This window comes from Rhodoferax sp. XS2R6 (assembly GCF_056521365.1).
The window spans coordinates 226495-339490 of sequence record NZ_JBWMAY010000004.1 but is presented as its reverse complement, the minus strand read 5'-3'; the positions used below and the strand labels follow the sequence as shown (position 1 = coordinate 339490).

The window sequence follows — 112996 nt, the reverse complement described above, 5'->3', positions numbered from 1 at the left end:
AGCGCATGAACCAGGTTAGAACCATTGGCGACATTCTGGTAGCCACCGGCCGCCTGAGCCAAGACGATGCCGCCCGCATTGTGGAGCGCCAGCGCGCCGACAAAGTGCAGTTTGGCGACGCCGCCCTGGCCCTGAAGGTGCTGACCAAAGACGACATCGACTTTGCCCTGAGCAAACAGTTTGACTACGCCTACCTTAGCGACCAAGACGACTCCGTCAGCCACGAACTGGTAGCCGCCTACAAACCCTTTAGCCGCGTGGGCGAAAACCTGCGCGCTGTGCGCAGCCAGCTCATGCTGCGCTGGTTTAACACCGACCCCGCTCACAAAGTTATTGCCATCGTCAGCCCCGGCAGTGGCGAGGGCCGCAGCTTCATTGCCGCCAACCTGGCCATCGTGTTTGCCCAGCAAGGCGAGCGCACCCTGCTTATTGATGCAGACCTGCGCGCCAAACCCGCCCGCGCGCAAAACGCCTTGTTCAAGCTTGGCAAAAGCGCCGGCCTGTCTGGCATCTTGGCCAACCGCGCGGGGCTTGAAGTGGCCCAGCTTGTGCCCGGCTTGCCCGGCCTGGCCGTGCTGCCCGCTGGCGCCACCCCGCCCAACCCCCAAGAGCTGCTGGGCCGCCCCGCCTTTGGCGCCCTGCTGCGCATCGCCAGCCAGCAGTTCGATGTGATCATCATCGACACCCCCGCCGGCACTGAGTTTGCTGATGCAGAAGTAACCGCTGCCCGCGCCGGCGCTGCCCTGCTGGTGGCCCGCAAAAACAAAAGCCTGGTCCCCCACGCCAACCAACTGGCCCGGCGCCTGCAAGACAGCGGCGTTGCACTGGTGGGCTCCGTGCTCAACGACGCATGAGCGCCACCATGCCCCGCGTGTACCGCGGCAAGCCCACCCTGCAGGCCGAGCTGCTGACCTGGTTGCCAGTGATGCTGGGGCTTGCAGTGCTGTACCTGCCCAGCCTGTACGACTTGTTTACCGGCATCTGGGCACAAGACGAGCAAATGCACGGGCCCATCGTGCTGGGCATCTCGTGCTGGCTCATCTACCGCACTTGGCCCGACATGCTGGCTGCCAGCCATGGCGAACAACCCAGCGCCTGGGGCTGGCCTGTCTTTGCCTTCGGCCTGCTACTGTATGCACTGGGCCGCTCGCAAGACATCTTGCTGTTTGAAATTGGCTCCGTCATTTGGCTGCTGGTGGGCATCACACTGCTGAACCTGGGGCCCAAGGCCCTGAAGGCGCAGTGGTTCGCGCTGTTCTTCATGCTGTTTATGGTGCCGCTACCTGGTGTAGTGGTGGACACGGTGACCATGCCCATGAAGATGGCCGTGTCGTACGTGGCCGAGCACGTGCTGTTTTGGGTGGGCTACCCCATTGGCCGCAATGGCGTTATTTTGCAAATTGGCCAATACATGCTACTGGTGGCAGACGCCTGCGCCGGCCTGCACACCCTGCTGACGCTGGAGGCCCTGGGCCTGCTGTACCTGAACATCGTCCGGCGAGACTCGCTGTTCCGAAACATAGGCCTCGCCATCCTCATCGTGCCTATCTCGTTTACGGCCAATGTCATCCGCGTCATGACCCTCAGCCTCATCACCTACCACTTTGGTGACGAGGCGGGCCAAGGCTTCTTGCACGGCTTTGCAGGCATGGTGCTGTTTTTGAGCGCGCTGCTGCTCATCATCGGCAGCGACACCGCACTGCAATCGTTCGAGAACTATCGCCAACGCAAAGCAACTACAGCAGGCTTGAAATGAACCGCGCCAAGAGTCAATTGAAGACATATTTCATAGCATTGCTCATGCTGGCCGCAGCATTTGCGGCATGGGCCATGCACCCCCGGACCCTTATGTCTGATCAACGGGCAAAAGTCACTCTTGAAGAGCTTATTCCTACCAAGTTTGGCGACTGGAAAGAACTCCCACAATCCGGCCGCCAAATTGTGAATCCGCAGCAAGCTGCCATCTTGGACGAGATCTACTCTGAGACACTCTCGCGCGTTTACCTCCACTCCAGTGGAGCAATCGTGATGCTGTCTTTGGCATATGGAGCCAACCAATCGCGCGACCTTCAGATTCACCGCCCGGAAGTTTGTTACTCCGCGCAAGGGTTTCAAATCATCAGCACAAAAAAAACCAGCTTACCGATTAGCACAGGGGACATTCCGGCAATGCAACTGGTTGCCAAACTGGGCCAACGCAATGAGCCCATTACGTACTGGGTCCGCATTGGTGAAAAAGTGGTACGTGGCAACCTTGAGCAAGGCTTTGCCCGCATGCAATACGGACTGAACGGTGTCGTTGCTGATGGCATCTTGTTTCGCGTTTCCAGCATATCGACGGATAACACCGAGGCGTACGCAAAGCAAAAACAATTTATTGACGATCTATTGAAATCAGTTTCACCCGAAACTAAGGCTTATTTGCTCGGCAAGAGTACGTCCTAATATGAGTTCTTTGCCGCATCAGCCCAGAAGCGACCGCGCCAACAGCAGACTTGTTTCGATAGTTATCGTCAACTTCAATGGTTTGCGCTTCCTTGACGAGTGCTTGGACTCGCTCAAAGGCGCTTTCTCTAGATACTCTTTTGAAATCATCGTTGTAGATAATGCTTCCTCAGATGGAAGCCAAGAGCTATTACGATCACGAGGCGATATTGTTTATATTGAATCCACAGCGAATACAGGCTTCACTGGTGGAAACAACTTGGGAGCTGCGAGAGCAAAGGGCGATTTGCTGTTATTTATCAATAACGATACACAGGTTATTACCAACTTGGATGTTTTGCTCGATCGTTTGGACAACCCATTGATTGGAGTTTCAGCGTGTCGATTGCAGTATGGCGATAGACGGCAACAATTTTCCTTCGGATTCGAGCATAGCCCCGTCCGCATATTGCTGTCTTGGTTGGGTTTGGAAAAACGACACACACTTCCTAACATTTTTCGCAGGTTGGAAACCAATCCAGCCAACTACCTTGTCACACATGATCAACTCGCGTGGGTTTCTGGGGCCTGCTTTGCCATGCGTCGATCGGACTGGAATGCACTCGGTGGCTTTGATACAGGGTATTTCATGTATTGCGAAGATGTGGACCTTTGTCGCAGAGTTCGTGATTTAGGCCTCCGTATTGCCTACACCCCCGATTGCAAAGTAATCCACTATGAAGGTGCTGGTAAAGCTTGGATCGGTCTTGCCGCACTCAAACGCACGGCCCGCTCCTACCAAATTTTCACCCTCAAACATTCGGGTTATCTGCCCGCGATAGCCCTTTCAGTTGGTCTAGCTGTTGTGTTTGCCAGCAGATCGCTCGCTTTTCTTGCATTGGCACTCGCAAAAAGAGATGCGGCAGCTCTGAACAAGGAAAAGGCCAAAGGCTTTTGGCAAACCTCCATGCAACTGCTCCAGTCCCTCAGTCCTGCCGCCATGAGGATCCCCAATCCGTGAGCACCCCAAGGCTATTGGTAGCGGTTTTGGTGCTACTCACTCTGCTGGCTTCTTTTATTAAAAACCTATTCGGCATGGTTGGGATACCCAACATCCTGCCTGCAATACGCGACCCACTATTAATTGGACTTGCCGGCTATGGGATCACAAGGCTAGATCTTTACAAATCTCGTGTGTGGCCATTGTTGCTAGCAACAATTCTTGGATTTGTAGTACCTTACCTCTTCATAGCGATACTTGAAGACCGTGCCTTTGTGGGTCTTTATTACATTCGTTTGTATCTATTGCCATTTTTATTTTTTATTGGTGCTCTTGGTATTTTACAAAGCACAGAGAAATCTGAATCGCCCCGCGCTTTACTGCGATTTTTTTTGTACTGGAACAATCTGTTATTTGCAGTTGCGGCATGTCTTTATGCACTGCTACAAACTATTCCCTCGATGCGCAATCAACTGTTTGGCCCCGACCTTCTGCCTACAGCTTGGTACATATCAGGAGGCACCTGGATGCGCATGGGGCTGCCGCTATCGGGACCAAATACTTTGGGTTTGGTCTTTGCATTAAATGCATATGTACTTATAAGCCTCTTGCTAACACAAAGGGAGCTTCTAAACCGTTTGAATCTAAGTACTGGCAAGCTGCTTTTCACTACCACACTAGCAGTTGCAGGCCTTCTGCTGTCATTCTCTCGCAGTAGCATGCTCTTGTTGATAGTTGCAATGCCTCTGCTAATGTTGATACCAGGAGTAATGACTTTCACTAGATTGTTGAAGGCTATGGGAACGGGCGGGGCAATGTTGGGAGTCATGATTGTGTTGGCACTTGTAGTAGATGAGGCAAGCGACGGCTTCGTAATTCGCTGGCTAGTCCTCAACACTAATTTCAGCGATCCTTCAATGCTGGGGCACCTACATAGCATCACTGATGCATACGACAAGTTGTACGAGTACATACTTTGGGGTTATCCAAAAGGTACTGTGGGACCCAAGTCAGTGATATTCACTGGTGTAAGTAATAATGTGGAGAACAGCTTTCTGGCTGTTATGTACGACATGGGCCTATTGTTTAGTGCCATCTATGGATTGGCTGTGGCGGCGCTCTTGGCGACTGGCTACCGCCACAGCCTACAATTAATATTGCTGGTGGGTTTCTTTCCTCCATGCTTTCTGTTGCCATATGTGTTTGAACCAGAAATACTTATTTACTTCGGCTTTGTGTACCTCTTGCTTGCCGCCGTACATTCACGCCAACCACAAGGTACTACATCCGAATCTACAGTTCAACTTGTTGAAGCACTTGCGCTTAGTGGACAAGCGCGCACATGAAAATACTTTTGCTAGCGCCCTTTCCGTATGGCAGTGCCTCGGGACAAGGCGGTGCCACGGTTAGCTTCAACGCACTCAAGGCGCTGACCCAACAGCACGAAGTACATGTGCTGTGCTTTACAAATGACACTGCCAGCGATAAAGCTGATGTGGCAGAAATGCAAACGCATGCCAAGTCCGTGCAGACCGTGGCACTGCACATCAATAAATGGCGAGTTCTCATGGCAAAGTTGCGCGGTTTACTCACCCGCACGCCAGAGCAGGCTATTTACTTTGAGTCAAAAACTTATCTGCGTGTCATGCGAGAAATACTGGCTAGTAGTGCGCCCGACATTGTGGTAACACAGTTTCCTCAAATGGCCCAGTACCTGCCCCACTGCAACGGACACACCACAGTACATGACGTACAAGATGCCTTCTCAGTATCAGCCTATCGACGAGCAAAAACAGCTGCACTTGGTTTGAAACACTGGTACGCCACAAAACAGTGGCGTAACTGGGTTGCCTATGAAAGCCACTACTACTCTCAAGCCAATCAATGCTGGACTTTGAGCGAGCAAGATAGGTATGGTCTCACCGTATTTACTCCGAATCTCAATGTAGTTTGCTTAGGCTTACCGCTTACCGACAAACTCCAGCCCGGAGGGCATGATGGTATTAACAGGGTAGGTTTCATTGCATCATTTGGGCACGCACCAAATATAGAAGCGGTGCAGTACTTAATGCGACAAATTGCCCCCCAAGTACTAGCCCGGCTACCCGAGGTTGTGTTTTTGATTGCTGGGCGCAACCCGCCAGCAAACCTAGTTAAAAGTGCACCAACTAACGTAAAGTTTGTTGGATATGTAGAGTCATTGTCTGATTTCTATGCCGAATGCCAGCTTGTCATTGCGCCACTAGTCTCCGGTGGTGGCGTCAAGATCAAGGTTGCAGAAGCACTTTGTTATGGCAAAGCAGTGATCACCACGCCAATTGGTGCGGAGGGTATACCGATAATCAACCGTCAAAGCGCAATCATTGAAAGCGACCCCACGAAGTTCGCTCACGCTGTATGTGAACTCATGGATTCGCCCACCACTAGGCATGCCATAGCCAGCCAAGGCTTCGCATTAGCAGAGCAAACATTTTCAATTTCCGGATGGTCGGAGCGCGCCAACAGACAGTTGGAGGAGCTGCTAGCGCATGCAGGGGCAACGCGTTCATCATGAGCAACAGGAATAGCTTCAGCTCCGGTATTATCTGGTCCTACTTGCAATCTTGGATGGCTCGGGGCATAACAACCTTCAGCTTCCTGATAGTTGGGTTCTTCATGGGACCTGCCGAGTTTGGATTATTTGCATTGATTGCAGGTGTCCTGGCAGTATCGGAGATGGTTTGTGAACAAGCACTATCGCAAACCATTATCCAAACACAGATGACTGACCGACGGGAGTTATCAACTCTCTTTTACTTTGCACTTGTGATAGGCGCCTTCGGAACCGTTGGGTTATTGATATGCGGGCTGAATCTAAATAGTATCTTCGACTCCAGAGAAGCACCTCGGCTATTGACCTTCGCTGCCATATGCCCATTGATCATGAGTACTACGGTCGTCCCCATAGGCTTGCTGCGAAAACAATTAAACTTTAAAGCCTTAGCAAAACGCACAGTACTCGCGAGCGGTATATCTTCCGTTGTGGGTGTCACACTTGTCGTACAAGGCTACGGAGCCAAAGGGTTAGTTGCACAATCAATTTTGTATTACGCAATTGGCGCAGCCATTCTTTGGAAAAATTGTCACTGGAAACCCGGGGCGATTGCCTCTCTCACTACGATAAAACCCGTTGCAAGATTAGCCCTTGCCAATACTGGCAGCAAAATGCTTGACCTTGCAGAGACACGGGGCGTTGAAATGACGATAGGTGCAATTGCGGGAGTTGAAGCATTAGGTATATATGCTTTTGCGAGCAAGGTGGCGCAAACGGCATTCCAAATACTGGTTTCACCAGTGCTTGAGGTCATTTTTTCTGGAATCGCAAGGAGCAAGGATCACTTCCTAGCGTCGCTACGCCATGGTCAACTCATCATTGCAAGTATTCCAACCGCAGGTCTACTTTTTCTGGCTATCGCCGCACATCCATTGCTCACTATTACGTATGGTGATCGCTGGAGCCTCGCAGCGGGTCCACTAACTCTGCTTGCGGTAGCCTACGGTTTTCGATCATTTCTATATTGCTACGGTATCGCACTTCAAGCAGTAGGCCAAAGTCGGATGACACTGCAACTATCTGCTTTGCGCGTCGGTATTTGTTTAACTCTGTGCATAGGCTTCTTGGTAGTTCAGCAGCCAATGCTAGTGGCATTAGCCTATTTAATGAGCGCTACGGCGGTTTTTCAAACTTTAGTCAAAGTAGTAGCGGCGCATTCAATGACATCGAAAACTACACTAGTTCAAGTTCCAAAATTTGTATTGATCGCTCTGACAACTAGCAGCGTGCCAGTAGTAATCATTTATTCGTTAAACATACTACCACCATCGCAATCTATAGCTTTATTATTTTTAGCATTTTTTAGTGCAATTATCTATTTGGCAATGATTTTGAAGCTTGGGCGGAATTTAATTCAAACTACAGTCCTCACTGCAGAAAATGGAAATTTCAGTTCATTGATAAGAAAAATTAACGTGTTGTACGCACCTCTTCCACAAGCCTTAAAAACGTCAAAGTAGGTAAAGAGGATGTATTAAAAATTTGGAGGTTTAATTGAAAATTCTTTTAGAAGGTGCTTTTGGCGAAGCAAATTTTGGTGACGATTTACTATTATTAGCCAGCATTCGTGCAATAAAAAGTATGATGCCCAATGTCGAACTACAGGTTCTTGCACGAGACAATAGTGTCCCTGGTGACTACCTCGATAGGTTTCCCGGCATCGATAAAGTAATTCGAGGGTGGAAGCTCGCTACCAGCAATTACAAGCTGAAACTATACGCTGGTGGTACGCAGTTTTACAGCTACCCACAAGCGACTTCGCTGCACAAAAACTCAACCCAGAAAATTTTTCAACGACTCTCGCAGAAGCTACTTCGTACAATACATCATTCAAAAAAGAACGCATTTATTGGCGTAGGAATAGGTCCGTTTTATAACGGAAATGAGAAAGCATGTGAGCGTCTCTTACGAACTGGTGACTTTATATCAGTTCGTGACGAGATTAGTATGAAATACCTCAATAGCTGGGGCATTCCATCTCAAACATTGGGGGCAGATATTTGTTTCAAAAAAGAATGGTGGCTACCTCCTACCGCTCCGGTAAAGACAGTGAGCTCTTCAGCACCTATAGGTGTCATCATTCGTGACTTTGAATATGACTTACCTGGAAAAAACTATTTTCAACCCCTTGTAGAGTTAATGCAAGACATGCGAGATTCTGGAAAAACATTTAGATGTTTTGCATTTTCAGAACTTAAAGACAAGCTATCAATTGAAAAACTGCAGTCAGCCGGTTTTGATGTAAACGTCTGGAAAGGGGAGATGTCAGAACTTCCCATCTTCATAAATGAGCTGTCTGAATGCTCCACCTTAATCAGCGCCCGATATCACGGAATAGTAATCGGCGCGGTACTCGGCGTGCCAAGCATAGGCATTGAAGTTGACCCCAAAGTTAAATTAGCATCTGACGAACTTGGCAACGGATCGACTGCTTGGAGCTCTCCATTTCTTAAGCAAGAGTTTGTCAAAAAGTTTGAACAACTATCAAGTAGTCCCTCTGCTGCGCGGCAGGCATTAGCGGACAACACCATGCGCTTAAGCCAACGAACTCAGGCTATGTTTCAGGAATTCTGCTCCTTTGTCGAGCGAGGTATTTAAGATGGCCCGAATTGGAGTTGACTTCCATGTATTCGATGGGAAGTTCCAAGGATCGCGCAGCCATTTGCTGGGTATCTATGCAGAGCTGGTATCGCTGCTTCCTCAGCATCAATTCTATTTCTTCCTTGAGCAAACCAAAGCTCTCGGCGATCTAATTCCATTCCAACGAGACAACGTCACCATGGTGCATATGCCCCAAGCAAATGCTTTGATGCGTTTGGGCTGGCAGTTACCAAGACTTCGTCGCCAATACAAACTAGATATTTTTCACACGCAATATGTAATACCTTTTTGGCCGGCAAAAGGCAATGCAGTAACGATTCACGACATATTGTTTGAGCCGTTTCCTGAGTTCTTCACGCCAATATTTGTATTGCGCTCACGAGTTTTGATGCGCTGGGCTGCAAAACGGGCAGAAATGTTATTCACAGTAAGTGACTACTCAAAGCAGGAAATCGTACTGCGCTATGGTGTATCGGCCAGCAAAATTCATGTGGTGCACAACGCAGTAAGCACGCAAAATTTCTTCGCAGGCAGTGAAGGTATTGAATATGTACGCGCACGAGGCCTTCAATCTGGTGCTTACTTCATTACTGTGGGTCGAATAGAGCCTCGGAAGAACCACGCCAACATTTTAAAAGCCTATGCGACCTTGCAAGGGTCGCCGCCGCCGCTTGTTATTGTGGGGCAGCGTGATTTTGGATACGATGATTTTGAGACGGCACTTTCTGCCCTCCCCACAAATCATCGCGTTATTTTGCTTTCAGATGTAGGCGACGCTGAACTCCCAGCGCTGTGCCGCCATGCGCTGGCGTTTATATACCCATCGTTGGCAGAAGGTTTCGGCATGCCTCCCTTGGAAGGGCTAGCCAGCGGCGTGCCAGTGATCACCTCAAGCACCACAGCCATTCCTGAGGTTGTTGGTGATGCCGCCATTTTGATAGATCCGACCAGTCCAGATCGATTAGCCGAGGCGTTGGCGAAAGTCTGCTCTGATGGAAGCTTGCGTGCTGCTTTGATAACTAAAGGCATTGAGCGCGCCAAGCAGTTCACTTGGCACAAGTCTGCATTGGTACAGGCACAAGTATTTAAGGAATACGTTGAGGCCAAGCAATGAAGCACGCACTATCCACAATGGGATTGTTTTTCATAATTTTTTTCAATGCTGGCACTGCATTTGCAAATGAGTATTTGATTGGCACGTACTACTTTCCGGGCTGGACTACTGGAGCCAAAGGACTTGAATTCTCGGTGCCATGGCAACCAATTCAAAAGTTTCCAGATAAAGAGCCCTACTTGGGCTGGTATTCGGACAGCGACCCAGCTGTCTTGAAGCAGCAAACAGCATGGATGAAAGACGCCGGCATAGGCTTTGTAGCGTTTGACTGGTATTGGGACGGCAAAAACACCTACCTAGAGCATGCGCTGAACGCTTTCCGCGCATCTAAAAAAACAGGGGACATGAAATTTTCCATTCTGTGGGCGAACCATTACAAGTTTCCTGGCGGAATGCCAGAGTTCAGGCTAATGATTAGGTACTGGATTGCACGCTACTTTGTAGATACAGACTTCTTAACGATGGATGGCAAGCCTGCAGTTTTCATTTTTGGTATAGATGCCTTCAGCGAAGCGGCAAAGACGATTGGGGTTAGCACCGCAGAGTTGGTGAGCATTGCCAACACAATGGCACAACAGGCAGGCTACCCCGGCATTTACTTTATTGGTGGTACTCCCGCTCTGGAACACTGGGCCAATGGCGTTGCACCTGCCAGCGGCCTTTCTGCGTTATCTGCATACAACTACCACCGTGGATACAGCGGCACTCCGGCCTCGGAGTCCAGCAAGGGGGAGGGTTACAGCAGGTTTGCGAATGCCTACAAACAAAACTGGCAATGGCTTGTATCCAAAGGCAAGCTGCCATACGTGGTGCCTATGACTTCAGGCTGGGATCACCGCCCCTGGGGGGCCAGCAAGAACCCCAAAAACGATGAATCGATAGCCACCCCTGCTGAGTTTGAAGCCCATTTACGCGACGCCAAGAGCCTGATGGACGCCAACCCCGACAAGACAAAACGCATGGGCGTGATTTGCTGCTGGAACGAGTTTGGCGAGGGCTCGTACATCGAGCCCACCAAGAAGGATGGCTTCAGCTACCTAGAAAAAGTAAAGAAAGTATTTGGTACCCCATGACGCTCATCCTCGGCACCCGTGGCATACCTGCTGCCCACGGTGGCTTGAAACCTTTGCCGAGTACCTTTCGGTGGCCCAAGTGCACCATTTTGTTGGACTGGCAAGCCATGGCCGGTGCGACACGCCACCGGGGTTTGTGCCAGACATTGGGCTGCAACACCTCGGTGTTTTGCTCGCTTCTCCGCATCAAGGGCATTCCCGACGTCATAAATATGAACAGCATTGAGTCGTCACGCATGAAGAGGGGTCAAGCGGGCGAAATCTGGTCAACGATACGGATGGCTTTGTTGCGTGCATGGCCCAGCAGGCGGCCGATGCTGGCAAATTGGTAGCACTGCGGAAGCCCGAGCAAGCCAGATTTCAGCAGGACTTCATTTAGTCACATGTACTAGCGCAATATGAATCAATACTCGTACGATTTACGAAAAGTAAATAAATTTCTAATTGATTCAAGAAAATTAATTTCAATGAATATGCATTTAATTTACCTAATGCAAAAACAATTAAATACTTTCACCAATTAAAATGCGCCTGATATTTTTAGACTGCTTGCGTGGATTAGCCGTACTATTGGTGATGTTTAGTCATTTCTCCGAAAACATATCGCACGCACTAGACTTCATCAACGCTAATTACTTTCAAATTGGGCAATGCGGCGTAAATTTATTTTTCCTAATTAGCGGATATATTATACCTCGATCAATTGATCACACTCCGAATCTAAAGCAGTTTTGGGTGCATCGAATATTTAGACTATATCCAATTTATTGGGGATGTTTAATTATCGGCATCATACTAACCACCTTGGGTTACCGACAATTCCCAATCGACACAAGCAGCACAACAATTGCAATTAATTTTTCAATGTTGCAAGGATTTTTAGGCACGCCAAATGTCATTGGTGTATTTTGGAGTCTTAAGTTTGAGCTCGCCTTTTACATACTAATCAGTGCTCTCTATTCAGCAAAATTAATTAAGAACTCATACAGAGTATTCATATACTACTCAGCATTCATATTATGCTCGGCATTTCTATATAAATATCAATTTGAAAAATTTTTCCCATATGGACTTTTTCATATAGAAATCATGCTTCTAGGCTGGGTTTTAAGTGACTGGCATTCTGGCAAGTACAAAAGTACATATGCAATCTATGCATGTGGAATTGCGATCACTTTGGCTCTTGTGACTGCGACAACAGCGTTTTTGGGCCGCACAGATACAACGGGGACACTTTCGGTAATTCCGATGTTTTCTGCTTGGTTCATTAGTATTACTTTATTTTTATTAGCTCTCAATGTTAGCCACTCAAAGTACTGGCCGCCAGGTTTAGCTTGGATTGGAGTCGGCAGTTATTCTGCGTACTTATTCCACACAATAATTCAAAACTTACTGACAAGCCTCTTTGATTCGCGGAGTTGGTATTTAATAATATTGATGTTTATCACCACTTTACTGCTGTCTTGGGTTAGCTATCGGCTAATAGAAAAACCATTCATATCTATGGGCAAATATATTTGCCGATCAGATGGATACTTATCAAAGATTCTCAAACTAAATTAATTAAACTCGGATCATCCCAATATTGAGGGGACTCAAAACTGCGGCAGCTACATGGGAAATAGTTCTCAGAAACCTAAATTAGTGTTGCATCCAGTGAAGTTTTGGCTCTTAGTCCTTGCGAAAGCTTGGGTTGTTTAGACCTTCACAAATAAGCGAATAGAAAGTCATCAACATGAAGACAAAAACCCTGCGTATCCTCGGCACCCGCGGCGTGCCTGCTGCCCACGGTGGCTTTGAAACATTTGCCGAATACTTGTCGCTCTACCTGGTGGCCCAAGGCTGGCGCGTGGTGGTGTATTGCCAAGAGGACGGTGTGGGCCCCGTGTTTGAAGACACTTGGCAAGGCGTGGAGCGGGTGCGCATACCCGTGGCCCAAGAGGGGCCCAAAGGCACCATTGTGTTTGACTGGCAAGCCACGGCCCACGCCGCACGCCACCAAGACTTGTGCCTCACGCTGGGCTACAACACGGCGGTGTTTTGTGCGCTGTTGCGCATCAAGGGCATTCCCAACGTCATCAATATGGATGGCATTGAGTGGTCGCGCATGAAGTGGGGCCCTTTGGCCAAGACCTGGTTTTGGTTGAACGACTGGGCAGGCTGCTGGCTGGGCAACCACCTGGTGGCAGACCACCCGCAGATCAAGGTGCACCTGACCAGCCGGGTGCGGGCCAACAAGATCACCACTATTCCTTATGGTGCCGATGCCGTGACCAACGCGCCCACTGCGCCAGTGGAGGCGCTAGGCCTGCAGCCCGGGCAATACATGAGTGTGATTGCGCGGCCCGAGCCAGAAAACTCGCTGCTGGAAATTGTGAAAGGCTTCTCGGCCAAACCACGGGGCATGCAACTGGTGGTGCTAGGCAACTACTCCGATGCCAATGCCTACCACCGCGCGGTGAAAGATGCCGCCAGTGACGAGGTGAAGTTTGTGGGCGCCATCTACGACAAAACGGTGGTGCAGGCGCTGCGCTTTCACAGCGCGGCCTATGTGCACGGCCACCAGGTGGGTGGCACCAACCCGTCGCTGGTGGAGGCGCTGGGCGCGGGCAATGCCGTCATTGCGCACGATAACCGCTTTAACCGCTGGGTGGTGGGCGAAGGCGCGGTGTACTTTAACGGTGCGGATGGTTTTGCTGCGTGTATGGACCAGGTGCTGGCCCAGCCCGGCATGCTGCAGCAGCTGCAGCAACAAGGCCAGCTGCGCTACCAGCAAGAATTCACCTGGCCCCATGTGCTCAAGCAGTATGAAGACTTGCTAATGCAGTATTTGCCACGTTAATTTGCTATCAATATAGGAGCTTCTTGCGCAGTATCCACGGGTGCCAGAGGCCAATTTGGCACTAAAACCAAAGGAACTATAGACTGCGGCCGCGGGCGCTTTTAGGATCGGTACCCCATGAATGTAATGACCCTGCAAGAGATAGCCACCCAGTCGGGCGTGGCGTTTGGCACCAGCGGTGCGCGCGGCCTGGTGGCCGACATGACGCCCGCGCTGTGCCATGCCTACACCACCGCCTTTTTGCTGGCCGTAGCCCCCAAAGCCACCCATGTGGTGCTGGGCCACGACCTGCGGCCCAGCAGCCCGGCCATTGCCGCAGCCTGCGCCGCCGCGGTGCGCGACCAGGGGCTGACGGTGGTGTACGCCGGCGCCCTGCCCACCCCGGCGCTGGCGCTGTATGGCGCGCAAACCGGTGCGCCCACCATTGTGGTCACCGGCAGCCATATTCCGTTTGACCGCAATGGCATCAAGTTTTATCGCGAAGACGGTGAGATCAGCAAGGCGGACGAGCTGGCCATGCTCAGCTACCTGGTGGGCCTGCCCAAAAACCTGCAGCCCGCCCCGCTGCCCGCGCCCTTGGCTGCGGTGCACCAAGCGTATGTGGACCGCTACGTGAATTTCTTTGGCGCGCAGGCGCTAGAGGGCATGACGGTGGCGGTGTACGAGCACTCCAGCGTGGGGCGCGATGTGTTGCGCGAAATTTTGGAAGGGCTGGGGGCCGAGGTGCTGCCGCTGGACCGGTCGGACGAGTTTGTGCCCATAGATACCGAAGCCGTGCGCCACGAGGACGTGGAGCGGGCGCTGGAGTGGGCTGCGGTGCACGACTTTGACGCTGTGGTGTCCACCGACGGCGATGCCGACCGCCCGCTGATTGGCGACGAAACCGGCGAATGGCTGCGCGGGGATGTGGTGGGCATTTTGTGCGCCCAGTACCTGCAGGCGCAGGCGGTGGTAACGCCGGTAAGCAGCAACACGGCGCTGGAGCGCAGCCAGGCGTTTGGCCAGGTGCTGCGCACGCGCATTGGCTCGCCATACGTGATTGCCGGCATGGAAGACGCGCTGGCCCAAGGCGCCGGGCTGGTGGTGGGGTACGAGGCCAATGGCGGCTTTTTGCTGGGCAGCCAGGTGCTGCGCAACGGCCAGCGCCTGGGGCCACTGCCCACGCGGGACGCGGTGCTGCCCATTGTGGCGCTGTTGTGCGCGGCCAAAGAGCGGGGGCTCAAGATGTCGGAGCTGGGCTACAAACTGCCCAAGCGTTTTACCGCGAGCGACCGGCTGCAAAACGTGGCCACGCAGGCCAGCCAGGCGCTGATTGCCCGGCTGAAGCACGACACCGCACTGCTGGGCCAGCTGCTGGCGCCCCACTCGGGCCCGCTGGAGGCGCTGGACGAGACCGATGGCTTGCGCGCGTTTTTTGCGTCGGGCGACATCGTGCACCTGCGCCCATCGGGCAACGCGCCCGAGCTGCGCTGCTACGCCGAATCGAGCACGGCCGCAAACGCCCGCAAGCTGTGCGATGCCTGCCTGCTGCGGGTGCTGCAGGTGGCGGGCTAAGGCAGCAACAAGGCCGAACGGACTATTTACGGCGGCAAGGGCTAACCCTAGTATGGCACCGGCTGTATAAGCAGCCCCAAATTTCCAAGGGACCACTATATGAACTACAAAACTGCAATCGCCGCCGCCGTGTTGGCACTGGGCTCCGTGGCAGCAAACGCTGCTATTACCTTCCCCGTTGCGGTGCAGGGCTCGTTTGCCGATGTGCTGTTGGCCGACATTACGCTGGGTGGCGCTTACAACCTGACAGGTTTTGCTACCCATGTGGATAGCTACAACGTGCTGGGCTCCGCCTACCCGCTGCCCAAGATCACCTTCAGCTCGGTGTCCCTGTATGTGGGCAACGTGCTAAGCAGCACGCAGCTCGGCAGCACATTCAACTTTGCCAATCTGGGCGCAGGTTCTTACAGCCTGTACGCGTCTGGCACCGTGTTTCCGGGTGTGGGCACAGGCAATATCGGCTACGCCACTGCCCAGTTGGAAATCACCCCCGTGCCTGAACCCGAAACCTTTGCCATGCTGCTGGCGGGCTTGGGTGTCATGGGCGCCATTGCCCGCCGCCGCAAGGCTGCAGCCGCCGCTGTGTAAACCACCGCGCTGGCAATAAAAAAGGGACTGCATTGCAGTCCCTTTTGCTTTGTGGCTTGGGCTACGCCAAACAGGCGGCCAAACCTCAGGCTTGGTGGCGCCGCCGCACAGTAGCACCTACCAAGCCCAAACCAGCCAAGAGCATGGCCAGCGTGGTGGGCTCGGGTACCGGAGTGATGGTGATGGCAACGTTGTCCACCCCCACGTAGCGAGCGTTGTTGCCACCAACGCCGCTGAACGTGAGCGATTGCAGGCCCGTAAACCCGCTGAACACAGCAGGGCCGTAGCTGCTCATCTGGCCTTGTGTCACGCTGAACGACTGGTTGGCCATGACCACGCTGCCGTTAGCACGCTGGCCCGTGATTTGGATGGACAAGGTCTCGCCTGGCAAAAAGTTGTAAAAGCCGCCAAGGTCAAGGCTGTGCAGGGCGAAGGTGCTCGGGGCTCCGGGTGCCAGCGAAATGGTTTCGGTAAATGCGGAAAGCGCGTAGTACCCCAGGGCCTTTCCGGCGGTGTAGCCGGGGATGTATGTGGCGCCGTTCAGTAGAAAATGGGTATTGCTGGAGTGCTGAAACTGCACGCCGTAGGCCGATGCCGTGCCATTCAGGCCAGCAATGTCGTCAAAGGTCATGGTGACGCTCTGCGCTTGGGCGGCCATGCAGGCAAAGGCCGCCGCAGTAGCCAACAGGCTGCGCTGGAGTTTGTGCTGAAGTGACATGACTTTTCCTGACTCTTTCTTTAAATTCCAGTTAGCGCCACATTGGCAGCGGTTCCGTTGGGGCCATTCAGGGTGCAATTAACCGTGCTTCCGGCGGGTATGGTCAGAGGCAAACCGCCACCAATGGAATAGTTAGTTGGCAAGCCCCCCTGCAGCAGGCTGCCACCGTCAACGCAGTCACCAATGGGCACTCCCTTGCTTGCATCCACCTTGCGGGCCGCCACGTTAATGGCAGAGGCCGAAGAAATGGCGCCAGCCATTGCTTGGGTGGCGGCCAACTGGGCGTCTGACCGCAAATCGACAAACTTGGGAATAGCCACAGCCGACAACACGCCCAAAATCACAATCACCATGACCAGCTCGATGAGGGTGAAGCCGCGCTGAACGTGGGCACGGCGGGAGCCGACAAGGTGCGGAGGGGGCAAAAGCATGAGGAGCGTAACAATTTGTTACGGCCGATGATAGGGGCTTACGGTCGGAACGCAAATAGCCCAACAAGACTAGGCTGCGCCGCTGGGCACCAAACTTGCTGTTACGCCTCGGTAGTCTGATTGGACTAGCGCGTGGCGGCCCCCTCAAAACGGTCACTTTAGAGGGCGATAATCAGCAGCGCTTTTGCGCTTCAGGGACCTTCACAATGACTATTTTGGTAACCGGCGGTGCCGGCTTTATTGGCAGCAACTTCGTCCTGGACTGGCTGGCCCAGTCGAACGAGACCGTGGTCAACCTCGACAAGCTGACCTACGCAGGCAATCTGGAGAACCTGGCCAGCCTGAACGGTGATGCGCGCCACGTGTTTGTGCAGGGCGACTTTGGCGACGCAGCGCTGGTCAACCGCCTGCTGGCAGAGCACCAGCCCCGCGCCATCCTCAATTTTGCCGCCGAGAGCCATGTAGACCGCTCCATCCACGGGCCAGAAGACTTTATCCAGACCAATATCGTGGGCACCTTCCACCTGCTGGAGTGCGTGCGGGCTTACTTTGGTGGCCTGCAGGGGGATGCCAAGGCGTCATTTCGGTTTTTACATGTATCGACCGACGAGGTATATGGCTCCCTGGCCAAAACAGACCCGGCCTTTTCTGAGACCAACAAGTACGAGCCCAACAGCCCCTACAGCGCCAGCAAGGCCGCCAGCGACCACCTGGTGCGCGCCTATCACCACACCTACGGCCTGCCGGTGCTGACCACCAACTGCAGCAACAACTATGGTCCCTTCCACTTCCCCGAGAAGTTGATTCCACTGATGATCGTTAACGCGCAAGCGGGCAAACCCCTGCCGGTGTATGGCGACGGCCAGCAGGTGCGCGACTGGCTGTATGTGAAGGACCACTGCAGCGCCATCCGTCGGGTGCTGGAAGCCGGCACGGTGGGCGAGACCTACAACGTGGGCGGTTGGAACGAAAAGCCGAACCTGGACATCGTGCACACGGTGTGCGCGCTGCTGGACGAGCTGAAGCCGCGTGCGGACGGCAAGCCCTACCAGGAACAAATCACCTACGTGACCGACCGCCCAGGCCACGACCGCCGCTACGCGATCGACGCGCGCAAGATCGAGCAGCAGCTGGGCTGGAAACCGGCCGAGACTTTTGAGACTGGCATCCGCAAAACGGTGCAGTGGTACCTGGACAACCCGGAATGGGTGGGGAATGTGCTGAGCGGTGGCTACCGCGACTGGGTGACACAGCAGTACGGCAACGCCGCCAAGGCTGCGGCATGAAGATCCTGCTGTTGGGCCGCGGTGGCCAGGTGGGCTGGGAGCTGCAGCGCGCGCTGAGTGTGCTGGGCGAGGTGGTGGCGCTGGACTTTGATGCCACACACAACCCGGGCGGCCTATGTGGTGACTTCACCGATCTGGCGGGGCTGGAGCGCAGCGTGTTGCAGGTGCGGCCCGATGTGATCGTGAACGCGGCCGCCCACACGGCGGTGGACAAGGCCGAAAGCGAACCCGAGATTTCACGAACAATTAATGCCCTAGCCCCCGCCACGCTTGCGCAAGCAGCTACCAAAATAGGAGCATGGCTGGTGCACTACAGCACCGACTACGTGTTTGACGGCAGCGGCACCGCGCCCTGGAAAGAGACCGATGCCACCGGCCCCTTGAGCGTGTATGGCCAGACAAAGCTGGAAGGCGAGCAGGCAGTGGCCAGCACCCCAAAGCACCTGATTTTGCGGACCAGCTGGGTGTATGCCGCACGCGGCGGTAACTTTGCCAAAACCATGCTGCGCTTGGCAGGCGAGCGTGAGGCGCTGACGGTGATCAACGACCAGTTCGGCGCGCCCACGTCGGCCGAGCTGCTGGCCGACGTAACCGCCCACGCGCTGCGTCAGCTGCAAAACCAACCAGAGCTGGCCGGGCTGTACCACTGCATTGCCAGTGGGGAGACCACCTGGCATGGCTACGCCCAGTTTGTGCTGGAACACGCTGCAGCACTGGGCATGCCGCTCAAGGCCACGGCAGACAAAGTGGCCCCGACAGCCACTAGTAGCTACCCCACCCCGGCCAAGCGCCCGCTCAATTCGCGGCTGGACACAGGCAAGCTGCAAGCCTCCTTTGGCCTGACGCTGCCGCACTGGCAAGTGGGCGTGGCCCGCATGCTGACCGAAATATCAGGGAAATAACCATGACCAAGACCACAGGCGCCAAGCAGCGCAAGGGCATCATCCTGGCGGGCGGCTCCGGCACCCGGCTCTACCCCGCCACCCAGGCAGTGAGCAAACAGCTGCTGCCCATCTACGACAAGCCCATGATTTACTACCCGCTCAGCGTGCTGCTGCTGGCGGGTATCAAGGAGGTGCTGGTGATCAGCACCCCGCAGGACACACCACGCTTTGAGCAGCTGCTGGGCGATGGCGCGCAGTGGGGCATCCACATCGAATACGCCGTGCAGCCCTCCCCCGATGGCTTGGCCCAGGCGTTTTTGATTGGCGAGTCGTTCCTGGACGGTGCCCCCAGCGCACTGGTGCTGGGTGACAACATTTTTTACGGCCACGACTTTGCGGGCCTGCTGGAAAGCGCCACCCAACAAACCACCGGCGCCACGGTATTTGCCTACGCCGTGAATGACCCCGAGCGCTACGGTGTGGTGGAGTTCAACGCCGAGGGCCGGGCCATCAGCCTGGAAGAGAAACCCAAAGCACCCAAGTCGCGTTATGCCGTCACCGGCCTGTATTTTTACGACGACCAGGTGGTGGAGTTGGCCAAACAGGTCAAACCATCGGCCCGCGGCGAGCTGGAGATCACCGACCTGAACCGCCTGTACCTGGAGCGCGGCCAGTTGGACGTGCAAACCATGGGCCGCGGCTATGCCTGGCTGGACACCGGCACCCACGAGTCCATGCTGGAGGCAAGCCAGTTCATTTACACCATCGAAAACCGCCAAGGCCTGAAGGTGGCGGCCCCGGAAGAAATTGCGTGGCGCAGTGGCTGGATTGACGATGCCCAGTTGCAAAAACTGGCGCAGCCGCTGGCCAAATCGGGCTACGGGCAGTACCTGCTGCGCCTGCTCAAGGACAAGGTGTACTGATGAAAGCCACACCCACCGCCATTGCCGACGTGCTGCTGATCGAACCCAAGGTGTTTGGGGACGAACGCGGTTTTTTCTTTGAGAGTTTTAACGAACGCGCATTCCGCGAAGCCACGGGCGTGACCCTGCCTTTTGTGCAGGACAACCACTCCAAATCGGCCCGCGGCGTTCTGCGCGGGCTGCATTACCAAACCCAGCAAGCCCAGGGCAAGCTGGTGCGTGTGGTGGCGGGCGAGGTGTTCGATGTGGCGGTGGACATCCGCCGCGACTCGCCCACCTATGGCCAGTGGGTGGGAGAAATTCTGTCGGGCGACAACAAACGTCAGTTGTGGGTGCCGCCTGGGCTCGCGCATGGTTTTGTGGTGTTGTCCGAGTCCGCCGAGTTTTTGTACAAAACGACCGACTACTATGCCCCGGCGTACGAGCGCTGCATTGCCTGGAACGACCCAACTTTGGCCATTGATTGGCCCGCCATGGGTGTGCCCCCCCAGCTGTCGGCCAAGGATGCCGCAGGCATTGCCTTCGGGGACGCCTGAGCCCGCCATAGACGGCCTCGCCCCGCTCTGGGGGCCGGGGTGGGGAATATGCGACGCACAAAGGGGGAAATTTGCGCTCCAAGCCCCCCGCAACTGCACCAATGCGCCTTGCTTCGTATATCCTAGTTGGCTATGGCTGTAGCTGACTCTGTTAACCGCGACACCACCACGGTGGCCCTGCCTGGTATTGGACGTGCCCTGGTGGCGGCTGGCAAGCTGCCGCAAAAGGCCGCGGAAGACCTGTACCGCAAAGCCATGGGTGGCAAAACCAGCTTCATGGCGGAACTGGTGGGTTCGGGTGCGGTGTCCTCGGCCGACCTGGCGCACACCCTGTCGGCCGCCTTTGCAGCACCCCTGGTAGACCTGGACGCTGTAGACCCCCAGCGCCTGCCCAAGGGGCTGCTGGACCCCAAGATTTGTACTGATTTCCGCGTGCTGGTGCTCAGCAAACGGGGCAACCGCCTGATCATTGCCACGGCCGATCCGTCGGACCAGGCAGCTGCCGAGCGCATCAAGTTCTCCACACAGATGGGCTTTGACTGGGTCATTGCCGAATTTGACAAGCTCTCCAAGCTGGTAGATGCCAACACGACCACCGCCACCGAGGCGATGGAGGACATCATTGGTGGCGACTTCGAGTTTGACGAGAGCGCCACCGAAATTACCACCGAAACCGCGGCAACCACTGCCGAGGTAGAAGACGCGCCCGTAGTGCGATTTTTGCACAAAATGCTGATGGATGCCTTCAGCATGCGGGCGTCTGACTTGCACTTTGAGCCTTACGAGCACACCTACCGCGTGCGCTTTCGCATTGACGGCGAGTTGCGTGAGATTGCCAGCCCGCCCATCGCCATCAAGGACAAGCTGGCTTCGCGGATCAAGGTGATCTCGCGCATGGATATTTCCGAGAAGCGGGTGCCGCAGGATGGGCGGATGAAGCTCAAGGTGGGCGCCGACCGCGTGATCGACTTCCGCGTGAGCACCCTGCCCACCCTGTTTGGCGAAAAAATCGTGATCCGGATTTTGGACCCGAGCAGCGCCAAACTGGGCATTGACGCCCTGGGTTACGAAATCGAAGAGAAAGAGCGTCTGCTGAAGGCGATTGGTCGGCCCTACGGCATGATTCTGGTGACGGGCCCCACGGGCTCTGGTAAGACCGTGTCGCTATACACCTGTCTGAACATGCTGAACCAACCCGGGGTGAACATCGCCACGGCAGAAGACCCCTCTGAAATCAACTTGCCGGGTGTAAACCAGGTGAATGTGAATGAAAAGGCGGGGCTGACCTTTGCGGCCGCACTGAAGTCCTTTCTGCGCCAGGATCCAGACATCATCATGGTCGGCGAAATTCGCGATCTGGAGACTGCGGATATCTCTATCAAGGCAGCGCAGACCGGCCACTTGGTGCTGTCTACCCTGCACACGAACGATGCACCGACCACATTGACGCGTATGCGCAATATGGGCATTCAGCCATTCAATATTGCCTCCAGTGTGATCCTGATCACGGCGCAGCGCCTGGCACGCCGACTGTGCCTGAACTGTAAGCAGCCGACCGAAGTGCCGAAGGCCGCGCTACTCGATGCGGGCTTCAAAGAGGCAGAGTTGGATGGCAGCTGGAAGCCATACCGTGCAGTTGGATGTTCGATGTGTAACAACGGTTACAAAGGGCGTGTTGGTATTTACCAAGTGATGCCCATCAGCGATGAAATTCAGCGCATCATCCTGCGTGATGGCAGTGCGATGGATATTGCAGCGCAATCCGAGGCCGAAGGTGTGCGTTCTTTGCGCAAGGCTGGTCTGCACAAAGTGAAACTCGGGCTGACTTCGTTGGAAGAAGTGCTGGCCGTCACCAACGAATAAAAGGCAATCCAGGGAACCCTATGGCAACAGCAAAGTCTGCAAACAAAGACGCAGTATTCGAATGGGAAGGCAAGGACCGCAACGGCAAACAGGTGCGGGGTGAAATTCGCGCTGTGGGCGAAAACCAGGTCAAGTCTTCTCTGCGCCGCCAAGGGGTCACACCCACCAAGATCAAAAAGCGCCGCATGCGCTCGGGCAAGAGTATCAAGCCCAAAGACATGGCGATCTTTACCCGCCAGCTGGCCACCATGATGAAAGCCGGTGTGCCACTGTTGCAGGCCTTTGACATTGTGGGCCGCGGCAACCCCAACCCCAGCGTGACCAAGCTGCTCAACGACATCCGCCAGGATGTGGAGACCGGCACCTCGCTGAGCACCGCATTCCGTAAATACCCGCTGTACTTTGACAACCTGTATTGCAACCTGGTGGAAGCCGGTGAATCGGCCGGTATTCTGGACCAGCTGCTGGACCGACTGGCGGTCTATATGGAAAAGACCGAAGCTATCAAGTCCAAAATCAAGGCCGCGCTGATGTACCCCATTGCCGTGTTGGTGACGGCTTTTGTGGTGGTGTCGGTAATCATGATTTTTGTGATTCCATCATTCAAACAGGTGTTTTCCTCCTTTGGTGGCGAGTTGCCAGCTCCTACATTAATGGTGATCGCCTTGAGCGAAATTTTTATTGACTACTGGTGGCTGATTTTTGGCGGTATCGGCGGTGGTTTGTATTTCTTCATGCAGGCTTGGAGGCGCAATGAAAAGGTGCAGGCCTTTATGGACCGCGTCATGCTCAAGCTGCCGATCTTCGGTGTGATGGTGGAGAAGAGTTGTGTGGCCCGCTGGACCCGCACACTCTCCACCATGTTTGCGGCCGGCGTGCCATTGGTGGAAGCGTTGGACTCCGTAGGAGGCGCTTCTGGCAACATCGTGTACCAACTGGCAACCCAAAAAATTCAGCAAGAAGTCTCCACAGGCACCGCGCTGACAGCCGCCATGACCAATGTCAATCTGTTTCCCAGCATGGTGCTGCAGATGTGTGCCATTGGTGAAGAATCCGGCTCGATTGACCACATGCTGGGCAAAGCGGCCGACTTCTTTGAAGCCGAGGTGGACGACATGGTGGCCGGCATTTCCAGCCTAATGGAGCCCATCATCATCGTGGTGCTGGGTACCATCATCGGAGGCATTGTGGTGTCCATGTACCTGCCCATCTTCAAGCTGGGACAAGTGGTTTGATGCTGACGGGTATGCAATGGCTGGACGTCAGCCTGATCGGTGTGCTGGGTCTGTTGATCGGCAGCTTTTTGAATGTGGTGGTGCACCGCTTGCCCAAGATGATGGAGCAGCAGTGGGCGGCGGAATGTGCCGAGTTGTCTGGCCAGGAGGCTGCTCCCAGCGAGCCCTTTAACCTGATGGTGCCGCGATCGCGTTGCCCCCATTGCGGCCACCAAATCCGCTGGTTTGAAAATATACCGGTGGTGAGTTACGCAGCACTGGGCGGCAAATGCGCCGGCTGTAAAGCCCCTATCAGCCTACGTTACCCCGTTGTAGAACTGGCAACTGGTGCCTTGTTTTTTTGGTGTGCATGGCAATGGGGCGTATCTGCCACCGCGCTCGTCTGGTGCGCATTTTCGGCCTTGCTGCTAGGTATGGCCCTGATCGACTGGGACACCACTTTGTTGCCCGACGACATGACTTTGCCGTTGATGTGGCTGGGTCTGGTGGCTGCGGCGATGCAGTGGACATCCGTTCCGTTGGTGGTGGCTTTTTGGGGTGCCGTCGCTGGTTATCTGTCGCTCTGGTCCATTTACTGGGTGTTCAAGTTGGTCACCGGTAAAGAAGGCATGGGTTATGGCGATTTCAAACTGTTTGCCGCGCTGGGGGCCTGGTTTGGCTGGCCCCTGTTGATTCCCATCATCCTGATTGCATCTGTGATTGGTGCGGTGGTGGGCATTGCCATGAAGTTCACCAGCGGTCTGCGCGAAGGCGGTTACGTGCCGTTTGGCCCCTTTCTGGCAGGCGCAGGTTTTGCGGCCATGCTTTTGGGCCATCACACGCTGCGCCAACTGGTCGGTATCTAAGTCCATGGCCGCTGCCTTGCGTTTGGGTCTGACGGGTGGCATCGGCAGTGGAAAAAGCACCGTGGCATCCCAATGGGTGAGGTTGGGCGCCCGCTTGATTGACGCCGACGTTTTGGCCCGTGCGACCACCGCCCCAGGCGGCGCTGCCATCCCCAAAATACGCGAGGTGTTTGGGCCTGCGCTGCTAAGCGCAGAAGGCGCACTCGACCGGGAAAAAATGCGCCAGCTGGCCTTCACCGATGCCACTGCGCGTGCGCGACTGGAGGCCATCGTGCACCCTTTGGTGGGCGCCGCCATTGCGCAAGCAGCCCAGCAGGCCACTGCCAACGGGGCGACACATATCGTGTTCGATATTCCTCTGTTGGTAGAGTCAGCCCATTGGCGGCGCAACTTGCAGCAAGTGATGGTGGTGGACTGCACGACGGACACACAAATCCAGCGAGTGATGCAGCGCAATGGCCTGTCGCGTGCCGAGGTAGAAAACATCATGGCAGCGCAAACCAGCCGGGCACAGCGACTGCGCGCCGCCGATGTGGTGCTATTCAACGACGGGATAAGTCTGGATGAACTGGCCCTGCAAGTGCAGCAAATTGCGAAGCAGTTCGGGCTATGATTCGGCGACCGGAAAATACAGCGTGATCCTCTACGAATACCCCTTTAACGAACGCATTCGCACCTACTTGCGGCTCGAACATCTGTTTCTGCGCCTCGCAGAATTGATGTCGCGTTCGGAGCCTCTGGACCACCACTTCGCGTTGGCCACCATTTTTGAGGTGATGGACGTCGGGGCCCGCGCTGACCTGAAATCGGACGTCCTCAAGGACTTGGACAAACAAAAACAAATCCTCAACGGCTACCGCGGCAACCCGGCCATTGCCGAAGCCGTGTTAGACAAGGTGATTGCCCAGTTGGACCACTGCTTCACATCTCTGAATGGCCTGACCGGAAAGGCCGGCCAGGCACTGACCGAAAACGACTGGCTCATGAGCATCCGCAGCCGGGTCGGTATTCCCGGTGGCACTTGTGAATTTGACCTACCGGCCTACTACGCCTGGCAGCACCGCAGCGTAGAGGCCCGCCAGCAAGACCTGCAACGCTGGGCCTCCACCCTCGCCCCCTTGGCTGAGTCCATCCACCTGCTGCTCAAGATGCTGCGCGACTCGGGTGCGCCGCAAAAAGTTGTCGCCGTGGGCGGGCAATTCCAACAAAACCTGCCCCAAGGCAGAACCTTCCAACTGCTGCGCCTGTCCCTGGACCCAGCACAGGAAGTGATCCCCGAGATTAGCGGCAACCGCCTGATGGTGTCTATCCGCCTGATGCGCCACGCCGACGATGACCGCCTGCACGCCAGCGGCGAAGACCGGGCTTTTGAGCTGACCCTGTGCTCCTAAGCGGGGAACTGATTGACCATGGCTGAGCCTACTTTCCAGAAGATCGTCGTCTGCCCGCAATGCGGAGGAGACAGCGTGTACGCGCCCAGCAATGCCTACCGGCCATTTTGCGGCGAGCGTTGCAAGAATCTGGATTTGGGTGCATGGGCCAGCGAATCGTTTCGCGTTCCGACCGAAGCGCCCCCTGACGACCAGGTATTTGGCGACGCCAAACTGCAGTGAAATTTAAGCCAAATAGGCCTCTAGCCCGCTAGGAGCCTGCGCTAGCAGCTACCAAATGTGTAGCACCCAAGTGTGCTCGCTCTGCGGCAAACCAGTCCAGCACGGGCACGGTGCCCGGCAATACGGGCTGAACCTGCACCGGAAGCTGCTCCCAAGAACAGCTTTGCGCCTCGCGCATTTGCAGCTCACCCGACCAGTCAAACACCTTACAGAAGTGCAAGCGCACCAAGGCATGGGGGTAGTCGACCAACTCCACCTTCCAGGGCGTTGCAGCTCCAATAGTGATGCCAATCTCCTCGTGCAGCTCACGCCGCAGGGCCTGTTCGACCGTCTCGCCGGCTTCCAGCTTGCCGCCGGGAAACTCCCAGTAGCCCGCGTACGCTTTGCCCTCGGGCCGCGATGTCAGCAGAAAAGCCCCATCACCACGCACTAAAACACCCACAGCCACCTCGACGGCTTTGCGGTCCGAGCCACCATCGCGTAGCACGCCAGGGTCGGCTACCAGAGGCTTGCTCATACCGGGTCACGCCCCGCAAAGTCTTTGGCAAACTGGTAGGCCACACGCCCGCTGCGCGATCCACGCTCCAGCGCCCACAGCAGTGCCTCTGCCCGGGCAGCCGCAATGCGCTCGGGTGCAATGCCCAGGGCGCTGAGCCACTGGGCCACGATGGCGAGGTATTCGTCCTGGTTGAACGGGTAAAAGCTCACCCACAGACCAAAACGCTCGGACAGCGAAATCTTCTCTTCCACGCCCTCACCTGGGTGCACTTCACCGTCCTCGGTGTGTTTGTAAGTCAGGTTCTCGGACATGTACTCCGGCAGCAGGTGGCGGCGGTTGCTCGTCGCGTAGATCAGCACATTGGGCGTGGCCGCTGCCACCGAGCCATCGAGCACCGACTTCAAAGCCTTGTAGCCTGCTTCGCCTTCGTCAAAGCTCAGGTCGTCGCAAAACACAATGAACTTCTCGGGCCGCTGGGCCACCAGATCCACGATGTCGGTCAGGTCCACCAGGTCCGCCTTGTCGACCTCGATAAGCCGCAACCCTTGCGCCGCATAGGTGTGCAGGCAGGCACGGATCAGGGAGGACTTGCCCGTGCCGCGTGCACCGGTCAGCAACACGTTGTTGGCTGTGGCGCCGCGCACAAACTGGGCGGTGTTGCGCTGGATCTTTTCTTTCTGGTCGTCGATCTCTTTCAGATCGTCCAGAGACATCGCACCCACATGTTGCACCGGTGTGATCACACCCTGGCCGGAACGGCGACGGCGATAGCGGAAGGCGATGGACGCGTTCCAGTCCGGTTGCTCCACGCCATGCGGCAAGGAGGCTTCCACCCGGGCCATGAACAGTTCGGCACGCGCCAGAAAACTGGCCAACTCTTTGGTCAGGGTGTCGGTCATGGGAGGTCGCTCAGGAGCGGTAGTCGGCGTTGATGGTGACGTAGTCGTGGCTGAAGTCGCAGGTCCACACCGTCTCGGTGGCGGCACCACGGCCCAGGCCCACGCGCACGGTGATTTCGCTTTGCTTCATCACGCGCTGGCCGTCTTCCTCGCGGTAGCTGGGGTTCCGCCCGCCGCGGGTAGCCACATGCACATCGTCCAGATGGAGCTCAATGCCGGTCTGGTCCAGATCGTCAATACCGGCGTAACCCACCGCCGCCAGAATGCGGCCCAGGTTGGGGTCACTGGCGTAAAACGCGGTCTTGACCAAAGGCGAATGCGCAATCGCGTAGGCCACCTTGCGGCATTCCTCGCCAGTGCGCCCACCTTCCACCTGCACGGTAATGAACTTGGTGGCGCCTTCACCATCACGTACGATGGCCTGGGCCAACTGGCGTGCCACGCCGAGCATGGCGGCTTGGAGCGCCTGGCCATCAGCCGACTGCAGGGAGGTAATTTCGGCGTTGCCAGCCTTGTTGCTGGCAATCACCACCAAAGAGTCGTTGGTCGAGGTATCGCCATCCACCGTCACGCGGTTGAAAGAGCCTTCTGCCAGCGCCAAAGAGAGTTCGTGCATCACCGCTTGGCTCACACACGCGTCGGTGGCAACGAAGCCCAGCATGGTGGCCATGTTGGGGCGGATCATGCCCGCGCCCTTGCTGATGCCGCTGATGCTGATTGGCTTGCCACCCAGGGTGACCTGGGCACCGTACGCCTTGGGCTGGGTGTCGGTGGTCATGATGCCCTCCGCAGCCTTGAGCCAGTTGTCCAGACGCGCATCGGCAATCGCGGCATCCAGCCCGGCTTCGATGCGGTCAATGGGCAGCGGCTCCATGATCACACCGGTGGAGAACGGCAACACCTGCTGCGCGTCAATGCCCAGCTTGCCGGCCAAGGCCACGCATGTGCTTTGCGCACGCGCCAAGCCATCGGCTCCGGTGCCAGCATTGGCATTGCCCGTGTTGATCAGCAAGGCACGCATGGACTGGCCAGACGCCAAATGTTCACGGCACAGCTGCACGGGGGCGGCACAAAAACGGTTGGAGGTGAATACACCTGACACGCTGGCACCAGCGTCCAGCAGCACCACGGTCAGGTCTTTGCGGCCGACCTTGCGTACACCCGCTTCGGTAACGCCAATGCGTACCCCGGCGATGGGAAACAAAGTAGCCACATCGGGCAGGGGAAGGTTCACAGGCATGGGTGGGCTCTCAGGTCAGTTGGCCGTGGCAGTGTTTGTATTTCTTGCCGCTGCCGCAGGGGCAGGCATCGTTGCGGCCCACACGGGGCACGTCGTTGACACTGGGCTTCACGGTGGTGTTGTCTACCGTGGTTTCCACCTCGCCGGTTTCGGTGGGGGCACTGTAGGTCACGTTGGCAATACTCTCGCCACGGGCTTCCATCGCGTCCGCCGCCTGTTCCAGTTGTTCGTTGGACTGGATCTTGACCGTCATCAGCACTTTGGTGACGTCGTTCTTGACCGAATCCAGCAACTGGCCAAACAACTCAAACGCCTCGCGCTTGTACTCTTGCTTGGGCTGCTTCTGGGCATAGCCGCGCAGATGAATGCCTTGGCGCAGGTAGTCCAGTGCGCTCAGGTGGTCACGCCAATGGCTGTCGATGCTTTGCAGCAGCACCATGCGCTCAAACTGGGTGAAGTTCTCAGCCCCGACCAAATCGACTTTGGCTTGGAACGCTGCGTTGGCTGCGGTTACCACGGTGGATACGACTTCCTCGTCGGTGATGGAGCTTGCGTCGGACACCTGCTTTTGCAGCTCCAGGCTGATCTGCCAATCGTCTGTCAGTGCTTTTTGCAGCGTGGGTACATCCCACTGCTCTTCCACGGACTCGGCAGGCACGTACTGGCGCACCAGGTCTTCAAACGCACCTTCACGCAGCGAGGCAATTTGGGCACTCAGGTCCTGCGCATCCAGGATGGCATTGCGCTGCTGGTAAATCACCTTGCGCTGGTCGTTGGACACATCGTCGTACTCCAGCAATTGCTTGCGCATGTCAAAATTGCGCGCCTCCACCTTGCGCTGCGCACTCTCGATGCTGCGGGTCACGATGCCGGCTTCAATCGCTTCGCCATCGGGCATCTTCAGGCGGTCCATGATGGACTTCACACGGTCACCCGCGAAGATGCGCATCAGCGAATCGTCCAGACTCAAGTAGAAACGCGAGGAGCCGGGGTCGCCCTGGCGGCCGGAACGGCCACGCAGCTGGTTGTCGATACGGCGCGACTCGTGGCGCTCGGTAGCGATGATGCGCAAACCGCCCAGGGCCTTGATGGCTTCGTGGTCTTGCGTCCACTGTGCACGCACAGCCTTGATTTTTTTTTCCTTGGTGGCGGCATCCAATGACTCGTCGGACTCGACCTCTTGCAAGGCTTTCTCGATGTTGCCACCCAGCACAATGTCGGTCCCTCGACCGGCCATGTTGGTGGCAATGGTGATCATCTTGGCACGGCCGGCCTGGGCCACGATATCTGCTTCGCGCGCATGCTGCTTGGCATTGAGCACTTGGTGTGGCAGCTTTTCTTTCTCCAGCAGCTGGGCAATGATCTCGGAGTTTTCAATCGAGGTGGTGCCCACCAGCACGGGCTGGCCACGCTCGTAGCATTCGCGAATGTCTTTGATCGCCGCTTCGTACTTTTCACGCGTGGTTTTGTACACGCGGTCCAGTTGGTCATCACGGCGGCTGATGCGGTTGGGCGGAATCACCACGGTCTCCAAGCCGTAGATTTCCTGGAACTCATAGGCTTCGGTGTCGGCCGTTCCGGTCATACCAGCCAGCTTGCCATACAAGCGGAAGTAGTTCTGGAACGTGATGGAAGCCAGCGTCTGGTTCTCTGCCTGGATTTGCACGCCTTCCTTGGCCTCCACGGCTTGGTGCAGGCCATCGCTCCAGCGGCGACCGGTCATCAAGCGACCGGTGAATTCGTCCACGATGACGATCTCACCCTGCTGCACTACGTAGTGCTGGTCACGGTGGTACAGGTGGTTGGCCCGCAACGCAGCGTACAGGTGGTGCATTAGCGTGATGTTGGCCGGGTCGTACAGCGATGAGCCCGCGGGAATCAGGCCCAGCTCAGCAAAGATCTGTTCGGCCGATTCGTGGCCCTGTTCGGTCAAAAAGACCTGGTGGCTTTTCTCGTCGAGCGTGAAGTCGCCGGGCTTGGTCACACCTTCACCCGTGCGGGGGTCGGCCTCGCCCTCTTGCTTCACCAGCTTGGGGATGGCCTTGTTAATGGCGATGTACAGGTCGGTGTGGTCTTCGGCCTGGCCACTGATGATCAGAGGCGTGCGCGCTTCGTCGATCAAGATGGAGTCCACCTCGTCCACGATGGCGTAGTTCAGGCCGCGCTGCACACGGTCGGCTACTTCGTAGACCATGTTGTCGCGCAGATAGTCAAACCCAAATTCGTTGTTGGTGCCGTAGGTGATGTCGGCACGGTAGGCCGCCTGCTTCTCTTCGCGCGGCACTTGGGGCATGTTGATACCCACCTTCAAGCCCAAGAAGTTGTACAGACGCCCCATCCATTTGGCGTCGCGGCTGGCCAGGTAGTCGTTCACCGTGACCACGTGCACACCCTTGTTGCTCAAGGCATTGAGGTATACCGGCAGCGTGGCGGTCAAGGTCTTGCCTTCCCCTGTGCGCATTTCCGAAATCTTGCCGTTGTGCAGCGACATGCCACCCAACAGCTGCACATCGAAGTGACGCATCTTCATGACACGTTTGGAGCCTTCACGCACCACAGCAAAGGCTTCGGGCAGGACGGAGTCCAGCGTTTCACCCTTGGCGATACGGTCCTTGAACTCTTGCGTCTTCGCGCGCAGACCATCGTCGGTCAGCTGCTCGAACTGCGGCTCCAGCGCGTTGATGCGTGCAACGACGGTGCGGTATTGCTTGAGCAAGCGGTCATTGCGACTGCCGAAGATTTTGGTAAGGATATTGATGGCCATACATGCAAGACTGGCCTGCCCCCACCATGGGTAACAGATCAGCGCAGTCCTTTTTCTCGTCTGGGTGAAATGGGGGCATTCAGATGAAAGACAAGCGCCAAGGCGCCCACACTCCCAACACAAATACCAAACCGCCCATTTTAGCGTTGCGCACTGGGCGCTTTGGATTGCGCCACTTGGGCGCCCGGAAGATCACGGCCTGCGTTCAAAAACTTCTGAGGATCCTGGGGCACCCCTTGCACCAACACTTCAAAATGCAGGTGTGGTCCGGTGGAACGGCCCGAGGTGCCGACTTCGGCAATCTTCTGCCCGCGTTTGATCAAATCGCCCTTTTTGACCAACACCCTGGAAGCGTGTGCATAACGGGTAATGAGGTTGTTGCCATGGTCGACCTCGATCATGTTGCCGTACTGGAAGTGAAACTCCTGCGTCACCACCATGCCGCCTGCGGCGGAATAAATGGAAGTGCCGGTTTCCGCCGGAAAATCCAGGCCCGTATGCAGGGCCGAGCGCCCCGTAATCGGATCAATACGCCAACCGAACACCGAGCCCAGATTGGCATCTTGCACAGGCGTCTGGGTCGGCACCATCATCTTTTTGATTTTTTGCTCAAAGAGACGCGACTCCATGACCGTCATCGCGTCAGCACGCTGGCTGGCCATCACATCCAGTGCGTCCAGGCCAGCATCCAACTCCTGCAGCGTGAGCGGGCGGCCCTCAATCAGCAAGCCACCTTGGCCCGGCTTGACTTTGATATCCGAAGGGTTGACACCGGCCAAGCCGGACACCCGCTCGCCCAAAGACTCCAGCTGCAGCATCTTGGCCTGCATTTCTCCCAGCTTTTTGGCGAGTACTTCAATGTTTTCACGCAGGTAACGGTCGCGCTGGGCAAACTCGTCTTTCACCACCAGCCGCACCAAAGAGCCGATGATGGGCCAACCTTCACGAGCACCCTTGAGAAACACCCAGTGGTACAGGCCCGCCGAGACCAGCATCAACGCCAGCGATAGCGCCAGCAAAGACAGCAGCAACTTGGCACCACTCAGATTAAAAGCTCGGCTCCTGGCCAACCAGGCATCCGTGATAATCACTTGCATATTCCAACACCCTCTTCATGCAATCTTTGACCCGGAATCACCGCGCAGTATCGGCCTTGCAGGCAAGCCGGGAATCACCCACACTGGCTAGGCTCAGTGACCTGGCCACAGAATCGACTGCGCGACTCAAAAGCTTGGAAACACTGATTCCGCGAACTTTGCGACCAGCGATACAGGCGGGTCCTATTGATGGAAGCGAATGGTGCCTGCTACTGGACAACAACGCAGTGGCGGCGAAATTGCGTCAACTGCTTCCTGCCATGCAAGCGCACTTACGCTCCAAAGGCTGGGAGGTTAACTCAATTCGGCTAAAGGTCCAAGTGTCGCCGTCGGGCAGAAACTAAGCCACGACGGGAAAAAGATGGTGCCGCTTGTCGGATTCGAACTGACGACCTACCGCTTACAAGGCGGTTGCTCTACCAACTGAGCTAAAGCGGCACGGGCTGAATTCTACCTCAGGCCAGAGGCTGAATTGCGCTCAGAGAGCGCTATTTCACACGCGTGAGTGCAGGTCGGCCACCGCTGGGGGGGCGTGGCGTGTCCGGATCACCACCATCAGACTCGGGAACGGGCACCAAAGCACTTGGCTTGGGTTCGGTGGTCGTGACAACTGGTTTGGTAGACACCGCCTCCGGCGCTGCGGTAACCGGGAAAGCCATGCCCTGTCCGTTTTCACGTGCATAGATGGCCAAGACACGGTGCACAGGTACCAAAATATCCCGCGCCACGCCACCGAAACGGCCCTTGAATTCAATGAACTCATTGCCCAACTGCAACGCACTGGTTGCGTCGAAGCTCACGTTCAATACGATCTCCCCATCCTTCACATACTCGTGTGGTACACGCACGGAGTCGTCTACCTGCACGGCAATAAAAGGGGTGAAACCATTGTCCGTACACCACTCGTACAAGGCACGAATGAGGTACGGGCGTGTGGACAGGGCGTTATCGGCATCCATCATGGCAGTACGGCCCGGCTTACTTGCGCATGACCTTTTCAGAAGGCGTCAACGCCTCGATGTAGGCCGGGCGCGAGAAGATACGCTCTGCGTACTTGAGCAGAGGCGCTGCGTTCTTGCTGAGGTCGATGCCGTAGTAGTCCAGGCGCCAGAGCAAGGGGGCAATTGCCACGTCCAGCATGGAGAAATTCTCGCCCAACATGTACTTGTTCTTGAGGAACACGGGAGCCAGCTGGGTCAGGCGGTCACGAATGTGCGCACGGGCTTTCTCCAGCGCTTTTTCATTGCCCTTGGATGCACGGGCTTCCAGCGTGGACACGTGCACAAACAACTCTTTTTCGAAGTTCAGCAAGAACAGGCGCACACGGGCACGGTCCACCGGGTCTCCGGGCATGAGCTGGGGATGGGGGAAACGCTCGTCGATGTATTCATTGATGATGTTCGATTCGTACAGGATCAGGTCACGTTCGACCAAAATCGGCACCTGTCCGTAAGGGTTCATCACGCTGATGTCTTCGGGCTTGTTGTACAAGTCCACATCGCGAATTTCGAAGTCCATGCCTTTCTCGAACAACACGAAACGGCAACGGTGAGAAAAGGGGCAGGTTGTTCCTGAATACAGCACCATCATGGCAAGAGACTCCTAAAAAATGAAAAAGAGTGGGTCGCCTTGGCAGACCCACTCTGACACCATCACGTCAGGCCAAACTAGCCTGTGCGACAGCCCGGGAACTTTATTTGACGTCTTTCCAGAACGCCGCATTCAGGCGCCACGCAAACAACGTAAGCACCGACAGGAACAACAGCACCCAGACACCCACACGCACTCGGGTGTTCTGTGCTGGCTCACCCATCCATTGCATGTAATTCACCAAATCACCAATCGCCTGGTCGTACTGGGCAGGGGTCATGGTACCGGGGGTGATTTGCTTCCAGCCCTTGAACACTTGCACGTCGTGGCCATGTTCAGGCACCGTGTCGTACACCGGCACGCGCTTGCCTTGCAACTCCCACAACACATGGGGCATGCCCACGCTGGGGAATACGAGGTTGTTCCAGCCGGTGGCCTTGGTCTCGTCAGGGTAGTAGGTGCGCAAGTAGGTATACAGGTAGTCGGCACCTGAACCGCCGGAGCCTGCACGCGAACGGGCAATCACGGTCAAGTCAGGCGGGTTGGCGCCAAACCAGTCTTTGGCCTGCTTGGGGTCAATCGCGGCCTTCATGGTTTCACCCACTTTTTCAGTAGTGAACAGAAGGTTGTCCTTGATCTGCTGGTCAGTCAGGCCAATGTCCTTGAGCCGGTTGAAGCGCATGAATGCCGCAGAGTGGCAGTTCAGGCAGTAGTTCACAAACAGCTTGGCACCGTTCTGCAAAGACACCAGGTCATTCGTCTTGATCGGTGCCTTGTCCAGGGCGATACCACCGCCCGCTGCATGGGCACCGGCGACAAAGCCCAAGGCTGCCACGAGGGTAATGAGGAGTTTTTTCATGTCAGTCGTCTCCGGCGCTCAGTGGGCCGCAAAGGTCACACGGGCAGGCACTTCCTTGGACTCACCCAAAGCACTCCACCAGGGCATCAACAAGAAGAAGCCGAAGTAGAACAAAGTACCCACTTGGGAAACACGCTCACCAATGACAGACGGCGGCTGCACACCCAGGTAGGCCAGCACCACGAAGTTGATGACGAAGATGCCATACAGGTACTTGTGCCAGTCAGGGCGGTAGCGGATGGACTTGACAGGGCTGTAATCCAGCCAAGGCAAGAAGAACAGGATGATCACGGCACCACCCATCACTACCACGCCCCAGAACTTGGCGTCGATCGACAGCATCAGCACGGTAGCCACCACTGCGGCACCGGCCAGCACTGCTTTGAAGATGGTGGGCATCTTGAACTTGAAGATGCTGAAGGCAGCTGCACCCAAGACGCAGGCAATCAATGCATACATCATCTCGCTGGTGATGGCACGCAGCATGGAGTAGAACGGGGTGAAGTACCAGACCGGTGCGATGTGCGCAGGCGTCTTGAGCGGGTCTGCCGGGATGAAGTTGTTGTACTCCAGGAAGTAACCACCCATCTCAGGCGCAAAGAAGATGATGGCAGTAAAGACCATCAGGAACATGCTCACCGCGAAGATGTCATGCACCGTGTAGTAGGGGTGGAAAGGCACGCCATCCAAGGGGTGGCCAGCCGCGTCGCGGGGGGCGTTGGGGCCTTTGATTTCGATGCCATCGGGGTTGTTGGAACCCACGTCGTGCAGGGCCAGCAAGTGCGCCACCACCAAGCCCAACAAGACCAAAGGCACGGCAATCACGTGGAAGCTGAAGAAGCGGTTGAGGGTGGCATCACCCACCACAAAGTCGCCGCGAATCAGCAAAGCCAGGTCGGGACCGACCAGAGGCACGGCTGCAAACAGGTTCACGATCACCTGGGCGCCCCAGTAGGACATCTGGCCCCAAGGCAGCAGGTAACCCATGAAGGCTTCGGCCATCAGGCACAGGAAAATGGCGCAGCCAAAGATCCAGACCAGTTCACGGGGTTTGCGGTAGCTGCCGTAGATGAGGCCACGGAACATGTGCAGATACACCACCACAAAGAAGGCAGAGGCACCCGTGGAGTGCATGTAGCGGATCAACCAGCCCCATGGCACGTCGCGCATGATGTATTCGACCGAACCGAATGCCAAGGCGGCATCGGGCTTGTAGTGCATGACCAGGAAGATGCCGGTCACGATCTGGATCACCAACACCAGCAAAGCCAGCGAGCCGAAGATGTACCAGAAATTGAAGTTCTTCGGAGCGTAGTACTCCGACATGTGCACCTTGTAGGCATCGAACGCGGTGGGGAACCGGTTTTCAAACCAATTGGTCACCTTCTCGCCAGCCGAGGCGTTGGGGGAGATTTCCTTGAAAGTCGCCATGTTCTTGTTCCTCAGGCTTGCTTGTCTTCGCCGATCAGCAGCTTGCTGTCAGACAGGTACATGTGCGGCGGCACTTCGAGGTTGTCAGGCGCGGGCTTGTTCTTGAACACGCGGCCAGCCATATCGAAGGTGGAACCGTGGCAGGGGCACAAGAAGCCACCTTTCCAGTCATCCGGCAAAGAGGGCTGGGCACCGAGCTGGAACTTGTCGGAGGGCGAGCAGCCCAGGTGCGAGCAAATGCCCACGGCGACAAAAAACTCGGGCTTGATGGAACGCGCCTCGTTGCGGGCGTATTCAGGGGTCAGTTCACTGGGCTTGCGCTCGGACTTGGGGTCCGCCAGCTCACCGTCGATGCCAGCCAGCGCAGCCAGCTGCTCGGGTGTACGGCGCACGATCCAGACGGGCTTGCCGCGCCACTCGACCGTGATTTTTTCGCCGGGTTTGATCTCCGCGATGTCCACCTCTACGGCGGCTCCGGCAGCCTTGGCGCGTTCGGAGGGCTGGAATGTGCTCACAAAGGGGATGGCGGTGGCAACACCGCCCACTGCACCAGCGCAGCCGGATGCTATCAACCAAGTCCGTTTGCTGGCGTCGATCTTTTTGCTGTCGACAAGGGTTTCACTCATGAGAATCCTCAATGAACATCGCTAGTAGGGGTAAGCCGGGATTGTAGCTGACGGCAGTGGGGGCATTCAACGCGCGGGTTGACGAACCACGCCGCCTTGACCCCTGTTTTGTCGGTAATACTTGGCATCTTTCAACCACGGTGGAGCAACAAGCGATGGGAATGATTCAAGAATTCAAGGATTTTGCGGTCAAGGGCAATGTGATTGACCTCGCTGTGGGCGTGATCATTGGCGCGGCCTTCGGCAAGATCGTGGACTCAGTGGTGGGCGACCTGATCATGCCGCTGGTGGGCGCAGTCATCGGGAAATTGGACTTTTCCAATATGTTCTGGGTCTTGGGCGCGGTCCCCCCCGGCACCGAGACCACCCTGGCAGGGCTGAAGAAAGCCGGAATCCCGGTGTTTGCCTACGGCAACTTCATCACCGTCGCCGTGAACTTCGCGATTCTGGCCTTCATCATCTTTCTGATGGTCAAGCAGATCAACCGCCTGAAGAAGGAAGCCCCGGCCGCTGAACCCGCACCCGCAACAACACCCGAGGACGTGCTGCTGCTGCGCGAAATCCGCGACAACCTCAAAAAGTAAGCCCTGTCACGCGCGAGCAGCTATTATTTCAATAGCTGCCTGCGCAATAACCGTAAGGGCTAGAGGCCAGTTTGGCTTAAATCCTAGGCCGGAATGAGCTGGTGCGCCATGCGAATGGCGGCCAGCAGGCTGGACGGGTCGGCGCGGCCCGTGCCGGCGATGTCGAACGCCGTGCCGTGGTCCGGGCTGGTGCGCACCAGCGGCAGGCCCAGCGTCACGTTCACGCCCTGCTCCACCCCCAGGTACTTGACAGGGATCAGCCCCTGGTCGTGGTACATGGCCACCACCACATCAAATTCCCCCGGATGCCCCGCCGCGTGGCGGGCCCGCATGAACACCGTATCGGGCGCGTAGGGACCGAACACCTGGCAGCCTTGGGCGCGTGCGGCCTCCACCGCGGGTATCACCGTGTCCAGCTCCTCGCGGCCAAACAAACCGCCCTCCCCCGCATGCGGGTTCACGCCTGCCACGGCAATGCGCGGTGCGCGGCCCAGCGTGCGCAAGAGCGCGGCGTGGGTGATCAGAATGGTTTGCAGCACGTTGTCCACCGTAACCGCCGCCAGCGCGTCGCGCAACGACATATGGATGCTGACCAGCACGGTGCGCAACTCGTCGTTGGCCAGCATCATGCGCACCGGCATGCCGTCCACAGCCACGCCGGCATGGCGCGCCGCGGCGGCCTGCAGCATCTCGGTATGGCCGGGGTAGGCGTCGTACGGGGCCCCTGCAGCGGACAGGGCTTCCTTGTGCAACGGCGCCGTCACCAGCGCGGCCACCTCGCCGCGCAGCGCCGCATCGGCCGCCCACAACACGCAGCGGCCAGCAAACTCACCGGCGGCGGCACTCACCCGGCCCCAGTGCACAGGCGCCAGGGCCTCGCCCACCTGAAGCACGGGCAGGCAGCGCGGAGGCAACTGCGCTACCTCGGCCGGCGTGGCGATTTGCACCACGGGCAGGGGCACCACGCCCTGCACCACCGCCAGCGCGCGGCGCATGGCCTGCACATCGCCGGCCACAAAACAGCCGCGCAGCATCTCGGGTTCGCGCAGAAACGACTGGGCAATGATTTCGGGGCCAATGCCGGCGGCGTCGCCCAGCGTCAGGGCGATGGGAAGAGCGGTGTCACTCATGCGGGGTTGTCGATATCGATGAAGGTATGGGCCAGCCCCAGCTGCGCCGCCACGTGGGCAGCCACCGCGGGGGCACCGTAGCGCTCGCTGGCATGGTGGCCGCAGGCGATGTAGGCCACGCCGCATTCACGCGCGTAGTGGGCCTGGGGTTCGGAAATCTCGCCGGTGATGAAGGCATCGGCACCGGCGGTTATTGCGTCTTCAAAGTAGCCCTGGGCACCGCCGGTGCACCAGGCAATGCGGCGCAGCGGCTGCGTGCCACAGGGCACCAGGGTGACGGTACGGCCCAGTGTGGCCTGCACATGGTCGGCCAAGGCCCGGGCCGTATTCAGGGCTGCAGGCGCAGCGCCCACAAAACCCAGCTGCTGTTCACCAAAACGTGCGTCCGCCTGCAGGCCCAGCACCCGGCCCAGCTGCGCGTTGTTGCCCAGCTCGGGGTGGGCGTCCAGCGGCAGGTGATACGCGAACAGGTTGATGTTGTGCGCCAGCAAGAGGCCCAGGCGTTGGCGCATCCAGCCGGTCACGCGGCCGTCGTGGCCGCGCCAGAACAGACCGTGGTGTACCAAAATGGCATCGGCCTTGGCCGCAATGGCGGCCTCGATCAGCGCCAGGCTGGCTGTCACGCCCGACACCAGGGTGTGCACCTCGGCACGGCCCTCCACCTGCAGGCCGTTGGGGCCGTAGTCTTTGAAACGCTCGGGCTGCAGCAGCGTGTCCAGGGTCGACAAGAGGGTGGTGCGGTCGGTCATAGGGTAAACGGCAGGGTCAGGAGGGGATTGTCGTTGAGGCGGGCGGGGGCGTCTGGGGCTGCAGGTCACTGTCGCAGCCCTGCCCTGCGGCCACCCAGCGCCGGGCCAGGCGAGCCAGCAGCGCGGCCGGCACGGGCGCCAGCCACCGCACGCCACGTGGCAGCGCAGCCGCCACCACGGCCAGCGGTTCGGTGATGGCGCCGCAGCGGTAGACGGTCTGCGCCGCATCCCAGCGCAGGGCCTGGCAGGCCCCGCGCCGGCGGCGCGACAACACCATGCCCACCGGGCACGGCTGGGCCAGGCAACACACGCCGCAGCCATTACAAGGCGCACCTTCGGGCGGCTTGGGCGGTGCGGCGGGGTGGATGAGGATGGTTTGCATGGTCAACAGCGCGGTATGGCACTGTAACGCGCAGGCCCGCGCCGCCTACAATTTGCACTGCGCAGCACGCCTGTGTGCCGCCCCTGCTGGAATTCCCGATGAAACGACTTTGGTTGCTGTTTTCCCAAACCATCACGGTGCTGCTTGCCACCTACTTTGTGGTGGCCACCCTCAAGCCCCAGTGGCTGGGCCACAGCGCCAGCACGGTGGACGGCGCCATTGCCCTGCTGCAGGCCCCCCCCTCGCAGCCCGGTGAGATCCCGCCCGGCAGTTACCGGCTGGCGGCGCAAAAGGCCTCGGCCGCGGTGGTGAGCATCAACACCAGCAAGGCGGCCGCCAAAAACCCCAATGCCAATGACCCCTGGTTCAAGTTTTTCTATGGCGACCAGGGCAATGAGCCGCAGGGTGGCCTGGGCAGCGGTGTGATCGTGAGCCCCAGCGGCTACATCCTGACCAACAACCATGTGATTGAAGAGGCCGACGAGATCGAGGTCATCCTCAACGACAGCCGCCGCGTGGCCGCCAAGGTGATTGGCACCGACCCCGACAGCGACCTGGCCGTGCTCAAGATCGAACTCGACAAGCTACCCACCATCGTGCTGGGCAACTCCGACAACCTGCAGGTGGGTGACCAGGTGCTGGCCATCGGCAACCCGTTTGGCGTGGGCCAGACCGTGACCAGCGGCATTGTGAGCGCACTGGGGCGCAACCAGTTGGGCATCAACACCTTTGAGAACTTCATCCAGACCGACGCGGCCATCAACCCCGGCAACTCGGGTGGCGCGCTGGTGGACACCAACGGCAACCTGCTGGGCATCAACACCGCCATCTACTCGCGTTCGGGCGGCAGCATGGGCATTGGCTTTGCCATTCCCGTGGCCACGGCCAAGATGGTGCTGGATGGCATTGTGAAAGACGGGCAGGTCACGCGCGGCTGGATTGGTGTGGAACCCAATGACCTGTCCCCGGAGCTGGCCGAGACCTTTGATGTGAAGGCCAAGGAAGGTGTGATCATCACCGGTGTGCTGCAAAACGGCCCTGCCGCCCAGGCCGGTGTGCGCCCGGGTGATGTGATTGTGAGCATTGCCGACAAACCGATTGGTGACGTGACCCAGCTGCTGTCCATCGTGGCGTCACTCAAACCCGGCACCGTGGCGCCCTTCACCATCGAGCGCAAGAACCAGAAGCTGGAACTCAACGTGACACCCGGTGTGCGGCCCAAGCCCAAGGCAGCGGCGCGCTGAGTCGCACTTAGCTTCAGGCACAAAAAAGGCGACCCTCGGGTCGCCTTTTGCTATGGTTTCAGGAGCTGTCTGTGCAATACCTACGCAGACTAGAGGACTATTTGACTACCAAATCAGCCTATGGGGCGTCAGGTGTCGGCGCCTCTTCGGCAGGTGCCTGCGTGTGTTTGATAAAGATCTGCGCCGCCCAGATGCCAATCTCGTACAAGATGCACATGGGGATGGCCAGCGCCAATTGGGACACTACATCGGGCGGCGTGACGATGGCCGCCACCACAAAGGCCAGCACGATGAAGTAGCTGCGGAAGGCCTTGAGTTTTTCGATGCTGACGATGCCCATACGCGCCAGCACAATCACCACAATCGGCACCTCAAACGCCAGGCCGAAGGCCAGGAACATGGAGAGCACAAAGTCCAGGTACGACTCAATGTCGGGTGTGGCGGCAATGCTTTGCGGGGCAAAGCTCTGGATGAACTTGAACACCTGCCCGAACACAAAGAAGTAACAAAACGCCACCCCGATGAAAAACAACAGGGTGCTGGACACCACCAGGGGCAACACCAGCTTCTTCTCGTGGCTGTAGAGCCCCGGCGCCACAAAGGCCCAAACCTGCCACAGCACCACCGGCAGCGCCAGCAAAAACGCGGCCATCAGCATGATCTTGAGTGGCACCAGAAACGGCGAAATCACCGAGGTGGCAATCAGCTTGCCACCGGCTGGCAGCGTGGCCACCAGGGGTGCGGCCAGAATGTCATAGAGCGCGGCCGGACCGGGGTACAGCGCCAGCACGGCCAGGGCCACGCCCACGGCGATGGCGGCCTTGACCAGGCGGTCACGCAGCTCCATCAAATGCTGGACAAAGGGCTGTTCGGTGCCGGCAAGCTCGTCTTGCGGATTGTTGTCTGATGCCATGGGGAAGGGTAGTGGGCCGCTCAGCGCACGCGCGGCGGACGGAAGCGCGCCACACGGGCGGCTCCCGACTGCGCCTTGGTACGCACGCCGTTGCGGGCCTTGTACCACTGGGGCATGGCACCTTGCTTGAGGCGCCAGTTTTTGTTGGGGTGTTTGTAGCGGGGGGCCTCAGGCTCCAGCGCAGCATCGGTGGCGTCGGACCACGATTTCTCGAAGTCGCTGGCCTGCGTCTGGATGGAGTTCTCCACATCGCGGGCGGCACCCTCCACCGTTTCGCGCATTTTTTTGAGCTCGTCGAGCTCCATGGAGCGATTGACTTCGGCCTTCACGTCGGCCACGTAACGCTGTGCCTTGCCGAGCAAGGCGCCCACGGTGCGGGCCACTTTGGGCAACTTCTCGGGCCCGATGACGATCAACGCCACCGCGCCGATCAGCGCCATCTTCGATATGCCGAGGTCAATCATTGCGCACGCAGATCACTGGTTTTGCCGCCGGGCCGCCCCAAGGCAAAACGCACCCCCTCGGGGGGCAGCGCAGTACACGAAGTGACAAGCGTGGGGGCCATAACTTCAGTTCTTTTGCTTGGCTTCCACGTCGATCGTGGTTTTTTCAGAGGCGTTGGCCACTTGTTGTGCTGGTGCTGCGGACTTGTCGTCGGCAGCAGAGGCAGAGCCGTCTTTCATGCCGTCTTTGAAACCCTTGACGGCGCCGCCCAGGTCAGAACCCATGTTCTTGAGCTTCTTGGTGCCGAACACCATGACCACGATCAGCAGAACGATCAACCAGTGCCAAATAGAAAATGAACCCATGATGTACTCCTAACAATTTGTTGAATTCTAGTCGGCGCGCGTAAACACAATTTCCCGCAGGGCCGCCCCAAGGGAAATTAGCCACCCTTGGGGGGCAGCGACCCGTGTAGCGGCGGAGCGTGGAGGCGCCATGTCACCCACGCAACCAGGGGCGCGGGCCACCCATCACATGGAAGTGCAGATGGTGCACTTCCTGCCCGCCTTCTGCCCCGGTGTTGGTCACCAGCCGGTAGCCACCATCCGGGTAAGGATTGCAGCCCTGCTCCATCGCCAACTTGGGCACCAGGGCCATCATGTGGCCCATCAGCGCCGCGTGCTCGGGGCCCACCTGGGCCATGCTGGGAATGTGCGCCTTGGGGATCAGCAAAAAATGCACCGGCGCCCAGGGGTGGATGTCGTGGAAGGCATAGACCTGTTCGTCCTCGTACACCGCTTTGGACGGAATCTGCTTGGCGATGATCTTGCAAAAAATGCAGTTGGCGTCATGGCCCGGTGTGTGGCCACTCATGCACCAATCTCCTGGCCTTTGTTCATGGCGATGAAGCCGGTGACGATGCGGTACAGAAACCACACCGAGATGACGGCCCAGGCAATGGCGCCGGGAAAATACAGCAGCAAAAACAGCGGCAAGGTCACCAAGTACAACACGCCGGCGATGACCACTGACCGGATGCGCCAGCGAAAGTGCGAGGCGTGCCAGGTGCCCGCCGCATCATCGCGCTTGACCATGTCCAGAATCAGCGCCACCAGCAGTAAGGTCACACCAAACTGCCCCCCCGGAATAAAGGCGCTGACCGCCACAATCAGGTGGAGCACATAGCTGATGGTGCCGATGGTGTTGAGTGACTGCAGCTGCTCAACGCTGACCGGTGCCGGCGTGTTGGGGGTGGTGAAATCCTGGCTCATAGACACTCCTTTAGTGGGAATCGGCTTTGGGCTCGGCCTCACGCGCAATGACTTTGCGCAGGGCTTTTTCTTCCAGACCGCTGGTGCCCACACGGCGCTCCAGCTCGGCAATCACATCGGCGGGCGAGAGCCCATAGTGCGACAGCGCCACCATGCAGTGAAACCACAGGTCGGCCACTTCGTAGACGATCTTGCTGGCATCGCCGCCATAGTCGGCGTCCTTAGCGGCCATCACCACTTCGGTAGCTTCCTCGCCAATTTTCTTCAAAAAGGCGTCCGGGCCCTTGTGCAGCAGGCGAGACACATAACTCGCGTCCGGGTCGCCGCCATTGGCCACCTTGCGGCTTTCGATCACGGCGGCCAGTGCGGCCAGGGAGTCTTGAGAGATGGACATATTTCTAATCAGTTGGGGACAGAGCTAAAGATCTGCCCCGCAAAGCTATTACTTATAGATGGACTCGGGATCTTTCAAGACCGGGTCCACAGATTTCCACTCACCATTCTCCAATACGCTGAAAAAACAGCTGTGGCGGCCGGTGTGGCAGGCGATGCCGGGCTCGTGGCCCAGCTGGGTCACCTTGAGCAGGATCACGTCGTTGTCGCAGTCCATGCGGATTTCGTGCACAGTTTGCACGTGACCAGACTCCTCGCCCTTGTACCAAAGCTTGTCGCGTGTGCGGCTGAAGTACACGGCCCGGCCGAGCTCCACGGTCTTTTGCAAGGCCTCGCGGTTCATCCAGGCGAACATCAGCACGTCGTTCGTGCCCTGCTCTTGCGCAATCACCGGCACCAGGCCTTTGGAATCCCAGCGGATGTGTTTGAGCCAGCTCACAGGCGGTGTGGGTGTGGGTTCCATGTGCTATCCAATTTATAGCTGCTCGCGCAGCATTGATGGGGGCTAGAGGCCTAAAACGCTTAAATTCGCACCGGAATTCCGCGTTCGGCCATGCGGGCCTTGGCCTGGCCTACGGTGTACTCGCCGTAGTGGAAGATGCTGGCGGCCAGCACCGCATCGGCCCCGCCCTGCTGCACGCCGTCGGCCAGGTGGTCCAGATTGCCCACGCCGCCCGAGGCGATGACGGGCACGCTGATGGCATCGGCCACGGCGCGGGTCAGCGCCAGGTCAAAACCGCTCTTGGTGCCGTCGCGGTCCATGCTGGTGAGCAGGATTTCGCCAGCCCCACGGCGCGCCATCTCGGTCGCCCAGGCCACGGCGTCCAGGCCGGTGTTTTTGCGGCCGCCATGGCTGTAGACGTCCCAACCGGCACCGCGGGTGGCGGCGTCTTCTTCGGAGCGGCGCTTGGCGTCAATGGCCACCACAATGGCCTGAGAGCCGTATTTCAGCGATGCGTCTTCAATGACTTGGGGATTGGCCAGTGCCGCCGAGTTAAAACTCACTTTGTCGGCGCCTGCGTTGAGCAGGCGGCGAACGTCTTCCACCACGCGCACGCCCCCACCCACGGTCAGCGGGATGAAGACCTGGCTGGCTACGGCTTCGATGATGTGAAGGATCAGGTCGCGCCCATCGCTGGTAGCGGTGATGTCGAGAAACGTGAGTTCGTCGGCGCCCTGGTCGTTATAGCGGGCCGCGATCTCCACCGGGTCACCGGCGTCGCGCAGCTCGACGAAATTGACACCCTTCACGACGCGACCACCGGTAACGTCCAAACAGGGAATGATGCGTTTAGCGAGCATCAGCCGTTGAGCTCGTCAGCGCGCTCTTGCGCCTTCGCAAAGTCCAGGTCGCCGCTGTAGATGGCGCGTCCGCAGATCACACCTTCCACGCCTTCGCTCTCCACCTCGCACAGGGCTTCGATGTCGGCCATGTTGGACAGGCCGCCGGAGGCGATGACTGGGATGGTCAGGGCCTGGGCCAGCTTGACCGTGGCGTCGATGTTGATGCCGGACAGCATGCCGTCGCGGCCAATGTCGGTGTAGATGATGCCTTCAACGCCGTAGTCTTCGAACTTCTTGCCGAGGTCGATCACGTCGTGGCGCGTGAGTTTGCTCCAGCCGTCGGTGGCCACTTTGCCGTCGCGTGCGTCCAGGCCGACGATGATGTGGCCGCCAAACGCGGTGCAGGCGTCTTGCAAAAAGCCGGGGTTCTTCACCGCCGCGGTGCCAATGATGACGTAGCGCAGGCCGGCGTCCAGGTAGCGTTCGATCGTGTCCAGGTCGCGGATGCCGCCGCCCAGCTGCACGTCGATCTCGTTGCCCACTTCCTTCAGGATCTTGCGGATCGCCATCTCGTTTTTGGGATGGCCGGCAAAGGCGCCGTTCAGATCGACCAGGTGCAGACGCCGTGCGCCCTTGTCCACCCAGCTGCGGGCCATGACCGCGGGGTCTTCGCCAAACGTGGTGGATTGGTCCATATCGCCTTGTTTGAGGCGTACACAGTGGCCGTCTTTGAGGTCAATCGCAGGAATTAAAAGCATGGTGCTTCAGGGTTGGAACGAAAAGAAAAAGTCGCTTTGCCAGCTGTTATCGGACGGCAAGGAAGGTGAATCAAGGATTCCAGTGCAGGAAGTTGCGGTAGAGGGCCAAGCCATGCTCGGCGCTTTTTTCAGGGTGAAACTGGGTTGCGAAAATATTATCGCGTGCAATCGCCGCTGAGAAGCGCTGGCCATAGTCCGTCTCACCTACGCTGTGGCGCGCATCAGACGGTTGGGCGTAGTAACTGTGTACAAAGTAGAAGTAGCTGCCGTCGGGCACCTCGCCCCACACCGGGTGCTTGGGCGCGCCAGCGTGGCTGGTCTGCCAGACCTGGTTCCAGCCCATTTGTGGCACCTTGTAGCGGCTGCCGTCGGGCTGGATTTGCCCGGCCAGCTCGAATTTCACCACCTTGCCGGGAATCAGGCCCAGGCTGGCGGTGTTCAGCTCATCGCTGTGGTCCAGCAGCATCTGCATGCCCACGCACACGCCCATGAGCGGTTTGTGGGCGGCGGCGTGCATCACGGCGTCATACATGCCGGAGTCGTGCAGCTCGCGCATGCAGTCGCGCATGGCGCCCTGGCCTGGCAGCACCACGCGCTCGGCGTCCATCACCTCTTGCGCGGTGCGGGCCCAGACCACTTCGACGCCGGCATCGGCCGCCACGTGCATCACCGCCTGGGTGACCGAACGCAGGTTGCCCATGCCGTAGTCCACCACCGCCACTTTTTTCATTACAGCGAACCCTTGGTGGAAGGAATCACGCCCAGGGCGCGCGGGTCGAACTCGATGGCGGCACGCAGCGCGCGGGCAAAGGCCTTGAACACGGTCTCGGCCTGGTGGTGGGCGTTTTCGCCCTTCAGGTTGTCGATGTGCAGGGTCACGAAGGCGTGGTTCACAAAGCCCTGGAAGAATTCGTGGGTCAACTGCGTGTCAAACGCGCCGATCATGCCGCTCTTGAACGGCACGTTCAGCTCCAGCCCGGGGCGGCCCGAGAAGTCGATCACCACGCGGGAGAGCGCTTCGTCCAGCGGCACATAGGCGTGGCCGTAGCGGCGGATGCCCTTCTTATCGCCAATGGCCTGGTGAAAGGCTTGGCCCAGCGTGATGCCCACGTCTTCCACCGTGTGGTGGCCGTCGATGTGCAGGTCGCCATCGGCCTCGATGTCGAGGTCGATCATGCCGTGGCGGGCGATCTGGTCCAGCATGTGGTCGAAGAAGCCAATGCCGGTGGACAGGCGACTCACGCCGGTGCCGTCCAGGTTGACGCGGACCTTGATCTTGGTTTCAGCCGTGTTGCGCGATACCTCGGCAATGCGGGGCGCGTAGGTCTGGGGCACTTCGGTGATGGGATAGTTGGTAGTCATAGGGATTCCTGCAGGGCCTTCAACAGCTGCGCGTTCTCGGTGGCGGTGCCAACGGTGAGCCGCAAACATTGGGCTAGCAATGGGTGCATTTTAGAAACGTTCTTGACCAGAACACCGCGCGCCTTGAGGCCATCGAACACTTTTTGTGCCGCATCCACCCCAGACGCACCCTCACCGGCGATGCGAATCAGCACCATATTGGCGTCGCTGTCCCAGGCTTTCACACCCGGCAAGGCCCGCAGCGCTCCTAAAAGCGTAGCGCGTTGCGTACATATTTCGCGGGCTTGGGCCGCAAAAGCCTCTTGGTTCTCGAGCGCAAACAGCGCGCACTCGTAGTTCAGCACACTGATGTTGTAGGGCGGACGCACCTTGTCCACCTGGGCGATGAGCGCCTGCGGGCCTACCATGTAGCCAATGCGCACGCCGGCCAGGCCAAACTTGCTCATGGTGCGCATCAGCAGCACGTGGGCGTTGGCGGCGGGGTTGGCGCGGATCACGTCGAGGTAGGTGCGGCTGGAAAATGGCTGGTAGGCCTCGTCAATCGCCACGATGCTGCCCGCCGCCTGGGCCGCGGCCACCACGCGCACCATGTCGGCCTCGGCCCACAGGTTGGCCGTGGGGTTGTTGGGGTAGGCCAGGTAGACGATGGCGGGTTGGTGTTGCTCAATCGCTTGCACCATGGCCGGCACGTCCAGCGCAAAGTCGGCCGTCAGCGGCACGCCCACAAAGTCCAGCCCCTGCAGTTGCGCGCTCATGGCATACATCACAAAACCCGGCAGTGGCGCCAGGATGGAAGGCTTGGGCTGGCCCGACGCCACAGGCACGTCGCACGCCATGGCCAGCAGGCTGATGAGTTCGTCCGAGCCATTGCCCAGCATGATGTCAAAGCCTTCGGGCATACCTGCATAGGCGGCCAGCCCCTGGCGCAGGTCGTTCACGCGGCCGTCGGGGTAGCGGTTCAGCGCCAGTGCGCCCAGGCGGCGGCCCAATGCCTCTTGCAGCTCGGCGGGCAGGCGGTGCGGGTTCTCCATGGCGTCGAGCTTGACCATGCCCTTGGAGTCCTGAATCGCGTAGGCGTGCATGCCCAACACGTCCTGGCGGATGCGGCGCTGGATCAGCGCATTCACGGTGCTGTCAGTGGAGGTAGTAGCGGTCATGCGGGGACTTTCAAAGCTAAAAACTAGTCAGCGGCCAGCGCCACATCGGCGGGCGTAGCTTGCAGGGGGCTGAGGATGGTGACGCCATCGATCTGCTGGCCATGCTGCAGGTCCAGCGAGAGCACATGGGTGGCACCGCTTTGCGCCGCGGCCGCCACAATGAGCGCGTCCCAGTACGGCAGGCCAAAGCGGGCCTCCACGCCCCAGGCGGTTTCCACGGTCTGGTGGTCAATCTGCCAGGGCTGCCAGAGCTGGTAGCGGCGCAGCTTGGCGCGCGCATCACCCTGGGGCATGGCGAAGTGCTGGGTCGCGCCCACGTAATAGGCGTTCAGCACTTGGGTGCTGACCCGCCCGGCCCGGCGCTGCCACAGCGCCTGCAGCCAGTCGCGCACACGCGCCTGGCGGGTCGCGTCATGGGCGTCGTCCGCGGCGAGCAGCACATTGGTGTCCACAAAGACGATGGCACCCGAGGTGTCGAGCGGGCTAGCCATTCAGGGCCTCCCGCTGCGGATAGGGCTTGCCGCCAGAGCTGAACGACGAAGTGTCCGCCACCCAGTCGCGCTGCGCGCGGGCATAGGCGTCGTCGTGCTGCATCTTGTCGGTCAGCATCTCGCCCACCAGCCGCGACACGCTGGTATTGCGCCGGGCCGCCTCGATCCGCACCCATTCCAGCGTGGCGTCTTCAACGGTGATGGTGACGTTTTTCATCGTGGATTAAGTTTACACGAATTTCGTGTTGCACTGAATTCGTGTGAATTGAAGTCAATTTATCGGTCCGGGCAAATGCGCAAGGCTCAAACGCCCCGCGCTATAGTGCGGCGAAAACAAAGAACGGGGGGGTAGAAAAATGATGGTCATCCAAGCGCAAAAGCGCGCCCGGACGTTGCCGGGTTTTCCGCTATCTTTATATGAGCATATTGCGCATATTCCACATGGGCTAGAGGCCGATTTTGTGGGTAATCTTGCCAGGGTATCTGGCAAGGCTTTGCGGTCTACATTGCATTAGAGCCCCTTGGACACTTGGCAGCCAATCACAGTTGCAGAGCTTGAGGCAATCGTTGCCAAGCAACTCGGCGACTGCTTGCCTCAGCAACAGGCAGCCTTTGCCAAATACCGGGTTCCGTTCTATCCCGTCGCCCTCGCGCGCTTTGGCGCAATAGAAAGTGCTTTGGTGGTAGCAGCACTGCCTGGCGGCCTGCTCTACTTCGAGGACGTGGAGGAGGGTTTCGAGGTGGGTATTCCTGATGCTGAAGGCGTATTACCAAACCAAGGTTGCAATCAACTGGAGCTTTGCCATGCACTCATCCGGGCAGGGCTCTAACAATTCATTCAAGCCGACTCCGCTTCGCGCCGCGGCTTAGTTCAGGCGTAAAACACCCATGTGGTCAAAACTCGTCACGCTAGTCATCTTCGCATCCCCACTTCTGGCACTCGCAGGCCAATGGGAGATTTGCGACTACACCGTCCAAATCCCTGTATGTTCGCCAGAACACAGACTAGCTCACACAAGGATGCGTCAATACGCACACTGGCTCTTCCCTCGTTCTGTCGGGCGTGTGGACGCAGAGCCTCGACCAAGGAAAACAACAGCATGAACGCCATTCGATTTCTCGCCATTGCCCTTTTGGTGGTGGGCGTTTTGGCTTTGGTTTACGGCGGGTTTAGCTACACCAAAGACACGACCGCCGTGAAACTAGGCTCGCTGGAGCTGTCGGTGAAGGAGCAGAAGCAGTTCAACATCCCGCTGTGGGCTGGGGTGGGTGCCATCGTCGCCGGTGGATTGCTGCTGTTGTCAACATCCAAGCGCAGCTGAGCCTGCACGCTGCCCACCTTGCTACCCGCGCGGTACAAATACCTGCCAATTAACAGGGGTACACCGTCGTTAACGCGTTGGTCAACACCAGCTGCACCGGGAAGTCCGCCTCGTACACGTCAGCATTGCGCTTGAGTTCGGTGGTGTAGAGGCTCTTGGCCATGTGGGGTTCGAGCTTGCGGCCATTGAGGCAAATACTGGGCTTGCCGCCGTCGCGCACAACTTGGTTGTGCGCTTCTACCGCACCTTCCATGACGCCGACCAGGTAGTAGTCGGTGTAGGTGCTGCCCAGCTTTTCTTTCTTCTCCAGCGTGCGCATTTCGCGGATGGTCATGGCCTGAGCCGCAACCATGCAGCCTGCGATGAGGAGCAGCGCCGTGGCGGCGCGACAAAGAAATGGGCGATGTGAAGATGTGTGCATGGGAGTTGGTCGTCCGTCTGCACGCATTCTTACTTCAATCGCATTTCCGCCGCACGCGCGTGGGCTTGCAGGCCTTCGCCATGCGCCAGCACCGAGGCAATCTGCCCTAGCGCCTGCGCGCCCTGCTCGCTCACTTCGATGAGGCTGCTGCGCTTCTGGAAGTCGTACACGCCCAGCGGGCTGCTGAAGCGTGCGGTGCCGCTGGTGGGCAGCACGTGGTTGGGGCCGGCACAGTAGTCGCCCAGGCTCTCCGAGGTATAGGCCCCCAGGAAGATGGCGCCAGCGTGCTTGAGCAGCGGCTCCCATCTGTGGGGTTCGTTGCTGGACACTTCCAGGTGCTCGGGCGCAATGCGGTTGCTGATCTCACACGCCTCTTCCATGCTGCGCGTGTGGATCAGCGCGCCACGGCCGGACAGGCTTTTGGCGATGATCTCGGCGCGCGGCATCTCGGGCAACAGGCGGTCGATGCTGGCCTGCACCTGCGCGATGTAAGCGGCATCGGGACAAAGCAGAATGCTTTGCGCCAGCTCGTCGTGCTCGGCCTGGCTGAACAGGTCCATCGCCACCCAGTCGGGCGGCGTGCTGCCATCGGCCAGCACCAGGATTTCGCTGGGGCCGGCAATCATGTCAATGCCCACAGTGCCAAACACGCGGCGCTTGGCGGCGGCCACATAGGCATTGCCGGGGCCGGTGATCTTGTGCACAGCGGGAATGCTCTGCGTGCCATAGGCCAGTGCGGCCACGGCCTGCGCACCGCCAATGGTGAAGGCGCGTGTGACGCCGGCCACATAGGCAGCCGCCAGAACCAGGGCATTCTTCTCACCCTTGGGCGTGGGCACGACCATGATGATCTCGCCCACACCGGCCACGTGAGCGGGGATGGCGTTCATCAATACGGACGAGGGATAGGCTGCCTTGCCACCGGGCACATAAATACCCACGCGGTCCAGCGGCGTGACCTTTTGGCCCAGGAGCGTGCCGTCTTCGTCGCGGTAGCTCCAGCTCTCACCGGATGCCTTCTTCTGCGCCTCGTGGTAGCTGCGCACGCGTTGGGCGGCGGCTTCCAGCGCGTTGCGCTGCTCTGCGGGGATGCTGTCAAACGCGGCCTTGAGTTCGGCCTGCGTGAGCTCCAGCGCCTGCATGGTGGGCACGGTCAGGCCGTCAAAGCGTGCCGTGTACTCCAACACGGCCGCATCGCCCCGCTGCTGCACGTCTGCCAGGATGTCGGCCACGCGCTGCTCGATGGCCGCATCGGTATCGGCAGACCAGTGCAGGCGCGCCTTGAAATCGGCATCAAAAGTGGCGCTAGCGCTTGATAGATATGCGGGAGCAGCTACAAAAGTCATAGCAATTTTCACGTCGGGTTACTGGCCCACCGCGCCGGCAAAGGCGTCGATGATCTTGCGGATGGGTTCCTGCTTGAGCTTGAGCGCGGCCTGGTTCACCACCAGGCGCGAGCTGATGTCCATGATGCGCTCCACCTCCACCAAGTGGTTAGCCTTGAGCGTGTTGCCGGTGGACACCAGGTCGACGATGGCATCGGCCAGGCCTACCAAGGGCGCCAGCTCCATGCTGCCGTAGAGCTTGATCAGGTCCACGTGCACGCCCTTGCTGGCGAAAAACTCGCGCGCAATCGCCACGTATTTGGTGGCCACCTTGAGGCGCGAGCCCTGCTTGACGGCAGACGCATAGTCAAAGTCGGCACGCACGGCCACGCTGATGCGGCACTTGGCAATCTGCAAATCCAGCGGCTGGTACAGGCCCTGGCTGCCATGCTCCAGCAACGTGTCCTTGCCGGTAATGCCGAGGTCGGCACCGCCGTACTGCACATAGGTGGGCACGTCGGTGGCGCGCACCACCAGCACGCGCACATTAGGCTGGTTGGTGTCCAGAATCAGCTTGCGCGATTTTTCCGGGTCGTCCAGCACTTCGATACCGGCGGCCTTCAGCAGCGGCACGGTTTCTTCAAAGATGCGGCCTTTGGACAGGGCGAGTGTGATCATATCGGTAGCCATTTACGTCAGTCTTTCAATGTCTGCGCCAATGCCGCGCAGCTTGGCTTCCATTTGGTCATAGCCACGGTCCAGGTGGTAGATGCGGTCCACCATGGTCTCGCCTTCGGCCACCAGGCCGGCAATCACCAGACTGGCCGAGGCGCGGAGATCCGTGGCCATCACCGTGGCGCCGGACAGGCGCTCCACACCCTCAATCACCGCCACCTTGCCATCGGTCTGGATGTGCGCGCCCAGGCGCACCAGCTCGTTGACGTGCATGAAACGGTTCTCGAAGATCGTCTCGGTCACCTTGCTGGCGCCGTGTGAAATGGCATTGAGCGCCATGAACTGCGCCTGCATGTCGGTCGGGAAGCCGGGGTATTCGGTGGTTCGGAAGCTCTGCGCCTTGAGGCGGCCTTGCGACTGCACACGAATGCCGCCGGCTATGGCTTCCACCGTGGCTCCGGCATCACGCAGCTTGTCGATCACGGCGTCGAGATGGTCGGCACGGCCGTGCTTCAGGATGACATCGCCACCCGTGGCAGCCACGGCGCAGAGGAAGGTACCGGTCTCGATGCGGTCCGCCACCACCTGGTGGGTGCAGCCGTGCAGCTTCTCCACGCCCTGGATGCGGATGCGGCTGGTGCCGTGGCCTTCGATCTTGGCGCCCATTTTGATGAGCATTTCTGCCAGATCAGGAATCTCGGGCTCCTGGGCAGCGTTTTCGAGGATGGTTTCCCCCTCGGCCAGCGCGGCGGCCATCAGAAAGTTCTCGGTCCCGGTCACGGTCACCATGTCGGTGGCAATGCGCGCGCCCTTGAGGCGCGTCCAGCCCTTGGGTAGCTTGGCGATCATGTAGCCGTGTTCGACCACAATCTCGGCGCCCATGGCCTGCAGGCCCTTGATATGCTGGTCCACCGGGCGCGAGCCAATAGCACAGCCGCCGGGCAGGGACACGGTAGCCTCACCAAAACGGGCCAACAGCGGGCCCAGTGCCAACACCGAGGCACGCATGGTTTTCACCAGCTCATAGGGGGCTTCGGGCGTGCTCAACGGGCCGGCATTGATGTGCACGGCACCATCCGCGCCCTGCTCTACCTGCACCCCCATGTTGCGAATCAACGTGAGCATGGTGGAGACGTCTTGCAGGCGCGGCACATTGAGCAGAGTCACCGGCTCGGCGGTCAGCAAGGTGGCGCACAGCTCGGGCAAGGCAGCGTTTTTGGCGCCGGAAATCAGTACCTCGCCCTGCAAGGTATTGCCACCGCGGATCAGGAGTTTGTCCATACGAAATCTTTTACGCGGATTGCGCGGCCCACTCGGCCGGCGTATAAGTTTTCATCGACAGGGCGTGCACTTCATCGGTGTGCATGCGGCTGCCCAGCGTGGCATACACCTGCTGGTGGCGCTGGATCAGGCGCTTGCCCTCGAACGCACTGGAGACGATGGTGGCGTACCAGTGGCGGCCATCGCCTTCAAGGGCACAGTGCTCGCAGGCAATGCCGGCGGTGATGAGGGCTTGGAGTTGGTCAGCAGTCATAGAAATCAGGAACGGATCTTGTAGCCGGTGCGCAGCAGGTGCACGGCAATGGCACTCACCACGGCCAGCGCGATGCCGACGATGCCCAGGCTGAGCCAAGGTGACACATCGCTCTGGCCGAAGAAGCCATAGCGGAAGCCGTCGATCATGTAGAAGAAGGGGTTGAGGTGGCTCACGCTTTGCCAAAAGGCGGGCAGCGAGTGGATGGAGTAAAACACGCCGCTCAAAAACGTCATGGGCATGATGATGAAGTTCTGGAAGGCAGCGAGCTGGTCAAACTTTTCAGCCCACAGGCCGGCGATCAGGCCCAGCGTGCCCAACAGGGCGGCACCCAGCAGGGCAAAGGTCAGAATCCACAGCGGCGCCACAAAGTGGATGGGGGTGAAGAACACGGTGACGAACATGACACCCGCCCCCACCACCAGCCCCCGCGCAATGCTGGAGCCCACATAGGCAAAAAACCAGCTCCAGTGCGACAGCGGCGTGAGCAACAAGAACACCAGGTTACCCATGATCTTGCTCTGGATCAACGACGACGAGCTGTTGGCAAACGCGTTTTGCAACACACTCATCATCACCAGGCCGGGCACCAGGAACGCGGTGTAACTGATGGTGTCGTACACCTTTACATGGTCGCCCAGGGCATGGCCAAAGATCATCAGATACAACAGCGCGGTGAGCACCGGTGCCGCCACCGTCTGAAAGCCCACCTTCCAGAAACGCAGGGTTTCCTTGTACAAAAGCGTTTGCCAGCCGTTCATGCGCCCACCTCTTCCGTATTGCCCATGACATCGAGGAATACGTCCTCCAGATCGGCTTTGCGGATTTCTACGTCTTCCACCGTCACGCCCGCCTGGCGCACGGCGGCCAAGTATTGTTCAATTTCCAGCGCGTTGTGCGCGGGCAGTTGCACGATGCGGCCGGTGATACGGGCCCGTGCAGCCAATTCGATGGGCAAGGCATCGCCCGTTTTGAAGCGCAACACATTGCTGCTGGCGGCCTTGAGCAGGTCGCTGGTTTTGTCCAGCGCCACGATGCGACCGGTCTTGAGCATGGCGATGCGACCGCACAGAGCCTCGGCCTCTTCCAGGTAGTGGGTGGTCAGCAGCACAGTGCTGCCTTGTTTGTTAAGGTTCGCCACGAACTGCCACAGCGTCTGGCGCAGCTCCACATCCACACCAGCTGTGGGCTCGTCCAGCACGATGACGGGCGGTTTGTGCACCAGCGCCTGCGCCACCAGCACACGGCGCTTCATGCCGCCGGAAAGCTGGCGCATATTGGCGTTGGCCTTGTCGGTCAGCCCCAGGCCTTCGAGCAGTTCATCCACCCAGGCATCGTTGTTCTTGACACCAAAGTAGCCGGACTGGATGCGCAGCATTTCGCGCACGTTGAAAAAGGGGTCAAACACCAGCTCCTGCGGCACCACACCCAGCTTGCGGCGGGCGTTGGCGTAGTCGGTCTGGACATCGCTGCCCAGCACCTGCACGCTGCCACTGCTGGCACGGGTGAGCCCGGCCAGGATGCTGATCATGGTGGTTTTACCTGCGCCGTTGGGACCGAGCAGGCCGAAAAATTCGCCCTCTTCGATCTGGAGGCTGACCCCGTCCAGGGCCTTGAAGGTGGAGCCTTTGGGGCCTTTGGGAGAGGCGTAGGCTTTGGAGACGGATTGGAATGAGATGGCGGGCATGGGAACCCGCGATTTTACGCGGACGGGCTCAGGCCGCGGTCAGCAGGCCGTCAATCCCGTACAAGGTGGCCAGGTCTCGCAAACGCGTGGGCAGGCTGCGCACGGCAAATTGCTTGCCAATACGCGCGCATTCGCGGCGCAGCTCCAGCAATACGGCCAGCGCCGAAGAGTCAAACCGCTGCAACGCAGCACCGTCCACCACAATGGTGTGCGGCTCTGCCTGCAGGCCGGAGCGCAGGGTGACCAGGCAGTCGTGCGCCACGTCCTGCGTCAAAGTGGAGGGAAGGTTCAGCACATCAACCTTTCTTGGCGTTGGCCTTGTTTTGTTCCGTCAGGGTGTCAATCAGCCCGTCAATGCCCTTGGCGTTGATTTGTTGTGCAAACTGGCTGCGGTAGGTTTCCACCAGCCACACACCCAGCACATTGAGGTTGTAAATCTTCCAACCCGCGCCCACGCCGGGGGTTTTTTCCAAACGGTAGTCGAGCTGAATGGCGTCGCCCTTGCCCTTGACCTCGGTACGTACCACCACCTCTTTGTCCTCTGGCGCAGCGCGCAGGGGCTTCATGGCGATGGTCTGGTCACTCACCTGCGCCAGGGCGCCTGCGTAAGTGCGCACCAGCAGGGTTTTGAATTCATCTTGCAGGCGTTTTTGCTGCTCGGGCGTGGCCTGGCGCCAGCCGGGGCCCACGGCCGAAGCCGTCATGCGCTGGAAGTTCACATTGGGCATGATGCGGCTGTCCACCAGCGCGATCACACGGGCCATGTCACCGGCGCGAATCGCCTTGTCCGCTTTGATGGTGTCGAGCACGTCCACCGAGAGGCGCTTGATCAGCGCGTCAGGGGCTTCATCCTCAGCACGGGCGGCCGGAGAAAATGCCATGGCACCCAGTGTCACCACAGCCGCCAAAGCCACCACTACCTGTCGTTTGTTCAAAATCATGCGTGTCTCCATGCGAGCAATTATCCACAGACCCGGTCTGCCATGCAGAACGCCGTGGATGCCCCCTCAAGGCTCGGTGCCTTCTTCGGGCGGCGGGTCACCATCGTAGTCATCATTGCGCTGGCGTTGCAAATAGGCGTCGCGGGTAAAGGAGTAACGGTCCAGTGCCGCACCATCCACGACATCACCGGCCCGCAAGTAGGTGGCGCGGGTGTCCACCACATTGAGCACCGTCAGCCCTGTGCGTGTCGCCTCGTCTGGCAGATGCGTCACCAGACTGCCCTGCTGGTCCACCGGCAAGGCCGCCACTTCACGCAGGGTGGCGGGACCTAACAAAGGCAGCACCAGATACGGCCCCGGGCGCACGCCCCAACGCCCCAGGGTCAGCCCAAAGTTGGCAGGATGCCGGTCTATTCCCAGGTCACTGGCCACATCGATCAACCCGCCCAAGCCAATGGTGCTGTTGACCATGACACGACCAATGCTGTCGCCCATCTCCTGGCCGCGCAGTTGCAGACCGTTGTTCAGGGCGGACCAGACGTCTTCGAGGTTGTTGAAGAAATTGCCCACCCCTTTGCGCGCCCACGAAGGCAAGGTGGCTTGGTAGGCACGGGCGGTGGGTTTGAGCACCACGCGGTCCAGACCATCGTTGAAGCTGAACACACCACGGTTAAATGACTCCAGCGGGTCGCGCGGGTCGGGCGACGCCACCGTGGCACAGCCTTGCAACACCAGCAAAGCCAGCCCTAATAACAAGCCGGCAGCCCCACGCATCAGGCGGTGCGCGGACTGGGTGTAAGACAGATCAAAACGGCTCATTTTCCCTCTTTGTCGCTACCGGTTCCGTCAGCCGCCTTGCTGTACAGGAACTGGCTGATCAGGTTTTCCAGCACCACGGCCGATTGGGTGGTGCCAATGCTGTCACCGGCAGCCAAGTTGGCGGCATCGGCGCCCGCTTCAATGCCAATGTACTGCTCTCCGAGCAGGCCGCTGGTCAAAATTTTGAGCGAGCTGTCTTTGGGGAAGGCAAACCGTTTGTCCATGGACAACACCACCTTGGCCTGGAAACTCTTGTCATCAAACACGATGGACTCCACACGCCCGACCACCACACCTGCACTTTTGACCGCTGCTTTGGGTTTCAAGCCACCAATGTTGTCGAATTTGGCGCTGACCGCGTAGCCGCGCTCAAAGTTCAGCGACAGCAGGTTGGCCGACTGCAAGGCCAAAAACAGCAGCGCTGCCGCCCCCAGGAGCACAAACAACCCCACCCACACATCTTTGCCAGAACGTTGCATTTGTTATCCCCTAAATACTGAACATCATGGCGGTCAGGACAAAGTCCAGACCCAACACGGTCAACGACGCCACCACCACGGTGCGCGTGGTGGCATGGGCTACTCCTTCGGGCGTGGGCTGGGCCTCATAGCCCTGCAGCAGAGCGATAAAACTCACCGCAAAACCGAACACGGCGCTCTTGAGCACGCCGTTGCCCACATCCATCCACACATCCACGCCACCCTGCATTTGGCTCCAGAACGAGCCGGCGTCAATGCCGATCATCAGCACGCCCACGACCCAACCACCGATGATGCCCACCGCACTGAACACGGCGGCCAGCAAGGGCATGGCAATCACAGCGCCCCAAAAGCGGGGTGCCAAAATGCGTTGCACCGGGTCCACGGCCATCATTTCCATGGCGCTAAGTTGCTCACCGGCTTTCATGAGGCCGATCTCCGCGGTGAGCGAGGTACCGGCCCGGCCTGCGAACAACAGGGCCGTGATCACCGGCCCCAGCTCACGCACCAGACTCAGCGCCACCAGCAGGCCCAAGGCCTCGGACGAGCCATAACGTTGCAGGGTGTAGTAACCCTGCAGGCCCAGCACAAAGCCCACAAAAATGCCAGACACCGCAATGATTGCCAGCGAGTAATTGCCCATGAAATGGATCTGGTCCCGCACCAGGCCAAAGCGACGCAGTGCCGAGGGCAGCGAGGCCAACAGACGCAGAAACAGGCGCGCGCCGTAACCCAGGTCCGCCAGCTTGGAGCGGGCGGAAAAACCGACGTCGGAGGGGCGGTACCAGCTCATCGCCCGGCTCCCGCGGAGAAATCGGCATCCACAGTAGCCGCCGGGTAATGAAAACGCACCGGCCCTTCGGGCAGCGCGTTGACAAACTGGTGCACCAGCGGGTCGGTGCTGTGGCGCACTTCTTCGGGTGTGCCCTGGGCGGCAATCTTGCCGTTGGCCAGGATGATGACCTTGTCGGCGATGTGGAGGGTTTCTTCCAGGTCGTGCGAAACGATCACACTGGTCAGGCCCATGGTGTCGTTGAGCTGGCGAATCAGGCGGGCCGCGGTGCCTAGCGAAATCGGGTCCAGCCCGGCAAAAGGTTCGTCGTACATCACCAGCTCCGGGTCCAGCGCAATGGCACGGGCCAGCGCCACGCGCCGGGCCATGCCGCCGGAAATTTCAGCCGGCATCAGGTCACGCGCACCGCGCAGCCCCACCGCGTTGAGTTTCATGAGCACGATGTCGCGCACCAGGGCCGGCGACAGTTTGGTGTGCTCACGCAGCGGAAAGGCCACGTTGTCAAACACGCTCAGGTCGGTAAACAGGGCGCCAAACTGGAACAACATGCCCATACGACGCCGCGCCGCGTACAGCTGCTGCGCGTTGGCCTGGCCCATGTCTTGCACGTCCTGCCCCTGCTGCGCACCGTGCAACAACAGTTGGCCCTTTTGCGCCCGGTACTGGCCGCCGATCAGGCGCAGCACCGTGGTCTTGCCGCCGCCCGAGGCGCCCATCAGCGCCGTGACTTTGCCACGCGGGATGGACAGGGTCACACCGTCCAGGATCAGGCGTTCGCCGTAGCCAAAGGACAGATCCTGGAGTTCAACAAGAGGGGCAGTGGAATGGTCAGCCATATAAGCAACAAGGCCGGGATATACCCGGCCTTGGAATCATAAGGGATTACCCGAGATTACCGGGGCAGATCGCTAAAGCCCATCAGGAACTCGTCGACCGAGCGCGCGGCCTGACGGCCTTCGCGGATCGCCCACACCACCAGGCTCTGGCCACGGCGCATGTCGCCAGCGGCAAACACCTTGGGCACATTGGTGGCATAGCCGCCGATGAACTCGGTGCTGGCCTTGGCGTTGCCGCGGGCGTCCTTGTCCACGCCGAACACGTCCAGGATGGTTGCCACGGGGTTCACAAAGCCCATGGCCAGCAGCACCAGGTCAGCCTTCAGCACTTTTTCGGTACCGGGCACATCGACCAGCTTGCCGTCCTTGAATTCAACCTGCACGGTCTTCAGGCCAGTGACCTTGCCCTTTTCGCCGATGAATTCCTTGGTGGAAATAGAGAACACACGCTCGCAACCTTCTTCGTGGCTGGAGCTGGTGCGCAGCTTCAGCGGCCAGTAGGGCCAGGTCATGGGGCGGTTTTCTTCTTCGGGCGGCTGGGGCATCACCTCAAACTGGGTGACGTTGACCGCGCCGTGGCGGTTGCTGGTGCCCACACAATCGGAGCCGGTGTCGCCACCGCCAATGACGATGACGTGTTTGCCATCCGCGCGCAACTGGCCCTTGAGCTTGTCACCTGCGTTGATCTTGTTTTGCTGGGGCAGGAACTCCATGGCGAAGTGGATGCCATCCAGATCGCGGCCGGGCACGGGCAGATCGCGCGATTGCTCGGAACCACCGGTGAGCAGCACCGCGTCAAAATCCTTCTGCAGTTGCGCGGCGCTGATCGTTTCCTTGGCCCAATTGGTGACCTTGGTGTCCTTGGGCATCTCGCCCACCAGCACGCTGGTGCGGATGGTCACGCCCTCGGCGGCCAGCTGTTCGGCACGGCGGTCAATGTGGGTCTTTTCCATCTTGAAGTCTGGGATGCCGTAGCGCAACAGGCCGCCGATGCGGTCGTTCTTCTCGAACAGGGTCACGTCATGGCCCACGCGCGCCAGCTGCTGGGCAGCGGCCATGCCGGCGGGGCCGGAGCCGACCACGGCGACCTTCTTGCCGGTCTTGATCTTGGCGGGCTGGGGCTTGACCCAGCCCTCGGACCAGGCGCGGTCGATGATGGCGTGTTCGATGGACTTGATGCCCACAGCTTCGTCATTCACGTTCAGCGTGCAGGCGGCCTCGCAGGGCGCGGGGCAGATGCGGCCAGTGAACTCGGGGAAGTTGTTGGTGCTGTGCAGCGTGTCGATCGCCGCCTTCCAGTTGTTCGTGTAAACCAGGTCGTTGAAGTCCGGAATGATGTTGTTGACCGGGCAGCCGTTGTTGCAGAACGGTGTGCCGCAGTCCATGCAGCGCGCGGCCTGCTTGTTGGCCTGCGCATCGTCCAGGCCCACCACAAATTCCTTGTAGTGCTTCAGGCGCTCGGTGACGGGTTTGTAGCCCTCTTCGAGGCGCTCAAACTCCATGAAGCCAGTGACTTTTCCCATGATGTGTGTCCTTGTACGTTAGATCAGACCAGCCTTACTTGGCGGGCACTGCTTCTTTTTTTGTAGCTGCTGGCGCAGATTTAACGGGGGCCTTGGCCGTTTTTTGTGCATGAATCTCACCCAGAGCACGTTTGTACTCATTGGGGAAGACCTTGACGAACTTGGCGCGCGAGGTATCCCAGTTGTCCAGCAACTCGCGGGCACGCTTGCTGCCGGTCCAGCGGTTGTGGTCTTCCAGCAGCTTCTTGAGCTGGGCTTCGTCGCTCTCGCCACGGTGCCAGATAGCCTTGTCGAGACTGGCTTCCTGTTCCTTGGCGGTCAACACCTTTTCCAGGCTGACCATGGCGGTGTTGCAGCGCTTGGCGAACTGGCCGTCTTCATCAAACACATAGGCAATGCCGCCGCTCATGCCGGCTGCAAAGTTGCGGCCGGTCTTGCCCAACACCGCAACGGTGCCGCCGGTCATGTATTCGCAGCCGTGGTCGCCAGTACCTTCCACCACCGCAGTGGCACCCGACAGACGCACCGCGAAGCGTTCGCCGCCCACGCCGCTGAAGAAGGCTTCACCGGTGGTAGCGCCGTACATCACGGTGTTGCCCACGATGGTGTTGCGAATCGCGTCGCCGCGGAAGTCGATGCTGGGGCGCACCACCACGCGGCCGCCCGACAGGCCCTTGCCGGTGTAGTCGTTGGCGTCACCAATCAGGTACAGCGTGATGCCACGGGTCAGGAAGGCGCCAAAGGACTGGCCACCGGTGCCTTCGAGCTGGATACGGATGGTGTCATCCGGCAGGCCCTCGGGGTGCACCTTGGTCACCGCGCCCGAGAGCATGGCGCCCACGGAGCGGTTCACGTTGCGGGCCACTTCCATGAACTGGACTTTTTCACCCTTGTCGATGGCAGCACGGCTCTTGGCGATCAGCACGTTGTCCAGGGCTTTTTCCAGGCCGTGGTCTTGCGTCAGCGTCTGGAAGCGGGGCACATCGGCCGGCACTTGGGGCTGTGCAAACAGGCGGGCGAAGTCCAGGCCCTGGGCCTTCCAGTGTTCGATGCCCTTGCGGGTGTCCAGCAGGTCCGAGCGGCCAATCAGGTCGTCAAACTTGCGGATGCCCAGCTGGGCCATGATCTGGCGCACTTCTTCGGCGATAAAGAAGAAGTAATTGACCACGTGCTCGGGCTTGCCGGAGAACTTGGCACGCAGCACGGGGTCTTGCGTGGCCACACCCACCGGGCAGGTGTTCAGGTGGCACTTGCGCATCATGATGCAGCCTTCCACCACCAGCGGCGCGGTGGCAAAGCCGAATTCATCGGCACCCAGCAGGGCACCAATGGCGACGTCGCGGCCGGTCTTCATCTGGCCGTCGGCCTGCACACGGATGCGGCTACGCAGACGGTTCAGCACCAGCGTTTGCTGGGTTTCGGCCAAGCCGATTTCCCAGGGGCTACCGCAATGTTTGATGGACGACCAGGGCGAAGCACCGGTACCACCGTCGTGCCCGGCAATCACCACGTGGTCGGCCTTGCACTTGGCAACGCCGGCGGCAATGGTGCCCACACCAATTTCGGACACCAGCTTCACGCTGATGCCGGAGTGCGGTGCCACGTTCTTTAGGTCGTGGATCAGTTGGGCCAGATCTTCGATCGAGTAAATGTCGTGGTGCGGCGGGGGCGAAATCAGGCCCACGCCAGGCACGGAGTGGCGCAACTTGCCGATGTACTCGGACACCTTGCCACCGGGCAACTGGCCACCTTCGCCGGGCTTGGCACCCTGGGCCATCTTGATCTGGATCTGGTCGGCACTGTTCAGGTACTCGGCCGTCACACCGAAGCGGCCGGAAGCGACCTGCTTGATGCGCGAGCGCAGGCTGTCGCCGGCATTCATGGGGATGTCCACTTCCACCACGTCTTTGCCGATGATGTCGGCCATGGTCTGGCCTTGCTTGATCGGGATGCCCTTGAGCTCCTGGCGGTAACGTGCGGGATCTTCACCACCCTCACCCGTGTTGCTCTTGCCGCCGATGCGGTTCATGGCAATGGCCAGCGTGGCGTGGGCTTCGGTAGAAATCGAGCCCAGGGACATGGCGCCCGTTGCAAAGCGCTTGACGATTTCCTTGGCGCTTTCCACTTCGTCCACCGGAATGGCTTTGGCGGGGTCGATCTTGAATTCGAACAGGCCGCGCAACGTCAGGTGGCGCTTGCTCTGGTCGTTGATGATCTGCGCGTATTCCTTGTAGGTGTTCCAGTTGTTGGCACGGGTGGAGTGCTGCAACTTGGCAATCGCATCGGGCGTCCACATGTGGTCTTCGCCACGCACACGCCAGGCGTATTCACCGCCGGTTTCCAGCGCGTTGGCCAGCACGGGGCTGTCACCAAAGGCCAGCTTGTGCGTGCGAATGGATTCTTCGGCGATCTCGAAGACGCCGATACCTTCCACGCGGCTGGGCGTGCGGGTAAAGTACTTGTCGATGGTCTCGGTGTTCAGGCCAATGGCCTCGAACAGCTGGGCACCGCAGTAGCTCATGTAGGTGGACACACCCATCTTGGACATGATCTTGGACAGGCCCTTGCCGATCGCCTTGATGTAGTTGTAGATGGCCTTGTCGGCGCTCAGGTCGCCCGGCAGGTCCTTGTGGATGCTCTGCAGGGTTTCCATTGCCAGGTAGGGGTGCACGGCTTCGGCGCCGTAACCCGCCAGCACAGCAAAGTGGTGCACTTCGCGGGCCGTTCCAGTCTCCACCACCAAGCCTGCAGTGGTGCGCAAACCAGCGCCCACCAGATGCTGGTGGATGGCAGACAGGGCCAGCAGCGCAGGAATGGCCACCTGGGTGGCGTTCACTGCACGGTCGCTGATGATCAGGATGTTTTTGCCACCCTTGATCGCATCGACGGCCTCGGCACACAAGGATGCCAACTTGGCTTCCACGCCCTCATGGCCCCAGACCAGCGGGTAGGTGATGTCCAGCGTTTGGCTGCGGAACTTGCCTTGGGTGTGCTGCTCAATATTACGCAGCTTGGCCATGTCGGCAAAGTCCAGAATCGGCTGCGCCACTTCCAGCCGCATGGGCGGGTTGACCTGGTTGATGTCCAGCAGGTTGGGCTTGGGGCCGATGAAGGACACCAAGGACATCACGATGGCTTCGCGGATCGGGTCGATCGGTGGGTTGGTCACCTGCGCGAACAGCTGCTTGAAGTAGCTGTACAGCGGCTTGTTCTTGTCGCTCAACACGGCCAAGGGGCTGTCGTTGCCCATGGAGCCGATGGCTTCTTCGCCAGCGCTGGCCATGGGGGCGATCAGGAACTTCAGGTCTTCTTGCGTGAAACCGAAGGCCTGCTGGCGGTCCAGCAGGCTCACCGTGTCGGTAATGCGCTTGGGCTCCACACCAGCCACCACCGCAGACAGAGCGACCTCCGTACGGCGCTCGTCGAATTTGACATCGTCGAGCTTGATGCGCAGGTTTTCAATCCACTGCTTGTAAGGCTTGCTGTTGGCCAGGTTGGCCTTGAGCTCCTCATCGTCAATCATGCGGCCCTGCTCCAGATCGATCAAGAACATCTTGCCGGGCTGCAGGCGCCATTTGCGCACGATCTTGTTCTCGGGCACGGGCAACACGCCGGACTCGGAGCCCATGATGACCAGGTCGTCGTCGGTGATGCAGTAGCGCGAAGGGCGCAGGCCATTGCGGTCCAGCGTGGCGCCTATCTGGCGGCCATCGGTGAACACGATGGAGGCTGGGCCGTCCCAGGGCTCCATCATCGCCGCGTGGTACTCATAGAAGGCCTTGCGACGCTCGTCCATGGTGGTGTGCTGCTCCCAAGGCTCGGGAATCATCATCATCACGGCCTGGCTGATGGGGTAGCCGGCCATGGTCAGCAGTTCCAGGCAGTTGTCGAAGGTGGCCGTGTCGGACTGGTCGGCAAAGCTGATGGGGTAGAGCTTTTGCAGGTCGGCCGCCAGCACGGGCGAGGACATCACGCCTTCGCGTGCCTTCATCCAGTTGTAGTTGCCCTTGACGGTGTTGATTTCACCGTTGTGCGCCACATAGCGGTAGGGGTGAGCCAACGGCCACTCGGGGAAGGTGTTGGTAGAGAAGCGCTGGTGCACCAAACCCAGGGCCGACACGCAGCGCGCGTCTTCCAGGTCCTTAAAGTACACGCCTACCTGGTCGGCCAGCAACAGGCCCTTGTAGACCACGGTGCGGCTGGACATGCTGGGAACGTAATATTCCTTACTGTGCTTGAGCTGCAGATTCTGGATGGCGGCGCTGGCGGTCTTGCGGATCACATACAGCTTGCGCTCCAACGCGTCCTGCACGATGACGTCATTGCCGCGGCCAATGAAAACCTGGCGCAGGATGGGTTCTTTTTCGCGCACGGTGGGCGACATGGGCATATCGCGGTTGACCGGCACATCGCGCCAGCCCAACAACACCTGGCCTTCGGCCTTGATGGCGCGCTCCATCTCCTGCTCACAGGCGAGGCGGGAGGCGTGCTCCTTGGGCAAAAAGATCATGCCCACACCGTATTCGCCCTGTGGCGGAAGGGTCACGCCCTGGACCGCCATCTCTTCGCGGTACAACGCATCGGGCAGCTGAATCAAGATACCGGCACCATCGCCCATCAGGGCATCGGCCCCCACCGCACCCCGGTGGTCCAGGTTTTCGAGGATCTTCAGGGCGTTCTTGACAATGTCGTGGCTCTTTTCGCCGCGAATATGGGCCACAAAACCCACGCCGCACGCATCGTGCTCATTGGCGGTGGAATACAAACCGTGGTCTTTGAGGTGTTGGATTTCGGCTGCCGTGGTCATGGCGCACTCCTGAAAATTACAGTGGAATCGGAGGATACTGCAATGCAACAAAAGTGCCAAACACTTTAAATGGGGTCAGATTCTATTTATTTGTTGAATATTTTAATCAAGAATTAAATAGGGACATATCAAAATTGATAGCTGCTTGCGCAGTATCTATAAGGATTGAAGGTCACTTTTATTCTGAAATGGCAGGCTTGGATGGCCGGCCAGGCACACTTTTACGCAATCGCCGTGGGGTCTTTTTCTGCAGCGCATCCAGAAACTCGGGCGCGCCCAGGGCCCAGCCATGCAATGCCGCTTCGGTGAGCGCCGACTGCTGCACAGATGTAAGACCCGCCTGCACCAATTGGGCGTACGCAGCCTCACGCGCAAACGGGGTGTTGCCAAGGTTCCAGACCAGGGGATGGGGAGTGAGCAACCTGTCTGGCCGCATGCCTGCATAGTGCATGTAGCTGGACCAGGGGTAGTCGGCAGCATGGGCCACCATGCCGGCCCGCACCGGGTTAAGGTCGATATAGGCCATGCAGGCCAGCAGGTAACGGTCGGACTCGATCAGGGTGGATTTGTAGCGCCCTTCCCACAAGGTGCCGCTGCGCTGGTGGCGGTCATTAAAGTACCGCACATAACTGCGCCCCAAGGCCTGCATCATTTTGGGCAGTGCCTCGTCCGTGGGCGGCGTGGCTAGCAGGTGGAAGTGGTTGTCCATGAGCACAAAGGCATGCACAGCCACCTGGTGCTGCCGGGCACACTCGCCCAACACGTCTTTCAGTGTCTGAAAATCTGCGTTGTCCAGGCAAATGGGCTGGCGGTTGTTGCCACGCTGGATGACATGGTGCGGGTGCGCCGCCAGGGTCAATCGGGGAAGACGTGCCATGCCCCTAGTTTGCCCGAAAGCCAGGGCCAGACTGGGCGGACTCAGAGCCGCGATTGCGGCAGCTGGTACTGCGGGGTTCCCATGAGATCAATGCCGCAAGACAGGGTTTCCAACCAGTCCAGCAGCTGGCCAATCGCCTCGCCCTTGAGCGGTGCGCCATGCTGGGGCACGATCATGGCGATATCCAGATCCCGCACCATGCGCACCCACAGCCGGAGAATCTTGTTGCTAACCATGTAGCGGCGATGAAACGCTTCCATGCCAGGGGGCATGGGGGTCAGCGAGGTGATGAACTGTTGGGCCTCCTGACCACTGACAAGGGATACGCCCAGGTCGCCCGAGAACAGGATCTTGCTGACTGGGTCGTAAAACTGGAAATTGCCTTCGGAATGCAGGAAGTGGGCGGGCAGCAACCAGAGGTCTGCCTTGCCATAACGCAGCAGGCCGCCCTCGTCCGGGATGGCAATAATGCGATCCTCTGTTTTGCCAATCTTGCAGAAGTGGGGCGCAAAGCGCGCCCAGAGTTTGGAGATCACCAGTTTGGCCTGGGTCGCGGTCATCCACCGATCCAAAGAGGCAATGATGTCGGGGTCGGCGTGTGACGCGAGGATGTAGTCGAGGTGCTGGGGCGCAATGTACTTGCGCATAGTCAGATTCAGCTCGTTGTAGGTCATGTTGCCACCGGGGTCGAGGATGACACCCGCGCCGTGGTTGACGATCAGGAACTGGTTGGCCTGCACGGCCTCGGCTTCGTCGGACACCAGGTCGGTAAACATCACACAGCAGTGATGGGCATCTTTGTACAGCTCGATCGGCATGGCAGGGAACCCCAAAAGACAACGAGCGCTCCATTGCGCTCGTTCGGGTCCCATTGTGGAGCCGTAGCTCCCAGGCAGTATTGATCCAGGTCAGCTTACTTGGGTGCCTTGGTCACGCGCACCTTGCCGCCCGTGGTCACCAGAATCACCGGATCTCCGGCGACCAATTGCTCGTTACCCTTGGCCTGCACAATGGCACGGCGGTCGCCGCCTTTAAGCTGCACCAGGATTTCAACCGCGTCTTCCTTGGTGGCAAACCGCTCGATGGCATTGCCGGCAGCCGCACCAGCCACCCCCGCCAGCACCCCCAGCACCTGGGCTTCGCGGGACACACTGCTGCCGCTATAACCACCAATGGCGCCCACCACACCGCCAACTGCCGCACCGGCACCGGTCTGGCTGCCGTCCACCACCACGTTGCGCACCGACAGCACCACGCCGTCTTGCACCTGGGCCATGCGCTGGGCATCACCGCGCTGAATGACGTCCGGGCTGCTGCTGGCACAGGCGGCCAAGGCCAACACGACAACAACCGAACCCGTCAACTTCACAAACTTTTGCATACAAACTCCTGTTTCACGATAGCGAACCACCTCGCCAGCACCTTCAACGGCTCAGGCTGGCAAGGCGTTGTCCTGCGCATTGTCTTCTGGCAATGTAAACCGTGTGTCAAGCAGGGCCAGCAAGCCAAATTCTTCCAGAATGGCGCGCAGGCGCTGGGCGGCCGCCCGTTTGCGCTGGCCGGTGTAGCGGGCCAGGATCAGCTCGTTTTTCATGCTGTGCTCCCAGCCCACCAGCTCGGTCACCGTCACCTGGTAGCCATGGGCCTCCAGGTACAGGCAGCGCAGCACATTGGTGATCTGGCTGCCCATTTCCCGCGTGTGCAGCGGGTGACGCCATAGCTCGGCCAGCGGCGTGCGGGTGAGCGACAAGGCCTTGCTCTGGCTCAAGTGGCGCGCCACCTCGGCCTGACAGCAGGGCACCAACACAAAAGCACGGGCCTTCTTTTGCAGGCCAAACGCAATGGCATCGTCGGTAGCGGTGTCGCAGGCATGTAATGCCGTGACCACGTCGAAGGTGGGCGGCAAGGCGGCGGACTGGGTCGATTCGGCCACGCTGGTGTTGAGAAAACTCATGCGCCCAAAGCCCAGCTGTTGCGCCAGCGCCTGCGATTTCAGTACCAGTTCAGCCCGCGTCTCGATGCCGTAGAGGTGGCTAGCCGGCATATTTTTGAAGAACAAGTCGTACAGGATGAAGCCCAAGTAAGACTTGCCCGCGCCGTGGTCGGCCAGGGTCAGCGTGCCAGTGCTGCTGGGTGGCAGCTCCAGCATGAGCTTTTCGATGAACTGGTAGAGGTGGTAAACCTGCTTGAGCTTGCGGCGCGAGTCCTGGTTGAGTTTTCCCTCACGCGTAAGGATGTGCAGCTCTTGCAACAGCTGGATAGATTGCCCGGGGCGCACGTCATCGGCCAGGGGATGGGCTGCTGGCGCTGGAGCCGGTTTGCTGCCCCGCTTGTGTACCGACTTATTCATGATGATTCCTTGGAGGGTGTCAGCCCTAACGCATCCCAACCGGAATGCCCCAGACGCTCAAGCGTTTCGATGTTTTTTTCAAAAATGGATTCAGCGTTGGGGAAAACCTGGACCGCCTTATCGAGGCTCACTTCGCGCAGCAAATGCAGGGTGGGAAACGGGGCTCGGTTGGTGTAGTTGCTGATGGCATTGGGTTCGCTGTCGGCAAACTGGAATTGGGGGTGAAAACTGGCGATCTGCAACACGCCGTCCAGCTTGGCTTTTCGCAACACCCGATCGGCCTGGTCCACAAAGTCATTGAAGTCCAGAAAATCGGGCCAGGCATGGGGGGCAATCAGCAAGGTGGTGTCACGCACCTCCGGGTCCGCCACGGCCAGGTCACGTAACTCGGCACGCAGCACAGCCAGGCATTCCTGGGCATCGTCGCCCGGGTAGACCACGTAATGGATCTGCTGCTTGACGTGCACCGCCTTGGCAAAGGGGCACAGATTCAGGCCGATCACGGCACGCTCCAGCCACTGCTGCATGGCGGCGATGACAGCCACTGTGTCGGAGTCTGGAGGGTTGGTAGAGGGAAACATGGACGTTGTGCAAGTCTGGCTCATGCGGCAAACAGGCGTTTTCCTGTGAGACGTTCATGTTCGCGCAGCGCAAACCGATCGGTCATGCCGGCAATGTAGTCAGCGATCCGGCGCTCCACACTGGCATCGTGCAGGTGGTGCGTCGGTGCTTGTGCGGCCAGACGAACTGCTGCTTCGTTTTGCATTTGTGTGGGGGCATCACAATACGCCGCAAACAAATCCGCAATCACCTGTTTGGCCTGCGCCATGGTTTGCGTGACCTGGGGGTGGCGGTACAGGTGCTTGAACAAAAAGGCTTTCATGGCCCGGGACTGGGCCCGCATGTCGGCACTGAAACACACCAGCGCCTCAGGGTGCTGGCGCACGTCAACCACGGACGCCGGTTGTGCCGCATCCAACGCGATCTGGGTGGCGGCCATCAGGTCGTAAACCTGCGCACTCAGCATCAGGCGGATGGACTCGTACAACCAGCGTCGCGCCTGCGAGGGCTGGCTCAGATCGGGGTGCTGCGCCAGTGCGGCCTGGCTGAACCCGGCAAACAGCGGAACGTCCTGCAGCTGTTCCAGCGTCAGCAGGCCAGACCGCACGCCATCGTCAATGTCATGCGCGTTGTAGGCAATCTCGTCGGCCAGGTTGCAGAGCTGTGCCTCCAGATTGGGCTGCGCCTTGTCCAGAAAACGGCGCCCTACCCCACCGCCGCCATCGGAATAGGAAGGCTCCACCGCCTCGATCGCCTGGGCGTTGCGGCGCGAGCAATGTTTGAGAATGCCTTCGCGCGCTTCAAAGCTTAGGTTGAGCCCGTCGAACTGCGGGTAGCGCTCTTCCAGCCAGTCCACCACGCGCAGGCTTTGCAGGTTGTGTTCAAAGCCTCCATAGGGCTCCATACATTCGTTGAGCGCGTCCTGCCCCGCGTGGCCAAACGGGGTATGCCCCAGGTCATGGGCCAGCGCAATGGTTTCCACCAGGTCTTCGCTCAGCCCCAAGGTGCGGGCCATGGACCGCCCCAGTTGGGCCACCTCCAGCGAGTGGGTCAACCGCGTGCGGAACAAATCCCCTTCGTGGTTGATAAACACCTGCGTCTTGTAGACCAGCCGCCGGAAGGCCGTGGAGTGCACGATGCGGTCACGGTCACGCTGAAAGGCGGTGCGCGTGGGCGCATCCGGCTGCGCATACCGCCGCCCACGCGATTGCGCGGGATCACAGGCGTAGGGGCGCAAGGTTTTTGGCATGAAATCTGGCTCTAGAGCTTATGGAATATGCGCGAGAAGCTATTAAATCAATAGCGAATCAGACGCAACAGTGGTCAATGACCTCGCGCACCATTGCATCCGGTGCGCCGCGCACGGCCGCACGTGCTGGGCCATCAATCACCACAAAGCGGATGTTGCCGGCTTCCGATTTTTTGTCCAAGCGCATCAGCGCCAGGTAACGCCCGGCATTGTCCGCCGCATCCAGTTTGGGGCCCTGGATCGGCAAGCCGGCTTTGGCGATCAAGCCCGTCAAGCGCTTCACAAAGTCGGCATCCAGCAGGCCCAGGCGCTGCGACAGATGCGCTGCCATCACCATGCCACAGCCTACGGCTTCGCCATGCAACCATTCGCCATAACCCAGCCCGGCTTCGATGGCGTGGCCAAATGTATGGCCAAAATTCAGGATCGCGCGCAGCCCGGCTTCCCGCTCGTCCTGGCCCACCACCCAGGCCTTGATCTCACAGCTGCGCTGCACCGCGTAGGCCAGGGCCTGGGGGTCACGCGCAAGCAAGGCGTCCAAGTTGGCTTCAATCCAGTCCAGAAACTGCAGATCGGCAATTGGGCCGTATTTGATGACCTCTGCCAGGCCCGCGCTCAATTCGCGCGCTGGCAATGTCTTAAGGGTGTCGATGTCACACACCACCATTTGCGGCTGGTAGAACGCGCCGATCATGTTCTTGCCCATAGGGTGGTTGATGCCGGTCTTGCCGCCTACCGAAGAATCCACCTGCGCCAACAGGGTGGTGGGCACCTGCACAAACGGCACGCCACGCATGTAACTGGCGGCGGCAAAACCCGTCATGTCCCCCACCACACCACCGCCCAGGGCAAACAAAATGGTTTTGCGGTCACAGCCCTTGCCCAGCAGGGCATCGAATATCTGGTTCAGCATCTGCCAGTGTTTGTAACTCTCACCATCAGGCAACACCACCAGTTCCACAGCCGGGTAACGCGCGCGCAGAGCAGATACCAGCGTATCAGAATACAAGGGAGACACGGTGGTGTTGGTCACCACCACGGCATGGGCTGCCTTGGGGAGCTGGGCGTAGGTGGAAGCCTGGGCCAGCAAGGCAGTGCCAATATGGATGGGATAGCTGCGCTCCCCCAGATCGATAGAAACGGTGGAGAAAGTAGGCGTCGTCATACCCCGAGTTTAGAGGCTAGGCGCACGCACCCCGATCACACAAGCCGATAAGGTTACCTTAGGCTGCGGGCAAATGCCCGGACAACTCCAACTGCATGACCACCATATTGACAAGCGTTGCCACGGAGGGACGTCCAGTTTCCAGCACAAAGTGGGCGGTTTCACGGTACAAAGGATCACGCACCGCAAACAAATCGCGCATGCGGGTTAAGGGGTCAGCCACCTGGAGGAGAGGACGACTGACATCGTGGCGCAGGCGTCGAAACAACTCTTCGGGGGTGGACTTGAGGTAGACCACATGGCTGCGAACATGCAGATGCTCCCGGTTGGCATGCCGCAACACAGCCCCTCCCCCCGTGGAAATCACCGACGTTGGGGACTGCGTGAGGTCATCCAGCACGTCCTGCTCAATGTCTCGAAACTTGGCTTCGCCTTCCCGGTCAAAAAACTCGCGAATCGAACACCCCAGCCGGGATTCGATGGCATGGTCAGAGTCAACGAAAGGGAGGCGAAGCCTGCGTGCAAGCTGCCTCCCGACAGTAGTTTTTCCTGAGCCGGGCAAACCGACCAGGCTGATACTCAGATGCAAGACAAACTCACCCACCGACTCCAGCGTTAACGGGCGATTGCTTTGTCAGACAACACCTTGGGGGTGATGAATACCAGCATCTCACGCTTGGTCGTGGACTTGGAACGATTGCGGAACAAAACACCCAAGCCTGGCAGATCGCCAAAGAATGGCACCTTGGTTTCGCTCTCGGTCTGGTCTTCGGTAAAGATACCGCCGATCACCACAGTTCCGCCGTTCTCCACCAAGACCTGGGTCTGGATGTGTTTGGTATCAATCGCAAAACCTGCTGGTGTGGACTGACCCACCGTGTCTTTGGTTACATCCAACGTCAGGATGATGTTGCCTTCTGGGGTGATTTGCGGCAACACCTCCAGCTTCAAGTTGGCTTTGCGGAACGCGATCGACGTCGCACCACTAGAAGAGGCTACTTGGTAAGGCAACTCCGTACCTTGCTCAATCAGCGCTTTGATTTGATCCGCGGTCACTACGCGGGGGCTGGACACCACTTTGCCTTTGCCATCTGCCTCCAAAGCGGAGATTTCCAAATTTAGAAATCGATCCGCACCTGCGCCAAAGATGGATAGAGCGAACGTACCTGGGCTACTCGATCCCAAAGCGCCAGTGGAAGGCAAATTAACAAAATTTCCAGAAGTGGTTGCTGCAGACCCGGCCACATAACTAGAACCGATAGCCAAGCCTGGCCGATCACCAGAGGCAGCCGCTGTGCCGCCGCCACCCAACTTGACACCCAAAGATTTGCCAAAGCTGTCCGACGCCTCGACGATACGTGCCTCGATCAAAACTTGGCGCACGGCGATATCAATCTTGGCGATCAACTGCTGCACCTGCTCCAATTTACTGGGGATGTCAGTCACAAACAACTGATTGGTGCGGTTCTCGTAGATCACACTGCCACGGCTGCTCAAAATCCGGCTTGGCGTTACCCCTTGGCCAGGGCCAGAGCCAGCAGCGACCAAACCAGCGGCAATGTCTGAAGCTTTGCCGTAATTGATCTGGAATGCTTGGGTGCGCAAGGGCTCCAGGTTTTGCACTGCCACTACAGACTCCAGATCCAGTTTTTCCTTAGCCGCGATTTCATCTTTGGGTGCAACCCACAACACATTGCCGCTCTTGCGCAATCCCAAGCCCTTAGCCTGCAAAATGATATCCAGCGCCTGATCCCAAGGTACATCTTGCAAACGCAAGGTCACCGAGCCGGATACAGAATCCGAAGTCACGATATTGAAATTGGTAAAGTCTGCGATAACCTGCAACAGACTCCTAACCTCAATATTCTGAAAATTCAAGGACAGCTTCTGGCCGTTGTATCCCACGCCTTGGGTAAGTTTTTTGGGATCAACCTTGATCTCCTTGATCTCCACCACGAACTGCTCATCACTCTGGTAAGCCGAGTGCTCCCATTGCCCCTGCGGTTCGATGATCATGCGCACACGGTCACCCGATTGGACGGAAGTCACAGACTTCACAGGTGTACCAAAATCACTAACGTCCAGCTTGCGGCGCAAACCTTCAGGCAAGGTCGATTTCATGAAATCGACAACCAAGGTCTGGCCTTGCTGTCGAATATCCACACCCACTTGGTTGTTGGGCAAAGTTACAACAACACGGCCCGCACCATCCGACGTACGGCGAAAATCCAAATCCTTCAAAGGCGCACTATCCCGATTGCGGCTCTCTGCAAAATTAGTGATTGCAGCCGGGGCACTGGCTACCACTGGCTCCAAAGCCACTAACAGCGATTTACCCTGAATCTCAGCCTTGTAGGCGGTCGGTTGCTTCAGATTCAACACGACACGGGTGCGCTCGCCCGCTTGAACGACGCTGACAGAGCGCAAATTGCCTTGGTTAATTTCTACTGTCGAACGCCCCATGGCATTTGACACTCCAGGAAAGTCCAAAGCAATCCGCGCCGGGGATTGAATAGCAAAACCCGTCGGCAAGGCAGTCAAGGCTTGAGAGAGATCAATCTTGATGACCTCCCCTCCTCCTTGCATGGAGCCAGTCACGGCCTCAATCGCGGGCTGGGCATACACCAAACCACACAAAGACAACAGAAAGGCCGCACAAACTCTTTTGTACATTAGCAGTTCTCGCATAAGCATAGGAATCATCATTTCGACCTCTCTTGCAACGACAGGGTTGCAGCGCGTTCAATCCACTCGCCAACGGCGTCCTGCACAATTTCACGCAAAGTGACTTCGGTCTCATCGATTTTCATGACTCGCCCATAGTTCGGGCCCAGATAGTTGCCCACTTTGACTTGGTATAACAAGCTATCAACCCTGACCAAAGCCACTGGCTGCCCCGACTTGACAATACTGCCGACCAAAGCCATGGTATCCAGAGGGAAGGCCTCCAAAGGCTCTTTGCGACGGGCCAACTCTGGCGCCACCAAGGCCGCATTGGACACCGTCTGTGCCGAATCACGTTTCAAGGCTTGGGTCAGTTTCTGACTACTGAAGGGTTCCAAAGCAGCGGCACTGGCATAGGGCTCAGGCAAAAACTGTTTGGGTGCAGGAATAGCGTTGACTTTGGGGCGCGTTTGATTGCGCTCATCAACCATCCACTGTCTTATCTCATCGTCGCTGGAAGCACCACATCCGGCCAACAAAATACAAAAGCAGGCACTCAAAATACAGCAGTAGAGCTTCATTTTTTCGCTCCAGTGGCCTTGCGTTGGGCTTGAACCTCACCGGAGTCCAGGTACCTGAACGTTTTGGCCGTAGCATCCAGTATCAATGTGCCATCAGAACGGGGCGTCACTGTCAAGTTGTTCAAGGTCACGATTCGCGACAAATGCGCGATATCGGAAGCGAATGCACCGATATCGTGGTAGCGCCCTGCGACACGCAGAGTAATCGGCAGTTCTGCGTAATATTCTCTTACCGCTACCTGCCCTGGTCGAAAAAGGTCGAATTGCAAACTGCGCCCCAAACCAGCTTGGTTGATATCCGACAACAAGGCATCCATTTCCGCTTTGCTTGGCAGTTGCTTCTCTAGCTGGGTCACGTACTGCTGCACCTGTTCCCGTTGTTTACGAAGAACATCCAGATTGACGGCTTTCACGAGCTTCTTCTTGTAATCCTCGCGCAGGACAACTTCCTTATCCTGCTCCAGTTTAAGAGTTTCCTCAGATCCACTGAGCCAAACAAACCAGAGCGCTACGACGACGAGCACGGTGGTAAATACAAATAATGCGTACTGCGGAATCGAAGGCCACAGAGAGGGGTCTTTGGGATCGAGATCGCGAAACTGGCTCGCCAGTTTCTCCTGAAAAGCTGCAAAATCGATCGATGGAGATGTGGTTTTGGCCATACGCAATGTCTATTGTTTGGCAGACACAGGGGCCGCTGCCGACGCAGGCTGAATCGGGCTAGACGCAGCCATAGCGGCCTGAGCCGCATTCTTCTCCGCCTCACTCGCACGCACTAAACGAACCTTGATGACAAAATTGGCGACGCGCTTTTGCTCTTTGGCAGAAATTGCAGCACTTCCAGAAACAATTTCGATCAGTTCCGGCTTGGAAAACCACGAGGTGTTATTCGCCAAATTACGCAACAGCTCAGACACCCGCTCATTGGACTGAGCCACACCGTTCAATGTCACCATTTGGTCCACTTGCGTCATCCTGTTGACGTAGACGCCATCAGGCAGTTGATTAACCAATTCCGTCAACAAATGAACTGGTAAGTTGCGGTCAGACTGTAAGTCTTCTACGGCCTGCTGACGGGCCCGCAAGGCGGCAATTTCTGACTCCAGCGTAGCAATATCCTTGATCTGTGCTTCCAGCTTTTTAATTTCAGTTTCCAGCAATGTATTGTTGGATTGCTGAGATGTGATCGCGGCCTGATACCAAATAAAAATGGATCCGGCAATGAGCCCTCCCAACAACGCCGAAGCACCCACTGATACGTTAAATAAATCACGGCGACGCTTGCGCGCCGCCTCGCGGTGGGGCAGTAGGTTGATCAGTATCACTGCGCAAACCTCCGCAAGGCCAAACCACAAGATGTCAAATAAGACGGTGCTTCACGCGTCATACGCTTGAGCCTGACGCCATCCCCAATTTCCATGCCGTCGAAAGGATTCAACAAGCTGCAAGGGAAGGTGGTGTGCTGGGTGACCGCATTGGTCAAGCCAGGCAAGGCGGCAGATCCACCTGCCAACATGATGTAGTCCACTTTGTTGTGCGGCGTGCTAGTGAAGAAAAACTGCAATGCGCGACCCAATTCCTGCACCATCGTGTCTATAAAAGGCTTTAAAACTGCAGACTCATAGTCTTCAGGAAGCTCGCCACTGCGCTTTTTGCTCTCCGCCTCTTCTTGGGAGAAACCATACTGGCGCACGATTAACTGGGTCAGTTGCGCACCACCAAAAGCTTGGTCGCGATCGTAAAGTACCTCGTCATCGCGCATGACTTGCATGCTTGTGGTCAATGCACCAATTTCAAACAGCGCAACAATCAACCCAGCGCCTTCGTTCGGCAGATTGGCAATCAGTCGCCCAGCAGCCAGGCGCGAGGCGTAAGACTCCACGTCTACGATCACCGGAGTCAGCCCCGCGGCTTCGGCCAAACCTTGTACGTCTTGCACTTTTTCCCGCCGAGAGGCCGCAATCAGCACCTCGATATCACCAGCAGACGAAGCACTTGGACCAATCACGCAGAAGTCCAGACTCACTTCATCAAGCGGGAAGGGAATGTATTGATTGGCTTCGGACTCGACCTGCATCTCCAGATCCTGATCGGTCATACCACCCGGCAAGATGATTTTTTTGGTAATCACCGCAGAGGGTGGCAGCGCCATAGCCACTTGTTTGGTCTTGGTACCGCTTTTTTTGACTAGCCGGCGCACTGCCTCAGCCACTTCGTCAAATTTCTCGATGTTGCCGTCGGAAATCCAACCCCGCTCCAGCGGCTCAATGGCACAGCGCTCCAAGACCAGATTGCCGGCCTTGTCACGTCCGAGCTCCACCAGCTTGACGCTGGACGAACTGATGTCCAGCCCGAGCATAGGAGCGGGCTGTCGACTGAATAACGACCCCAATGAGATCAAAACGGTCCCCTGAAACAAACCAGCAACTGGCTGGTGAAACTTAAGAAATCACTTCAATGCTAGCAGCAAGATCATTGAGCGGCAAAGGTTTTTTGCCATTTTGCTCTGCAGCAACGTTGCCAAAAGCAGACGCTTTGTTACGCAAAGTAAGCGACCAGGGGTTTTCATACCCTGCCTCCCAGCTGGTCTGCCAGCTATGCTCAAGAATCCCACCTGTCACCTCCGGGAGCCTGCTACCGGCATTTTTATAATCTGGCAAACACCCGCTCCCACCCCGTATGTCCGCATCCAAACCCGAATCCTCGACCTCGTCCGCACCCATGCACTGGGCACTGCGCCTCCTCCTCTGGCTGGTGGGCCTGGGTTTGGCGGGCCTGTTCTCTGTACTGGCCATGGTCGCATTGGCGTTGGCCATGGCATTTCCCAACTTGCCGGATATCTCCGACCTGTCGGACTACCGCCCCAAGCTGCCTTTGCGCGTGTTCTCGGCTGATGGCGATCTGATTGGCGAATTTGGAGAAGAGCGTCGCAACCTCACCCCCATCAAAGACATTCCCAAAGTCATGACCCACGCCATCTTGGCCATCGAAGATGCCCGCTTCTATGAACACGGTGGCGTGGACTATGTGGGTGTGATTCGCGCGGGACTCGCCAACGTCGGCCGCGTCAAAAGCCAGGGGGCATCCACCATCACCATGCAAGTGGCGCGCAATGTCTATCTGTCTTCCGAAAAAACCTTCACCCGCAAGATTTACGAAATTCTGCTGACGTTCAAGCTGGAGCACTTCCTCAGCAAAGACCAGATTCTGGAAATCTACATGAACCAGATCTACCTCGGCAACCGGGCGTATGGCTTTGCAGCCGCCTCCGAAACCTACTTTGGCAAACCGCTCAAAGACATCACAGTGGCCGAGGCCGCCATGCTGGCCGGTCTGCCCAAGGCGCCTTCGGCCTACAACCCTATCGTCAACCCCAAACGCGCCCGCTCGCGCCAGCTCCACATCATTGACCGGATGCTGGAGAACAACTTCATCACCGAAGAACAAGCTGAAGCTGCCAAAGCGGAGCCGCTGAAGATCAAAAACAACGCAGCAGCCAACCCCATCCACGCCGAATATGTGGCAGAAATGGTGCGCCAGTTGGTCTTTGCACAGTACGGCGACGAAACCTATACCCGTGGCTTGGATGTCCAGACTACCCTGCGCACCCAAGACCAAATGGCGGCCTACAAAGCCCTGCGCCGGGGCATCATGGACTTCGAACGGCGGCAGGTGTACCGAGGGCCGGAAAAGTTTGTCACCCTGCCCAGCAATGCCCAGGAACTCGAAGACGCCCTTGATGATGCACTGGACGAACACCCGGACAATGGCGATGTCATGTCCGCCGTGGTGCTCGAAGCCACGCCCAAACTCATCAAAGCGATTCGCCAGAATGCCGAGATTGTGGAAATCACCGGGGATGGGCTTAAGCCCGCCCAATCGGGCCTGTCGGAAAAGGCGCCGCCCAACATCAAGATCCGCCGCGGCGCGGTGATTCGTGTCGCCAAGACCAGCAAAGGCACATGGGAAATGACGCAGCTGCCAGAAGTCGAAGGAGCCTTTATCGCCCTAGACCCACGGGATGGCTCCATCAAGGCCTTGGTAGGCGGCTTTGACTTTGCCAAAAACAAGTTCAACCACGTCACACAGGCATTGCGCCAACCGGGCTCCAGCTTCAAACCGTTCATTTACTCCGCAGCACTGGAAAAGGGATTCACACCCGCCACCGTGGTCAACGATGCGCCCCTGTTCTTCAGCGCTGGCGTCACAGGCGGGCAACCCTGGGAGCCCAAAAACTACGATGGCACCTTTGAAGGCCCCATGACCTTGCGCCGTGGCTTGGCCAAATCCAAGAACATGATTTCGATTCGGGTGCTGCAATCGGTCGGGACCGAATACGCCCAGCAGTGGGTCACCAAGTTCGGCTTTGAAGCGGAAAAACACCCCGCGTACCTCACCATGGCCCTGGGCGCGGGCACGGTCACCCCCATGCAAATGGCAACCGGTTATTCCGTGTTTGCCAATGGAGGCTACCGCGTCAATCCCTGGGTCATCTCCAAGGTCAGCGAGCAACGCGGCAAAGTACTGGTGGAGTCCTCGGCCCCGGTGCTGGAGGAAAGCGAGCGCGCCATCGAACCGCGCAACGCCTTCATCATGTCCAGCCTGCTACAGGAGGTGACCCGCTCAGGCACCGCCGCTCGTGCGCAGGCAACACTCAAACGCCCCGACCTGTATGGCAAAACCGGTACCACCAACGACTCCATGGACGCCTGGTTTGCCGGCTACCAACCCACGTTGGCCGCGGTCACCTGGATTGGCTACGACACCCCACGCAAACTGGGCGACCGTGAAACCGGGGGCGGGCTCAGCCTGCCGGTGTGGATCAGCTTCATGGAAACCGTGCTCAAGAATGTGCCCGTGGCCGAAGTGAGCGCCCCCGAAGGCGTGGTGTATGTCGGCGGCGAGTGGTACTACGATGAATTCGCCAAAGGCGCAGGCATCTCGTCCTTGGGCTTGGGGGATGCGCCCGAGGCCGAAACCATTCCGATGCCTGCGGCCGAGGAGAAGAAGAAAATCCTCGACCTCTTCACCCAATAATCAGGCACGGAATGGCAGTGCCATGCCAGCCTGCTGGCTGGCATTGGCAGTCAAGGCGGCAAAAAACTCGCCTTGCCCCTTGGTGTCTTGCCATTGCCCATCCACCCAGCGGTAGTGGTAGCCGCCCGACTTGGCCGCCATCCAAACCTCGTGCAGCGGTTTTTGCAGGTTGATGATGATCTGGCTGCGGTTGGCAAAGGTCAAAGTCACCATGCCACCCACCCGCTGGTTGTCAATGTCGGCGTCCGAGTCATCGTTGATCCGGTCGCAGCACACCTCCACCGCTTGCAGCAGCGCCTCTGCGCGATCCATGAATTCTTGGTCGGTCATTACAATTTCGTTATGTTGAAAGCAGCCCAAATTCTAGTCAGACCTCTTGCCCTTGCCCTCAGTGTGCTCACTGTGGCCGCCTGCGGCCAGACTGGCTCGCTGTATTTGCCTGCCAAACCCACCACCCGCAGCCCCTCGGCAACGCCTGCCATCTCCCCCACGACGCCCGCCGACGCCCCCTCCTCAAACACCGCCCCATGAACTCCTCCACACTGCCCGGCCACCCTTTCGTTCATTACGCCCAAGGGCAACTCCATGTAGAGGACTGCACCGTTGACGCACTCGCGGCACAACACGGCACCCCCCTGTTTGTGTATTCCAAAGCCGCCATGTTGGCGGCGCTGGCGGCCTACCAAAAGGGTTTTGCCGGCCGCAACGCGCAAATCTGCTACGCGATGAAAGCCAATTCCTCGCTGGCTGTTTTGCAGCTGTTTGCCAAGGCCGGCTGCGGCTTTGACATCGTCTCGGGTGGTGAAATGGCCCGCGTGCTGGCCGCTGGTGGTGATGCCCGCAAGATCATTTTCTCGGGGGTAGGCAAGACCCGCGCAGAAATGCACGAGGCGCTGCTCGCAGGCATTGGCTGCTTCAACGTGGAAAGCGAGGCCGAGATCGAGGTGCTCAACCAGGTCGCCATGGCGGCCGGCCGCAAGGCGCCCATCAGCATCCGCGTGAACCCCAATGTGGACCCCAAGACCCACCCCTACATCTCCACCGGACTCAAGGGCAACAAGTTTGGCATTGCACACGAACGCACCTTGGCCACCTACCAGCACGCAACCGCCCTGCCCGGCCTGCAGGTGGTGGGTATTGACTGCCACATCGGCTCGCAGATCACCGAAGAAACGCCCTACCTGGACGCCATGGACCGCATGCTGGACTTGGTCGAATCCATCGAGGCGGCAGGTATCCCCATCGAACACATCGACTTTGGTGGCGGCCTGGGCATCAACTACAACGACGACACCCCGCCCGCAGCCGACGCGCTGTGGGCCAAGCTCCTGGCCAAGCTGGATGCGCGCGGCTTTGGCCAGCGCAAGCTGATGATCGAGCCCGGGCGCTCGCTGGTGGGCAATGCCGGCCTGTGCGTGACCGAGGTGCTGTACCTCAAGCCCGGCGAACAAAAGAACTTCTGCATCGTGGACGCCGCGATGAACGACCTACCGCGGCCTGCCATGTACCAGGCCTTTCACCGTATCGTACCGCTGCAGGCCACGGCCACCGTGCAGGACAGCACGGTCTACGACGTGGTGGGCCCCGTGTGCGAGAGCGGTGACTGGATAGGCCACGACCGCAGTCTGCAGGTGCAGGCCGGCGACCGCCTGGCCGTGCTGTCAGCGGGAGCCTACTGCATGAGCATGTCCAGCAACTACAACTCCCGCCCCAAGGCCGCCGAGGTTCTGGTGGATGGCACACAGGCCCACCTGATTCGCCAACGCGACAGCCTGGCAGACCAGTTGCGTGGTGAGTTGCTGCTCTGATTTACTATCAAAATAGGAGCTGCTTGCGCAATATCCATGCGAGCTATACCTTGTTTTTATTGATAAACCGGCGCAAACGCCAACCCAGCAGGATGGCAATGATGAGTGCGTAGACCGCCACCTCGGTGAAGTTGTTTTTGCCGGCCCGCATCCAGAAGAAATGCAGCAGTGCCAGCGCGGCCACCAGGTACACCGCCCGGTGCAGCGCTTGCCAACGTTTGGCGCCCATGGCCTTGATCACACGGTTAAACGACGTGGCGGCCAGCGCCAGCAGCAGCAGCAGGGCAGTGAAGCCCACCAGGATGAAGGGCCGCTTGGCAATGTCCTTGGCGATATCGCCCACGTCAAACCCCATGTCAAACCAGCTATAGGCCAGCAGGTGCAAGGCCGCGTAGGCGAACGTCCACAACCCCAGCATGCGCCGCAGCCGGGCCAGCGCAGGCCAACCCGCCATCGTGCGCAAGGGTGTCACCGCCAGCACCACACACAACATGCGCAGCGTCCAGTCCCCCGTGGCCCGCACCAAGGCCTCGGCAGGATTGGCGCCCAAGCGATCCGCAAACGCAGCGAAGACCAACCAGCACAAGGGCAAGGCAGCCACAACAAACACCGCCGGTTTGGCCGCGCGGTGGGCCAAGCAGGCATTCACGGTTGCCATTGGGTCAGTAGAACTTTTTCAGGTCCATACCGGCGTACAACTGCCCCACCTGGGCCTCGTAACCGTTGAACATCAGGGTCTTGCGTTTCTTGGCAAACAGGCCATCTTCACCAATGCGTCGCTCCGTCGCCTGGCTCCAGCGCGGGTGGTCCACATTCGGGTTCACGTTGGAGTAAAAGCCATACTCGTTGGCCGCCGCCTTGTTCCAGGCCGTGCCCGGCTGTTTTTCGGTGAAGCGGATCTTCACGATGCTCTTGCCACTCTTGAAGCCATACTTCCATGGCACCACCAACCGCACCGGTGCACCATTCTGCTTGGGCAACACTTCACCGTACATACCAAAACTCAACAGGGTCAACGGGTGCATGGCCTCATCCAAACGCAGGCCTTCGGTGTAGGGCCAATCCAGCACGCGCGAACCCACAAAGGGCATGGTCTTGGGGTCGGCAAGGGTCACGAATTCCACGTACTTGGCGCTCCCCAGCGGCTCCACCTTCTTGATCAGTTCGGCCAGCGAGTAACCCACCCAGGGAATCACCATGGACCAGCCCTCCACACAGCGCAGGCGGTAGATACGCTCTTCCATGGGGCTGAGCTTGAGCAAGTCTTCCAGCGCAAAACGCCCGGGCTTCTTGACCAGCCCCTCTACCTCGACCGACCAGGGTGAGGTCTTCAGCGTGTGGGCGTTGACCGCGGGGTCCGCTTTGTCGGTGCCAAACTCGTAGTAGTTGTTGTAAGTGCTGGCGTCCTTGTAGGGGGTTACCTTCTCCATCGCCATGGCCCCTGCTACGGCAGAGGCTTTCGATGGCAATGCGGCCAACTTGCCGGGCGCAGCGCCCCATACCGCGCTTTGCGCCATCGCCTCGCGGGCGGCCCATTGAGCCATACCGACCCCGGCCACACCCGTGGCCAAGTGTTTGAGCATGCGGCGGCGCTCTTCGTACACCCCGCGTGAGGTGATCTCGCTGGCAACAGGGTGGTGAAAGCCGGAGCTCGGGGTTTTGATCAGCATGGGGACTCCTAGTGTGGTCGTTAGTCGTCCGACAGTGCTTTCTCTTACAAAGTTCCGTAGCTGTGCAGTCCACTGAGGAACATATTGACCCCAATAAAGGCAAAGGTCGTCACCGCCAAGCCCGCCAAGGCCCACCAGGCCGCCACGGTGCCACGCAGGCCTTTCATTAGGCGCATGTGCAGCCAGGCCGCGTAGTTGAGCCAAACGATCAACGCCCAGGTCTCCTTCGGATCCCAACTCCAGTAGCCACCCCAGGCCTCGGCCGCCCACAGCGCCCCCAGCACAGTGGCGATGGTGAAGAAGGCAAAACCCACGGCGATGGACTTGTACATCACGTCGTCCAGGATTTCAAAACTGGGCAGCTTGACAGCGATCTGCTTGCGCCCCAGCAAAATGCCCGCGACCACCAAGGCAGACACACCAAAGTACACCGCCCAGTAGTCACTCATGCCACCGCTGGCCGAACGGCGGAACACCAGAGGCTCAAAACACAACACAATGCCCAAGAGCCACAGAGGAGCCAGCTTGTACCAACGGGTTTCGGTGGCTTGCTGTTTGATCAGATAGGCAAAGGCCACCATGGCCGCCAGCGCAAAAGTGCCATACCCAATGAAGTTGGCCGGCACATGCAGTTTCATCCACCAGCTCTTGAGCGCGGGCACCAAAGGCTGAATCTCATGCGCTTGGCGCACCACGGTGTACCAAAGCAAAAAACCCACGGCGGCGCTGATCACCAGCATCACAAACGCCCCCAGGGAGCGGGTCTGGTACTGGGCTTCGAAGTAGAGGTAGAAGGCCGCGGTCATCCAGCAGAACAGCACAAACACTTCGTACAGATTGCTGACTGGAATGTGGCCAATGTCGGCCCCCAACAAATAACTCTCGTACCAGCGCACCATGGTGCCAGTCAGCGCCATGGTGATGGCCACCCACACCAAACGCGACGCCACCAGCTCAATGCCATCGGCACGGCCCTTGGCAAACACACCCACCCAGTAAAACACGGTGGCCATGAAAAACAGCATGCTCATCCACAGAATGGCCGACTGGCTGGACAAGAAGTACTTGAGCCAGAACACGGTCTCGGCCCGGTCTAGCGACCCCTGGTAGGAAAACACCGCCGCCAGGGACAAACCGGCCACCACCAGCATCAGCACCTGCAAGGGGCGCCAGAACCAGGCCAGCCAGATAACAGACGGAATGGCCGCCAACAGAATGCCTTTTTCGTACACGTCCATGCTGTCGGCGTAACGCATAAAGGCAAATAACCCACCAGCAATCACCAACACTGCAAACAACCAGTCAAACCAAGTGCGGCGGGCAAAATAACCTACGTTCAGGCTGAGGGCGTCAGCCGATGCCTGAGCCAAAGTTTCGTTACGGGTACCGGAAACTGCGTTCATATCTCTTATTCCTTCCACGCCAACAAGCGCGCCTTGAGGTGCTCAAATTCTTTGTCGCTGTCCAGGGTCTTGCGGTTCGTTGAAAACGCCAGGGTGGCTTGGGATGTGTTGCTGCCCTGGCCAGGCGACAACCATACCCAAACGCGGCGTTCCCGTACATAGAGCATGGCAAACACACCCAGAATCAGCAAGGCGCAACCCAGGTAGACCACCGTTTTACCCGGGGCACGTGCGACCTGAAACACACTGGCTTGCACCTGTGTGAAATCTGCCAAGGTCAGCACCAGAGGCGCCGGGTACAGGGGCACGTCGCTCAGCGCCAACACCGCCTGCGTCATAAAGGCCTGGCCACGGGCATCGGGTGCAAAAGCCGGCATGCCCGCTTGCTCGCGCGCCACCTGCTCCAGTTCAAACAGCACCCCATTCAGAATACGCACCAGCACTTCGCCCGCCTTGCTGCGTTCAGCTTCGGGCACGTTGGCCTCAATGAAATCGGAAATGGCCTGCAGCCCTGCCACCGCCGGCGTCTGCCCGCCCACCGGCACACCCGCAAACAAAGCCAGGGCGCGCGCCGCCGAGGCACTGAGTTGCGCAGATAGTTCCGGGCGTTTGCCGTCCACGGCCTTGGCGGCGTAGCGCTGCACGGCTTTGTCACGCAGCGCCGGATTTGCCAGGGCCTGGCTCAAACGCATAAAGTCGTCCATGGAGCCTTTTTCATCCGCGGGCACCCGGATGTAGCGGAAGGTGTCGGCCGGTGTCTCCCGCATGCCCAGCAGGAACACGGGTACCCCCTCCCCCATGTCCACGGGCAGCATGTAGTTGTGGTACTCCCGCGCCTGCCCTGCACCATCCCGCAGCTTGTAGGTCACGCTGGGGCCCACGTTGCGCAGGTTTTTTTGCTCTTTGGTTTTGTTGGCCGCGCCCATTTGTGCGTTCATGGCGTCGCGCAAATCCACCTTGCGCACATCAATACCCTCCGCAGGGTTGCCACCAAAGTTTTCCACGTTGATCACCCGCAGGCCGGTGTATTCCACCGTCAGTTGGTCGCCCGGTGCGCCCGCCTCGTTGGTCAATTGCGAACTACCGCCCACAATGCCTTCCAGATCAAACGGCTGCGTGCGCCCCGTGAGGGATTGGGCACGCAGGCGCAGGCTGGAGCCGCCATCGTCAAAGCTGCTTTGAAAAATCTCGATGCCCCGGTATTTCACGGGATGGTTGACTTCGGTGCGCGCCTCAATCCGTTCACCCGTCGCCTTGTCGTGGATCACGATATCGCTGGCAAACAACTTGGGCATACCCGTGGAGTAGTACTCCACGATGAATTTTTTGAGTTCGATGGCAAAAGGCAAGTCCTGGAGCAAGACTCCGTCTGACTGGTTCAGGATGGCCGTGCTGGACTGCGTTCCTTCCGCCACCAGCAGGTTGCCACGGAACGTCGGATTGCGCTCGCCCAGACGGTGCTGCTGCGGCACATCTGCGATCAAACCACCGCCTTTGTAGACCTGTTTGCCATTGAACAGCATTTGCGCGCGCACGATCAAATCACCGTCGAGCAGCCCGCCCAGACAGACCAACACGATCGCGCTGTGGGCCGCGATATACCCCAACTTGTTCGCGGCACCGGCCTTGGCCGCAACCATCCATCCGGTGCCTTGCGGCGTTTCACGGCGCTGCAGCTTGACCCGCCAGCCGCCGCTAACCAGTAAGTTGCCAACACGGTGGGCGGCAGGCTCTGCCGACTCCGCCAGCACCATCTGTGCACGCTGTCCAAACGCCTGCAGGCTTTGTTCCCGAATATTTTCTTTGTACGACTTGAGGTCGGCCAAGATTTTGGGCGTGTTGCGGACCACACACAAAGAGGTGCTGGTCACCAGAAACGCCAGAATCAGCAGGAACCACCACGCGCTGTACACGCTGTACAAACTGACCAGACCAAACACCTCGGTCCAGAAGGGCCCGAACTGGTTCACATAGTTGTTCAGGGGCTCGTGTTGTTTGAGCACGGTGCCGATGACCGAGGCAATACAAATCACCGTGAGCAGCGAAATGGAAAAGCGCATGGACGACAACAACTCGACCGCAGAGCGCCAAGCACGCGAACCCGAATTCAACGCAAGACCCTGGGTGGAAACTGTCATGAGAGGCCGTAGAAATTCAAAAAAAAAGGCAGGCCATCATGGGATGGACCCGCCTGTTAGGGTGGTCTCGGGGTGATTGGTTCCTCAGAACCTATCCCCCGAACAATAGGGCTTAGCGCAGGCCGGCGATGTAATCCGCCACAGCCTTGATTTCGCGGTCGTTCATTTTGCTGGCCACTTGGCTCATCTGCAGGCTGTTTTTGCGCACGCCATCGCGGAAAGCCACCAACTGGGCCACAGAGTAATCCGCATGTTGACCGCTCAGGCGGGGGTACTGGGAAGGAATACCGGCGCCATTGGGGCTGTGGCAACCCGCGCAGGCAGGCACCTGGCGATCGGCAATACCGCCGCGGTAAATGCGCTCACCCAGCGACACCAAGGCCTTGTCTTTGGCAAAACCGGTCTTGGCTTTCTGTGATGTCAACCAGTAGGAAATGTTTTTCATGTCCGCATCTGTCAACGCGGAGGCAAAACCCTTCATGACCGGGTTGTTGCGCTTGTCAGCCTTGAACTCTTGTAGCTGCTTGACCAGATATTCGGGGTGCTGTTGCGACAGTTTGGGGTAGGCCGGAGATCCGGCATTGCCGTCCGCACCGTGGCAGGCGGCGCACACTGCGGTGTAGCTGGCCTCGCCCTTCACCAAGTCTGGTTTGGCGGCTTTGGCAACCTCGGGCTTGGCGTCTTCTGCGAAAGAAGGCGCAGAGAAAGCCGCGAATGAGGCCACAAGGAGCAGGTGTGCAATCAACTTCATAGGAATGTCGTGTCTGGTGAGCAAAACAGCGCCATTCTACAATGCGGCACTGGGTTTACCTTCACATTCAATGACCAACACACCAAACCCACGCGCCACAAGCGCCACCAATCCCCCCGCCCCCACCGCAGAGAAATCCGCGGAAACGGTGGCCATGGGCTGGCTACACACCGCCCGCTTTCTCACGACTGCGCCCCAATTGCATTTTTTGCCCGAGCTGGATGTACCGGAAATCGCCTTTGTCGGCCGCTCCAACGCGGGCAAATCCACCTGCATCAACATCCTGACGCAGCAAAAACAACTCGCTTTTGCCTCCAAAAAACCAGGCCGCACGCAGCACATCAACCTGTTTGCACTGGGCAGACAAGGCCAGACCGATGCGGTGCTGACGGATTTGCCGGGTTATGGCTACGCTGCGGTGCCCAAACAAGACAAGATCCGCTGGCAACAGGTCATGGCCAACTACCTGGTCACGCGCAAAAACCTGCACGCCATTGTGCTGATGTGCGACCCACGCCATGGCATGACAGAGCTCGACGAAATCCTGCTCGATGTGATCCGTCCCCGGGTGCAGGAAGGGCTGAAGTTTCTGATCATCCTGACCAAAGCCGACAAACTCACCCGCAGCGAACAGGCCAAAATTTTGTCCATTACCAAGCTGCAAGCGGGCGGTGGGGAGGTAATGCTGTTTTCCGCACCCAAGCGCCAGGGGATTGAAGAGGTGGCCAAGCTGCTCTGGACCTGGGCCCACCCCAAAGGCGCCGCCAGTGCACCATCGGCAGACACTGCCCCAGAAGCTCAGTAAGGCGGGGCCTCGCCGTTCGGTCGGTCTTTGAAGCGTTTGTGCACCCAGTAGTACTGGGCTGGCATGGTGTCGATGTAGGACTGCAACTCCCGGTTCATGCGCTGGGTATCCGCCTCCAAATCCACTGTTGGGAAGTCTTGCCAAGGTGGCAATACCTCGATGGTGTAGCCCTGTGGCGTGATGCGCGTGACCACCGGAACGACCTGGGCACGCCCCAACTTCGCAAACCGCGACAGTGAGGGGACGGTTGCAGCTGGCACGCCGTAAAAGGGCACGAACAGCGACTCGGACGGGTCGAAGTTCATGTCCGGCAAGAGGTACAGCGGTTCGCCGCGGCGCACCGCTGCGACGATGGGCTTGGCCCCGTCCAGGCGCGCCACCATCTCGGGCTGGCCAAAACGCTGCCGCCCGGCCAGCACCCAGGCATCCACCGTGGCATTGACTTGGGGCGAATAAATCGTGGAAAAACGGCGCGGCACCTGCTGCGTCAGGGCCGTCCAGGCGGCATCCAGCCCCATGAAATGCGGCGCAAACAGGATGGTGGGGGTATCGCCAGCGAGTGCATCCAGCGCCCCACCCAACTGCAGGCGCGATTGCACCACCGATGGTGGCGCATGCCAGAGCCAGCCCCGGTCCAGCCAGGACTGGGCGAAGTGCACAAAGGTCAGGAAACACTGCCGCCTGCGCGTGGCCGCGTCCCAGTGGGGAAAGCACAGGGACAGGTTGGTCTGCACCACGCGCCGGCGCGAGGGCACCAGCAGGTAGAGCGAGGCGCCCAGGCCCCACCCCACCGCACGCAACAGGGGCAAAGGCAGTACGGCCAGTACCACCAGGAGTTTCAGCATCCAGCGACTCATCATGTGCCCGGGCCTGCGGTCAAGGGAGCGCGCGCGGCACCTTGTACCGGGCATAGCCCCAGAGGTACTGCGTGGGGCACTGGCAAATCAGCGCCTCCATCGCAGCGTTGATCGTGCCCGCAGCCTGGGGCAGGTCGTCGGGCAATGGCACGCCCAGGGGCTGCACATGCACGGTATAGCCGCGCCCCCAAGGCAGGCGTTCCCCCCAGGCCAGCAACACGGCGGCACCACTTTGTGTCGCCAAACGGGCTGACAAGGTCATGGTGTAGGCATCCTTGCCAAAAAACGGCGCCCATACACCCTGCGACTGGGGCGGCACCTGGTCCGGCAACAAACCGACGCAATGGCCGGCTTTGAGGGCCTTGAGCATTTGCTTGACTCCGGCCAGGGTGGTGGGCGCGGTTTGCATGCCAGGCCTAGCCCGGCTTTGCGTTACCAAGGGCGCAAGCCACGCCTGTCGCGGCGGCCGGAACAACACCGTCATGGGCCGACCCCGCTGGCCGAAGGCCTGGGCATAGGCCTGGGCCGTGATCTCAAAACAACCGAGGTGGGGGGTTAAAAACACTACACCACGGCCATCTTGCAGCGCAGTCTCCACATGGTCACGCCCCTGCCACTGCACAGGCACCGGTGGCCCCAACCACAAGCGGGGCAACTCGGCCACCAGCATCCCTGATTGACCCACCGCTGCGCGCCGCTGTGCCGCGCTCAAGCCCGCTTGGTGCGCATTGGCGATGAAGCGCAGCCGATAGGTAGGCGACAACAAAAAGGCCAACCACCCCAGCCCCCAGCCCACGCCGTGCAATAGCCACAAAGGCAGATGGGAAAGCAATTTGAAAACCAGGAACATGGGTGGGCTAAAATCGGCAGTGTCGCTGAGTTATAGAACTACTTGCAGGGCGACACACACTGGTTTGCCTCCCAAGGTCCGCCATTGTGCCTTGTCAAAATTTTGACGAATCTGCTAAAGCGTTCGCTGTAAGCTCCAAAGCCCAAGCAACGCGACTTGATGTTTATTTTGGAGACCTAGTTATGGCGAACGATTTTCTCTTTACCTCCGAGTCTGTGTCTGAAGGCCACCCCGACAAAGTCGCCGACCAGATTTCCGATGCAATCCTGGACGCGATTTTTAAACAGGATCCCAAGTCCCGCGTGGCCGCCGAAACCCTGACCAACACCGGTCTGGTCGTGCTGGCCGGTGAAATCACCACCAACGCCCATGTGGACTACATCCAAGTGGCGCGCGACACCATCAAACGCATTGGTTACGACAACACCGAGTACGGCATTGACTACAAGGGCTGCGCTGTACTAGTCGCTTACGACAAGCAATCCAACGACATCGCCCAGGGCGTGGACCACGCGTCCGACGACCACCTGAACACCGGCGCCGGTGACCAGGGCCTGATGTTCGGCTACGCCTGTGACGAAACGCCCGAGCTGATGCCCGCGCCTATCTACTACGCGCACCGCCTGATGGAGCGCCAGGCCCAGTTGCGCAAGGACGGCCGCCTGCCCTTTCTACGTCCCGACGCCAAAAGTCAGGTGACCATGCGTTATGTGGACGGTAAGCCCCACAGCATTGACACCGTGGTGCTGTCCACCCAGCACAGCCCTGACCAGAGCGAAACCCAGCACAGCATGAAGGCCTCGTTCACCGAAGCCATCATCGAAGAGATCATCAAGCCTGTGCTGCCCAAGGAATGGCTGCAGAACACCAAGTACCTGATCAACCCCACCGGCCGTTTTGTGGTAGGTGGCCCTCAGGGTGACTGCGGTTTGACCGGCCGCAAGATCATTGTGGACACCTACGGCGGCGCTTGCCCCCACGGCGGTGGTGCATTCTCCGGCAAGGATCCGTCCAAGGTGGACCGTTCCGCTGCCTACGCCGCGCGCTACGTGGCCAAGAACGTGGTGGCGGCTGGTTTGGCCAAGCAGTGCCAGGTGCAAGTGGCCTACGCGATTGGTGTGGCCAAACCCATGAACATCACGGTCTACACCGAGGGCACCGGTGTGATCCCCGATGACAAACTGTCGGCCATCGTCGCCGAGGTGTTTGACCTGCGTCCCAAGGGCATCATCCAGATGCTGGACCTGCTGCGCCCGATCTACGAAAAGACCGCAGCCTACGGTCACTTTGGCCGCGAAGAGCCCGAGTTCACCTGGGAACGCACCGACAAGACTGCCGCCCTGCGCGCAGCCGCCGGTCTGTAAAACAGACCCACGCCAGCGGCGCCAAGCCTGCGCCGCTGGCACAATGCCAACCCGATGAAACTCCAAACACAACGATTCATAGACCGCTGGGTTGGCCAAGTGCTGTGTGGTGCGGTCTCGACGTGGGTTCGCTTCACCGCACTGTGGAGTGCTCCCGCCACCATCGACACCCGCGCCAAGAATATTCTGGTGATCCTGCTATCGGAGATGGGCAGCATCGTGCTGGCCGGCCCCATGTTTGCCGCGCTGCGCCGCCAGTATCCCCACGCTGCCATCCACATCCTGCAGCTCAAAAAAAACCAGGAAGTCTCCAAACTGCTGTCGCTGACACAGGTGGAGAACATGCACACGCTGGACGACAGCTCCGGCGGTTCGCTGGTCCGCGACATCCTGGCCGTGAGTCTGAAGATGCGCAAGCTCGGTCTGGACGCAGTGATTGACTGTGAACTGTTCTCCCGCGTGAGCGCCCTGCTCTCCTTCAGCACTGGCGCGCCGGTGCGCGTGGGCTTTACCCCGCATACGCAAGAAGGCCTGTACCGCGGCAGCTTCATCAACCACGCGATTCCCTACAACCCCTACCAGCACATCAGCAAACAGTTTCTATCGCTGGTAGACGCGCTGGAGTCTGCAGGCAGCGCACCGCGCAACAAAGCAGCGCCCATTCGCCCCGTACCGGTAGAGACCGAACTGTCGATCAAGTTCAGCCCCACCGAGCTGGAGGCCTACCGCGCCAAGGTGCAAAACGACCACCCCGTGACCGCAGAGCGTCCGTTGGTGCTGATGTACGCCGGTGGCGGCATCCTGCCCGAACGCGCCTGGCCTGCCGCCCACTACGCGCGGGTGGCCCAGGGTCTGTGCGCCGCGGGTTTTGCGGTGGGATTGATCGGCTTGAAGGATGACGCACAACTCGCCAAAGATTTGAAAGCCCAGGTCGGCAGCGATGCCTGCCTGGATTTGACGGGTTACACCAAAAGCATCCGCGAACTGTTGATGCTGTTCCACGCCTCTGAGCTGCTCATCACCAACGACGGTGGCCCCGGCCACTTTGCGACGGTCACGCCCATCCAGACCATGGTGTTTTTCGGACCTGAAACCGGCAAACTGTACGGCCCGCTAGGCACGCGCAACATCGTGCTGGAAAGTGGTATTGCCTGCTCCCCCTGCCTATCCGCCTACAACCACCGCCTGACCTTTTGTGATGGCGACAACCAGTGCCTCAAACGTATTGCGCCCGACCCGGTGCTGGACCAAGCCCTGGCCTACCTGCGAGCCCGCACCGAGGCTGCTAGCGTATGAGCGGCGTGAACGGATTGCAGCGCGCCGTGTTGTGGGCGCTGGGCCTGTTGGAGCGTTACCGCTTCATCAAATTCGGCATCGTGGGCGCCAGTGGTGTGGTGGTGAATCTGACCGTGCTCTATCTGGGCCACGAATACCTGTTCAACGCCATTGAAGCTGGCTACAAAAAGCCCTACCTCTCCCTGGCCCTGGCCATTGCACTGGCCACGCTCAACAACTTCACCTGGAACCGGCTCTGGACCTGGGCTGATCGCGTAAAAACGCTGGAGGCGGATGAGATACAACCCGTGAGCCTGCGTCTGCTGGGCATGGAGTTTGGGCAGTACGTTACGGCGTCTGCCTTTGGCAGTGGCCTGCAGTATGTGCTGACGCTGCTGCTCTCGGGCAGCATGGACTACCGCGTGGCCAATATCATCGCCATCATCGCGGCTAGTGTGAGCAACTTTTTGGCCAACGACCGCTGGACCTTCAAGCGCCCCAAAGATTGAGCGACACCTATGGGGCCAAGTTTCAAGCATTTTGAGCCACTAGCCCGCACCGATATTGCGTGGATAGCTCTTGTTTTTATAGCATCAGCACTCTACCTGCTGGGCCTGGGCAGCCCCTACGCGCCCACCAATGGCGACGAGATGGTCTACATCCACATCGCCCGCATGACGGCCGAGAGCGGCCACTGGCTGCCACTGCAGTCCGAACTACTGGGCACACGCAACACCAAGCCGCCGCTGCTGATCTGGCAAGCCATGGTGGCCGGCAACTGGGGCCAAAGCTGGAGCCTGTTTGCCCTGCGCCTGCCCAGCATCGTCTACACCTTTGCCACCACCGCCCTGCTGGCCTTCTTCACCCACCGCATGGCGCCCGCGCCCGGCAAGCTGCGCGCGGCCTGCGTGGCTGCGGCCTTGTACCTGCTGTTCTTCTCTACTTTCCGCTACGGGCGTGTCTACCTCACCTCGGCCCCCGAGACCTTTTGGCTAGCGCTACCCATGTGGTGGGTGTTGTGGCAACGTGTCCGTGACAACCCCCTGAACCAGCCACCGGCCCTGGGCTGGCTAGCCTACACCCTGTGTGGTGTGGCCATGGGCCTGGGCGCAGCCTACAAATCGTTTGCCCTGGTAGCCCCTGCGGCGGCGGCGCTGTGGTGCGCGGTGCTGTTGAGTGAGCCGTGGGCCTGGCGCACCACACTGCGCACCACCGCGGGGGTGGCCTGGAGCACGCTGCTGGGGGTAGGTATTTTTGCGCTGTGGTTTGTGCTGGACCCGGACCCGGCGGCGGTGTGGCAAGAGTTTGTGGTGGCCGAGAACGCCGGCAAGATGTCCAACACCATGGGCTATTGGCAAGCCGCGCTGTCGGGCCCCTACCCCCTTTGGACCCAGCTGCTGGCCTACCCCGAAAACGCAGGCTTGCTGGCCTTCATGGCCCTGGGCTTTTGCGCGCTGGTGCTGTGGCGCGGTGTGCGCCGCCAGAGTTATGCGCAACTCACGCCTGCGGTGTGGGTGCTGCTGGCCTGGCTGCTGGTGTGGTTGGTGGTGTTTTCCATTCCCAGCCAGCGCTCGGCGCGCTACGTCATTCCAGCCATGCCAGCCCTGGCCATTGCCATGGCACTGGTGTGGGACCGGCTGCCCCGTATCTGGTTCTGGATCACCCTCTTGGTATGCGCCCCGGCGCTGGTGATGCTGGCGCGCATTGGCTGGGTGATGGGGAGTATGGAGATTGCCAGCACGGCGGAAGTTGCTATGACTTTAATAGCTGCTAGCGCAGGATTGGTCGGGGTTGCAGGCGGATTTTTTTCTAAAACCTGGGTACGCAACGCCTGCCTGTTAGCCTGCGCGACGGTCTATGGCTGCTTCACGCTGATGGTGGCGCCCCTTTCTACCGATGCCGCTGGCTACAGCACCACGGTGCAGGCGCAGATGCGCGGTCAGCGCGTGGTGGTGCCCAATGGGTTTACCGGCCAGTACGAGCGTTTTCACTTTGTGCTGCCCGGCGCGCGCATCACGCCCTACGACGCCGAAGGCCGGAACACGGGTGCGCTGTACCCCGACATGCCGGCCCAAGAGCGGCTGGACCAACTGCTGACCGAGTTCGACGCTGTAGTCTGGCTGCAAGAAGACCTGAACGAGGCCCCCGGCTGCCTGCCACATTGCACGCTGGTAGCCCAGCGCTGGCATGTGAAGAGCCGCCACAAAAGCGGCGAGGTGACGCTGGACAACCTGTGGCAGCCGCAGGACTGGCTGTTCCGCCGCGAATGGCTGCTGGTGCGCACACCTTAGCCACGTTTCAAGTGCGAATTCGCTCCTGATTTAGTAGCTGCTTGCGCAGTATCTACGGGGCTTAGAGGCCAATTTGGCTTAAAAACTAGTACTGCAGCGTGGCCACGGCCCGCAGCTCCTCGGGCGTGGTGCTGGGCAGGCCGAAGTACTCCAGGTAGGCGGGGATCTGCTCAAACAGCATGTCCGAGCCCACCTGCACCTTGCAGCCGCGCGCGATAGCCGCCGCCAGAAAAGCTGTGGTCTCGGTCTTCATGACCACTTCACCCACAAAGGTGTTGGGCGAGAGGCGCGACACATCCAGCGGCATGGCGTCGCCCTCGTTCATGCCCAGAGGCGTGGCGTTCACCACCAAGTCAAAACCCACGGGGTCGGTGGAACCGGTCAAGACGTCAAGCTGCGGGTAGTGCTGGCGCAGGCGGGCGGCCAGGCCGTCGGCTGCGGCAGCGTTCACATCAAACACGGCCAGTGCGGACAGGCCTTCGGCGGCGAGGGACGCCGCAATGGCACAACCCACACCGCCGCTGCCCACCACCAGGGCGCGTGCGCCCTGCAGCTTCAGGCCCTTGCGCAGCACACCGCGCACAAAACCGGCGCCGTCAAACATGTCGCCCTGCAGCTGCCCGTTGGGGCCCAGGCGCACGGCGTTGCAGGCGCCGGCAATGGCAGCGGTGGCGGACAACTCATCCACCAGCTCCGTGGTGGGCACCTTGTGCGGCATGGTGATCAGTGCGCCACGGATGTTGGAGAGCGTGAACACGCTGCGCAAAAACGTGGCGTAGTCGGGGCTTCGGCAGCCCATGGGCACCACCACCACATTGGCCCCGGCTTTTTCAAGCCAGGGGTTGTAAATCATGGGCGCCTTGAAGGCGTGCGTGGGGAAGCCAATGTGGGCAATGACTTCAGTGTTGCCGTTGATGATCATGGCTGGGCGGCCTTGGCAGCCCGGGCTGCATTCACACCGGCACGCAGGGCCAGCAAATAACTGTCCGCGCCAAAGCCGGCAATCTGGCCTTTGACGATGTCGGCAAACACCGACTTGTGGCGGAATTCTTCGCGCGCATGGATGTTGGACATGTGCAGCTCCACCACCGGGCAGGTCAGGATGGAAATGGCATCGCGGATGCCATAGCTGTAGTGCGTCCAGGCGCCGGCGTTGATGAGGACCGCGTCCACACCGTCGGTAAACGCCTGGTGGATACGCTCGCACATCGCGCTCTCGCTGTTGGTCTGAAAGGCCTCTACCTCGGCACCCAGCTCGCGGCCCAGCGTAGTCAGGCTGGCGTTGATTTCGTCCAGCGTGATGGTGCCGTACTGCGCGGGGTCGCGCTTGCCGAACATATTGTGGTTAATGCCGTGCAGCATCAGGACTTTCATACAACCTCGAAAACAAAAGAATCAGCAGCCCTGCGCGGCCACCAGGCCACGCAGGGGACGGTGCTTACTTGCGGATCTTGGCCAGTTCGGCCTGTACTTCTGCCACGGTGGCTTCGCCCACGTTGGCGCTGTACTTGGCCACCACGGGCTTCATCTTGTCGCGCAGCTTGGTCAGTTCGGCGGGTGTGAATTCGCTCACCGTCATGCCACCTTTTTTGAGGCCATCCACCGCAGCGGCGGCTTGGGCGCGAGACTGCTCGCGCTGGTACTTGGTCGCGTCGTCCGAGGCTTCGTCAATCACCTTCTTCTCGGCCGCGTTCAGGGTGTCCCAAAACTTCTTGCTGATGATCACCGACTGGGGGTTGTACTGGTGGTTGGTCAGCGTGACGTACTTTTGCACTTCGTACAGCTTGTTGGCGTTGATCACGGTCAGGGGGTTCTCCTGGCCGTCAATTGCCTTTTGCTCCAGCGCGGCGTACACCTCGGGGAACGGCAGCGGTGTGGGGTTGGCGCCCAGGGCCTTCACCCAGTCCACGTTGATGGGGTTGGGGATCACGCGCAGCTTCAGGCCTTCAATGTCTTCCACCTTGAGGATGGGGCGCTTGCTGTTGGTGATGTTGCGAAAGCCCAGCTCCCAGTAGGACAGGCCCACAATGCCGCGCTCTTCCAGCTTGGCGTGCAGCTTCTTGCCCACGGGGCCGTCCACCAGCGCATCGGCCTCTTGGGCAGAGCTGATCAGGAAGGGGAAGTCAAAAATAGCCAGCTCTTTGGCCACGCTGGCCAGGATGCCGGTGTTGAGCACCACCATTTCCAGCGTACCGCCCTGCACGGCGGACACATTGGCCTGGTCACCGCCCAGCACGCCGCCGGGGAACAGGTTGACCTTGATCTTGCCGCCCGACTTCTTGCTCACGTTTTCGGCAAAACGCTCCATGCCCAGCACCATGGGGTGGCCCTTGGGGTTTTGGGTGGCGAACTTGATCGTGTGTTCACGGATTTCTTGTGCTTGGGCCACGCCAAAAGTGGCGAGGACAGCGGCTGCGGCAATGGCTTTGAGGACTAAACGTTTCATGACTTGTCTCCTGAAATTATGGGAACCGAGAGCGGCTGTACGCATTACAAAAAGCCTGCCGGACGTGGCGTACCCAAGCACGCCCGGCTGCCGTTAACTATCAATAAAACCAGCGGGCCGGCACCATCACCAGCTGCGGGAAGGCGACCATCAAAAACATGATGGCGAACTGCGCAAACATAAAAGGCAACACCCCTTTGGTCACTTCGTCCATGCCCACCTTGCCCACACCGGCCACGGCGTTCAGCACGGTGCCCACGGGCGGGGTGATCAGGCCAATCGCGTTGTTGATGATGAACATCACACCGAAGTACACCGGGTCAATACCTGCGGCTTTGACTACCGGCATCAGCACCGGTGTCAGCAACAGAATCGTGGGCGTCATATCCAGTGCCGTGCCCACCACAATTGTCAGAATCATGATCGCCAGCATCAGCAAACGCGGGCTGTCCAGCAAGGGCTGCAGCAGCTCCACCACCTGGCCGGGCAGGTTGGCCACGGTAATCATCCAGGCCGACACCATGGCCGCCGCCACCAGGAACATCACCACCGCACTGGTTTTGGCAGCCGCCACAAACAAGGGAACCAGCTTGCTGAAACTCAGTTCCCGGTAAATGACCGTCGAGACAAACAGCGAGTACACCGCCGCCACCACCGCCGCCTCCGTGGGGGTAAAGACCCCAAACTTCAGGCCGAAGACAATGATGAAGGGCAACACCAGCGCCCAGGTGGCCAGGCGCATCGCCTCCAGCACTTCACCCGCACTCTTGCGCGGCGGGGGAACAATGGTTTCCTTGCGCACCAGCCACCACCAGGTCACCACCAGCGACAGAGCCAGCCACACGCCCGGGAAGATGCCGGCCATGAACAGCTTGGAAATCGACACGTTGGCCGCCACGCCAAAAATCACAAAGCCGATGCTGGGCGGAATGATGGGGGCGATGATGCCGGCCGAAGCAATCAGGCCGGCCGAGCGGGCGCGGTCATGGCCCGCCGCTACCATCATGGGCAACAACAGTGCGGCCAGCGCAGCCGCATCGGCCACCGCAGAGCCCGAGAGCGACGCCATGATCACGGCCGCCACAATCGTCACATAACCCAGGCCACCCTTGATGTGGCCCACCAGCGCCATGGCGAAATTGACGATACGGCGCGACAGGCCACCCGCATTCATGATCTCGCCGGCCAGCATGAAAAACGGCACCGCCAGCAGCGGAAAGCTGTTGGAGCCTTCAATCACGTTTTGCGCCAGGATCTGCGCATCAAACATGTTCATCTGCCACATCAGCGCAGCGCCGCACAGCAGCAAGGCAAACGCGATCGGCACACCCAGGGCCATGGCCGCCAGCAAAGAGCCCAGAAAAATTGCAATCGTCATGTCAGTCAGCTCCGGGATCAGGCGCGGGAATGGGGGCCCGAGTCGCCACCGTGCGGGGCCTCCTCGGACTCTTGAATCAATACGAGGTGTGCGTCATCGACCTGGCCGCTCAACAGGCGCCACAAGTCCATCAGCACGATGGGCGCGCCCAACACGGCAAACACCAGGCCGGACGCATAAAAAATACCCATCGACACTTCCATCACCGGGCTGGTGGAGTCCTTGTTAACGAGGTACTGGTCATACGAACCTTTGAACACCAGCCACAGGCAATACAGCATCAACACCAGAGACAAGGCCATGCAGACCTTCTTGCCTGTGGCGCCCAGGCGGCCCACCAGCATGTCAGTGCCCAGGTGGGCTTTTTCATGCAAAGCCACCACCGCGCCCATAAACGTGACCCACACAAACAACCAGCGCGACAGCTCTTCGGACAGGGTGAAGCCTGAGTTAAAGGCGTAGCGCATGACCACGTTGCCAAACACCAGCACCACCATCAGCGCCAGTGCGGCAGCAATCAGGTAGCCCAGCAGCTTGCAGTACCCATTGATAAATTTCTTGACCACACATCGCTCCAGATTTCGTACGTTTGTTAATGTACGAACTAGTTAGTTTTATGAGATGCGGGTTTTCCCTAGATCCATCGCGCATAGCCGGGAAAGCTGTTATGCCGAAAGTGAATGACTTGTACGCCCTCCCTGCGCACAAGCCATACCAAGACTGCCGGATTACTTGCGCACGAAGCGCACCACCATCTCGGTGATGCTGGTGCGGCGCGCGTCGGACTGTGCGTTCTGCGCCTTGTCCTTGAAGATCAGTCCGAAAGTGTGGCGATTGGACACGTTGAAAAACGTCAGCGCCGAAATGGACGCGTGGATGTCTACCGGATCCAGCCCCGGGCGAAAGACGCCCTGCTGCACCCCCCGGTCATAGAGCTGGCGAATCGCCTGGATGGCAGGCACATTGAGCTGCTGAATGGTCTTGCTCTGTGCCAGGTAGCTGCCCTGCTCAATGTTTTCGTTCATCACCAGGCGGATGAAATCCTCGTTATCCGCATGCCGGTCGAAGGTGAACTCCACCAGCCGGCGCAGCGCCGCCTCAGGCTCCATGTCCTCCAGGTGCAACTGCCCCTCAATCTGGCGCATCCGCCGGTACGACTCCTCCAGCACCGCCACGTACAGCCCCTCTTTGCTGCCGTAGTAGTAATAAATCATGCGTTTGCTGGTGTGCGTGGCCTCGGCAATCGCGTCGATGCGCGCGCCACTCAAGCCCTTGGCCGCGAACTCCTTGGTCGCCACCGCCAGGATGCCAGCCATGGTGCGCGCCGGGTCGTTGGTACGCGAGGGCGCGGCCACCGGCTTGGCTGGGGATGTGGTGCTTCCCGCGGAATGTACTGACTGGTTCATTTCGCGAGTATAGGAGGCTGCAAGTCCCCGACATTCGCTAGAAACCCTTTGAGACGTTACATTTCCACCATGCGCAGAACCCTTTGGATCACCCTGTTGAGCTTGGCATTGGCCCTGAGCGCCTACAGCAGTGGTGCCCGGTCTGCCCCCATGCCCCTGCATGGCGACTGCTGCGAAACCATGTGCCACGACATGCCCGGCTGCGCCGCCATGGTGGTGTGCCAAGCCTGCACGGCCCCTGCCGCCAGCATGGCGCGTGCGCCGGCTTTTGCGTTCACACCGGGTGTGGTATTTGCCCGCTCAGGCCATGACCGGGCGCCGGATGACCCGGTGCACCCCATCTGGAGTCCGCCTGACTGAGACCTGGTGTTCCCTCATCACCTATTGTGTGAATTACATTTTTTAGGAAAAACCATGCGATCCAAATTTCTCAAACTCTCCGCTGGCGCCCTGCTGATGGGGGCCTCGGCCCTGGCTTTTGCCGCAAGCGACTGCTGCGGCGACCTGGCCGAGTGCTGCCTGCAGATGCTGGCGTGTTGTCTGTAAGGGTGGTGCGCTGAATCTGGCGCACCCCAAAAACAAAAAGGGCCAGCCCCCAAAGGGCTGGCCCTTTTTTTGCCTAGGCGTCCTGCGCCAGCTCCACCAGCGCGCGCAGCCCCATGGTGTACGAGCGCCAGCCCAGCCCCTGGATCGTGGCCTTCACCGCCGGCGAGATGATGGAGTGTGAGCGCCAGGGCTCCCGCGCCGCGATGTTGGACATGTGGATTTCCAGCACCGGAAAGGGCATGGCTTTGATCGCATCGTGCAGCGGCACGCCGTGCTGGGTGAGCCCGGCCGGGTTCAGCAATGCGCCCTGCACCGTGTCGATGCGCTCGTGCAGCTTGTCGATCAACGTGCCCTCGTGGTTGGACTGCAGGATCTCCAGCTCCACCCCCAACTCGGCAGCCAGGGTCTGCAGCTTGTGGTTGATCTCGGCCAGTGTGGTGGTGCCGTAGATATGGGGCTCACGCCGCCCGAACAGGTTGAGGTTGGGGCCGTGCAGAACAAGGAATTTCATGGAGCTCACAGCTTCGAGACCCGTTCCAGTTCGGCCTTGAACAGGGTCACTGTCGCAGGATCGTAAGCAGCGGAGAACTTGTCGTACACAGGGCGCACATCGGCACGCATGCGGGCCAGTTCGGCGGGCGGAATGTCGTTGTAGACCATGCCCTTGGCCATCAGCTCGCCCAAGGCCTTGCTAGAAACCTCGCGGCTGACAACGCGCTGCCAGTTCTGGGCTTCGGTGGCCGCGTCTTGGATAAGCTTTTGCTCTACCGCAGAGAGGCGATCCCAGAAACGCTTGCTGATCTGAATGGGATTGGTCGCGTAAACATGGTTGGTACCGCTCACGTACTTCTGGACTTCATAGAGCTTGCTCGACTCAATCACGGCAAAAGGATTCTCCTGGCCATCCACAGCTTTGCTTTCGAGCGCGCCATACAGCTCGGCAAAGGCCATGGGCACGGGGTTGGCCTTGAAAGTCTTGAAGGTTTCCAGGAACACCGGGTTCGGGATCACGCGCAGCTTCAGGCCTTCCAGATCCGACCCTTTCATGATCGGTCGCTTGCTGTTGGTGACATTGCGAAAGCCCAGATCGAAGAATCCCAGGACGAGCAGACCTTTCTCCGGCAACTTGGCAGCCAGTGCCTTACCGAGCGGGCCATCTACCAAGGCATCCGCTTGCTTGGCATTGGCAAACAGGAAAGGAAAGTCGAGCAGACCAAATTCCTTGACGATGCCGTTTAAAGAGGTGGTCGATGCCACCAGCATCTCCTGCACGCCACCTTGCAGCGCTGCCTGTTGCTGCAGCTCGTTGCCAAGCGCGGAAGCGGCGAACTCCTGCACCTTGATCTTGCCGCCACTCTTGGCCGCAACGATCTCGGCAAACTTGCGCACGCCCAGGCTGGTGGGATGGCCGGCGTTGTTCAGGTGGCCGAACTTGATGGTGCGCTCCTGGATGTCCTGGGCCTGGGCGCCCAGGCCTGCCAGGCCCAGGCAAAGTGCCAGCACAAGGCGGCGTGGAAAGGGGTGTTGCATGGTGATGTCTCCTGTTGTTGGGGTGAGTGGCGGCTGCAGGTTTGGTGATCTGCAGCCTTCTCGCCGCTATTATTTGGAGTCGACGAGAAATACTTTCCAACTTGGAAAATCGTTTCTCCATATAAAAAGGAACCTCCATGAGCACCGCCTTGGTCCGGGGACTGCAGATCCTGGAACACATGGCCGCCCACCCGGATGGCTACCCGCTGGCGCAACTGGCCGGCGAGCTGGACATCCCCCTGAGCGCTTGCCACCGCCTGCTGGCCGACCTGCAGCAGCGTGGTTATGTGCGCCAGGCACGGGCGCATGGCGACTACCTGCTCACCACCAAACTGGCCTCGCTGGGCTTGGGCTATCTCAGCAACGTGGGCATGGTGGACATTGCCGAGCCCCTGCTGGACCGGCTGGCCCAGACCTCAGGCGAACTGGTGCGCCTGTCCCTGGTGGACGGTGAGCGCCTGACCTGGGTGGCCAAATCGCAGGGCATGCGCAAGGGCCTGCGTTACGACCCCGACATGGGCATGGACGCCCGCCTCTCTTGCACCGCATCCGGCCACGCCTGGCTGCTCACCATGAGTGATGAGCGCGCCATGGAAATGGTGTCCCGCCAAGGCTTTGGCACGCCCGAGGACTACGGCCCGCGCGCGCCCACCACGGTGAAAGCCCTGCTGGGCTACCTGCACGCCGCGCGCGTGCGCGGCTACGCCATGATCGACGAGGTGTTTGCCCCCGGCATGACGGCCATGGCCGCCCCGGTCTACCAACGCAAGGAGGTCATTGGTGTCATCAGCATTGCCGGCCCCAAGCTGCGGCTGACGCTGGAGCGCATGCATGCGCTGGCCGAGCCCCTGCTGGCCACGGCCGCCGAACTGGGCCCCATCAGCAACGCGTCGGCCCTGTTTGGCGGCCCGCCGCTGGGCAAGGGCTGAGGCCCCGCTTCGTTAGCCCCAGAGCACCGAGCGCATGGAGATGGACGCGGACTGGAAACCCGTGTTGAAAAAGCGCGGCATCTCGCTGGCGCGGGCGGCACCAGCCGCATACAGCAAGGGCAGGTAATGGTCGTGCGAGGGGTGCGCCTGCTGGGCCACTGCACCGAGCGACAAGAAGTTTTGCAGCGCATCCAGCTGCCCCTTCTTGATCTGGTTTTGCACCACCGTATCGAATTCCTGCGCCCAGTCGTAGGCCTCGTTCACCGCGGCCTCCTGGCGCGTGGCGCGCAGGTTGTGCACGATGTTGCCGCTGCCCACAATCAGCACGCCACGTTCGCGCAGTGCCTGCAATTGCCGGCCCAATGCGTAGTGCTCCGAAGGCGCGCGGCTGTAGTCCATGCTGAGCTGCAGCACGGGAATGCCCGCCTTGGGAAACATGGGCTTGAGCACCGACCAGGTGCCGTGGTCAAAACCCCATTGCTGCGTATCCACCCCCAGCGCCGCGCCCGTGGCCGGCGACTTGAGTGTGCTGGCCAGGCTGCGCGCCACCGCGGGCGCACCGGGCGCCGGGTACTGCTGGTCAAACAGGGCTTGCGGAAAACCACCAAAGTCGTGGATCGTCTTGGGTTGTGCCATGCCGGTGAGCTGCCAGCCCGGTGTGAGCCAATGCGCCGAGATGCACAGAATGAGCTGCGGCCGCACGCCACGTGCCAGCAGCTCGGCTCCCATGGCCTGCCAGCTGCGCCGCCAGGCGTTGTCCTCAATCGCATTCATCGGGCTGCCATGCCCCACAAACAACACCGGCAAACGCGGCGAGGGCTTGAGCGCCTGCAGCAGCGGCTGGCTGGCGGCGCTGGCAAGTGGCGTGGTGATCAGGCTGGGGAGGGTGGCCAGGGCGGCCAGGGTGGTTCTGCGGTACATGCAGAGGTGGAGTGATACCGGCAGACGAAGTTCCCACTGCAGCGGCAACTACAGCGAGGGCGTTCAGCCGGATTGGAGCCTGGATTTATAGCCATTTTGGCCTCTAGCCCCCGTATTTATTGCGCAAACAGCTATCAAATCAGGAGCGCCTCAGCACAACCCGCAGCAAGTAGCCATGCAGCCCCAGCCACAGCCAGGGGTCCAGCACGGCGTCCCACACGTTGCCGGTGGGCAGGCGCAGCAGCACGAAGACCAGCACGGCCAGCGGTGCCAGCCAGGTGCTCACGCGCCGGGCGGCACCGGCCTGCAGCAGGGGCAGCAGAGTGGCCAAGCTCACAAGGGCCAGGGCCGGCGCGTCAAAGCCCAGCGCGTACAAGGCCACAGGCAGTTGGGCCAGGGTGTCCAGCAGCAACAGCCAGCCCACCACCAGAGCGACCAGCACCAAAACGACCAAGGGTTTGCCGGGGCGGGCCACCACAGGTGCGCCACGCAACGTGCTGCCACTCCACCATGCACACACCAGCACCAACAGCACACTGGGTGCCTGGAACGCCAGGCCCAGCCAGTGGGCGGGTGACAACTCGCCAGGCAGCAGGGCCCACAGCGCCACCAGCAGCGGCAAACCCCACACCACGCCGCGATGCCGGGTAAAGCGATGGACGACCACTAGCACCAGGGCGGCCAAGACCACCGCCCAGCCCAGCGGCAGCCACACCTGCATCAGCCACAGCGGCGGCAAAGCGGGCGCGCTCATGGTTGGCCTCCCACCGCAAACCGCTGCCAGGACAAGGTAGCCCGGTTCACGGTGTAACTGATCCACAGGCCGTCATCGGCCCACGCCAGCGCGGGGTAAGAAAACTCAGCCTCCTCCGCGCCCTTGGCCAGGGTCTGCTGCAGCGTCCACTGCAGGCCGTCGGCGCTGCGGCTCAGGTCTAGCCGGGCGCGGCCTTCGGGGGTGGGGTTGTGGGCCAGCAGCATCTGCTGCGGCCCCAGCGCAAAACCGGCCACGGCGGCATCGGGGTTGCCCAGGGGCAAGTCGGACAAATCGGTCCAGTGCGCGCCACCATCGTCGGTGCGCGCCGCGGTCACCTTGCCACCGTGCCGCTCATCGCGCATCAGCGCCACCCACTGTATGGGGCTTTGCGGCAGGATGCTGGGCTGCAGGTTGTGGGTGCGGTTGGACATGCGGGTCAAGCCCACAAACTCCCCATTCGCATCGAGCCGCACCGTAGCGGGGTACTTCAGGCCCAGCTCGAAGTGCACCGGCAGCACCGCACCGCCATCTTGCAAGGGCAGCATGGCGTTGCGCACCAAAAAGCTGGTGTTCCACAACCAGGACAAGGGCAGCACCCGCACCGGCGCAAAGGCCAGCTCCGCCAAATCCTGGGAAGCACTGCTTTGCTGCAGATGCAACACCCGGCTCGCGGCCCAGCCGCCCCAGCCGGTGGCCACCACAAACAGGTGCATGCGGCCTTGCGCATCCGTCCACGCCACCGGGTTGCCCAGGCGGCGCAAGCCATGGCCCAGCAGATCGCCCATTTGATGGCGGTTCACCACAAAACGCGGTGGCAGCCAGGTCTGGGTGGCACGGTCCCACTGGGTGGCGGCAATCTGCACCAGCGGGCCACTCTCGCGTTCGCCCGAAAACCAGAACAAGCTCAGCGCAGCGGCGTGCCCGGCCGGCATGGGCAGCAGGCTGCTGGCGTGGGCGGCCGCCGTGCCGGGCGGCATGGGCACATCGCCCCCGGCCACACGCTGCAACTGCGCCGCCTGCACCGGCTGGCCACCCACAGCAATGGCGGGCATCTGCGCAAGGGCGGGGGCGGCCGCAGGCGGGCGCAGGGCGTGGTCTGCGCCCAGCAACAGGGCCAGGCTGGCCAGCACCAGGGCCGCACGGCCCCAAAGAGAAGACAAAAACATGCGCCGATCTTAGTGGGGCGCCACAGGGGCTCTGCCGCAGGGGCTGCAAAAACTTGGCAAGGCGGGGACAATGCGGGGCATGAAAACCCTGCTCTCCATCGCCCCCTTGAGTTTCCCCTGGCAGACCCTGGACCCCTTCCTGTTCTGCGTGCACCACAACGACGCCTACCCCAAGGGCAACGCCCAGATGGCGCCCGACCCGGCGCTGCTGGCGGGCCGCAACATCGGCCAGGACTTTGCGGGCAAGGATGGCTGGAGCATGTACCACGGCGACACCGTGCCGGGCTTTCCCTCGCACCCGCACCGCGGCTTCGAGACGGTCACCATCGTGCGCAACGGCCGCATTGACCACTCCGACTCGCTGGGCGCCACGGCGCGTTTTGGTGGCGGTGATGTGCAATGGCTCACCGCCGGCAAAGGCATCGTGCACTGCGAGATGTTTCCGCTCTTACACAGCGATGCCCCCAACCCGACCGAACTGTTCCAGATCTGGCTCAACCTGCCGGCCAAACACAAGATGGTGGAGCCCCACTTCACCATGTTCTGGCACGAAGACATTCCGCGCACCACGGCCACCGACACGAATGGCCGCACCACCGAGGTGGTGTGTATTGCCGGCACGCTAGGCGATAAGCAGGGCCTGCCCCCACCGCCCGACTCCTGGGCCAGCGAGGCCGACAGCGAGCTGGCGATCTACACCATCAAACTCAGCCCCGGCGCGACGTGGACACTGCCTGGCGCGCGCAATGCCGCCACGCGGCGCCAGCTGTATTTCTTCCAGGGCAACACACTCACCGTGGCCGGTCAGTCGGTGCCCGTCAAATCCGTCATGGAAGCGCGTGCCACCGACGACTGCACTTTTGTCAACGGCGATGTGGAGAGCGAACTGTTGGTGCTGCAAGGCCGCCCGATTGGCGAACCCGTGGCGCAGTACGGCCCGTTTGTGATGAATACCCAGCAAGAGATTCACCAGGCCTTTGCCGACTACCGCCGCACCGAGTTTGGCGGCTGGCCCTGGGGTGCGAATGACCCCGTGCACCCGCGCGAGCAAGGCCGCTTTGCCAAGCATGCGGACGGCAAGGTGGAAGAACGCTAGAGAGCGTCAAACCTTCTTCGCGTTAACCCCAAACGCATCCACCAGCACCGCCATCGCGCTCCCCGCCTCAGACCCCAGGCCTTGCAGTCCCTGCTGCACGGTGGCCTGGTTGGCGGCGGGTTGGTTCTGGCTGACTTTCCATTTGCCCAACAGGCTGTCGATGGGGATTTCAATACCCACCACCGCGCTGACCATGCGGTCGGTGTAATCGCGCGGGGCGTCGTCCACGGCCCAGGGGCGCGCCATACCGGCCTCCTGCTGGCCCGTTAGCTCCACCATCTGCGCACGTATCCACGCCGCGTCGTCATGCACCTGCAAAAGACCCTTGGCATGCACCACCGCATAGTTCCACGTGGGCACCACCTTGCCGTGCTCAGCCTTGCTGGCGTACCAGCCGGGGCTGATGTAGTGCTGTGGGCCTTGAAAGATAACCAGCACCGGCATGGCCACATCGGTGTCGCGCCACAGCGGATTGGCACGCGCCACATGGCCCACCAGCGTGGGGCGGGTAACGCCCTCGGTGCGCAGCACCAGCGGGATGTGGTTGGCCTCCAGCCCCCGCGCGGTGAGCGTGACCAAGGTGGCCAACGGGTGGCTGCGCACCAGGGCGTGCAACACATCGGCGCGGGTTTCTTCAAAGTGGCTGGGTTGGTACATGCCGCGCTTTCTCTTACTGGCTGGTGAGGTTGAGTTCGGCTTGCGGTTTGGCGTCGGCCGCAGCGCCACCGGTTTTCACAGCCCCCAGGAACAGGCGCTCGGCGCTCACCTGCTTCGCAGCCAGGTAGTCCTTGACCACCACGCCGCGCTGCAGCGCCAGCTCGCGGGCGGCCTCGTCGTTGACGGTGATGTTGGCCAGCAATAAAGCCTCCATGTCCGGTACCTCAATGTCCTTGGTCAGGCCCACCAGGTTGCGTGGCTTGGTGATGTCGGCACGGCGGTAGACCGCACGCAGCAGCACCGGCATTTCCTCGGCGCTATAGCTGTTGACCGCAGCCGCGTCCTTCCCCTCGGCGGTGGTACGGCGGCGCTTTTCGGCCAGCAGCAGGCCCTTGAGGCGCTCGCGCTTGATGGCCTCGCGCTCGGCCTCCACGTTGGCCGTGCCTTGCACGGTCAAGCGCAGGCCGGGGCGGTCAACCAGCGCCTTGGCCACCTTGTCCAAACCAGCCTTGGCGGCATCCGTCAGCACCCCACTGCCGGGCGCAAAGGCCACGGTGCTGAGCTCCGCACTGCCACCGCCACCAAAGGCGTTGGCCAACAAACTGAACGGCGCCGTGATGGCCTTGGCCACCAGGTTGGTGATGACCTTCCAGATCACCGGACCAATGCGGAACTGCGGGTCGTTGAGCGAGCCGCTGATCGGCAGGTCCAGGTCAATCACACCATTGCGGTCGGCCAGCAGGGCCACCGCCAGCTTGACGGGCAGGCTATTGGGCGCACCGTCCACCTTGTCGCCAAACGTCAGCTGGTTCAGCACCAGCTTGTTGGTGGCGGTGAGCTGGCCATCGGGCTGCACGGTGTAACGCACATCCAGGCTGAGTTTGCCGCGCTCGATGCCGTAACCCGCGTACTTCACCGCATAGGGCGACAGCGGCGACAGCTCCAGGTCGCGCACCTTGCCCGCAATGTCCAGCGCCAAGGGCTTGGCCAGCGGGTTGAGTTTGCCGGTGATGTCCAGCGACGCCGTGCCCTCGGCCCGGCCACGCAGCTCCAGGTCGGCCAGCTGTACCACGCCATTGGCCGGCTGGCTGGAGAACTGGCTGAGCTTGCCCGTCAGGTCGCTCAGGTTGGCGGTGTAGTTGGGCTGGATGAAGCGGTCCGAAAACAGCACCCGGCCATTGACCAGGCTGAGGGGGCCCATGGTGATGATGGGCTCGGGCGCTGCGCTGGCGGCCGCCGATGTGGCAGGTGCCGGAGCCGATGCCGCCGCGCCGGGTGGCGCACTGGCGGCCGCCTCGGCCTGGGCCGGGGTTTTGCTCAGGTCCTGCAGGTTCAGGCGGCCATTGGGGTTGACGATGAGGCGGGCATAAAAGTCGGACAGCGCCGCCTCGCGCACGCTCACGCGGGTGGCGGCACCGGGCACCATGGCCAGGTCAATGCCGGGCACGTTGAGTGACTTCCAGCTCAGCAGTTCTTCCGCAAAACTGCCGCCCGCACCCTGCACGGTGTTGGCGCGGAAGTCTTCCAGCTGCGCATCGCCTTTAAGCGCAACCTCTGGCCCCTTGGCCGTGCTGGCAAAACGCAGCTGGCCCTTGAAGCTGGCATCGGCCCGCAGCACATCCAGGTTCACCTGGCTGGCCACATACGGCGCGAGTGCATGCACCGGCAGTTCCAGCAGCTCCACCGCGCCTTGTGCCACCACCGGGTCCCAGGCCACCGTGCCCTGGTAACGCAGGCTGCCGGCCTCGGCCTGGCCGGATTTCACGCGGGCGCTCAACGTCACGGGCACGGGCTTCTTGCCATCCAGCGCGGCGCCCTTGGCCTGCAGGTTCAGGGCGGAAACTTCCAGTCGCACCGGGCGGGCATTCACGCGGTCGGTGAATTGCACGCTGGCGTCTTGCAGCTGCAGCTCACCCAGCGCCACCTTCCAAGGCGCGGCAGGGGGTGCAGTAGCAGTCGGGGAAGCGGCGGCAGGGGCAACAGGCGCAGCGCCATGGGCTGCTTTCAGCCAGCGTTCAAACATCCATGTCCCATCCGTCTCACGGCGCACACCACTGCTGGCCCCGGCCAGCAGCAGCTTGCCCACGCGGGCACTGCGGGCCGCCAGGTCCACCTGGGCATCACTCACTTCGAGCAGCTTGAACTTGGGCAGGTCCTGCGAGCTGGGGCCGTCGTTGCTGCGCGTATTGCCCGTGACAGCGTTTGCCAGCATGGCCTTGCTGGCCACCAGTCCGGCGTCGCGCACCGCGAGTTTTTTCACCGTGGCCTGCAGCTTGTCGCCGGTCCACTGAGCGCCCAGTTCGGCGTCCAGCAGGCCGCGCAGGCTGGGCTCCAGCCACGCAGCCAGGTAGGGTTCGGCCAGGGCCAGCGGTAGGCCGTTAACGGTGGCCTGGGCGCTGCCTTGCTGATCGGTGCCTTCGGCCTGGAGTGTCAGGCGGGCGCTGGTCTTGCCGGCAGGCAGGGTGCCACTCAGTTCAGCGCGCACCGCCTGGTCCATGGGCCAGTGCAGGCCCTGTGCGGTGAGCTCCAGCTCGGTCAGCGCCAGCTTGGCCGGGGTCTGCTGGTCCTGCCAGTCCACCCGGCCACCATGCAGCGCCAGGCGCTCCAACGCCAAGGCCCAGGGCTTGGCCACAGCCGGTGTTTTAGTGCCATTTTGGCCTTTAGCCCCCGTACTATCTGCGCGAGCAGCTCCTGTTTTAGGAGCACTCTTGGCGGCGCCAGCGCCCCCCAGCTCCAGGTTCAGGCGGCCATTGCGCGCGCGCAGCACCTGCAGGCGCGGGTTGGTGATGTCCACAGTGCCCAGCCTCACCTGCTGCTCCAGCGGACGCACATCGGCCAGCTCGGTGCGCACCGTGTCCACCGACAGCAAGGGCGCGCCCGCTGCATCGGCCACGGCCAACTGGCTCACCGTCACCACGCCGGTGAGCGTGACCGCCGTTTGCGGCTGCTGCACAAAACCAATCTTGAGTTCGGCATCCACCACTGCGCTTTGCGGCTGCACGGGCAGGCCTGCGGGCAGGTAAGGCAGGTAGGGCTTGAGGTCGAATTGGCTGATCTTCAGCTGCGCCTCACCCTGGCGGGTTTGGGCAAACGGAGTGCCTTGGGCCGCGGTATCCAACGCGCTGCCATTGAGCACAAAGGCCAACCGTGGCGCGACCAGCACATCACGCTTGGAATCGAAGTTGCTGAGAAAAGGCACCGTGAGCTGCAGCTCACGCAGTGTGTGCTGGCGCGCTAGGCCCTGCAAGGCTTGGTCGGTGTAATCCACACTGCCGCCACTGAGGGTGACGTTGTAGACCGCAAAACGCAGCGGATCACCCGCGGGCGCGTCCGACGGTGCCTGCAGGCGCTGCACGATGTCGTCAATGTCGTACTGCCCCTTCCCTGTATGGGTGAGGTGCAGTACGGGCGCATCCACTGCCACCGCGTCCACCACGGGCGCCAGGCGCAGCAGCGACTGCAGCTCTGCATCCACGTACACCCGGGCGACGCTGAACTGCGGGCCACTGCCGTCCGCCTTGGCCACGGCCAGGTCGCGCACCGTGAGTTCCAGCGACCAGGGCGCAAATTCAATGGCACCGATGGTGACCGCACGGCCCAGCAGGGCCGACAGCCGGGTTTGCGCCTGGCTCTTGGCGATAGACGGCACCAGCGCCCAGGCCAGCCCCCACAGCAGCACCAGTGCCCCCAGCGCATAGGCCAGGCGGCGCAACCAGGGCAGGATTCGGGGAGGCAGTGGGGTCATGGCAGGTCTGGAAGTAAAAGCATCAGTACCGCGCCGGGCGGCGCACACCAGTGATGGTAACGGCGCCACTTGACCCGTGCACAGCCGTTGACCTGCATCAAGCTCCAGCGCGAGTGTGCGTGGGAAGCTCTCGCAAAAATCACCGGAGACACGCCATGCCCCGTAGCAGCCTGCAAACCATCAAAGACGAACACGCCGCCCTGGCCGCCATGCTGCAGTCGCTGCTGCTGATGCTGGACCGGGGCCCTGGCGACGAGCCCGAGCGGTTTTTTGA

122 protein-coding genes and 1 tRNA gene (2 of these 123 running past the window's edge) are annotated in these 112996 nt (G+C 59.7%); 43 read left to right on the top strand and 80 right to left on the bottom strand.

The window, feature by feature from the left end:
- The 15 genes from epsF to AC097A_RS15335 all read left to right on the top strand — a co-directional run.
- Nucleotides 1–9: the 3' portion of a chain length determinant protein EpsF gene (gene epsF / locus AC097A_RS15405; RefSeq protein WP_479621516.1), read on the top strand. It extends 1368 nt beyond the left edge of the window; the window shows 9 of its 1377 coding nt (coding positions 1369–1377); its start codon lies off the left edge, out of view; the stop codon is at nt 7–9.
- A complete protein-coding gene (gene epsG / locus AC097A_RS15400; protein ID WP_479621515.1) occupies nt 6–854 on the top strand; it encodes a chain length determinant protein tyrosine kinase EpsG in 849 nt (282 codons plus the stop codon). Before epsF ends, epsG begins: the two co-directional genes overlap by 4 nt.
- Before the next feature lie 8 nt (nt 855–862).
- The gene (gene xrtB / locus AC097A_RS15395) at nt 863–1756 is read left to right on the top strand and encodes an exosortase B (RefSeq protein WP_479621514.1); all 894 of its coding nucleotides are present in this window, start codon (nt 863–865) and stop codon (nt 1754–1756) included.
- Nucleotides 1753–2445, top strand: a complete 693-nt coding sequence (gene epsI / locus AC097A_RS15390; RefSeq protein WP_479621513.1) for an exosortase-associated protein EpsI, B-type — start codon at nt 1753–1755, stop codon at nt 2443–2445. Before xrtB ends, epsI begins: the two co-directional genes overlap by 4 nt.
- Before the next feature lies 1 nt (nt 2446).
- Complete coding sequence (locus AC097A_RS15385) at nt 2447–3445, top strand: glycosyltransferase family 2 protein (protein ID WP_479621512.1); 999 nt, start codon at nt 2447–2449, stop codon at nt 3443–3445.
- Nucleotides 3442–4770 carry a hypothetical protein gene (locus AC097A_RS15380; protein ID WP_479621511.1) on the top strand — a complete coding sequence of 443 codons (1329 nt, stop codon included), beginning with the start codon at nt 3442–3444 and terminating at the stop codon, nt 4768–4770. The genes AC097A_RS15385 and AC097A_RS15380 overlap by 4 nt, the downstream gene beginning before the upstream one ends.
- Entirely contained in the window at nt 4767–5978 is a 1212-nt protein-coding gene (locus AC097A_RS15375; protein WP_479621510.1) for a glycosyltransferase, read from the top strand. Before AC097A_RS15380 ends, AC097A_RS15375 begins: the two co-directional genes overlap by 4 nt.
- On the top strand, nt 5909–7477 hold the full coding sequence (locus AC097A_RS15370) for an oligosaccharide flippase family protein (RefSeq protein ID WP_479621509.1): 1569 nt from the start codon (nt 5909–5911) through the stop codon (nt 7475–7477). Before AC097A_RS15375 ends, AC097A_RS15370 begins: the two co-directional genes overlap by 70 nt.
- A gap of 34 nt (nt 7478–7511) precedes the next feature.
- Nucleotides 7512–8615 carry a polysaccharide pyruvyl transferase family protein gene (locus tag AC097A_RS15365; RefSeq protein WP_479621508.1) on the top strand — a complete coding sequence of 368 codons (1104 nt, stop codon included), beginning with the start codon at nt 7512–7514 and terminating at the stop codon, nt 8613–8615.
- A gap of 1 nt (nt 8616) precedes the next feature.
- Nucleotides 8617–9732 (top strand): glycosyltransferase family 4 protein, encoded by a 1116-nt coding sequence (locus AC097A_RS15360; protein ID WP_479621507.1) that lies wholly within the window; start codon nt 8617–8619, stop codon nt 9730–9732.
- Entirely contained in the window at nt 9729–10805 is a 1077-nt protein-coding gene (locus tag AC097A_RS15355; protein WP_479621506.1) for a glycoside hydrolase family 99-like domain-containing protein, read from the top strand. The genes AC097A_RS15360 and AC097A_RS15355 overlap by 4 nt, the downstream gene beginning before the upstream one ends.
- A gap of 525 nt (nt 10806–11330) precedes the next feature.
- Entirely contained in the window at nt 11331–12368 is a 1038-nt protein-coding gene (locus AC097A_RS15350; protein WP_479621505.1) for an acyltransferase family protein, read from the top strand.
- Between the two features lie 172 nt (nt 12369–12540).
- A complete protein-coding gene (locus AC097A_RS15345; protein ID WP_479621504.1) occupies nt 12541–13647 on the top strand; it encodes a DUF1972 domain-containing protein in 1107 nt (368 codons plus the stop codon).
- Nucleotides 13648–13764: 117 nt separating this feature from the next.
- On the top strand, nt 13765–15201 hold the full coding sequence (locus AC097A_RS15340; protein WP_236635322.1) for a phosphomannomutase: 1437 nt from the start codon (nt 13765–13767) through the stop codon (nt 15199–15201).
- 99 nt (nt 15202–15300) lie between these two features.
- On the top strand, nt 15301–15789 hold the full coding sequence (locus tag AC097A_RS15335) for an FxDxF family PEP-CTERM protein (protein WP_315493631.1): 489 nt from the start codon (nt 15301–15303) through the stop codon (nt 15787–15789).
- An 85-nt stretch (nt 15790–15874) separates the two neighbouring features.
- On the opposite strand, the gene AC097A_RS15330 is transcribed toward AC097A_RS15335, so the two are convergent.
- Together AC097A_RS15330 and AC097A_RS15325 are read right to left on the bottom strand one after the other, a co-directional pair.
- Nucleotides 15875–16507 (bottom strand): PEPxxWA-CTERM sorting domain-containing protein, encoded by a 633-nt coding sequence (locus AC097A_RS15330; RefSeq protein ID WP_479621503.1) that lies wholly within the window; start codon nt 16505–16507, stop codon nt 15875–15877.
- A gap of 20 nt (nt 16508–16527) precedes the next feature.
- Nucleotides 16528–16938: a type II secretion system protein gene (locus AC097A_RS15325; protein ID WP_479621502.1), complete on the bottom strand. Its 411-nt coding sequence runs from the start codon at nt 16936–16938 to the stop codon at nt 16528–16530.
- Nucleotides 16939–17144: 206 nt separating this feature from the next.
- On the opposite strand from AC097A_RS15325, the gene rfbB reads away from it, so the two are divergent.
- The 10 genes from rfbB to AC097A_RS15275 all read left to right on the top strand — a co-directional run bounded on the left by rfbB (nt 17145) and on the right by AC097A_RS15275 (nt 26123).
- The gene (gene rfbB, locus AC097A_RS15320) at nt 17145–18224 is read left to right on the top strand and encodes a dTDP-glucose 4,6-dehydratase (protein WP_479621501.1); all 1080 of its coding nucleotides are present in this window, start codon (nt 17145–17147) and stop codon (nt 18222–18224) included.
- Complete coding sequence (gene rfbD / locus AC097A_RS15315; RefSeq protein ID WP_479621500.1) at nt 18221–19126, top strand: dTDP-4-dehydrorhamnose reductase; 906 nt, start codon at nt 18221–18223, stop codon at nt 19124–19126. The genes rfbB and rfbD overlap by 4 nt, the downstream gene beginning before the upstream one ends.
- 2 nt (nt 19127–19128) lie before the next feature.
- A complete protein-coding gene (gene rfbA, locus AC097A_RS15310; protein ID WP_315495364.1) occupies nt 19129–20031 on the top strand; it encodes a glucose-1-phosphate thymidylyltransferase RfbA in 903 nt (300 codons plus the stop codon).
- Complete coding sequence (gene rfbC / locus AC097A_RS15305) at nt 20031–20567, top strand: dTDP-4-dehydrorhamnose 3,5-epimerase (RefSeq protein WP_315473694.1); 537 nt, start codon at nt 20031–20033, stop codon at nt 20565–20567. The genes rfbA and rfbC overlap by 1 nt, the downstream gene beginning before the upstream one ends.
- Before the next feature lie 132 nt (nt 20568–20699).
- Nucleotides 20700–22430, top strand: coding sequence for a type IV-A pilus assembly ATPase PilB (gene pilB, locus AC097A_RS15300; RefSeq protein WP_479621499.1), 1731 nt, complete (start codon nt 20700–20702; stop codon nt 22428–22430).
- A gap of 20 nt (nt 22431–22450) precedes the next feature.
- Nucleotides 22451–23665, top strand: a complete 1215-nt coding sequence (locus AC097A_RS15295) for a type II secretion system F family protein (RefSeq protein WP_479621498.1) — start codon at nt 22451–22453, stop codon at nt 23663–23665.
- On the top strand, nt 23665–24510 hold the full coding sequence (locus AC097A_RS15290; RefSeq protein WP_479621497.1) for a prepilin peptidase: 846 nt from the start codon (nt 23665–23667) through the stop codon (nt 24508–24510). The genes AC097A_RS15295 and AC097A_RS15290 overlap by 1 nt, the downstream gene beginning before the upstream one ends.
- 4 nt (nt 24511–24514) lie before the next feature.
- Nucleotides 24515–25123 (top strand): dephospho-CoA kinase, encoded by a 609-nt coding sequence (gene coaE / locus AC097A_RS15285; RefSeq protein ID WP_479621496.1) that lies wholly within the window; start codon nt 24515–24517, stop codon nt 25121–25123.
- 22 nt (nt 25124–25145) lie between these two features.
- Complete coding sequence (gene zapD, locus AC097A_RS15280) at nt 25146–25901, top strand: cell division protein ZapD (RefSeq protein ID WP_479621495.1); 756 nt, start codon at nt 25146–25148, stop codon at nt 25899–25901.
- An 18-nt stretch (nt 25902–25919) separates the two neighbouring features.
- On the top strand, nt 25920–26123 hold the full coding sequence (locus AC097A_RS15275; protein ID WP_315473700.1) for a DNA gyrase inhibitor YacG: 204 nt from the start codon (nt 25920–25922) through the stop codon (nt 26121–26123).
- Between the two features lie 28 nt (nt 26124–26151).
- On the opposite strand, the gene AC097A_RS15270 is transcribed toward AC097A_RS15275, so the two are convergent.
- The 5 genes from AC097A_RS15270 to AC097A_RS15250 all read right to left on the bottom strand — a co-directional run bounded on the left by AC097A_RS15270 (nt 26152) and on the right by AC097A_RS15250 (nt 32622).
- Entirely contained in the window at nt 26152–26640 is a 489-nt protein-coding gene (locus AC097A_RS15270; RefSeq protein WP_479621494.1) for an NUDIX domain-containing protein, read from the bottom strand.
- Nucleotides 26637–27464 (bottom strand): ATP-binding protein, encoded by an 828-nt coding sequence (locus AC097A_RS15265; protein ID WP_479621605.1) that lies wholly within the window; start codon nt 27462–27464, stop codon nt 26637–26639. The genes AC097A_RS15270 and AC097A_RS15265 overlap by 4 nt, the downstream gene beginning before the upstream one ends.
- A 67-nt stretch (nt 27465–27531) precedes the next feature.
- A complete protein-coding gene (gene argJ / locus AC097A_RS15260) occupies nt 27532–28761 on the bottom strand; it encodes a bifunctional glutamate N-acetyltransferase/amino-acid acetyltransferase ArgJ (RefSeq protein WP_479621493.1) in 1230 nt (409 codons plus the stop codon).
- 10 nt (nt 28762–28771) lie between these two features.
- The gene (secA, locus tag AC097A_RS15255; RefSeq protein ID WP_479621492.1) at nt 28772–31525 is read right to left on the bottom strand and encodes a preprotein translocase subunit SecA; all 2754 of its coding nucleotides are present in this window, start codon (nt 31523–31525) and stop codon (nt 28772–28774) included.
- 140 nt (nt 31526–31665) lie between these two features.
- A complete protein-coding gene (locus tag AC097A_RS15250) occupies nt 31666–32622 on the bottom strand; it encodes a M23 family metallopeptidase (RefSeq protein WP_105262681.1) in 957 nt (318 codons plus the stop codon).
- A 26-nt stretch (nt 32623–32648) separates the two neighbouring features.
- Between AC097A_RS15250 and AC097A_RS15245 the strand changes: the two genes are divergently transcribed.
- On the top strand, nt 32649–32966 hold the full coding sequence (locus tag AC097A_RS15245) for a hypothetical protein (protein ID WP_479621604.1): 318 nt from the start codon (nt 32649–32651) through the stop codon (nt 32964–32966).
- Between the two features lie 18 nt (nt 32967–32984).
- On the opposite strand, the gene AC097A_RS15240 is transcribed toward AC097A_RS15245, so the two are convergent.
- From AC097A_RS15240 to petA, 6 genes are all read right to left on the bottom strand, one after another.
- Nucleotides 32985–33060 (bottom strand) — tRNA-Thr (locus AC097A_RS15240).
- 50 nt (nt 33061–33110) lie between these two features.
- On the bottom strand, nt 33111–33584 hold the full coding sequence (locus AC097A_RS15235) for a ClpXP protease specificity-enhancing factor (RefSeq protein WP_479621491.1): 474 nt from the start codon (nt 33582–33584) through the stop codon (nt 33111–33113).
- Nucleotides 33585–33600: 16 nt separating this feature from the next.
- Nucleotides 33601–34212: a glutathione S-transferase N-terminal domain-containing protein gene (locus AC097A_RS15230; protein WP_105262683.1), complete on the bottom strand. Its 612-nt coding sequence runs from the start codon at nt 34210–34212 to the stop codon at nt 33601–33603.
- A 103-nt stretch (nt 34213–34315) separates the two neighbouring features.
- Nucleotides 34316–35071, bottom strand: a complete 756-nt coding sequence (locus AC097A_RS15225; RefSeq protein ID WP_479621490.1) for a cytochrome c1 — start codon at nt 35069–35071, stop codon at nt 34316–34318.
- Nucleotides 35072–35089: 18 nt separating this feature from the next.
- Entirely contained in the window at nt 35090–36502 is a 1413-nt protein-coding gene (locus AC097A_RS15220) for a cytochrome b (protein ID WP_105262685.1), read from the bottom strand.
- Nucleotides 36503–36513: 11 nt separating this feature from the next.
- Nucleotides 36514–37128: a ubiquinol-cytochrome c reductase iron-sulfur subunit gene (gene petA / locus AC097A_RS15215; RefSeq protein WP_105262686.1), complete on the bottom strand. Its 615-nt coding sequence runs from the start codon at nt 37126–37128 to the stop codon at nt 36514–36516.
- 155 nt (nt 37129–37283) lie between these two features.
- Between petA and mscL the strand changes: the two genes are divergently transcribed.
- The gene (gene mscL / locus AC097A_RS15210) at nt 37284–37712 is read left to right on the top strand and encodes a large conductance mechanosensitive channel protein MscL (protein ID WP_105262687.1); all 429 of its coding nucleotides are present in this window, start codon (nt 37284–37286) and stop codon (nt 37710–37712) included.
- Between the two features lie 83 nt (nt 37713–37795).
- Here the strand turns inward: mscL and pdxA are convergent, their stop codons facing one another.
- Genes pdxA through AC097A_RS15195 form a run of 3 tightly spaced genes read right to left on the bottom strand, consistent with a single transcriptional unit; the run spans nt 37796 to nt 39973 of the window.
- Complete coding sequence (gene pdxA, locus AC097A_RS15205) at nt 37796–38842, bottom strand: 4-hydroxythreonine-4-phosphate dehydrogenase PdxA (protein ID WP_479621489.1); 1047 nt, start codon at nt 38840–38842, stop codon at nt 37796–37798.
- A complete protein-coding gene (locus tag AC097A_RS15200; RefSeq protein WP_479621488.1) occupies nt 38839–39591 on the bottom strand; it encodes a Nif3-like dinuclear metal center hexameric protein in 753 nt (250 codons plus the stop codon). Before AC097A_RS15200 ends, pdxA begins: the two co-directional genes overlap by 4 nt.
- 16 nt (nt 39592–39607) lie before the next feature.
- Nucleotides 39608–39973: a hypothetical protein gene (locus AC097A_RS15195; protein ID WP_479621487.1), complete on the bottom strand. Its 366-nt coding sequence runs from the start codon at nt 39971–39973 to the stop codon at nt 39608–39610.
- 98 nt (nt 39974–40071) lie between these two features.
- Here AC097A_RS15195 and AC097A_RS15190 point away from each other — a divergent pair, with 98 nt between their 5' ends.
- On the top strand, nt 40072–41217 hold the full coding sequence (locus tag AC097A_RS15190) for a S1C family serine protease (protein ID WP_315495373.1): 1146 nt from the start codon (nt 40072–40074) through the stop codon (nt 41215–41217).
- A gap of 118 nt (nt 41218–41335) precedes the next feature.
- Here AC097A_RS15190 and tatC read toward each other — a convergent pair whose 3' ends face one another.
- The 14 genes from tatC to AC097A_RS15120 form a co-directional block, all read right to left on the bottom strand.
- Entirely contained in the window at nt 41336–42130 is a 795-nt protein-coding gene (gene tatC / locus AC097A_RS15185; protein WP_105262692.1) for a twin-arginine translocase subunit TatC, read from the bottom strand.
- A gap of 20 nt (nt 42131–42150) precedes the next feature.
- Nucleotides 42151–42594, bottom strand: coding sequence for a Sec-independent protein translocase protein TatB (gene tatB / locus AC097A_RS15180; RefSeq protein WP_105262693.1), 444 nt, complete (start codon nt 42592–42594; stop codon nt 42151–42153).
- 105 nt (nt 42595–42699) lie between these two features.
- Nucleotides 42700–42939, bottom strand: a complete 240-nt coding sequence (tatA, locus tag AC097A_RS15175) for a Sec-independent protein translocase subunit TatA (protein WP_479621486.1) — start codon at nt 42937–42939, stop codon at nt 42700–42702.
- Between the two features lie 133 nt (nt 42940–43072).
- The gene (locus tag AC097A_RS15170; RefSeq protein ID WP_479621485.1) at nt 43073–43447 is read right to left on the bottom strand and encodes a histidine triad nucleotide-binding protein; all 375 of its coding nucleotides are present in this window, start codon (nt 43445–43447) and stop codon (nt 43073–43075) included.
- Entirely contained in the window at nt 43444–43845 is a 402-nt protein-coding gene (locus AC097A_RS15165) for a DUF4870 family protein (RefSeq protein WP_105262696.1), read from the bottom strand. Before AC097A_RS15165 ends, AC097A_RS15170 begins: the two co-directional genes overlap by 4 nt.
- A 10-nt stretch (nt 43846–43855) precedes the next feature.
- Nucleotides 43856–44239: a phosphoribosyl-ATP diphosphatase gene (locus AC097A_RS15160; RefSeq protein ID WP_479621484.1), complete on the bottom strand. Its 384-nt coding sequence runs from the start codon at nt 44237–44239 to the stop codon at nt 43856–43858.
- A gap of 48 nt (nt 44240–44287) precedes the next feature.
- Entirely contained in the window at nt 44288–44701 is a 414-nt protein-coding gene (gene hisI / locus AC097A_RS15155; RefSeq protein ID WP_201740886.1) for a phosphoribosyl-AMP cyclohydrolase, read from the bottom strand.
- Nucleotides 44702–44760: 59 nt separating this feature from the next.
- A complete protein-coding gene (gene hisF / locus AC097A_RS15150; RefSeq protein WP_315473716.1) occupies nt 44761–45540 on the bottom strand; it encodes an imidazole glycerol phosphate synthase subunit HisF in 780 nt (259 codons plus the stop codon).
- The gene (gene hisA / locus AC097A_RS15145) at nt 45540–46280 is read right to left on the bottom strand and encodes a 1-(5-phosphoribosyl)-5-[(5-phosphoribosylamino)methylideneamino]imidazole-4-carboxamide isomerase (protein ID WP_029707387.1); all 741 of its coding nucleotides are present in this window, start codon (nt 46278–46280) and stop codon (nt 45540–45542) included. Before hisA ends, hisF begins: the two co-directional genes overlap by 1 nt.
- Before the next feature lie 70 nt (nt 46281–46350).
- Entirely contained in the window at nt 46351–47010 is a 660-nt protein-coding gene (gene hisH, locus AC097A_RS15140; protein WP_479621483.1) for an imidazole glycerol phosphate synthase subunit HisH, read from the bottom strand.
- A complete protein-coding gene (gene hisB, locus AC097A_RS15135) occupies nt 47010–47642 on the bottom strand; it encodes an imidazoleglycerol-phosphate dehydratase HisB (protein WP_310339911.1) in 633 nt (210 codons plus the stop codon). The genes hisH and hisB overlap by 1 nt, the downstream gene beginning before the upstream one ends.
- The gene (gene hisC, locus AC097A_RS15130; RefSeq protein WP_479621482.1) at nt 47639–48799 is read right to left on the bottom strand and encodes a histidinol-phosphate transaminase; all 1161 of its coding nucleotides are present in this window, start codon (nt 48797–48799) and stop codon (nt 47639–47641) included. Before hisC ends, hisB begins: the two co-directional genes overlap by 4 nt.
- 23 nt (nt 48800–48822) lie before the next feature.
- Nucleotides 48823–49290, bottom strand: a complete 468-nt coding sequence (locus AC097A_RS15125; RefSeq protein WP_479621481.1) for a PIN domain-containing protein — start codon at nt 49288–49290, stop codon at nt 48823–48825.
- Nucleotides 49283–49507: a CopG family transcriptional regulator gene (locus AC097A_RS15120; protein ID WP_310339916.1), complete on the bottom strand. Its 225-nt coding sequence runs from the start codon at nt 49505–49507 to the stop codon at nt 49283–49285. The genes AC097A_RS15125 and AC097A_RS15120 overlap by 8 nt, the downstream gene beginning before the upstream one ends.
- A 304-nt stretch (nt 49508–49811) precedes the next feature.
- On the opposite strand from AC097A_RS15120, the gene AC097A_RS15115 reads away from it, so the two are divergent.
- Both AC097A_RS15115 and AC097A_RS15110 read left to right on the top strand, forming a co-directional pair.
- Entirely contained in the window at nt 49812–50120 is a 309-nt protein-coding gene (locus AC097A_RS15115) for a hypothetical protein (RefSeq protein WP_479621480.1), read from the top strand.
- 270 nt (nt 50121–50390) lie between these two features.
- The gene (locus AC097A_RS15110) at nt 50391–50612 is read left to right on the top strand and encodes a hypothetical protein (RefSeq protein WP_479621479.1); all 222 of its coding nucleotides are present in this window, start codon (nt 50391–50393) and stop codon (nt 50610–50612) included.
- Between the two features lie 49 nt (nt 50613–50661).
- On the opposite strand, the gene AC097A_RS15105 is transcribed toward AC097A_RS15110, so the two are convergent.
- The 29 genes from AC097A_RS15105 to AC097A_RS14965 all read right to left on the bottom strand — a co-directional run bounded on the left by AC097A_RS15105 (nt 50662) and on the right by AC097A_RS14965 (nt 78559).
- The gene (locus AC097A_RS15105; RefSeq protein ID WP_479621478.1) at nt 50662–50946 is read right to left on the bottom strand and encodes a hypothetical protein; all 285 of its coding nucleotides are present in this window, start codon (nt 50944–50946) and stop codon (nt 50662–50664) included.
- Nucleotides 50947–51062: 116 nt separating this feature from the next.
- Nucleotides 51063–52379, bottom strand: coding sequence for a histidinol dehydrogenase (gene hisD, locus AC097A_RS15100; RefSeq protein ID WP_479621477.1), 1317 nt, complete (start codon nt 52377–52379; stop codon nt 51063–51065).
- A gap of 18 nt (nt 52380–52397) precedes the next feature.
- Nucleotides 52398–53036 (bottom strand): ATP phosphoribosyltransferase, encoded by a 639-nt coding sequence (gene hisG / locus AC097A_RS15095; RefSeq protein ID WP_105262764.1) that lies wholly within the window; start codon nt 53034–53036, stop codon nt 52398–52400.
- 12 nt (nt 53037–53048) lie between these two features.
- Nucleotides 53049–54314 carry a UDP-N-acetylglucosamine 1-carboxyvinyltransferase gene (gene murA / locus AC097A_RS15090; protein ID WP_479621476.1) on the bottom strand — a complete coding sequence of 422 codons (1266 nt, stop codon included), beginning with the start codon at nt 54312–54314 and terminating at the stop codon, nt 53049–53051.
- Between the two features lie 10 nt (nt 54315–54324).
- Nucleotides 54325–54567, bottom strand: a complete 243-nt coding sequence (locus AC097A_RS15085; RefSeq protein WP_105262708.1) for a BolA family protein — start codon at nt 54565–54567, stop codon at nt 54325–54327.
- A 5-nt stretch (nt 54568–54572) separates the two neighbouring features.
- On the bottom strand, nt 54573–55328 hold the full coding sequence (locus tag AC097A_RS15080) for an ABC transporter permease (protein ID WP_315480803.1): 756 nt from the start codon (nt 55326–55328) through the stop codon (nt 54573–54575).
- Nucleotides 55325–56254 (bottom strand): ABC transporter ATP-binding protein, encoded by a 930-nt coding sequence (locus tag AC097A_RS15075; RefSeq protein WP_315480804.1) that lies wholly within the window; start codon nt 56252–56254, stop codon nt 55325–55327. The genes AC097A_RS15080 and AC097A_RS15075 overlap by 4 nt, the downstream gene beginning before the upstream one ends.
- 28 nt (nt 56255–56282) lie before the next feature.
- Nucleotides 56283–56549, bottom strand: coding sequence for an STAS domain-containing protein (locus AC097A_RS15070; protein WP_479621475.1), 267 nt, complete (start codon nt 56547–56549; stop codon nt 56283–56285).
- 1 nt (nt 56550) lies between these two features.
- The gene (locus AC097A_RS15065; protein WP_236635430.1) at nt 56551–57135 is read right to left on the bottom strand and encodes an MlaC/ttg2D family ABC transporter substrate-binding protein; all 585 of its coding nucleotides are present in this window, start codon (nt 57133–57135) and stop codon (nt 56551–56553) included.
- A gap of 126 nt (nt 57136–57261) precedes the next feature.
- A complete protein-coding gene (locus AC097A_RS15060; RefSeq protein WP_479621474.1) occupies nt 57262–58014 on the bottom strand; it encodes an MlaA family lipoprotein in 753 nt (250 codons plus the stop codon).
- Nucleotides 58011–58493, bottom strand: coding sequence for an outer membrane lipid asymmetry maintenance protein MlaD (gene mlaD, locus AC097A_RS15055; RefSeq protein WP_315480806.1), 483 nt, complete (start codon nt 58491–58493; stop codon nt 58011–58013). The genes AC097A_RS15060 and mlaD overlap by 4 nt, the downstream gene beginning before the upstream one ends.
- 10 nt (nt 58494–58503) lie before the next feature.
- On the bottom strand, nt 58504–59286 hold the full coding sequence (gene mlaE / locus AC097A_RS15050; RefSeq protein WP_315480807.1) for a lipid asymmetry maintenance ABC transporter permease subunit MlaE: 783 nt from the start codon (nt 59284–59286) through the stop codon (nt 58504–58506).
- Nucleotides 59283–60122, bottom strand: coding sequence for an ABC transporter ATP-binding protein (locus AC097A_RS15045; protein WP_479621473.1), 840 nt, complete (start codon nt 60120–60122; stop codon nt 59283–59285). The genes mlaE and AC097A_RS15045 overlap by 4 nt, the downstream gene beginning before the upstream one ends.
- 56 nt (nt 60123–60178) lie before the next feature.
- Complete coding sequence (locus AC097A_RS15040) at nt 60179–61645, bottom strand: glutamate synthase subunit beta (protein WP_479621472.1); 1467 nt, start codon at nt 61643–61645, stop codon at nt 60179–60181.
- A 34-nt stretch (nt 61646–61679) separates the two neighbouring features.
- On the bottom strand, nt 61680–66452 hold the full coding sequence (locus AC097A_RS15035) for a glutamate synthase-related protein (RefSeq protein WP_479621471.1): 4773 nt from the start codon (nt 66450–66452) through the stop codon (nt 61680–61682).
- Nucleotides 66453–66630: 178 nt separating this feature from the next.
- Nucleotides 66631–67329, bottom strand: a complete 699-nt coding sequence (locus AC097A_RS15030) for an REP-associated tyrosine transposase (protein ID WP_315480811.1) — start codon at nt 67327–67329, stop codon at nt 66631–66633.
- 41 nt (nt 67330–67370) lie between these two features.
- Nucleotides 67371–68147: an oxygen-binding di-iron domain-containing protein gene (locus tag AC097A_RS15025; RefSeq protein WP_105262718.1), complete on the bottom strand. Its 777-nt coding sequence runs from the start codon at nt 68145–68147 to the stop codon at nt 67371–67373.
- A 95-nt stretch (nt 68148–68242) separates the two neighbouring features.
- Complete coding sequence (locus AC097A_RS15020; RefSeq protein WP_105262719.1) at nt 68243–68710, bottom strand: hypothetical protein; 468 nt, start codon at nt 68708–68710, stop codon at nt 68243–68245.
- Between the two features lie 51 nt (nt 68711–68761).
- A complete protein-coding gene (locus AC097A_RS15015; RefSeq protein WP_479621470.1) occupies nt 68762–69679 on the bottom strand; it encodes a class I SAM-dependent methyltransferase in 918 nt (305 codons plus the stop codon).
- Complete coding sequence (locus AC097A_RS15010; protein ID WP_479621469.1) at nt 69676–70260, bottom strand: DUF1415 domain-containing protein; 585 nt, start codon at nt 70258–70260, stop codon at nt 69676–69678. The genes AC097A_RS15015 and AC097A_RS15010 overlap by 4 nt, the downstream gene beginning before the upstream one ends.
- Nucleotides 70261–70280: 20 nt before the next feature.
- A complete protein-coding gene (locus AC097A_RS15005; RefSeq protein ID WP_479621468.1) occupies nt 70281–71489 on the bottom strand; it encodes a deoxyguanosinetriphosphate triphosphohydrolase in 1209 nt (402 codons plus the stop codon).
- 58 nt (nt 71490–71547) lie between these two features.
- Nucleotides 71548–72654 (bottom strand): 3-dehydroquinate synthase, encoded by a 1107-nt coding sequence (aroB, locus tag AC097A_RS15000; protein WP_479621467.1) that lies wholly within the window; start codon nt 72652–72654, stop codon nt 71548–71550.
- 58 nt (nt 72655–72712) lie between these two features.
- Nucleotides 72713–73237, bottom strand: coding sequence for a shikimate kinase (locus AC097A_RS14995; RefSeq protein ID WP_315495580.1), 525 nt, complete (start codon nt 73235–73237; stop codon nt 72713–72715).
- A gap of 32 nt (nt 73238–73269) precedes the next feature.
- On the bottom strand, nt 73270–75327 hold the full coding sequence (locus AC097A_RS14990) for a type IV pilus secretin PilQ (protein ID WP_479621603.1): 2058 nt from the start codon (nt 75325–75327) through the stop codon (nt 73270–73272).
- 29 nt (nt 75328–75356) lie between these two features.
- On the bottom strand, nt 75357–75899 hold the full coding sequence (locus AC097A_RS14985; RefSeq protein WP_479621466.1) for a pilus assembly protein PilP: 543 nt from the start codon (nt 75897–75899) through the stop codon (nt 75357–75359).
- Entirely contained in the window at nt 75896–76561 is a 666-nt protein-coding gene (locus AC097A_RS14980) for a type IV pilus inner membrane component PilO (protein WP_479621465.1), read from the bottom strand. Before AC097A_RS14980 ends, AC097A_RS14985 begins: the two co-directional genes overlap by 4 nt.
- 9 nt (nt 76562–76570) lie before the next feature.
- The gene (locus AC097A_RS14975; RefSeq protein WP_479621464.1) at nt 76571–77224 is read right to left on the bottom strand and encodes a PilN domain-containing protein; all 654 of its coding nucleotides are present in this window, start codon (nt 77222–77224) and stop codon (nt 76571–76573) included.
- Nucleotides 77221–78300: a pilus assembly protein PilM gene (locus AC097A_RS14970; RefSeq protein ID WP_105262727.1), complete on the bottom strand. Its 1080-nt coding sequence runs from the start codon at nt 78298–78300 to the stop codon at nt 77221–77223. The genes AC097A_RS14975 and AC097A_RS14970 overlap by 4 nt, the downstream gene beginning before the upstream one ends.
- 40 nt (nt 78301–78340) lie before the next feature.
- Nucleotides 78341–78559, bottom strand: coding sequence for a hypothetical protein (locus AC097A_RS14965; RefSeq protein WP_479621463.1), 219 nt, complete (start codon nt 78557–78559; stop codon nt 78341–78343).
- Between the two features lie 19 nt (nt 78560–78578).
- On the opposite strand from AC097A_RS14965, the gene AC097A_RS14960 reads away from it, so the two are divergent.
- A complete protein-coding gene (locus tag AC097A_RS14960; RefSeq protein WP_479621462.1) occupies nt 78579–80936 on the top strand; it encodes a penicillin-binding protein 1A in 2358 nt (785 codons plus the stop codon).
- On the opposite strand, the gene cyaY is transcribed toward AC097A_RS14960, so the two are convergent.
- Nucleotides 80937–81266 carry an iron donor protein CyaY gene (cyaY, locus tag AC097A_RS14955; protein WP_479621461.1) on the bottom strand — a complete coding sequence of 110 codons (330 nt, stop codon included), beginning with the start codon at nt 81264–81266 and terminating at the stop codon, nt 80937–80939.
- Nucleotides 81267–81278: 12 nt separating this feature from the next.
- Between cyaY and lptM the strand changes: the two genes are divergently transcribed.
- Both lptM and lysA read left to right on the top strand, forming a co-directional pair.
- Nucleotides 81279–81467, top strand: coding sequence for an LPS translocon maturation chaperone LptM (lptM, locus tag AC097A_RS14950; protein WP_479621460.1), 189 nt, complete (start codon nt 81279–81281; stop codon nt 81465–81467).
- Nucleotides 81464–82744, top strand: a complete 1281-nt coding sequence (gene lysA / locus AC097A_RS14945; RefSeq protein ID WP_479621459.1) for a diaminopimelate decarboxylase — start codon at nt 81464–81466, stop codon at nt 82742–82744. The genes lptM and lysA overlap by 4 nt, the downstream gene beginning before the upstream one ends.
- A 43-nt stretch (nt 82745–82787) precedes the next feature.
- On the opposite strand, the gene AC097A_RS14940 is transcribed toward lysA, so the two are convergent.
- The 5 genes from AC097A_RS14940 to AC097A_RS14920 all read right to left on the bottom strand — a co-directional run bounded on the left by AC097A_RS14940 (nt 82788) and on the right by AC097A_RS14920 (nt 88706).
- Nucleotides 82788–83402 (bottom strand): protein-methionine-sulfoxide reductase heme-binding subunit MsrQ, encoded by a 615-nt coding sequence (locus AC097A_RS14940; protein ID WP_479621458.1) that lies wholly within the window; start codon nt 83400–83402, stop codon nt 82788–82790.
- Nucleotides 83403–83406: 4 nt separating this feature from the next.
- A complete protein-coding gene (gene msrP / locus AC097A_RS14935) occupies nt 83407–84414 on the bottom strand; it encodes a protein-methionine-sulfoxide reductase catalytic subunit MsrP (RefSeq protein WP_479621457.1) in 1008 nt (335 codons plus the stop codon).
- Nucleotides 84415–84458: 44 nt separating this feature from the next.
- Nucleotides 84459–85817 (bottom strand): c-type cytochrome biogenesis protein CcsB, encoded by a 1359-nt coding sequence (gene ccsB / locus AC097A_RS14930; protein WP_479621456.1) that lies wholly within the window; start codon nt 85815–85817, stop codon nt 84459–84461.
- Nucleotides 85818–85822: 5 nt separating this feature from the next.
- Nucleotides 85823–87955: a cytochrome c biogenesis protein ResB gene (locus tag AC097A_RS14925; RefSeq protein WP_479621455.1), complete on the bottom strand. Its 2133-nt coding sequence runs from the start codon at nt 87953–87955 to the stop codon at nt 85823–85825.
- Between the two features lie 112 nt (nt 87956–88067).
- Nucleotides 88068–88706 carry a c-type cytochrome gene (locus AC097A_RS14920; protein WP_315473750.1) on the bottom strand — a complete coding sequence of 213 codons (639 nt, stop codon included), beginning with the start codon at nt 88704–88706 and terminating at the stop codon, nt 88068–88070.
- Nucleotides 88707–88776: 70 nt separating this feature from the next.
- On the opposite strand from AC097A_RS14920, the gene yihA reads away from it, so the two are divergent.
- The gene (gene yihA, locus AC097A_RS14915; protein ID WP_479621454.1) at nt 88777–89511 is read left to right on the top strand and encodes a ribosome biogenesis GTP-binding protein YihA/YsxC; all 735 of its coding nucleotides are present in this window, start codon (nt 88777–88779) and stop codon (nt 89509–89511) included.
- Here the strand turns inward: yihA and AC097A_RS14910 are convergent.
- Nucleotides 89505–90356, bottom strand: coding sequence for an LpxL/LpxP family acyltransferase (locus tag AC097A_RS14910; protein ID WP_479621453.1), 852 nt, complete (start codon nt 90354–90356; stop codon nt 89505–89507). The two genes, yihA and AC097A_RS14910, sit on opposite strands and share 7 nt — an antisense overlap.
- Before the next feature lie 31 nt (nt 90357–90387).
- A complete protein-coding gene (locus AC097A_RS14905) occupies nt 90388–91218 on the bottom strand; it encodes a lysophospholipid acyltransferase family protein (protein ID WP_479621452.1) in 831 nt (276 codons plus the stop codon).
- 182 nt (nt 91219–91400) lie between these two features.
- Between AC097A_RS14905 and metK the strand changes: the two genes are divergently transcribed.
- From metK to AC097A_RS14885, 4 genes are read left to right on the top strand one after another with little or no spacing between them, the layout of a single operon-like run.
- On the top strand, nt 91401–92582 hold the full coding sequence (gene metK, locus AC097A_RS14900) for a methionine adenosyltransferase (RefSeq protein ID WP_315495406.1): 1182 nt from the start codon (nt 91401–91403) through the stop codon (nt 92580–92582).
- 54 nt (nt 92583–92636) lie between these two features.
- Nucleotides 92637–93878, top strand: a complete 1242-nt coding sequence (locus AC097A_RS14895; RefSeq protein WP_479621451.1) for a glycosyltransferase family 9 protein — start codon at nt 92637–92639, stop codon at nt 93876–93878.
- Nucleotides 93875–94366 carry a GtrA family protein gene (locus tag AC097A_RS14890; RefSeq protein WP_315480833.1) on the top strand — a complete coding sequence of 164 codons (492 nt, stop codon included), beginning with the start codon at nt 93875–93877 and terminating at the stop codon, nt 94364–94366. The genes AC097A_RS14895 and AC097A_RS14890 overlap by 4 nt, the downstream gene beginning before the upstream one ends.
- Nucleotides 94367–94375: 9 nt before the next feature.
- Nucleotides 94376–96148 (top strand): ArnT family glycosyltransferase, encoded by a 1773-nt coding sequence (locus AC097A_RS14885; protein WP_479621450.1) that lies wholly within the window; start codon nt 94376–94378, stop codon nt 96146–96148.
- Between the two features lie 85 nt (nt 96149–96233).
- Here AC097A_RS14885 and AC097A_RS14880 read toward each other — a convergent pair whose 3' ends face one another.
- The 6 genes from AC097A_RS14880 to AC097A_RS14855 form a co-directional block, all read right to left on the bottom strand.
- On the bottom strand, nt 96234–97067 hold the full coding sequence (locus AC097A_RS14880) for a shikimate dehydrogenase family protein (protein WP_479621602.1): 834 nt from the start codon (nt 97065–97067) through the stop codon (nt 96234–96236).
- Entirely contained in the window at nt 97067–97522 is a 456-nt protein-coding gene (gene aroQ / locus AC097A_RS14875) for a type II 3-dehydroquinate dehydratase (protein WP_479621449.1), read from the bottom strand. Before aroQ ends, AC097A_RS14880 begins: the two co-directional genes overlap by 1 nt.
- 64 nt (nt 97523–97586) lie before the next feature.
- Nucleotides 97587–98594, bottom strand: a complete 1008-nt coding sequence (locus tag AC097A_RS14870; RefSeq protein WP_315473756.1) for a DctP family TRAP transporter solute-binding subunit — start codon at nt 98592–98594, stop codon at nt 97587–97589.
- 100 nt (nt 98595–98694) lie between these two features.
- Nucleotides 98695–99972: a TRAP transporter large permease subunit gene (locus AC097A_RS14865; protein ID WP_479621448.1), complete on the bottom strand. Its 1278-nt coding sequence runs from the start codon at nt 99970–99972 to the stop codon at nt 98695–98697.
- 17 nt (nt 99973–99989) lie between these two features.
- Nucleotides 99990–100538 carry a TRAP transporter small permease subunit gene (locus tag AC097A_RS14860; protein ID WP_315473758.1) on the bottom strand — a complete coding sequence of 183 codons (549 nt, stop codon included), beginning with the start codon at nt 100536–100538 and terminating at the stop codon, nt 99990–99992.
- 162 nt (nt 100539–100700) lie between these two features.
- Nucleotides 100701–101378, bottom strand: coding sequence for a TetR/AcrR family transcriptional regulator (locus AC097A_RS14855; protein WP_479621447.1), 678 nt, complete (start codon nt 101376–101378; stop codon nt 100701–100703).
- Nucleotides 101379–101447: 69 nt separating this feature from the next.
- Between AC097A_RS14855 and AC097A_RS14850 the strand changes: the two genes are divergently transcribed.
- On the top strand, nt 101448–101738 hold the full coding sequence (locus tag AC097A_RS14850; RefSeq protein ID WP_479621446.1) for a hypothetical protein: 291 nt from the start codon (nt 101448–101450) through the stop codon (nt 101736–101738).
- A 54-nt stretch (nt 101739–101792) separates the two neighbouring features.
- Nucleotides 101793–101924 (top strand): hypothetical protein, encoded by a 132-nt coding sequence (locus AC097A_RS14845; protein ID WP_479621445.1) that lies wholly within the window; start codon nt 101793–101795, stop codon nt 101922–101924.
- Between the two features lie 73 nt (nt 101925–101997).
- Here AC097A_RS14845 and AC097A_RS14840 read toward each other — a convergent pair whose 3' ends face one another.
- Entirely contained in the window at nt 101998–102435 is a 438-nt protein-coding gene (locus AC097A_RS14840) for a type II 3-dehydroquinate dehydratase (protein ID WP_479621444.1), read from the bottom strand.
- Nucleotides 102436–102440: 5 nt separating this feature from the next.
- Nucleotides 102441–103454, bottom strand: a complete 1014-nt coding sequence (locus AC097A_RS14835) for a TRAP transporter substrate-binding protein (RefSeq protein WP_105262248.1) — start codon at nt 103452–103454, stop codon at nt 102441–102443.
- Nucleotides 103455–103591: 137 nt separating this feature from the next.
- Between AC097A_RS14835 and AC097A_RS14830 the strand changes: the two genes are divergently transcribed.
- Nucleotides 103592–104383 (top strand): IclR family transcriptional regulator, encoded by a 792-nt coding sequence (locus tag AC097A_RS14830; RefSeq protein ID WP_479621443.1) that lies wholly within the window; start codon nt 103592–103594, stop codon nt 104381–104383.
- 12 nt (nt 104384–104395) lie between these two features.
- Here the strand turns inward: AC097A_RS14830 and ygiD are convergent, their stop codons facing one another.
- From ygiD to AC097A_RS14815, 3 genes are all read right to left on the bottom strand, one after another.
- Nucleotides 104396–105304: a 4,5-DOPA-extradiol-dioxygenase gene (ygiD, locus tag AC097A_RS14825; protein ID WP_479621442.1), complete on the bottom strand. Its 909-nt coding sequence runs from the start codon at nt 105302–105304 to the stop codon at nt 104396–104398.
- 139 nt (nt 105305–105443) lie between these two features.
- On the bottom strand, nt 105444–106058 hold the full coding sequence (locus AC097A_RS14820) for a hypothetical protein (protein WP_479621441.1): 615 nt from the start codon (nt 106056–106058) through the stop codon (nt 105444–105446).
- Nucleotides 106055–107224 (bottom strand): exo-alpha-sialidase, encoded by a 1170-nt coding sequence (locus AC097A_RS14815; RefSeq protein ID WP_479621440.1) that lies wholly within the window; start codon nt 107222–107224, stop codon nt 106055–106057. Before AC097A_RS14815 ends, AC097A_RS14820 begins: the two co-directional genes overlap by 4 nt.
- 70 nt (nt 107225–107294) lie before the next feature.
- Here AC097A_RS14815 and AC097A_RS14810 point away from each other — a divergent pair, with 70 nt between their 5' ends.
- Entirely contained in the window at nt 107295–108320 is a 1026-nt protein-coding gene (locus AC097A_RS14810; protein WP_479621439.1) for a pirin family protein, read from the top strand.
- A 6-nt stretch (nt 108321–108326) separates the two neighbouring features.
- Here the strand turns inward: AC097A_RS14810 and AC097A_RS14805 are convergent, their stop codons facing one another.
- Nucleotides 108327–108977, bottom strand: coding sequence for an FMN-binding negative transcriptional regulator (locus AC097A_RS14805; RefSeq protein ID WP_479621438.1), 651 nt, complete (start codon nt 108975–108977; stop codon nt 108327–108329).
- Nucleotides 108978–108990: 13 nt separating this feature from the next.
- A complete protein-coding gene (locus tag AC097A_RS14800; RefSeq protein ID WP_479621437.1) occupies nt 108991–112722 on the bottom strand; it encodes a DUF748 domain-containing protein in 3732 nt (1243 codons plus the stop codon).
- Between the two features lie 155 nt (nt 112723–112877).
- Between AC097A_RS14800 and AC097A_RS14795 the strand changes: the two genes are divergently transcribed.
- Nucleotides 112878–112996: the 5' end (the start) of a hemerythrin domain-containing protein gene (locus AC097A_RS14795; RefSeq protein ID WP_479621436.1), read on the top strand. Its footprint extends 466 nt past the window's final position; only the first 119 of its 585 coding nucleotides appear in the window; it begins with the start codon at nt 112878–112880; the stop codon falls past the right edge of the window.

Coding starts and splice junctions, on each gene's coding strand:
- hisF (WP_315473716.1), bottom strand. CDS start 45,540: ATGCTCGCTAAACGCATCATTCCCTGTTTGGACGTTACCGGTGGTCGC.
- hisG (WP_105262764.1), bottom strand. CDS start 53,036: ATGATCACACTCGCCCTGTCCAAAGGCCGCATCTTTGAAGAAACCGTG.
- murA (WP_479621476.1), bottom strand. CDS start 54,314: ATGGACAAACTCCTGATCCGCGGTGGCAATACCTTGCAGGGCGAGGTA.
- hisB (WP_310339911.1), bottom strand. CDS start 47,642: ATGACTACCAACTATCCCATCACCGAAGTGCCCCAGACCTACGCGCCC.
- AC097A_RS15170 (WP_479621485.1), bottom strand. CDS start 43,447: ATGAGTGGCCACACACCGGGCCATGACGCCAACTGCATTTTTTGCAAG.
- AC097A_RS15010 (WP_479621469.1), bottom strand. CDS start 70,260: ATGTTTCCCTCTACCAACCCTCCAGACTCCGACACAGTGGCTGTCATC.
- mscL (WP_105262687.1), top strand. CDS start 37,284: ATGGGAATGATTCAAGAATTCAAGGATTTTGCGGTCAAGGGCAATGTG.
- AC097A_RS15065 (WP_236635430.1), bottom strand. CDS start 57,135: ATGGCATTTTCTCCGGCCGCCCGTGCTGAGGATGAAGCCCCTGACGCG.
- AC097A_RS15265 (WP_479621605.1), bottom strand. CDS start 27,464: ATGGCCCGGGTGGAAGCCTCCTTGCCGCATGGCGTGGAGCAACCGGAC.
- AC097A_RS15270 (WP_479621494.1), bottom strand. CDS start 26,640: ATGAGCAAGCCTCTGGTAGCCGACCCTGGCGTGCTACGCGATGGTGGC.
- AC097A_RS15360 (WP_479621507.1), top strand. CDS start 8,617: ATGGCCCGAATTGGAGTTGACTTCCATGTATTCGATGGGAAGTTCCAA.
- AC097A_RS14890 (WP_315480833.1), top strand. CDS start 93,875: ATGAGCGGCGTGAACGGATTGCAGCGCGCCGTGTTGTGGGCGCTGGGC.
- AC097A_RS14870 (WP_315473756.1), bottom strand. CDS start 98,594: ATGAAACGTTTAGTCCTCAAAGCCATTGCCGCAGCCGCTGTCCTCGCC.
- lptM (WP_479621460.1), top strand. CDS start 81,279: ATGTTGAAAGCAGCCCAAATTCTAGTCAGACCTCTTGCCCTTGCCCTC.
- AC097A_RS15340 (WP_236635322.1), top strand. CDS start 13,765: ATGAATGTAATGACCCTGCAAGAGATAGCCACCCAGTCGGGCGTGGCG.
- xrtB (WP_479621514.1), top strand. CDS start 863: ATGCCCCGCGTGTACCGCGGCAAGCCCACCCTGCAGGCCGAGCTGCTG.
- AC097A_RS15225 (WP_479621490.1), bottom strand. CDS start 35,071: ATGAAAAAACTCCTCATTACCCTCGTGGCAGCCTTGGGCTTTGTCGCC.
- AC097A_RS14910 (WP_479621453.1), bottom strand. CDS start 90,356: ATGCTGAAACTCCTGGTGGTACTGGCCGTACTGCCTTTGCCCCTGTTG.
- AC097A_RS15060 (WP_479621474.1), bottom strand. CDS start 58,014: ATGAGCCGTTTTGATCTGTCTTACACCCAGTCCGCGCACCGCCTGATG.
- AC097A_RS15005 (WP_479621468.1), bottom strand. CDS start 71,489: ATGCCAAAAACCTTGCGCCCCTACGCCTGTGATCCCGCGCAATCGCGT.
- AC097A_RS15235 (WP_479621491.1), bottom strand. CDS start 33,584: ATGATGGATGCCGATAACGCCCTGTCCACACGCCCGTACCTCATTCGT.
- petA (WP_105262686.1), bottom strand. CDS start 37,128: ATGAGTGAAACCCTTGTCGACAGCAAAAAGATCGACGCCAGCAAACGG.
- rfbA (WP_315495364.1), top strand. CDS start 19,129: ATGACCAAGACCACAGGCGCCAAGCAGCGCAAGGGCATCATCCTGGCG.
- hisA (WP_029707387.1), bottom strand. CDS start 46,280: ATGCTTTTAATTCCTGCGATTGACCTCAAAGACGGCCACTGTGTACGC.
- AC097A_RS14840 (WP_479621444.1), bottom strand. CDS start 102,435: ATGAAATTCCTTGTTCTGCACGGCCCCAACCTCAACCTGTTCGGGCGG.
- AC097A_RS15160 (WP_479621484.1), bottom strand. CDS start 44,239: ATGTCCATCTCTCAAGACTCCCTGGCCGCACTGGCCGCCGTGATCGAA.
- AC097A_RS15230 (WP_105262683.1), bottom strand. CDS start 34,212: ATGATGGTGCTGTATTCAGGAACAACCTGCCCCTTTTCTCACCGTTGC.
- AC097A_RS14850 (WP_479621446.1), top strand. CDS start 101,448: ATGCGCAGAACCCTTTGGATCACCCTGTTGAGCTTGGCATTGGCCCTG.
- rfbD (WP_479621500.1), top strand. CDS start 18,221: ATGAAGATCCTGCTGTTGGGCCGCGGTGGCCAGGTGGGCTGGGAGCTG.
- AC097A_RS14895 (WP_479621451.1), top strand. CDS start 92,637: ATGAAACTCCAAACACAACGATTCATAGACCGCTGGGTTGGCCAAGTG.
- rfbB (WP_479621501.1), top strand. CDS start 17,145: ATGACTATTTTGGTAACCGGCGGTGCCGGCTTTATTGGCAGCAACTTC.
- AC097A_RS15120 (WP_310339916.1), bottom strand. CDS start 49,507: ATGAAAAACGTCACCATCACCGTTGAAGACGCCACGCTGGAATGGGTG.
- AC097A_RS15250 (WP_105262681.1), bottom strand. CDS start 32,622: ATGCAAGTGATTATCACGGATGCCTGGTTGGCCAGGAGCCGAGCTTTT.
- pilB (WP_479621499.1), top strand. CDS start 20,700: ATGGCTGTAGCTGACTCTGTTAACCGCGACACCACCACGGTGGCCCTG.
- AC097A_RS14805 (WP_479621438.1), bottom strand. CDS start 108,977: ATGTACCAACCCAGCCACTTTGAAGAAACCCGCGCCGATGTGTTGCAC.
- AC097A_RS15330 (WP_479621503.1), bottom strand. CDS start 16,507: ATGTCACTTCAGCACAAACTCCAGCGCAGCCTGTTGGCTACTGCGGCG.
- AC097A_RS14865 (WP_479621448.1), bottom strand. CDS start 99,972: ATGACGATTGCAATTTTTCTGGGCTCTTTGCTGGCGGCCATGGCCCTG.
- tatA (WP_479621486.1), bottom strand. CDS start 42,939: ATGGGTTCATTTTCTATTTGGCACTGGTTGATCGTTCTGCTGATCGTG.
- AC097A_RS14985 (WP_479621466.1), bottom strand. CDS start 75,899: ATGAAGCTCTACTGCTGTATTTTGAGTGCCTGCTTTTGTATTTTGTTG.
- mlaD (WP_315480806.1), bottom strand. CDS start 58,493: ATGCAACGTTCTGGCAAAGATGTGTGGGTGGGGTTGTTTGTGCTCCTG.
- msrP (WP_479621457.1), bottom strand. CDS start 84,414: ATGCTGATCAAAACCCCGAGCTCCGGCTTTCACCACCCTGTTGCCAGC.
- AC097A_RS15290 (WP_479621497.1), top strand. CDS start 23,665: ATGCTGACGGGTATGCAATGGCTGGACGTCAGCCTGATCGGTGTGCTG.
- AC097A_RS15370 (WP_479621509.1), top strand. CDS start 5,909: ATGGTCGGAGCGCGCCAACAGACAGTTGGAGGAGCTGCTAGCGCATGC.
- AC097A_RS14800 (WP_479621437.1), bottom strand. CDS start 112,722: ATGACCCCACTGCCTCCCCGAATCCTGCCCTGGTTGCGCCGCCTGGCC.
- AC097A_RS15110 (WP_479621479.1), top strand. CDS start 50,391: ATGAACGCCATTCGATTTCTCGCCATTGCCCTTTTGGTGGTGGGCGTT.
- AC097A_RS15335 (WP_315493631.1), top strand. CDS start 15,301: ATGAACTACAAAACTGCAATCGCCGCCGCCGTGTTGGCACTGGGCTCC.
- yihA (WP_479621454.1), top strand. CDS start 88,777: ATGACCAACACACCAAACCCACGCGCCACAAGCGCCACCAATCCCCCC.
- AC097A_RS15200 (WP_479621488.1), bottom strand. CDS start 39,591: ATGACCGACCGCACCACCCTCTTGTCGACCCTGGACACGCTGCTGCAG.
- AC097A_RS15325 (WP_479621502.1), bottom strand. CDS start 16,938: ATGCTTTTGCCCCCTCCGCACCTTGTCGGCTCCCGCCGTGCCCACGTT.
- hisC (WP_479621482.1), bottom strand. CDS start 48,799: ATGACCGCTACTACCTCCACTGACAGCACCGTGAATGCGCTGATCCAG.
- AC097A_RS15040 (WP_479621472.1), bottom strand. CDS start 61,645: ATGGGAAAAGTCACTGGCTTCATGGAGTTTGAGCGCCTCGAAGAGGGC.
- AC097A_RS14830 (WP_479621443.1), top strand. CDS start 103,592: ATGAGCACCGCCTTGGTCCGGGGACTGCAGATCCTGGAACACATGGCC.
- AC097A_RS14940 (WP_479621458.1), bottom strand. CDS start 83,402: ATGGCAACCGTGAATGCCTGCTTGGCCCACCGCGCGGCCAAACCGGCG.
- AC097A_RS15350 (WP_479621505.1), top strand. CDS start 11,331: ATGCGCCTGATATTTTTAGACTGCTTGCGTGGATTAGCCGTACTATTG.
- hisD (WP_479621477.1), bottom strand. CDS start 52,379: ATGACTTTTGTAGCTGCTCCCGCATATCTATCAAGCGCTAGCGCCACT.
- AC097A_RS14835 (WP_105262248.1), bottom strand. CDS start 103,454: ATGCAACACCCCTTTCCACGCCGCCTTGTGCTGGCACTTTGCCTGGGC.
- coaE (WP_479621496.1), top strand. CDS start 24,515: ATGGCCGCTGCCTTGCGTTTGGGTCTGACGGGTGGCATCGGCAGTGGA.
- AC097A_RS14845 (WP_479621445.1), top strand. CDS start 101,793: ATGCGATCCAAATTTCTCAAACTCTCCGCTGGCGCCCTGCTGATGGGG.
- epsI (WP_479621513.1), top strand. CDS start 1,753: ATGAACCGCGCCAAGAGTCAATTGAAGACATATTTCATAGCATTGCTC.
- rfbC (WP_315473694.1), top strand. CDS start 20,031: ATGAAAGCCACACCCACCGCCATTGCCGACGTGCTGCTGATCGAACCC.
- AC097A_RS15045 (WP_479621473.1), bottom strand. CDS start 60,122: ATGGCTGACCATTCCACTGCCCCTCTTGTTGAACTCCAGGATCTGTCC.
- AC097A_RS15080 (WP_315480803.1), bottom strand. CDS start 55,328: ATGAACGGCTGGCAAACGCTTTTGTACAAGGAAACCCTGCGTTTCTGG.
- AC097A_RS15015 (WP_479621470.1), bottom strand. CDS start 69,679: ATGAATAAGTCGGTACACAAGCGGGGCAGCAAACCGGCTCCAGCGCCA.
- AC097A_RS15190 (WP_315495373.1), top strand. CDS start 40,072: ATGAAACGACTTTGGTTGCTGTTTTCCCAAACCATCACGGTGCTGCTT.
- AC097A_RS15075 (WP_315480804.1), bottom strand. CDS start 56,254: ATGCCCGCCATCTCATTCCAATCCGTCTCCAAAGCCTACGCCTCTCCC.
- metK (WP_315495406.1), top strand. CDS start 91,401: ATGGCGAACGATTTTCTCTTTACCTCCGAGTCTGTGTCTGAAGGCCAC.
- AC097A_RS15035 (WP_479621471.1), bottom strand. CDS start 66,452: ATGACCACGGCAGCCGAAATCCAACACCTCAAAGACCACGGTTTGTAT.
- epsG (WP_479621515.1), top strand. CDS start 6: ATGAACCAGGTTAGAACCATTGGCGACATTCTGGTAGCCACCGGCCGC.
- AC097A_RS15295 (WP_479621498.1), top strand. CDS start 22,451: ATGGCAACAGCAAAGTCTGCAAACAAAGACGCAGTATTCGAATGGGAA.
- hisI (WP_201740886.1), bottom strand. CDS start 44,701: ATGGAACCCACACCCACACCGCCTGTGAGCTGGCTCAAACACATCCGC.
- tatC (WP_105262692.1), bottom strand. CDS start 42,130: ATGGCATCAGACAACAATCCGCAAGACGAGCTTGCCGGCACCGAACAG.
- AC097A_RS14905 (WP_479621452.1), bottom strand. CDS start 91,218: ATGTTCCTGGTTTTCAAATTGCTTTCCCATCTGCCTTTGTGGCTATTG.
- AC097A_RS15125 (WP_479621481.1), bottom strand. CDS start 49,290: ATGGCTAGCCCGCTCGACACCTCGGGTGCCATCGTCTTTGTGGACACC.
- AC097A_RS15105 (WP_479621478.1), bottom strand. CDS start 50,946: ATGACCATCCGCGAAATGCGCACGCTGGAGAAGAAAGAAAAGCTGGGC.
- AC097A_RS15220 (WP_105262685.1), bottom strand. CDS start 36,502: ATGGCGACTTTCAAGGAAATCTCCCCCAACGCCTCGGCTGGCGAGAAG.
- ygiD (WP_479621442.1), bottom strand. CDS start 105,304: ATGTACCGCAGAACCACCCTGGCCGCCCTGGCCACCCTCCCCAGCCTG.
- AC097A_RS15375 (WP_479621510.1), top strand. CDS start 4,767: ATGAAAATACTTTTGCTAGCGCCCTTTCCGTATGGCAGTGCCTCGGGA.
- AC097A_RS15025 (WP_105262718.1), bottom strand. CDS start 68,147: ATGCCGATCGAGCTGTACAAAGATGCCCATCACTGCTGTGTGATGTTT.
- ccsB (WP_479621456.1), bottom strand. CDS start 85,817: ATGAACGCAGTTTCCGGTACCCGTAACGAAACTTTGGCTCAGGCATCG.
- AC097A_RS14885 (WP_479621450.1), top strand. CDS start 94,376: ATGGGGCCAAGTTTCAAGCATTTTGAGCCACTAGCCCGCACCGATATT.
- AC097A_RS15085 (WP_105262708.1), bottom strand. CDS start 54,567: ATGACTGCTGACCAACTCCAAGCCCTCATCACCGCCGGCATTGCCTGC.
- AC097A_RS14920 (WP_315473750.1), bottom strand. CDS start 88,706: ATGAAGTTGATTGCACACCTGCTCCTTGTGGCCTCATTCGCGGCTTTC.
- AC097A_RS14855 (WP_479621447.1), bottom strand. CDS start 101,378: ATGAACCAGTCAGTACATTCCGCGGGAAGCACCACATCCCCAGCCAAG.
- AC097A_RS14960 (WP_479621462.1), top strand. CDS start 78,579: ATGTCCGCATCCAAACCCGAATCCTCGACCTCGTCCGCACCCATGCAC.
- aroQ (WP_479621449.1), bottom strand. CDS start 97,522: ATGAAAGTCCTGATGCTGCACGGCATTAACCACAATATGTTCGGCAAG.
- AC097A_RS14810 (WP_479621439.1), top strand. CDS start 107,295: ATGCGGGGCATGAAAACCCTGCTCTCCATCGCCCCCTTGAGTTTCCCC.
- AC097A_RS15345 (WP_479621504.1), top strand. CDS start 12,541: ATGAAGACAAAAACCCTGCGTATCCTCGGCACCCGCGGCGTGCCTGCT.
- AC097A_RS15355 (WP_479621506.1), top strand. CDS start 9,729: ATGAAGCACGCACTATCCACAATGGGATTGTTTTTCATAATTTTTTTC.
- AC097A_RS14990 (WP_479621603.1), bottom strand. CDS start 75,327: ATGTACAAAAGAGTTTGTGCGGCCTTTCTGTTGTCTTTGTGTGGTTTG.
- AC097A_RS15030 (WP_315480811.1), bottom strand. CDS start 67,329: ATGGCACGTCTTCCCCGATTGACCCTGGCGGCGCACCCGCACCATGTC.
- AC097A_RS15195 (WP_479621487.1), bottom strand. CDS start 39,973: ATGCAAACCATCCTCATCCACCCCGCCGCACCGCCCAAGCCGCCCGAA.
- pdxA (WP_479621489.1), bottom strand. CDS start 38,842: ATGAGTGACACCGCTCTTCCCATCGCCCTGACGCTGGGCGACGCCGCC.
- mlaE (WP_315480807.1), bottom strand. CDS start 59,286: ATGAGCTGGTACCGCCCCTCCGACGTCGGTTTTTCCGCCCGCTCCAAG.
- AC097A_RS15020 (WP_105262719.1), bottom strand. CDS start 68,710: ATGCAAAAGTTTGTGAAGTTGACGGGTTCGGTTGTTGTCGTGTTGGCC.
- lysA (WP_479621459.1), top strand. CDS start 81,464: ATGAACTCCTCCACACTGCCCGGCCACCCTTTCGTTCATTACGCCCAA.
- secA (WP_479621492.1), bottom strand. CDS start 31,525: ATGGCCATCAATATCCTTACCAAAATCTTCGGCAGTCGCAATGACCGC.
- argJ (WP_479621493.1), bottom strand. CDS start 28,761: ATGCCTGTGAACCTTCCCCTGCCCGATGTGGCTACTTTGTTTCCCATC.
- tatB (WP_105262693.1), bottom strand. CDS start 42,594: ATGATTGACCTCGGCATATCGAAGATGGCGCTGATCGGCGCGGTGGCG.
- cyaY (WP_479621461.1), bottom strand. CDS start 81,266: ATGACCGACCAAGAATTCATGGATCGCGCAGAGGCGCTGCTGCAAGCG.
- aroB (WP_479621467.1), bottom strand. CDS start 72,654: ATGACGACGCCTACTTTCTCCACCGTTTCTATCGATCTGGGGGAGCGC.
- AC097A_RS15385 (WP_479621512.1), top strand. CDS start 2,447: ATGAGTTCTTTGCCGCATCAGCCCAGAAGCGACCGCGCCAACAGCAGA.
- hisH (WP_479621483.1), bottom strand. CDS start 47,010: ATGAAAAAAGTGGCGGTGGTGGACTACGGCATGGGCAACCTGCGTTCG.
- AC097A_RS14925 (WP_479621455.1), bottom strand. CDS start 87,955: ATGACAGTTTCCACCCAGGGTCTTGCGTTGAATTCGGGTTCGCGTGCT.
- AC097A_RS14820 (WP_479621441.1), bottom strand. CDS start 106,058: ATGAGCGCGCCCGCTTTGCCGCCGCTGTGGCTGATGCAGGTGTGGCTG.
- AC097A_RS15165 (WP_105262696.1), bottom strand. CDS start 43,845: ATGAGCCAGGATTTCACCACCCCCAACACGCCGGCACCGGTCAGCGTT.
- AC097A_RS14815 (WP_479621440.1), bottom strand. CDS start 107,224: ATGTTTTTGTCTTCTCTTTGGGGCCGTGCGGCCCTGGTGCTGGCCAGC.
- AC097A_RS14980 (WP_479621465.1), bottom strand. CDS start 76,561: ATGGCCAAAACCACATCTCCATCGATCGATTTTGCAGCTTTTCAGGAG.
- AC097A_RS15275 (WP_315473700.1), top strand. CDS start 25,920: ATGGCTGAGCCTACTTTCCAGAAGATCGTCGTCTGCCCGCAATGCGGA.